Origin of the sequence: Aureitalea marina (assembly GCF_002943755.1) — a bacterium.
GTDB lineage: Bacteria > Bacteroidota > Bacteroidia > Flavobacteriales > Flavobacteriaceae > Aureitalea > Aureitalea marina.
The window spans coordinates 115343-230685 of record NZ_MQUB01000001.1; the positions used below are offsets into that span (position 1 = coordinate 115343).

102 protein-coding genes, 1 tRNA gene, 3 pseudogenes and 1 riboswitch (2 of these 107 running past the window's edge) are annotated in these 115343 nt (G+C 46.0%); of the genes and pseudogenes, 63 read left to right on the top strand and 43 right to left on the bottom strand.

What is annotated here, in order from left to right; genetic code table 11:
• Positions 1-521: the beginning of a hydroxymethylglutaryl-CoA reductase, degradative gene (locus BST85_RS00580; RefSeq protein ID WP_104811480.1), read on the bottom strand. Its footprint begins 787 nt before the window's first position; the window shows 521 of its 1308 coding nt (coding positions 1-521); it begins with the start codon at positions 519-521; its stop codon lies beyond the left edge, outside the window.
• 144 nt (positions 522-665) lie between these two features.
• On the opposite strand from BST85_RS00580, the gene BST85_RS00585 reads away from it, so the two are divergent.
• The 3 genes from BST85_RS00585 to BST85_RS00595 all read left to right on the top strand — a co-directional run bounded on the left by BST85_RS00585 (position 666) and on the right by BST85_RS00595 (position 5114).
• On the top strand, positions 666-2879 hold the full coding sequence (locus BST85_RS00585; RefSeq protein ID WP_104811481.1) for a S9 family peptidase: 2214 nt from the start codon (positions 666-668) through the stop codon (positions 2877-2879).
• Between the two features lie 26 nt (positions 2880-2905).
• A complete protein-coding gene (locus tag BST85_RS00590) occupies positions 2906-4495 on the top strand; it encodes a peptide MFS transporter (RefSeq protein ID WP_104811482.1) in 1590 nt (529 codons plus the stop codon).
• A 76-nt stretch (positions 4496-4571) separates the two neighbouring features.
• Positions 4572-5114 carry a thioredoxin family protein gene (locus tag BST85_RS00595; protein WP_104811483.1) on the top strand — a complete coding sequence of 181 codons (543 nt, stop codon included), beginning with the start codon at positions 4572-4574 and terminating at the stop codon, positions 5112-5114.
• Here the strand turns inward: BST85_RS00595 and BST85_RS00600 are convergent, their stop codons facing one another.
• Genes BST85_RS00600 through surE form a run of 5 tightly spaced genes read right to left on the bottom strand, consistent with a single transcriptional unit; the run spans position 5115 to position 9898 of the window.
• The gene (locus tag BST85_RS00600) at positions 5115-7130 is read right to left on the bottom strand and encodes a ComEC/Rec2 family competence protein (protein ID WP_104811484.1); all 2016 of its coding nucleotides are present in this window, start codon (positions 7128-7130) and stop codon (positions 5115-5117) included.
• 47 nt (positions 7131-7177) lie between these two features.
• Positions 7178-7669, bottom strand: a complete 492-nt coding sequence (locus BST85_RS00605; protein ID WP_104811485.1) for a C40 family peptidase — start codon at positions 7667-7669, stop codon at positions 7178-7180.
• 38 nt (positions 7670-7707) lie between these two features.
• The gene (gene lpxB, locus BST85_RS00610; protein WP_104811486.1) at positions 7708-8820 is read right to left on the bottom strand and encodes a lipid-A-disaccharide synthase; all 1113 of its coding nucleotides are present in this window, start codon (positions 8818-8820) and stop codon (positions 7708-7710) included.
• Positions 8821-9108: a hypothetical protein gene (locus BST85_RS00615; protein WP_104811487.1), complete on the bottom strand. Its 288-nt coding sequence runs from the start codon at positions 9106-9108 to the stop codon at positions 8821-8823.
• A gap of 13 nt (positions 9109-9121) precedes the next feature.
• Positions 9122-9898, bottom strand: coding sequence for a 5'/3'-nucleotidase SurE (gene surE, locus BST85_RS00620; RefSeq protein ID WP_104811488.1), 777 nt, complete (start codon positions 9896-9898; stop codon positions 9122-9124).
• Between the two features lie 156 nt (positions 9899-10054).
• Between surE and BST85_RS14625 the strand changes: the two genes are divergently transcribed.
• Genes BST85_RS14625 through BST85_RS00630 form a run of 3 tightly spaced genes read left to right on the top strand, consistent with a single transcriptional unit; the run spans position 10055 to position 13354 of the window.
• Positions 10055-11044, top strand: coding sequence for a PDZ domain-containing protein (locus BST85_RS14625; protein WP_342750370.1), 990 nt, complete (start codon positions 10055-10057; stop codon positions 11042-11044).
• Positions 11041-12195, top strand: coding sequence for a carboxy terminal-processing peptidase (locus BST85_RS14630; RefSeq protein WP_342750371.1), 1155 nt, complete (start codon positions 11041-11043; stop codon positions 12193-12195). The genes BST85_RS14625 and BST85_RS14630 overlap by 4 nt, the downstream gene beginning before the upstream one ends.
• Positions 12196-12244: 49 nt before the next feature.
• The gene (locus tag BST85_RS00630; RefSeq protein ID WP_104811489.1) at positions 12245-13354 is read left to right on the top strand and encodes an ABC transporter permease; all 1110 of its coding nucleotides are present in this window, start codon (positions 12245-12247) and stop codon (positions 13352-13354) included.
• Here BST85_RS00630 and BST85_RS00635 read toward each other — a convergent pair.
• The 14 genes from BST85_RS00635 to purH all read right to left on the bottom strand — a co-directional run bounded on the left by BST85_RS00635 (position 13351) and on the right by purH (position 29692).
• Entirely contained in the window at positions 13351-14637 is a 1287-nt protein-coding gene (locus BST85_RS00635; protein ID WP_104811490.1) for an HlyD family secretion protein, read from the bottom strand. The two genes, BST85_RS00630 and BST85_RS00635, sit on opposite strands and share 4 nt — an antisense overlap.
• Positions 14638-14669: 32 nt before the next feature.
• Positions 14670-16862, bottom strand: a complete 2193-nt coding sequence (locus tag BST85_RS00640) for a peptidase domain-containing ABC transporter (protein WP_104811491.1) — start codon at positions 16860-16862, stop codon at positions 14670-14672.
• Positions 16863-16946: 84 nt separating this feature from the next.
• Positions 16947-17129: a hypothetical protein gene (locus BST85_RS00645; RefSeq protein WP_104811492.1), complete on the bottom strand. Its 183-nt coding sequence runs from the start codon at positions 17127-17129 to the stop codon at positions 16947-16949.
• Positions 17130-17208: 79 nt separating this feature from the next.
• On the bottom strand, positions 17209-18834 hold the full coding sequence (locus BST85_RS00650; protein WP_104811493.1) for a vitamin K epoxide reductase family protein: 1626 nt from the start codon (positions 18832-18834) through the stop codon (positions 17209-17211).
• A 186-nt stretch (positions 18835-19020) separates the two neighbouring features.
• On the bottom strand, positions 19021-19812 hold the full coding sequence (locus tag BST85_RS00655) for a hypothetical protein (RefSeq protein ID WP_104811494.1): 792 nt from the start codon (positions 19810-19812) through the stop codon (positions 19021-19023).
• A gap of 116 nt (positions 19813-19928) precedes the next feature.
• The gene (locus BST85_RS00660; protein WP_181039925.1) at positions 19929-20669 is read right to left on the bottom strand and encodes a LytR/AlgR family response regulator transcription factor; all 741 of its coding nucleotides are present in this window, start codon (positions 20667-20669) and stop codon (positions 19929-19931) included.
• Positions 20662-22512, bottom strand: a complete 1851-nt coding sequence (locus tag BST85_RS00665) for a histidine kinase (protein ID WP_104811496.1) — start codon at positions 22510-22512, stop codon at positions 20662-20664. Before BST85_RS00665 ends, BST85_RS00660 begins: the two co-directional genes overlap by 8 nt.
• A gap of 100 nt (positions 22513-22612) precedes the next feature.
• Positions 22613-23866 carry a rod shape-determining protein RodA gene (gene rodA, locus BST85_RS00670; protein WP_104811497.1) on the bottom strand — a complete coding sequence of 418 codons (1254 nt, stop codon included), beginning with the start codon at positions 23864-23866 and terminating at the stop codon, positions 22613-22615.
• A gap of 2 nt (positions 23867-23868) precedes the next feature.
• Entirely contained in the window at positions 23869-25737 is a 1869-nt protein-coding gene (gene mrdA, locus BST85_RS00675) for a penicillin-binding protein 2 (protein ID WP_104811498.1), read from the bottom strand.
• On the bottom strand, positions 25737-25958 hold the full coding sequence (locus BST85_RS14635; RefSeq protein WP_342750372.1) for a hypothetical protein: 222 nt from the start codon (positions 25956-25958) through the stop codon (positions 25737-25739). The genes mrdA and BST85_RS14635 overlap by 1 nt, the downstream gene beginning before the upstream one ends.
• Before the next feature lie 20 nt (positions 25959-25978).
• Positions 25979-26242, bottom strand: coding sequence for a hypothetical protein (locus BST85_RS14640; RefSeq protein WP_342750373.1), 264 nt, complete (start codon positions 26240-26242; stop codon positions 25979-25981).
• Entirely contained in the window at positions 26232-27053 is an 822-nt protein-coding gene (mreC, locus tag BST85_RS00685) for a rod shape-determining protein MreC (RefSeq protein WP_104811499.1), read from the bottom strand. Before mreC ends, BST85_RS14640 begins: the two co-directional genes overlap by 11 nt.
• Before the next feature lie 17 nt (positions 27054-27070).
• Entirely contained in the window at positions 27071-28099 is a 1029-nt protein-coding gene (locus BST85_RS00690; protein WP_104811500.1) for a rod shape-determining protein, read from the bottom strand.
• A 60-nt stretch (positions 28100-28159) separates the two neighbouring features.
• Positions 28160-29692 carry a bifunctional phosphoribosylaminoimidazolecarboxamide formyltransferase/IMP cyclohydrolase gene (purH, locus tag BST85_RS00695; RefSeq protein ID WP_104811501.1) on the bottom strand — a complete coding sequence of 511 codons (1533 nt, stop codon included), beginning with the start codon at positions 29690-29692 and terminating at the stop codon, positions 28160-28162.
• Between the two features lie 110 nt (positions 29693-29802).
• Here purH and BST85_RS00700 point away from each other — a divergent pair, with 110 nt between their 5' ends.
• The gene (locus tag BST85_RS00700; protein WP_104811502.1) at positions 29803-31059 is read left to right on the top strand and encodes an ABC transporter permease; all 1257 of its coding nucleotides are present in this window, start codon (positions 29803-29805) and stop codon (positions 31057-31059) included.
• 311 nt (positions 31060-31370) lie between these two features.
• Here the strand turns inward: BST85_RS00700 and BST85_RS00705 are convergent, their stop codons facing one another.
• Positions 31371-31817, bottom strand: coding sequence for a GAF domain-containing protein (locus BST85_RS00705; protein WP_104811503.1), 447 nt, complete (start codon positions 31815-31817; stop codon positions 31371-31373).
• Positions 31818-31906: 89 nt separating this feature from the next.
• On the opposite strand from BST85_RS00705, the gene xrtF reads away from it, so the two are divergent.
• The 8 genes from xrtF (at position 31907) to BST85_RS00745 (ending at position 37966) form a co-directional block, all read left to right on the top strand.
• Complete coding sequence (xrtF, locus tag BST85_RS00710) at positions 31907-32461, top strand: exosortase family protein XrtF (RefSeq protein WP_245917604.1); 555 nt, start codon at positions 31907-31909, stop codon at positions 32459-32461.
• Complete coding sequence (locus BST85_RS00715) at positions 32454-32879, top strand: exosortase F system-associated membrane protein (protein ID WP_104811505.1); 426 nt, start codon at positions 32454-32456, stop codon at positions 32877-32879. The genes xrtF and BST85_RS00715 overlap by 8 nt, the downstream gene beginning before the upstream one ends.
• Positions 32880-32915: 36 nt before the next feature.
• Entirely contained in the window at positions 32916-33359 is a 444-nt protein-coding gene (locus tag BST85_RS00720; RefSeq protein ID WP_104811506.1) for a hypothetical protein, read from the top strand.
• 69 nt (positions 33360-33428) lie between these two features.
• Positions 33429-33833 carry an HYC_CC_PP family protein gene (locus BST85_RS00725; protein WP_146090612.1) on the top strand — a complete coding sequence of 135 codons (405 nt, stop codon included), beginning with the start codon at positions 33429-33431 and terminating at the stop codon, positions 33831-33833.
• A gap of 67 nt (positions 33834-33900) precedes the next feature.
• Positions 33901-34623, top strand: coding sequence for a heavy-metal-associated domain-containing protein (locus BST85_RS00730; protein ID WP_104811508.1), 723 nt, complete (start codon positions 33901-33903; stop codon positions 34621-34623).
• Positions 34623-36857 carry a TonB-dependent receptor gene (locus BST85_RS00735; protein ID WP_104811509.1) on the top strand — a complete coding sequence of 745 codons (2235 nt, stop codon included), beginning with the start codon at positions 34623-34625 and terminating at the stop codon, positions 36855-36857. The genes BST85_RS00730 and BST85_RS00735 overlap by 1 nt, the downstream gene beginning before the upstream one ends.
• Positions 36858-36859: 2 nt before the next feature.
• Complete coding sequence (locus BST85_RS00740; RefSeq protein WP_104811510.1) at positions 36860-37237, top strand: heavy-metal-associated domain-containing protein; 378 nt, start codon at positions 36860-36862, stop codon at positions 37235-37237.
• A gap of 12 nt (positions 37238-37249) precedes the next feature.
• A complete protein-coding gene (locus BST85_RS00745) occupies positions 37250-37966 on the top strand; it encodes a hypothetical protein (protein ID WP_104811511.1) in 717 nt (238 codons plus the stop codon).
• Positions 37967-38014: 48 nt separating this feature from the next.
• On the opposite strand, the gene groL is transcribed toward BST85_RS00745, so the two are convergent.
• The 7 genes from groL to miaB form a co-directional block, all read right to left on the bottom strand.
• Positions 38015-39649, bottom strand: coding sequence for a chaperonin GroEL (gene groL, locus BST85_RS00750; RefSeq protein WP_104811512.1), 1635 nt, complete (start codon positions 39647-39649; stop codon positions 38015-38017).
• Positions 39650-39684: 35 nt separating this feature from the next.
• Complete coding sequence (locus tag BST85_RS00755; protein ID WP_104813843.1) at positions 39685-39960, bottom strand: co-chaperone GroES; 276 nt, start codon at positions 39958-39960, stop codon at positions 39685-39687.
• Between the two features lie 147 nt (positions 39961-40107).
• On the bottom strand, positions 40108-40452 hold the full coding sequence (gene secG, locus BST85_RS00760) for a preprotein translocase subunit SecG (protein ID WP_104811513.1): 345 nt from the start codon (positions 40450-40452) through the stop codon (positions 40108-40110).
• A 1-nt stretch (position 40453) separates the two neighbouring features.
• On the bottom strand, positions 40454-41308 hold the full coding sequence (locus tag BST85_RS00765; RefSeq protein ID WP_104811514.1) for a hypothetical protein: 855 nt from the start codon (positions 41306-41308) through the stop codon (positions 40454-40456).
• Positions 41308-41826 carry an LPS assembly lipoprotein LptE gene (gene lptE / locus BST85_RS00770; RefSeq protein ID WP_104811515.1) on the bottom strand — a complete coding sequence of 173 codons (519 nt, stop codon included), beginning with the start codon at positions 41824-41826 and terminating at the stop codon, positions 41308-41310. The genes BST85_RS00765 and lptE overlap by 1 nt, the downstream gene beginning before the upstream one ends.
• 11 nt (positions 41827-41837) lie before the next feature.
• Positions 41838-43115, bottom strand: a complete 1278-nt coding sequence (locus tag BST85_RS00775) for a sigma-54 interaction domain-containing protein (RefSeq protein ID WP_104811516.1) — start codon at positions 43113-43115, stop codon at positions 41838-41840.
• A 1-nt stretch (position 43116) separates the two neighbouring features.
• On the bottom strand, positions 43117-44565 hold the full coding sequence (gene miaB / locus BST85_RS00780; RefSeq protein ID WP_104811517.1) for a tRNA (N6-isopentenyl adenosine(37)-C2)-methylthiotransferase MiaB: 1449 nt from the start codon (positions 44563-44565) through the stop codon (positions 43117-43119).
• 141 nt (positions 44566-44706) lie between these two features.
• On the opposite strand from miaB, the gene BST85_RS00785 reads away from it, so the two are divergent.
• Complete coding sequence (locus BST85_RS00785) at positions 44707-45471, top strand: hypothetical protein (RefSeq protein ID WP_104811518.1); 765 nt, start codon at positions 44707-44709, stop codon at positions 45469-45471.
• 26 nt (positions 45472-45497) lie between these two features.
• On the opposite strand, the gene BST85_RS00790 is transcribed toward BST85_RS00785, so the two are convergent.
• From BST85_RS00790 to BST85_RS00805, 4 genes are read right to left on the bottom strand one after another with little or no spacing between them, the layout of a single operon-like run.
• Positions 45498-46070, bottom strand: a complete 573-nt coding sequence (locus BST85_RS00790; protein ID WP_181039926.1) for an inorganic diphosphatase — start codon at positions 46068-46070, stop codon at positions 45498-45500.
• A 31-nt stretch (positions 46071-46101) separates the two neighbouring features.
• Positions 46102-46830, bottom strand: a complete 729-nt coding sequence (locus BST85_RS00795; protein ID WP_181039927.1) for a polyphosphate polymerase domain-containing protein — start codon at positions 46828-46830, stop codon at positions 46102-46104.
• Positions 46811-49843, bottom strand: a complete 3033-nt coding sequence (locus tag BST85_RS00800) for a right-handed parallel beta-helix repeat-containing protein (protein ID WP_104811521.1) — start codon at positions 49841-49843, stop codon at positions 46811-46813. Before BST85_RS00800 ends, BST85_RS00795 begins: the two co-directional genes overlap by 20 nt.
• 24 nt (positions 49844-49867) lie before the next feature.
• A complete protein-coding gene (locus tag BST85_RS00805; protein WP_104811522.1) occupies positions 49868-50545 on the bottom strand; it encodes a DUF4956 domain-containing protein in 678 nt (225 codons plus the stop codon).
• A 380-nt stretch (positions 50546-50925) separates the two neighbouring features.
• Between BST85_RS00805 and topA the strand changes: the two genes are divergently transcribed.
• From topA to BST85_RS00840, 7 genes are all read left to right on the top strand, one after another.
• Complete coding sequence (topA, locus tag BST85_RS00810; protein WP_104811523.1) at positions 50926-53418, top strand: type I DNA topoisomerase; 2493 nt, start codon at positions 50926-50928, stop codon at positions 53416-53418.
• Positions 53415-54575, top strand: coding sequence for a formimidoylglutamase (locus BST85_RS00815; RefSeq protein WP_104811524.1), 1161 nt, complete (start codon positions 53415-53417; stop codon positions 54573-54575). The genes topA and BST85_RS00815 overlap by 4 nt, the downstream gene beginning before the upstream one ends.
• 113 nt (positions 54576-54688) lie before the next feature.
• Positions 54689-56065 (top strand): T9SS ring complex lipoprotein PorK/GldK, encoded by a 1377-nt coding sequence (gene porK / locus BST85_RS00820; RefSeq protein WP_104811525.1) that lies wholly within the window; start codon positions 54689-54691, stop codon positions 56063-56065.
• 63 nt (positions 56066-56128) lie between these two features.
• A complete protein-coding gene (porL, locus tag BST85_RS00825; protein ID WP_104811526.1) occupies positions 56129-56767 on the top strand; it encodes a type IX secretion system motor protein PorL/GldL in 639 nt (212 codons plus the stop codon).
• A gap of 35 nt (positions 56768-56802) precedes the next feature.
• Positions 56803-58371 (top strand): type IX secretion system motor protein PorM/GldM, encoded by a 1569-nt coding sequence (gene porM / locus BST85_RS00830; RefSeq protein WP_104811527.1) that lies wholly within the window; start codon positions 56803-56805, stop codon positions 58369-58371.
• Positions 58372-58387: 16 nt separating this feature from the next.
• Complete coding sequence (gene porN / locus BST85_RS00835; RefSeq protein ID WP_104811528.1) at positions 58388-59284, top strand: type IX secretion system ring subunit PorN/GldN; 897 nt, start codon at positions 58388-58390, stop codon at positions 59282-59284.
• A 59-nt stretch (positions 59285-59343) separates the two neighbouring features.
• Positions 59344-60390 (top strand): NAD(P)/FAD-dependent oxidoreductase, encoded by a 1047-nt coding sequence (locus BST85_RS00840; protein ID WP_104811529.1) that lies wholly within the window; start codon positions 59344-59346, stop codon positions 60388-60390.
• 8 nt (positions 60391-60398) lie between these two features.
• Here the strand turns inward: BST85_RS00840 and BST85_RS00845 are convergent, their stop codons facing one another.
• Complete coding sequence (locus tag BST85_RS00845) at positions 60399-60785, bottom strand: DUF983 domain-containing protein (protein ID WP_104811530.1); 387 nt, start codon at positions 60783-60785, stop codon at positions 60399-60401.
• Positions 60786-60850: 65 nt separating this feature from the next.
• Here BST85_RS00845 and BST85_RS00850 point away from each other — a divergent pair, with 65 nt between their 5' ends.
• From BST85_RS00850 to era, 8 genes and pseudogenes are all read left to right on the top strand, one after another.
• Positions 60851-62758, top strand: coding sequence for an ABC-F family ATP-binding cassette domain-containing protein (locus BST85_RS00850; protein WP_104811531.1), 1908 nt, complete (start codon positions 60851-60853; stop codon positions 62756-62758).
• Positions 62759-62832: 74 nt separating this feature from the next.
• Complete coding sequence (locus BST85_RS14415) at positions 62833-63405, top strand: efflux RND transporter periplasmic adaptor subunit (protein WP_245917605.1); 573 nt, start codon at positions 62833-62835, stop codon at positions 63403-63405.
• A 150-nt stretch (positions 63406-63555) separates the two neighbouring features.
• Positions 63556-63777, top strand: coding sequence for a hypothetical protein (locus tag BST85_RS14420; RefSeq protein ID WP_483860580.1), 222 nt, complete (start codon positions 63556-63558; stop codon positions 63775-63777).
• A gap of 2 nt (positions 63778-63779) precedes the next feature.
• Positions 63780-63959 (top strand): zinc ribbon domain-containing protein, encoded by a 180-nt coding sequence (locus BST85_RS00860; protein ID WP_104811532.1) that lies wholly within the window; start codon positions 63780-63782, stop codon positions 63957-63959.
• A gap of 52 nt (positions 63960-64011) precedes the next feature.
• A tRNA-Met gene (locus BST85_RS00865) sits at positions 64012-64084 on the top strand.
• A gap of 521 nt (positions 64085-64605) precedes the next feature.
• Entirely contained in the window at positions 64606-64890 is a 285-nt protein-coding gene (locus BST85_RS00870) for a DUF2188 domain-containing protein (RefSeq protein ID WP_104811533.1), read from the top strand.
• A 115-nt stretch (positions 64891-65005) separates the two neighbouring features.
• Positions 65006-66264: pseudogene (locus BST85_RS00875) on the top strand (cation:proton antiporter).
• Positions 66257-67135, top strand: a complete 879-nt coding sequence (gene era / locus BST85_RS00880) for a GTPase Era (RefSeq protein ID WP_104811534.1) — start codon at positions 66257-66259, stop codon at positions 67133-67135. Before BST85_RS00875 ends, era begins: the two are co-directional and overlap by 8 nt.
• A gap of 269 nt (positions 67136-67404) precedes the next feature.
• On the opposite strand, the gene BST85_RS00885 is transcribed toward era, so the two are convergent.
• Positions 67405-67914: a GTP-binding protein gene (locus tag BST85_RS00885; protein WP_245917606.1), complete on the bottom strand. Its 510-nt coding sequence runs from the start codon at positions 67912-67914 to the stop codon at positions 67405-67407.
• A 129-nt stretch (positions 67915-68043) separates the two neighbouring features.
• On the opposite strand from BST85_RS00885, the gene der reads away from it, so the two are divergent.
• The gene (gene der / locus BST85_RS00890; protein ID WP_104811535.1) at positions 68044-69345 is read left to right on the top strand and encodes a ribosome biogenesis GTPase Der; all 1302 of its coding nucleotides are present in this window, start codon (positions 68044-68046) and stop codon (positions 69343-69345) included.
• Positions 69346-69347: 2 nt separating this feature from the next.
• Here der and BST85_RS00895 read toward each other — a convergent pair whose 3' ends face one another.
• Together BST85_RS00895 and BST85_RS00900 are read right to left on the bottom strand one after the other, a co-directional pair.
• Positions 69348-69677 carry a MerR family transcriptional regulator gene (locus BST85_RS00895; protein WP_104811536.1) on the bottom strand — a complete coding sequence of 110 codons (330 nt, stop codon included), beginning with the start codon at positions 69675-69677 and terminating at the stop codon, positions 69348-69350.
• A 6-nt stretch (positions 69678-69683) separates the two neighbouring features.
• Positions 69684-70661 carry a M23 family metallopeptidase gene (locus tag BST85_RS00900; RefSeq protein WP_104811537.1) on the bottom strand — a complete coding sequence of 326 codons (978 nt, stop codon included), beginning with the start codon at positions 70659-70661 and terminating at the stop codon, positions 69684-69686.
• 118 nt (positions 70662-70779) lie between these two features.
• On the opposite strand from BST85_RS00900, the gene alaS reads away from it, so the two are divergent.
• The 9 genes from alaS (at position 70780) to BST85_RS00940 (ending at position 81467) form a co-directional block, all read left to right on the top strand.
• Positions 70780-73389: an alanine--tRNA ligase gene (alaS, locus tag BST85_RS00905; RefSeq protein WP_104811538.1), complete on the top strand. Its 2610-nt coding sequence runs from the start codon at positions 70780-70782 to the stop codon at positions 73387-73389.
• 1 nt (position 73390) lies between these two features.
• Complete coding sequence (locus BST85_RS00910) at positions 73391-74347, top strand: GSCFA domain-containing protein (RefSeq protein WP_181039928.1); 957 nt, start codon at positions 73391-73393, stop codon at positions 74345-74347.
• Between the two features lie 74 nt (positions 74348-74421).
• A complete protein-coding gene (locus BST85_RS00915; protein ID WP_104811540.1) occupies positions 74422-74973 on the top strand; it encodes a DUF6252 domain-containing protein in 552 nt (183 codons plus the stop codon).
• A 171-nt stretch (positions 74974-75144) separates the two neighbouring features.
• Positions 75145-77004: an outer membrane protein assembly factor BamB family protein gene (locus tag BST85_RS00920; RefSeq protein ID WP_104811541.1), complete on the top strand. Its 1860-nt coding sequence runs from the start codon at positions 75145-75147 to the stop codon at positions 77002-77004.
• Between the two features lie 134 nt (positions 77005-77138).
• Entirely contained in the window at positions 77139-77294 is a 156-nt protein-coding gene (locus BST85_RS14280; protein WP_181039929.1) for a hypothetical protein, read from the top strand.
• 48 nt (positions 77295-77342) lie between these two features.
• A complete protein-coding gene (locus tag BST85_RS00925; RefSeq protein ID WP_104811542.1) occupies positions 77343-78512 on the top strand; it encodes an MORN repeat-containing protein in 1170 nt (389 codons plus the stop codon).
• Positions 78513-78581: 69 nt separating this feature from the next.
• Positions 78582-78833 (top strand): hypothetical protein, encoded by a 252-nt coding sequence (locus BST85_RS00930; RefSeq protein ID WP_104811543.1) that lies wholly within the window; start codon positions 78582-78584, stop codon positions 78831-78833.
• A gap of 22 nt (positions 78834-78855) precedes the next feature.
• Positions 78856-80805: an ATP-binding protein gene (locus BST85_RS00935; RefSeq protein ID WP_104811544.1), complete on the top strand. Its 1950-nt coding sequence runs from the start codon at positions 78856-78858 to the stop codon at positions 80803-80805.
• 11 nt (positions 80806-80816) lie between these two features.
• Complete coding sequence (locus BST85_RS00940; protein ID WP_104811545.1) at positions 80817-81467, top strand: response regulator; 651 nt, start codon at positions 80817-80819, stop codon at positions 81465-81467.
• A 2-nt stretch (positions 81468-81469) separates the two neighbouring features.
• On the opposite strand, the gene metK is transcribed toward BST85_RS00940, so the two are convergent.
• The 3 genes from metK to BST85_RS00955 form a co-directional block, all read right to left on the bottom strand.
• Entirely contained in the window at positions 81470-82726 is a 1257-nt protein-coding gene (metK, locus tag BST85_RS00945; protein ID WP_104811546.1) for a methionine adenosyltransferase, read from the bottom strand.
• A 236-nt stretch (positions 82727-82962) separates the two neighbouring features.
• Entirely contained in the window at positions 82963-84228 is a 1266-nt protein-coding gene (locus BST85_RS00950; protein WP_104811547.1) for an ammonium transporter, read from the bottom strand.
• A 16-nt stretch (positions 84229-84244) separates the two neighbouring features.
• Positions 84245-84583 carry a P-II family nitrogen regulator gene (locus tag BST85_RS00955; RefSeq protein WP_104811548.1) on the bottom strand — a complete coding sequence of 113 codons (339 nt, stop codon included), beginning with the start codon at positions 84581-84583 and terminating at the stop codon, positions 84245-84247.
• A 369-nt stretch (positions 84584-84952) separates the two neighbouring features.
• On the opposite strand from BST85_RS00955, the gene ilvD reads away from it, so the two are divergent.
• The 8 genes and pseudogenes from ilvD to thrC all read left to right on the top strand — a co-directional run bounded on the left by ilvD (position 84953) and on the right by thrC (position 96394).
• Positions 84953-86632 carry a dihydroxy-acid dehydratase gene (ilvD, locus tag BST85_RS00960; protein ID WP_104811549.1) on the top strand — a complete coding sequence of 560 codons (1680 nt, stop codon included), beginning with the start codon at positions 84953-84955 and terminating at the stop codon, positions 86630-86632.
• A gap of 9 nt (positions 86633-86641) precedes the next feature.
• Positions 86642-88374: pseudogene (gene ilvB, locus BST85_RS00965) on the top strand (biosynthetic-type acetolactate synthase large subunit).
• 2 nt (positions 88375-88376) lie between these two features.
• Positions 88377-88907 (top strand): acetolactate synthase small subunit, encoded by a 531-nt coding sequence (gene ilvN / locus BST85_RS00970; protein WP_104811550.1) that lies wholly within the window; start codon positions 88377-88379, stop codon positions 88905-88907.
• 11 nt (positions 88908-88918) lie between these two features.
• Positions 88919-90418, top strand: coding sequence for a ketol-acid reductoisomerase (gene ilvC / locus BST85_RS00975; RefSeq protein WP_104811551.1), 1500 nt, complete (start codon positions 88919-88921; stop codon positions 90416-90418).
• Positions 90415-91683, top strand: coding sequence for a threonine ammonia-lyase IlvA (gene ilvA, locus BST85_RS00980; protein ID WP_104811552.1), 1269 nt, complete (start codon positions 90415-90417; stop codon positions 91681-91683). Before ilvC ends, ilvA begins: the two co-directional genes overlap by 4 nt.
• A gap of 47 nt (positions 91684-91730) precedes the next feature.
• Positions 91731-94169, top strand: coding sequence for a bifunctional aspartate kinase/homoserine dehydrogenase I (gene thrA, locus BST85_RS00985; protein WP_104811553.1), 2439 nt, complete (start codon positions 91731-91733; stop codon positions 94167-94169).
• A 3-nt stretch (positions 94170-94172) separates the two neighbouring features.
• Positions 94173-95096 (top strand): homoserine kinase, encoded by a 924-nt coding sequence (locus tag BST85_RS00990; protein ID WP_104811554.1) that lies wholly within the window; start codon positions 94173-94175, stop codon positions 95094-95096.
• Positions 95097-95098: 2 nt separating this feature from the next.
• The gene (gene thrC, locus BST85_RS00995; protein ID WP_104811555.1) at positions 95099-96394 is read left to right on the top strand and encodes a threonine synthase; all 1296 of its coding nucleotides are present in this window, start codon (positions 95099-95101) and stop codon (positions 96392-96394) included.
• Here the strand turns inward: thrC and leuB are convergent.
• From leuB to BST85_RS01015, 4 genes are read right to left on the bottom strand one after another with little or no spacing between them, the layout of a single operon-like run.
• A complete protein-coding gene (gene leuB, locus BST85_RS01000; protein ID WP_104811556.1) occupies positions 96391-97509 on the bottom strand; it encodes a 3-isopropylmalate dehydrogenase in 1119 nt (372 codons plus the stop codon). The genes thrC and leuB overlap by 4 nt on opposite strands.
• A gap of 1 nt (position 97510) precedes the next feature.
• On the bottom strand, positions 97511-98098 hold the full coding sequence (leuD, locus tag BST85_RS01005; protein ID WP_104811557.1) for a 3-isopropylmalate dehydratase small subunit: 588 nt from the start codon (positions 98096-98098) through the stop codon (positions 97511-97513).
• A 1-nt stretch (position 98099) separates the two neighbouring features.
• Positions 98100-99479, bottom strand: coding sequence for a 3-isopropylmalate dehydratase large subunit (leuC, locus tag BST85_RS01010; RefSeq protein WP_425427866.1), 1380 nt, complete (start codon positions 99477-99479; stop codon positions 98100-98102).
• Positions 99476-100657 (bottom strand): 2-isopropylmalate synthase, encoded by a 1182-nt coding sequence (locus tag BST85_RS01015; protein ID WP_104811559.1) that lies wholly within the window; start codon positions 100655-100657, stop codon positions 99476-99478. The genes leuC and BST85_RS01015 overlap by 4 nt, the downstream gene beginning before the upstream one ends.
• 144 nt (positions 100658-100801) lie before the next feature.
• Between BST85_RS01015 and BST85_RS01020 the strand changes: the two genes are divergently transcribed.
• From BST85_RS01020 to BST85_RS01085, 14 genes and pseudogenes are all read left to right on the top strand, one after another.
• On the top strand, positions 100802-102355 hold the full coding sequence (locus BST85_RS01020) for a hypothetical protein (protein ID WP_104811560.1): 1554 nt from the start codon (positions 100802-100804) through the stop codon (positions 102353-102355).
• A gap of 64 nt (positions 102356-102419) precedes the next feature.
• Positions 102420-102527: riboswitch (SAM riboswitch) on the top strand.
• Positions 102528-102731: 204 nt separating this feature from the next.
• Positions 102732-103736, top strand: a complete 1005-nt coding sequence (locus BST85_RS14425; protein WP_104811561.1) for an alpha/beta fold hydrolase — start codon at positions 102732-102734, stop codon at positions 103734-103736.
• Complete coding sequence (locus BST85_RS14430; protein WP_104811562.1) at positions 103699-104850, top strand: homoserine dehydrogenase family protein; 1152 nt, start codon at positions 103699-103701, stop codon at positions 104848-104850. The genes BST85_RS14425 and BST85_RS14430 overlap by 38 nt, the downstream gene beginning before the upstream one ends.
• A gap of 31 nt (positions 104851-104881) precedes the next feature.
• Positions 104882-105304, top strand: a complete 423-nt coding sequence (locus BST85_RS01035; RefSeq protein ID WP_104811563.1) for an OsmC family protein — start codon at positions 104882-104884, stop codon at positions 105302-105304.
• Positions 105301-106464 (top strand): trans-sulfuration enzyme family protein, encoded by a 1164-nt coding sequence (locus tag BST85_RS01040; protein WP_104811564.1) that lies wholly within the window; start codon positions 105301-105303, stop codon positions 106462-106464. Before BST85_RS01035 ends, BST85_RS01040 begins: the two co-directional genes overlap by 4 nt.
• Positions 106465-106466: 2 nt before the next feature.
• Complete coding sequence (locus tag BST85_RS01045) at positions 106467-107480, top strand: homocysteine S-methyltransferase family protein (protein ID WP_104811565.1); 1014 nt, start codon at positions 106467-106469, stop codon at positions 107478-107480.
• Between the two features lie 3 nt (positions 107481-107483).
• Positions 107484-110164: pseudogene (gene metH, locus BST85_RS01050) on the top strand (methionine synthase).
• Positions 110161-111117, top strand: coding sequence for a methylenetetrahydrofolate reductase [NAD(P)H] (metF, locus tag BST85_RS01055; RefSeq protein WP_104811566.1), 957 nt, complete (start codon positions 110161-110163; stop codon positions 111115-111117). Before metH ends, metF begins: the two are co-directional and overlap by 4 nt.
• A gap of 19 nt (positions 111118-111136) precedes the next feature.
• Positions 111137-111550 (top strand): RrF2 family transcriptional regulator, encoded by a 414-nt coding sequence (locus BST85_RS01060; protein ID WP_104811567.1) that lies wholly within the window; start codon positions 111137-111139, stop codon positions 111548-111550.
• Positions 111551-111623: 73 nt separating this feature from the next.
• Complete coding sequence (locus BST85_RS01065; RefSeq protein ID WP_104811568.1) at positions 111624-112250, top strand: phosphoadenosine phosphosulfate reductase domain-containing protein; 627 nt, start codon at positions 111624-111626, stop codon at positions 112248-112250.
• A 17-nt stretch (positions 112251-112267) separates the two neighbouring features.
• A complete protein-coding gene (locus BST85_RS01070; RefSeq protein ID WP_425427867.1) occupies positions 112268-113218 on the top strand; it encodes a threonine ammonia-lyase in 951 nt (316 codons plus the stop codon).
• Positions 113218-114318: an acyloxyacyl hydrolase gene (locus tag BST85_RS01075; protein WP_104811569.1), complete on the top strand. Its 1101-nt coding sequence runs from the start codon at positions 113218-113220 to the stop codon at positions 114316-114318. The genes BST85_RS01070 and BST85_RS01075 overlap by 1 nt, the downstream gene beginning before the upstream one ends.
• A gap of 1 nt (position 114319) precedes the next feature.
• Positions 114320-115072: a head GIN domain-containing protein gene (locus BST85_RS01080; protein ID WP_104811570.1), complete on the top strand. Its 753-nt coding sequence runs from the start codon at positions 114320-114322 to the stop codon at positions 115070-115072.
• 151 nt (positions 115073-115223) lie between these two features.
• Positions 115224-115343: the 5' portion of an acyloxyacyl hydrolase gene (locus tag BST85_RS01085; protein ID WP_104811571.1), read on the top strand. It continues 996 nt past the right edge of the window; only the first 120 of its 1116 coding nucleotides appear in the window; the start codon lies at positions 115224-115226; the stop codon falls past the right edge of the window.

Consider the following 115343-nt stretch of genomic DNA (forward strand, 5'->3'; position numbering starts at 1 on the left):
TAATAGCCCGCTAAAGCCGCTGTACTGTCTTTGAGTTCGAGGTCGATAAGTCCACCGCCTCTTTTTTTCATGTTCCGCTGAATCTCCCCAACAGAATCGATCAAGCTCATCTTGTGTTCCTGAAAGAACTGCTCCATTCTATCAGTCGGTCCCGGATAATTGATATGGATCTGTCCGGCTTTGACCGTCGATATGACCTCGGCCTTAAAACCGCCCTTGTCCAGCCAAAATTTAGCAGCATTACTGGCCGCTGCTACCACGGAGCTCTCTTCGATCACCATGGGGAGGGTCATTAAACGCTCATTGATCAGAAAGTTAGGAGCGATCCCATAAGGCAGGTAGTAATTGCTGATGGAATTCTCAATGAATTCATCGTGTAGTGTCTGCAGCTTATCATCACTATTCCAATACTGTTTCAGGGTCGATCGGGCCTCTGAGGAATCAGACAAATACTGACTGACCAGCCAATCGATCTTTTGTTCTTTGGACAGTTTGGAGAATCCGATTACTGCTTCGGGCATATACTTGAACTTAGGAGCTCAAAGATACTATTATTCCCGCACAGCTGATCTTTTCGAAACCTCCTGAAAGCCCGCCATTTAACAGAAAAATCGTGCTATTTCGGTATATTTTTATTAAACTTGGCCTAACTTAAACTTAACGGCTTGAACAAGACTCATCTCCGCTTGCTGCTGTTGTTGCTGGTTTCCGCACCCTTACTGACCACAGCTCAGCAAAATCAATTCACTTTAGAAGAAATTTGGGGAGGCGCTTTTAGAACAGAGCGGCTGGATGCCCTTCATCCCATGAATAACGGAACGCAGTATTCTGTGCTGAATTACGACAGGACAGCCAAGGCCTCCACCATCGATGTATATGATTATACTTCGGGCGAAAAAGTCGAAACCGTAGTAAACACCAAAGATCTGCTGGATCTCAATTATGTGATCTCTTATGAATTCAGTGATGATGAAAGCCGGATGTTGCTTGCGGCAGAACTTCAGCAGATCTATCGTCGTTCGTCCAGAGGAAAATACTTCGTCTTTGATCGGACCAATAAGTCAACCACCTTGCTGTCCAATAATCTGGTCAAAGAACCCACCTTCAGTCCGGATGCATCGAAGGTCGCTTATGGCTATCAAAACAATCTGTTCTTTAAAGATCTCAGTTCGGGAAGTGTAATTCAAGTCACCGAGGATGGTCAGAACAACAGCATTATCAATGGAATAACCGATTGGGTGTACGAAGAAGAATTCGGTTTTGTGCGCGCCTTCGATTGGAATTCCAAATCGGATAAGATCGCCTTTATCCGCTTTGACGAGTCCGATGTGCCGGAGTTCTCCATGGATGTCTACGGCAAGGATCTGTACCAGCACCAAGAGGTATTCAAATACCCTAAAGCAGGAGAGAGCAATGCCAAGGTATCCCTGCACATTTATGATCTAAAGACCAAAAAGACCACCAAGGTCGATCTGTCTGCCTACAATAACTACTACATCCCCAGGATCAAATGGAGTAATGACCCCAATATCCTGAGTGTACAGCTAATGAACAGGAACCAGAATGAATTGGATCTTGTTTTTGTGAATGCGGCTCAGAACACATCTAAAATGGTTCATCAGGAACGCGATGCCGCTTATGTGGACGTTACCGACGACCTGACCTTTTTGAATGACAATAGTTTTATATGGACCAGTGAAAAGAGTGGTTGGAACCATATCTATCACTACGACAGGGAAGGTCAATTGAGAAACCAGATCACCGATGGAGAGTGGGAGGTGACCCGTTATTACGGATTCGATCCCAAAACAGCCCGGATCTACTTTCAAAGCAGTGAGAATGGAAGCACGGTTCGGGATGTATTTTCAGTGACCAAGAATGGGGAGAACAAGATCCAATTGACCAATGAGGTGGGTACCAACTCGGCCTCCTTCAGTGCGGATTACACCTATTTCATCAATACCTTTTCCAATACGGAAACTCCTTATCGATTTAGCTTACACCAAGCGCTTACCGGAGAACAACTGCGAGAGATCAAGAATAACAATGCGTTAAAGGATAAGCTCAATACTTACGCCTTGTCGCCTAAGGAGTTCTCTACCATTGAGGTCAAAGGAGAGGAACTAAATATGTATATGATCAAACCGTTGGATTTTGATCCCAACAAGGAGTATCCCCTCTTTATGTATCAATACTCAGGCCCCGGATCGCAGAACGTGGCCGATCGCTGGGGCGGTTCCAATGATTACTGGCACCAGATGTTGGCTCAGCAAGGCTACATCATCGCTTGTGTTGACGGTCGCGGTACTGGATTAAAAGGACGGGACTTCAAGAAAATGACCCAAAAAGAATTGGGGAAGTATGAGGTAGAAGATCAGATCGCCGCCGCCAAAAAATTAGGAGAGCGATCCTACATTGATGCCGACCGTATCGGAATCTGGGGATGGAGTTATGGCGGGTTCATGTCGTCTAACTGCCTCTTCCAGGGTGCAGACGTCTTTTCCATGGCCATAGCAGTGGCTCCGGTGACCAGCTGGCGTTTTTACGATACCATTTACACCGAGCGTTATATGACCACTCCTCAGGAAAATCCTGGTGGCTACGATCGGAACTCTCCGATCTCCCATGTCGATAAGTTGGAAGGAGATTTCTTGCTGGTTCATGGAACGGCAGATGACAACGTGCATGCGCAGAATTCATATCGCTTGGTCGAAGCCCTTGTTCAAGCGAATAAGGACTTTGATTGGCTGATGTACCCGGATAAGAATCACGGGATCTATGGCGGAAATACGCGTCTGCATTTGTATCGGAAGATGACCCAGTTTATCCAACGCAGCCTGGGTGAGCCAAGATCGACTTTGATAGAGATTAAAAACTAAACGACTAATAACTAATAAACTATCCTATGGAATTTAAATTTGGTGGTTCGGAGATCAATCAGCGAACCGTGATCGGGCACCCTTCCGGTCTTTTCGTTCTCTTCTTTACAGAAATGTGGGAGCGCTTCTCCTACTATGGAATGCGAGCCCTGTTGGTTCTCTTTCTGACCGCAAGCCTTTTGGATGAGGGCTGGGGATGGGAAAGAGCCGATGCCCTGATTCTATATGGATGGTACACAGGATTGGTCTATTTGACACCGATCTTTGGTGGACTGATCGCCGATAAACTGTTAGGATATCGAAATGCCATTGTTTTAGGGGCCTTGATAATGACCATAGGACACGCATCTATGGCATTGGAGGTGTTCGCCGATTTCTTTTTCTTTATTGGACTACTCTGTCTGATCATCGGGAACGGATTGTTCAAACCGAATATTTCTTCTATAGTGGGCCAGTTGTATAAGACACAAGGGAAGGAGAAGGATGCCGGATATACCATTTTCTATATGGGGATCAATGCCGGTGCCTTTCTCGGGATTTTACTTTGTGGATATATCGGAGAGAAGATCGGATGGCACTGGGGCTTTGGTCTGGCGGGGATTTTTATGTTCCTCGGTATGCTACAGTTTCATTATGCCCAGAAGATCTTTGGTAATATCGGATTAAAACCCAAGCGAACAGAAGATGTGGAAGACACCTTGGAAGATGCCTTGGAAGAAACCAAAGAAGCCTTTGAAGATGTCAAAGAAGAGGCTGAAAGCTCAAAGGTTACTCGAGATAGGATACAGGTAATTGCTGTGTTTGCCTTGTTTACGGTATTCTTCTGGTGGGCGTTCGAACAGGCCGGAGGATCTATGACCATCTTTGCGGCAGATTATACAGATCGAGCGCTTGAAGGGAGTGCAGCCATGACCTTTAAGGTGATCAATGCAATTATCACTCTGGTTCCTATGGTGGTCATTACCATCGTTCTGGCCTTACTGTTCAAACAGACCTTTGGAGCTTATGCGATCTCCAACGTTTGGCTCGGTTTGAGTTTTGTGATCATTTGGGGCATCGTAATTTGGATGCTCAACCGCGAATTTGCAGCTGATGCAACTGAAGTTCCTGCTTCATGGTTCTCAGTATTGAACTCCCTTTATATCATCTTATTTGCTCCGGTCTTTTCGAAGATCTGGGAGAGTAAGTTCAACCCATCCGGACCCATTAAATTTGCGATCGGTCTGATTCTGGTAGGTGTAGGTTTCGCCATTCTTTCATACGGGGCGTCTACTATACCAGATGGAGCCCGCGTAGCTTCTGTCAGTATGGTATTCCTGATCCTCGCTTATTTGTTCCACACCCTGGGCGAACTCTGTGTTTCTCCAGTAGGTCTGTCCTATGTGAGTAAACTCGCTCCCCTGAAGTTGGTTGGAATGATGTTTGGAATTTGGTTTGTATCTAATTTTGTGGCCAACTTATTAGGAGGACTAACAGGTAGTTATATCGATACCATCTCGGAAAGTTATGGTCTGTCTACCTTCTTCCTGATCTTTACAGCCATTCCTGTATTGGCGGGTATCATTATGATCATTATCAATCCGATCCTGCTCAAGAAGATGCACGGAATCCGTTAAAATTGCATACCACATATCTTAAAACGTTCCAGAAATGGAACGTTTTTTGTTATATTGACCATCTAATCCCCCAAATATGAAGAAGATAGTCTTGCTGTTTTGTCTGTTGGTTTCACTGGCTTTAACCGCCCAGGAGGAGATCCAATGGATGAGCATGAACGAAGCCCTTGCTGCTCAGCAGGAGGAACCTAAGAAGATCATGATCGATGTCTACACCACCTGGTGTGGCCCATGCAAGCTCATGGATAAGAATACCTTTAGCAATTCCGATGTGGTGGCTTACATCAATGCCAATTATTACCCGGTAAAATTCAATGCCGAAGGAACAGAAGAGATCACTTACGATGGCTTTACTTATACTAATCCCAATTATCAGGAAGGACGTAAGGGAAGAAATGCGACCCATTTCTTTGCAGATGCCCTAAATCTGAGTGGATATCCATCTTTGGCCTTTTTCGATGATAAAGGGAAGTATATTCAGGCAATACCTGGGTATCGAACCCCACAGGAATTGGAGATCTACTTAAAGATGATCGCAACCAACGATTACAAGGATATCACCACCATGGAGAAGTGGGAAACCTATCAAAAGGATTTTGTAAGTACTTTTCAGGACTGATCAATCCAGATCAACGACATAAGCTCCGCTTTCGCCTGTATAGTGAAAGCGGATTTTGTTTTTTAGGCAGGTCTTGTTCCACCGCTCAACCAAGGCGGGCCAGTTAGAACCATCAGCAATAATCTGAGTTGGCCGAAGAGAATCGATCATGCGCTGCAAGTGGATCGGCGCGTTTTGTGTCAGCAAGATCCAATTTGATCGAATCCCAGCAGGGTATACGCCTAAGCTGTCCACAATAAGCAGTTTACCTCTTTTCCAACAGGTGAGATATTCATAGCTTTTATGCTTCGCTAGTTTGGTGTTGTTATGACGGATCAGGTCCCTAATGGCATAATTATCTTCTGCCGTGGTCAAAGAATCGGAATGCATCCAAATGAGCTGGTCTCCTTGCTGTTCGGCTACCAGGGTCTCGCCCCACTGATGCAAAACATAAAAGGTCTCCTTGGAATTCTTTAGGTCCTTCCAGGCAATCAAAGAAATTGTGCCCAATACCGATAGAAAGAACAGCTTTCTAAAGATTCCATTTTTACTATGGATCCAGAACACCAACGCACTAATAATACCTGCACTAGCCAGGCTATATTCTAAAGGGAAGTGAACATCCTCAAACCAGGGCCCCCATGTTCCGACGGCCTCCATAAGCCTGAGAAGCTCTCCCAAAAATGTATTATAGCCCTGTATCAACCAAGGGATATCATGCTGATAAAAAGCAAGCACTGTTATCACAATCCCGGCAACAAGAACAACTCCTATTGCGGGAATGACCAATAAACTACTGATCCAGAAGACAGATGAGAACTGGTGAAAATAATACAAGCTCAATGGCAATACACCTAGTTGTGCCGCAATACTGACTGCGACCATTCCCCGTATCCATTTTATCATTTTCCAAGGTGTCTTTACAGAGTTGATCAGAGGTGGTGCGAGCCACAGAATGGAAAGCACGGATAGAAAACTCAATTGAAACCCCAGGTCAAACAGATAAAGGGGCCTATAGATCAATAAGCCCAATAATATCATGCTCAATAGCTGGGTAGAATCCACCGGTCGGTTATAGAATTGGGTGAGCGTATAAACGATCATAAGTAGGGAGGCCCTGACCACCGACGGGCTCAAACCGCTTATGCAGGCAAAGCCGCAGATACCGGTCAGGATGAAAAGGATCTGGACGAATCGGGTACCACGTATACGTCCCAGCGGATGACTGATCCACTTAAGAATTAGAAAGATCAGGCCTACATGCAAACCGGAAATCGCCAGTAAATGCATAGCACCGGCTTTTTGGAAATTCTGGCGCAGTTCGGTATCCACACCGCTTCGGTCCCCCAGGAGCATGGCTATGGTTACCCCAAGTTGATCTTCCTCAAGTCCGGAACTCTTCAAGTCTGAAATTAGCTTTTTCCGAAACCGATAGATCCTACTATTCCAATTGGGCTCCCTGGGATATTTCGTGAGTATCTGTGAGGCATTTAATTTGATCTGATGAAATACCTGTTTGATGTTCCAGTATGATCTCATATCCCATTGCCCGGGATTGCTGGGAGCATCCAGTTGGTCCATGTTCGCGTATACGAGCATTTGATCACCTGGAATAAGTTGCAGACTATCTGTGAGTGCTGTTCTCAGCAATACACGACCATGGACATGGGATGAATCCATGCGTGTTACATTAGCAACATAGACCTGGTAGAATGAATTGGGTTTACGGACGGCGGTAATCTCTAATTTGATCAATTGGTCCTTATCCGAACATATGGCTGTGCTCAAGGGATAGTGTCCGTTCTCCAGTAATGAAGCCTGTAGGCTTAGCCCGCCCAGGATCAAAAAAATGAGGTTTGCTGCCCATTCGAAACCAGTTTTCCTGAGCCTAAAAAACCCAATGATCAGGACGATGACTGTTGGGAGTATTCCTGTTTCCAATACCTTGGTCGACGAAGGTACTAACCAGGCAAGTGCTATCCCTGTGGCAAAAGCCAGGGCTAAACGAAAGATCACATAACGGTTTGCGGGTTTCATGGTCAGACCGGGAAGTCTAACCGGGAAGCATGGTAAAGTTAATCAGTTCAGATCACTTTGCGGGCCTGCACAAATGCCTTTCGCCAGTAGTTTTCGTCCATGGAGGAAACAATTACTCCTCGGGATGTGGTCGAATGGATAAAACGGATCTGTCCTCCTTTGCGTTCAACCACCAGGCCAACATGGTTGATCCCACCTCCCTTTTTAGAAGTACTGAAGAATACCAGGTCTCCTTCACGAACATCTGCCAAGGCTATTTTTTTGCCTGTTTTTGCCATGTCACGAGAAACACGGGGCAATTGGATCTCGCCCTCTAGATAGGAAACATAGATCAGCCCGGAACAATCCATGCCTTTCTTGCTTGTGCCTCCAAATCGATATGGGGTTCCCTCAAAGGAAATGGCGTGATCGATGATGGGATCAACGGTCTTATTTTTGGAATGATTACTCGATTTACTGGAATGGTCTGCGACCTTCTTGGAAGATCCGCATGAAGATAGGACCAAAACCATCAACAGGGAGGTTGTTAGTAGTTTCATAGACATAGGGCTTGTCCGAAATTACTAAAAAAATCGAATCAACCCGCGGCGTCTACCATCAACTCGGCCGTTTTACGGCTGGCACCTTTGCCTCCCAGCTTGTTTTCCAGGTCGTAGTAGTCCATAAATAGAACTGCCCGGTTATAGTCATCCAGGATGTCTGAAAGTGCTTTATTCAAGGCCTTGGGATTGAAGTCAGACTGAATCAATTCCACCACCGCTGGTTTGTCCAATATCAGGTTGACCAAGGAAATATAGCTCAAGTTGATCACTCGCTTGGCGATCTGATAAGAGATCCAATTGCCTTTATAACAAACCACTTCCGGTACTTTGAAGAGGGCCGTTTCTAGAGTTGCGGTCCCTGAGGTGACCAAGGCAGCGCTGGCTACGCTAAGCAGATCGTATGTTTTGTTCATGATCAATGCTACAGATCGATCACCGATGATCTCCCGGTACATGGAATCCGGCTGGCTGGGAGCTCCGGCTATTACGAACTGGTGGTCCGGAAACTGATCCACTTGGGTGAGCATCACCTTCAGCATGGTTCGTATCTCCTGTTTCCGACTACCCGGGAGAACAGCAACGATGGGTCTATCGTCTAGCTTGTGCTCTCTCTGGAATTGTATCGGATCGATCAAAGGTCGATCCGCTATGGCATCGATTAGGGGATGGCCTACAAAGTGAACAGGGAACTGATGTTTCTTTTCGTAGAAGTCCTTCTCAAAGGGAAGGATCACATACATAGCGTCCACATCCCGTTTGATCTTTTTAATGCGCCCCTCTTTCCAAGCCCAGATCTGCGGAGAGATGTAGTAATGTGTCTTATATCCCTGCTCTTTGGCCCATTGGGCGATCCTCAGGTTAAAACCAGGATAATCGATAAAGATCAGCAGATCAGGGTCAAATTTTGCAATATCCTCCTTGCAGAAGGAAATATTTCTCAAGATGGTCCTGAGGTTAAACAGCACCTCCACAAAACCCATAAAGGCCAGGTCGCGGTAATGTTTGACCAAAGTGCCACCTACTTCCTCCATCAGATCACCACCCCAAAAACGGATCTCGGCCTCGGGATCCAGGTCCAAAAGCTGCTTCATCAGGTTGGACCCATGCAGGTCACCAGATGCCTCACCGGCTATGATGTAGTACTTCATCTACAGGAAATATATCAAATAGGATGAAATGGCCGCTACAAAGGTCGCCAATAAGACCCCACGAGCCCGATAATCCCGATTAATTTTCAAGAATCCGAAGAATGCAGCCAAGTTAGGCAATGCACCCAGGGTGATTAACATCCACAGGTTGTCGGATTCCCAGTAGAACCTCAAAGTCTGCTCCCAATCACTTCCCTTGACATAACCAATGATCAACGCGCAGACAAGCACTCCTAATCCATTGACAATAAGTCCAGTAATAAAGCCGATTCCAATTTCCTTCTTCATATAGTATCTGCGGTTATTGGCTAAAATTCCAGTTGTTCAACTGGTTCAAAGCCTGGTAAGCCGTCATGTCGAACTGAACCGGAACCACCGAAATATAATCGTTGGCCAGCGCCCACTCGTCTGTATCTTCTCCTTTGTCGTTATTCACAAAGTCTCCGCTGAGCCAGTAATACTCTCGCCCCAGAGGATTCACTCGTTTATCAAATCGTTCCACCCAGTGAGCATCAGCCTGCCTGCATACTTTGATTCCTTTGATACCCTCCTTGGATACCTTCGGGAAATTCACATTTAGTACCACTCCGGTCGGAAGCCCGTGCTCAAGGCATTGCTTAGCTAGGATCTCAACATGTTCCAGAACCGGTTCAAAGTCGGCTTCCAAGGAGTAATCCAACAAGGAGAAACCAATGGAAGGGATTCCTTGGGTTCCGGCCTCAACTGCCGCACTCATAGTCCCGCTGTACAGCACGTTGATGGACGAATTGCTCCCATGATTGATACCGCTGACACAGAGATCCGGTTTACGGCCAAGGATCTCGTTTACCGCTAGCTTGACACAATCTACGGGTGTCCCACTACAACGATATTCCTTTTGAGGGGCGTCTTTGTCCACTACGACCGCGTCGCAGTACAAGGTATCATTGACCGTAATAGCATGTCCCATTCCACTTTGTGGTGAATCCGGGGCCACAACACATACGGTTCCCAGTTTATTCATCACCTTGATCAGGGCACGGATCCCGGGAGCGGTGATCCCGTCATCGTTGGTCACTAAGATCAGTGGTTTTTCCATGGCTTGTTTACGGCTTGATTCTATTCGCTAAAATACGAGCTTTAAATGGCTTGTTAACCCCCTGAAATTCAATTTTCCGTTTAACAAAAAATTAGTACCGGGTGTCAGGCATGGCACGGTTTTTTCTCTATTTTAGGGGTTTAAAAGATGCTGAGTATGCGATTAATGAAAAAGAATCTCAAAGTATTGTTCCTTGCCGTGCTTGTTGCTGCAGCCTCCTGCAGTTTTACAACCCGTGAATTTGAGGACAATGATAAAGATAAATTACTGATCGATCTGATCACCTATGTGTTGGAACGCGGACATTATTCTCCCAAGGATATGGACGATGAATTCTCCGCAGGTGTATACGACGATTTCCTCACCACCATGGATCCCCTCAAGCGATACTTCCTGGAATCTGACATGGAAGAGTTTGCCCAATATCGCCTGCAGATCGACGATCAATTACAGCAAAAGGATCTAACCTTCTTTAATCTGGTTTATACACGTTTTGCACAACGTCAAAGTGAAGCTCAAGGCTATTACAAGGAAATATTAGATCAACCTTTCGATTACTCCAAGCAGGAGCAGATCGATGTGGATTACGAGAATATGACTTATGCTAAGTCTAAAAAAGACCTGAAGGAACGTTGGAGGAAGCAACTGAAATTCACAGCCATTGGGAATTTCTATGATCTGATGGAGGAGGAGAAGGAAAAGGTAGAGAATGAAGAGGGCTATACCGCCACTCCCGAAAGCGAGCTGGAAGAAAAGGCCCGTACTACCTCCAGAACTTCGATGGATGAATATTTCGATTTTACCAACGACCTGGAGCGCAAGGATTACTTCGCCAATTTCCTGAATAGTGTGGTCATGGAATTCGATCCGCATACCAATTATTTCGCACCGCCGGATCGGGACCGTTTTGACTTGCGGATGAGTGGAAAGTTAGAGGGAATTGGTGCCCGATTACAAAAAAGAAACGATTATATCCGGATAGTGGAAGTAATCAGTGGTGGTCCGGCCTGGCGTGGAGAGCACATCGAGGTTGGCGACCAGATCATGAAGGTGAAACAAGAAGATGAGGACGAAGCGGTCAGCGTGGTGGGCATGCGTCTGGACGATGCCGTGAAGCTGATCAAAGGCCCAAAGGTACCAAGGTGACCCTTACCATCAAGCGAGTAGATGGAACCGTAGAGGATGAGGTCATCACCCGAGATGTCGTCGAATTGGAAGAGACCTATGCTAAGTCCACCGTGATCCAAAAGGATGAGCGCAAATTTGGACTGGTCAATCTACCGGCATTTTACTTCGATATGGACAATTACAAGGACCGAAATGCAGCCACCGATGTTCGTAAGGAGATCGAGCAGCTCAAGTCTGAAGGCATGGAAGGTCTGGTACTGGATCTGCGCGATAATGGTGGAGGTTCGCTACGCACTGCCGTAGACATTGCCGGTCTGTTTATCGAAGCAGGCCCGGTGGTCCAGGTAGCTTCCAGCGGAGAAAAGAAAGAGGTACTTAAGGATCGTAGTGGAGATGTCCTATGGGATGGTCCCTTGGTGATCCTGGTCAATGAGCTTTCAGCCTCTGCCAGTGAGATCCTTGCGGCTGCCATGCAAGATTACAAACGCGGTATCATCATTGGGAGTAAGCAGTCCTATGGAAAGGGAACGGTACAGAACATGATCGATCTGAACCAGTGGTTGCGCAAGAATGATCTGGGAGACATGGGGGCCCTTAAACTGACCACCCAAAAGTTCTATCGCGTCAACGGAGGTTCAACTCAATTGGAGGGTGTGAAGAGTGACGTGATTATGCCAGATCGATATTCGTATATCGATATTGGAGAGCGCGATTATGACAATCCATTGCCCTATGATAAAATTACCCCAGCCGATTATGACGTCTGGGATGGGTACATAGACTATGAGGCGACCATTGCGAAGAGTAAATCTCGTATGGATCAAAGCCCACAAGTACAACTGATCGAAGAAAATGCCCGATACATCAAAGATCGAAATGAAGAGACTATGATCGATCTGAGTTACGAGGCCTATGTAGCCGATATCGATAAGCGCAGGGAGGAGTCCAAGCGATTCGACGCCATACGCGAATACGACAATAAGTTGTCTTATACTTCACTTCCTTATGAAGTAGAATTGATGCGTCAGGATACCACCTTGCGTGAGAAGCGGAAACGTTGGCATAAAAACTTGGCTGGGGACATTTATGTTGAAGAAGCCGTAAACGTATTACAAGACCTTAAAATGAGTAATATCCGTCAGGGAAAGGTTGCCGAGATCAAGAATTAGCAGCTTTGAAATCGTGGCGTGATTACCTCGGATTGCCTACCTTTAGTGCGTGGCAGAACGGTCAAACTCATTAACCAGAATAGCGCTCCGAAAGTTTCTCAGGAACTTTTGGGGCGTTGTTAGTTTAAGCTTTCTTGGGGTTTGTGTCCTGGTAGCCATTTTTGCCTATGCTTTGGCGCCAGATAATTCTCGGAATGCCAACGAGATGCACCTTTCACTTCAGAGCCGATCCCCTGGCTTCCAGGTGCGCATGCTGACCATTCCTGGTGATGAGATCGAACAAAGTCCCGTGTCCGTATTTTTCTTGGGGCGAAAGACCACTTCTACTGAGATCCCTATAAGTCTTGTCAAAATTACCGATTCAGGTATCCAGGTGACTGAATACACTGGAGATGAGAGTAAAGGCCTGACAAAGAATTTGCCATTGGAACGTTTTCCTTTGGCTCGATCTCCTGAACAAATTTCCAGGTACTATATCGAGGATAGGACCTTCCACTTGGGGACGGACAAATACGGCAGGGATTTGCTTTCCCGCATGTTGATAGGGATCCGTATATCACTTTCTATCGGTTTTGTGGCTGTATTTATTTCACTACTCATTGGGATAACGCTCGGGGCTGTGGCTGGTTATTATGGAGGCAGGGTGGACAATGCCATTATGTGGCTCATCAATGTGACTTGGTCCATTCCGACGCTGCTCTTGGTCATCGCCATCACTTTGGCCCTGGGTAAAGGATTCTGGCAGGTTTTCATCGCGGTCGGACTGACCATGTGGGTGGAAGTGGCCCGGGTGGTACGCGGCCAGGTGATGAGTGTCAAGCAAATGCAGTATGTGACTGCAGCCAAGGCCTTGGGATATACCAACTGGCGTATCATTACCCGTCATGTCTTGCCCAATAGCCTGGCACCGGTGATCATTATTTCGGCGGCCAACTTTGCCTCTGCTATCCTTATCGAAAGCGGTTTGAGCTTCCTAGGAATAGGCGCCCAGCCACCCATGCCCAGTTGGGGCGGGATCATCAAGGATCACTACGCCTATATCATCTTGGGTAAACCCTATTTAGCCATCATTCCCGGTTTGGCCATCATGAGTTTGGTCATGGCCTTTATGCTAATGGGCAATGCCCTGAGGGATGCGTTGGATGTGCGATCGAGTTAGCTGTTAAAAATTCCACGCAATTGGTAGAAAAACCGCTCTAAAAGCCTGAGGTCCTCTGTGATGATCTCTGCCGTTCCACTTAACTCGCTTCTAAACGGTATCTCGATTTCATAGGAGGTCAATAAGCGGTCGGGAAGGCTAGCTTTTATCATATAGAAACCGTCCTCATTAGGGATGGCAGACATTGAGCTAACTGTGGCGTTTAGTTTACCATATTCTTCTTCAGGATAGTTGTGGAGTTTTATATTTACCCGTTGTCCCGGTGCAATTTTACCGGAGTTGTGAATAGGTGCTTTAATATGAGCAATGAAAGCCCTCGATTCTTCGGGTACAATGGTAAAGAGAAGATCTCCTTGTGAGATATACTGATCCTCATTCCAAATGTTGACCAATGAAACTCGACCGGAACGATTTGCCCGAAGCACATACTTTAGATCCCAGGTTCTCAATGCTTCTTTCAGTTGTATGAGTGACTGCACTACTTTCTTGGCCAGCCTAACATCATTTATCTCACCATTAATCTGTAATTGTGTGGCATTTCCTGAGGTTTCCGACAAATTCTGACGGATCTGGGAGATACTCAAATCCAGATTGCGCATGTTCTTTTCCTGATCCAGAAATTCTAGTTTTTTCCGTTCAATTTCGTTCAGAGAGATCACCCCTTTTTTATAGAGGTACTCGTTGCGCTCATACTCGTTTTTGGATAGCTCCATTTTACGGGCGTCGATTGACTTTTGTGCTTCCAGATTGGCCAGTCTCAGCCTTAATTGTGATTGAGCAAGTTCATTGGAACTGAGCTCATTTGAAAGGGGATCTAAAGTTCTGGATAGACGGTATTCAATGTAATCATTTTGGAAAACCACAAAAGCCGATGAGATCTCCCCCAAAGACAATCCGGGCAATTGCTCTAAAGGAAATTCCAAGGGACTATTCATGATGTTTATGGTATCCAGTATTGCCTTAAGGAAGAGTACATCTTCCAACTGAGCCGTATTATCCAACATGGCCAGGACAGTTCCCTTAGAAACTTGTTGATTGTCGCTCACCAACAAGGTCTTTAGCTTTCCTGAGCTTTGGGCATACTCCTTTTGTGGGGGATTCGGGGATGTTACAATTGCTTCAGTTTCAATAATATCAGGGTACTGAATAAACCAGGTGAACAGGAAGAAAAAGACAAAAAGTAGCAGCAGAATCCCATTTCCCCAGATTAGCATCCAGTTAGGGGGTTTGTTCAGGATGTCCTGAACTTCTGTACTTCTTTCCTGCTGATTATTCAATGGCATAATACTCCCTTTATTTATGAGCGTTAATTGTGCTATGCTCCAAGTTCTAATTGATTTTTAACCAGTTCATAATAATTCTTACGTTGAGCTACCAATTCGTTATGGGTCCCTTTTTCAATGATCATCCCTTTGTCGAGCACCACAATTTGATCTGCGTTTTTGACGGTGCTTAAACGGTGCGCAATGACGACCACTGTTTTGTTCTCGAAGAATTTGTTGAGGTTCTCCATAATGGTCTTTTCGTTGTTGGAGTCCAGGGCAGAGGTGGCCTCATCAAAAAACAGCAGATCCGGGTTCTTGTAAACCGCTCTGGCAATCAATAGCCGTTGTTTCTGTCCTGTGCTTAGTCCAACTCCTTCCATCCCTATCTGCGTTTCAAACTTCCTTGGCAATCCCAAGATGAATTGGCTGATATTGGCTACTGATACGGCATGATGGAGTTTTTTCTGATCAATGATCTCTTCGCCTATAGCAATATTGTTGGCAATGGTGTCATTGAAAATATACCCTTCTTGCATGACAACCCCGCAATGAGAGCGCCAGGTTTTGTTGGTGATATAATCCAAACTGTGTTCCCCTAAGTGTATCTGTCCATTTTGAGGGGCATAGAACTTGAGCAATAGCTTCATTAAGGTGGTCTTACCACTACCGCTTGTGCCAACTATGGCCGTGATTTTATTGGCAGGAATGACCAAAGAAAGGTCACGAAGTACATTGTCAAAACTTCCTTGATAGCGAAAGTCAACATTTTCCAAGACAATGTCTTCTTGGAGATTTAGTTTTGTGATCCCTTGAAAATTGTCCTCATCCTCAGATTTTTTATTGTGTATTTCGCCCAAGCGTTCCAAAGAGATCTTGGCATCTTGTAATTCACGAATAAAGACAATGAACTGTTCTATTGGACCATTAAGTTGTCCCACAATGTACGAGATGGCCAGCATCATACCGAGTGTGATATTACCCTGAACCACTAGAGTAGCAGCAATCATAGTGACTACTATATTCTTTAGTTCATTGATGAGCGAGGATCCCACGCTCTGATATTGTTCCAAGGCCAGATTTTTCATCGAGATATTGAACAAGCGGGCTTGGACGTGTTCCCAGTTCCAGCGTTTTTGTCGCTCAGAATTGTGCAATTTGATCTCCTGCATCCCGTTGATGATCTCAATGACCTTACTTTGTTCCGAGCTCACTGCCGCAAATCGCTTATAGTCTAGTTCGCGACGCTTTTTAAGAAAAATAAGAACCCAGGAGAAATAGCATATACTACCGGTGATAAAGATGCCGAAAATCAAACCGCTATAATAAGCTAGAACAAAACTAAATATCACAAAGGTCATCATGGAGAAGATAACCCGCAGGGATGAAGTAGTCAGAATTTGTTCTATCCTCCGATGGTCCTGAATGCGTTGTAGGATATCACCGGTCATTTTACTGTCGAAGAAGGCAATGGGGAGGTTCATGAGTTTTAAAAAGAAATCCGAGATCAACGAGATATTGATCCGGGTACTTAGGTGCAACAATATCCAACTACGAATTACTTCTATGGTGCTGCGTCCCAGGAAAAGCGCCACCTGAGCGAATAAGATCAGGTAAACAAAACCAATGTCCTGGTTTTTGATTCCAACATCTACCACACTTTGAGTTAGAAAGGGAACCACCAACTGTAGTAAGCATCCGGCGCCCAGTCCAATGATTAGTTGCCACAAGAATTTTCGATAACGGGCTACATAGGTGAACAGGTTTCTAAAGCCAAAGAATTGCTCACCATTCTCCGGGTCGAAATCCTTGAAACGAGCGGTTGGTTCGATCAAAAGAGCTATCCCCTTGACTTCATTGACCGAACTGTTCCTTCCCATCCAACAGTCAAGGAATTCTCGCTCGCTAAATTTGATCAATCCGTATGCAGGATCGGAGAGGTAGTAATTGCCCTTTTTAATTTTGTATAATACGACAAAGTGATCGTTGTTCCAATGGACAATACAGGGTAAATCTGCCTTTTGAAGGGTCTTTAGGTCCAACTTCACGCCTAGCGTACGCAGTCCAATTTTTTCTGCAGTCTCACTTAATGCCAATAACGAACTTCCTTCACGTGTAGTCTCACTGAGTCTGCGGAGTTCCGATAGAGAAATCGATTTCCCATGAAATTTGGCAATGATCCTCAGGCAAGTGGGGCCACAATCTTTGGCATCAGGTTGTCGATATGTGGGGAAGTTCTTTGTCAAGATGAATGATCAAAAATGGGATTCTACTGAACAATAAGTATCCCCCGGGTAAAACCCGGGGATAATTTTACTTAGCATCACAAGTTAGTTGTGGGCTGCAAGTACCACTGTAAGGGTTCTGCAAGGGACGGTAGCCATATGGCAACGATCGCCAGGTTGCTTACCTGCACAACCAGCAAAACACAGCGCGTCTCCACCTTGGATGGCCTTTTGTTGATCTGAGTTCAATGTCTCAGCTCCTCTTAGGTTTTTGATATTCTTTAACATGATAATAGATTTACATTTTAATGATTCCCCGAACAATTAAGGACACTCGGGTCTATGTCCGCTCTTTTCGAAAAGTGTATTATGACGCCAGACGATCTTTATTGGCGATCGGTTGTTCCTGACGGGTTTCTTCTGCGATATCGTCCAGGAAATACAGAATGTCCTGACGTAGATATTCTTTGGGATAAGGCCGGTCGCTCAAATAAAGCGCCGGGGTAAAATGGCTACTGTTTTCCAGACACCAGTTCTTTTGGGCTTGAATGGCAGTGTCGTAAGCGGTGGTCTGCAAAGTCTTCCGGCGAGCAAGCCAGGCCGCTGGGTCTGCATGCTCTGCATACAGTTCATGTAAAGCGAGCAGGCAGGCGGCCTGACCTTGGGTGTGATACAGATCAAAAAGTTGAACAACGAGATGGTAGAAATCGGAGTCTTTATCATCTGTACCTGCCATAAAGCGAATACTTACCTTCACTTTATCCTTTCCACCGGATAGAATAGATTCGATGTCCTTATGTGCTTCTTTGCAGTGGATACAATACGGGCTGGTAACTAGGATCAAATGAGTCTGTGCATGGTGGTTACCCAATATGATCTCCCCCGGAATATCCTGGTTGAAGGCCAAAGGCTTCGAAGCCTGGTAGATCCCCTTAAATACAGGGTAGTTTCGTTTGAATTTTAAATGATCAAATTTGAATTGTGACAGTTCTTTCTGGGCAAAGATCAAGGGCTGGATACGTGTCCAAACCAAGCTTACCAATAGCGTACTCAAGATTAAGACTCCAAAGCTATTAACCGATAGAACAATAGGCGATAGCCTAAAGCTACCGCCTATGAACAAGGATCCAAATTGTAAAAGCAGCACACATACTACGCCGAGACAAAGTGGACACCATTGTTTGACAACGCGCAATTGATAGTATAGGGAGTAAGCCACGACAGGCAGTGAAGCAATCGCACAAACTATCAAAGACGAATAATTGGTAATACCACCCCAGACTAAAAGGAGCCAGGTAAGGGTGATGGATAAAAAGCTGACGAGACTAAGATCACTTAGTTTTACCCGGCCAAAAAGTTTGGCACCCTTGGAATCCAGAACGGCGTCGCAGCTCATTTTATCCGATGAGTTGCAGATCTGTTGGGTCAGTTTGTCAGAGATTCCCAACTCGTGCTTCACAATAAAATAGCTGATGACCATTCCAAGTAGACTCAATACAAAGTGAATCCTGGGAAACCATGAATCCATAATTATTGTAAAATAGGTGGCCAAAGTAATCAGCAATGCACCCCATCCGATGGATCCGATCCGGCTATTGGGTGTAGTTTGGGTGATGGCCTCATCTTGCTCGATAGCGATCAGTATTCCGGTCCAACTTTCTAGGAAAGCCTCTTCTGTTAACAGGGTCTGATGTTTGTAGTCGTGTGTGAGAACAAGAGATTTTCCTTTTTTGTTCACCAAGGCCAATTCTTCATCTACCTCCCCTTTGGTTTGTGCCAGGAAACAGGGGGGTAAATGTTGCAGTATGTCTAAGGTACGTGGTAATCGTAGGGCCGCGTTAGGGATGTTGAAATGTTCCAGTACACCTGTTATAGCATGCAGGCTTGGATAGGACGGATGACTCTGTAATTGCATGCGCAGTTCCTCCTCGTTAATTCGAATCTGGTTCTTGCGAATTAGTTTCTTTACCAGATTGTATAGATGTGCTTTCATGGTCCTGTAGATATTTGTGTGCTACCTTCTTCTACGAATATCTTTCAGGATCGATGTCTTTACAATAGACAATGCACAGCTGTTTGGTATGAATTCATATTCGTATGGATTGAGTGAGAATTTGTTTTGATTGCAAAAAAAAACCGCCTGATATTCAGGCGGTCTCAACAATTGGGGTTGGTTATACTAGTTATTCAAGAACTGAGTAAAGTCAATGTGACTGTAATCTGTATAGGCGCAACTGGCCGGTGAAGTCGTTGTGAATGGTCGGGCAATAATCATATTGTTATTATGATTGACGTACAACTGATTGACCACATTTACTTGTTTTGAGATCAATCCTTCAATGGCGATATCATATCGCTCATAACCTTTGTTCCATGTAGAGGTGGTCATGGGATGGGCAACAGAGGTTATCTGTCCAAGGCTATAATTAAGAGGGTTTGGAACAAATAGTTCAACACAGTTGTCTTCGGTTACGTAATCGATGAAGTTGGCAACCAGAACCTCTGTTAATTGGGCAAATCGACCATTTCCCGTCAGTGGCGGTTCTTCTTCTTCACCACCAGGGCAACTCTCACATGGACCGGTTCCGTCAAAGTAGCTGGTCAGGTGTTGGACAAAGGAGGTCTTAAAGGCCGTGCCATCGGCACTCTTTCCAATGAGGTCAGAAACATTGACCACATTTCCACTGCCAAGGGCTGTCGTAAATTGATTTTGCGCTGCACTCTGATCGCCGTCATACATTAAAGTCTTGGCCGTAATGTAGGCCGTTACCTGCATATAAGACTCTAGCGGAGGGGCTTGTAACCCAAAGCGATTGGAAGAGTTTTCATCTATTGAATTGCTTAATTCACTGGCCGGAATCTCAAGTTGGAAGTTTTGATCTTGTTCTGCTTCGATAAATTCGGAATCCTTGCTACAACTTATTATCAAGAATGTGAGGGTAAATAAAAATAGAATGTGTGCTGTTTTCATGATATAATTTTTGAATTTCGGTGTAATGGTAGAATTAATTCAGCTGTTTTCAATGGCCTACCTTATATATGGAGTGGTATGTTTCAAATTCGCTGGGATTTTTTTCAAATTCGGTTTTAGTCAAAGATCTTCTTTAGTGCGTAGTCTTTCCTCCGGCTGGAAACCGGAACCTTAAAATCCAAGTGAACCACCAATACACCCTGTTTGTTGTATTTCAAAACGTGCTTCTTGTTCACAATATAGGACTGGTGGCAGCGAATAAAGGTGTCCTCGGTTAGAATTTCTTCTATTTTCTTGATGGGTTTTGAAACCAGGATCTTCTCCATTTGCTGGGTATAGAAAGTGGTGTAATTACCATCTGAGCGACAGTAAATGATATCGTCCTCATAAATGGCATAAACGGTATCGGCAGTCTTTAGAATCACCCGTTTCCTTTGCGCGCCCTTAAAGTATTCACTGGATACTTCGAGCAGTTTTTCAAGATGACTTTCCTTGTCCTTATTGGCTAGAGCCTTTGAGACGGCACCTGTGAACTCACCTTCATCAACGGGTTTTAAAATATAGTCCAAGGCACCTACCTTGATCGCTTTGATTGCGTGATTGTCAAAACCCGTTACAAAGATCACTTCAAAATCTTTGTGTGTAGTTTTTTCCAGGAGATCAAATCCAGTACCATCTGGCATATTCACATCCAGAAATAGCAGGTCCGGTTCGTATTTAGTAATTGTTTCCATCCCGGAATTGACGTCCGCAGCTTCGGCGACAACGACAACCTCTCGAGCAAAATTTTCTTCGATCATCTCGCGTATATCCTGCCGGATTAACGGCTCGTCGTCTACAATAATGGCTTTAATCATGATCTGATTCTTTAAATGGAATAGCAAAAGTAACCCGTGTTCCTTCATTTGTCGAAGTTGTCTCTACCTTACGGCCGGTGGACTTTTTTAGGAAATTTGAGATCAACTTAGTGGATGCCGATCGCTTTGTGTTGGACTCGTTTAGCTTCATTCCAAGCCCATTGTCCATTATCTCACAATCAATAATGTTTTTGTCAAGCTTCATGGAAATTCTAATCTCCCCGCCGGTCAATCGATCTTTGAAGCCGTGTTCAATGCAATTTTCTACAAAGGGCTGTATAAGCATGGGTGGGACAAATATGGGGTCTTCCTCTTCCAAGTTGTGCAATTTGATGGTATAGGTGAATTTATCAGGAAATCGAATAAGTTGTAATTCGAGGTACTCTCTTAAGGCATCCAATTCTTTCTCTAAACGGACATAATTTTCCATGGAATTTTCCAGTACGAGTCTCAATTGCCTGGAGAATCGTAATAAATAGGACGCTGCCAAATTCGGATCTTTTTTGACTAGTTGTTTGATAGCGTGAAGGGAATTGGACGTGTAATGTGGGTTCATCTGGGTGCGCAGAAGGCGCTGTTGCATCTGCAGTTTCTGCTTTTCGAATCGTAGCTTTCTCCTTCGATATGCCAACCAGATTGCCACCAGTGACAATGTACCAACTATTAATGACCACAGGAAACGGGTCTCTAGTTTGAGGTTTTTGATCTCAATCGCTTGTTTTTCCTGAAGGAGTGCCTGTTCGTATTCTTTGGCAGTTGTCAAAGCAGCCAATTCCCGTTGTGTACGGTCCAGGTATAGTTGTTCCTGGTAATCGTAAATGTTGGTCAGATCGGTTAGCAGTTCGTCAAAATCTTTGCCCGATTCGTAAGTGAGTCGGGATTTATAATTCAAATAGTCTTTTTGAAGACGTTTATCAATCTTATCAAATCCAATGCCACGAACAGAATCCAGAAAAAGCTGTGCGCTAGGATAGTCCTTTAGCTCAATAGAAACCTCAGCCAGATTATTATATGCATTAGCCAATTTGTCAAATCTGTCCTGAGATTCCGTCATCTTTTTGATCTCTGCAACACCTAATTCATAATAAATTTTGGATTGGTCAAATGCGTCTTCATAAAATAGGAAGATTCCGTAAGTCCCAAATATCTGCCTCATATACCGAGGAGACAAATTCGCTTTTTTGTCAATTAGTGCATCTAGAATTTGGAAGGCCTTTGGTCGATCCTTGAGGTAATAGAAATACAATTCGGCATTGGAGACCATAACGGTTGCGATATTGGATGTGTCCTGCAATTGCCGAAGTGATTCTATCCGTTTTTCATTGTAGTATAGTGTACTGTCATATTCCTTAATGCTCTTGTACGTTACGGCGCTGAAATAATTGGAGAGCGCCTTAAGGAGAGGAGGTGAAGAGTCTGGAAGTAGCTCTGTGTAATTTCTGATCACAGCAAAACAGTCACCATAGCGCCCCATGCGGCGATATGTATCCCAGGCACGCTCAAAATATACCGCTTCTCGTTCTCCGATGATTGAATCCGAAACCGTCTCAATACTCTTCTGATAGTAGATCGCGGCACTGTCCAAGTTACCATTAGTACGAAAGTGACGCCCTATCAGATAGTGATATTCTGCCAATATGGAATCCGGGAATCTACCTTTCCATTGCTTATGTAATTCGCGTAGTTCATTGTAGTATACAAGGCTCGAATCGGCACCTGCTTCACGTATTATTCTTTGTAGCTCAATGACTCTATCTACTGGGGCCTGATCTTTACTACCATATTGGCAAGATGTAGCAAAAAGAACAAATAAAAAGCAGCAGGCGATTGTTAAACGAGCCATGATTAAAACTTAGAAAAATAATGACAATAAAGGGAAAAGCTTATAATATATTACGAGTTTCAAGGGTGTGATGAGTATTTTGTATTTATGATTTGCTTGCTTACTGATAATGCGTATTGGACGCATCCAACTTCACAAAGATGAAAAGCAGTATGGTAAAGCCCCAAAGTCCGGAACCTCCATAACTAAAGAAGGGTAGGGGGATACCGATGGTGGGAAGCAGGCCGGTCACCATACCAATATTTACCAGAAAGTGGACAAATAGAATGGAGGCTACAGAATAACCATACACCCTTCCAAATTGCGATTTCTGTCGCTCGGCCAGTTGTAGGATACGGATCAGTAAGACTACAAAGAGAACAATCACCAGGGTACTGCCCAAAAAGCCCCATTCTTCCCCAACCGTTGTAAAGATGTAATCCGTTTGTTGTTCGGGGACAAAGTTCCCTTTGGTTTGCGTCCCTTGGGTCCAGCCTTTTCCAGTCCAACCTCCACTACCGATCGCTATCTCACTTTGATTGGTGTTATACCCTATCCCTTGCAGGTCCGTTTCCTTTCCCAACACAATGTTGAATCGATCTCGGTGTCTTTGCTCGAATACATTGTTAAAGATGTAATCCACCGAATAAGAGAATCCAATGCATAGCAATATGGCGAGCAAATACCGGGACGGGCGTGGTTTTTTCTTTTTATTTCGAATAAAGATCAATACCGCCAAGGCCGAAATGATCACGGCCATCCAGGGTACTCCAAGAAGTAAGGTCAACACAAACAAAGCAGCCGCCGCAAATCCCAATAGGATGTAAACCCCGCTTATTCCTTCTCGGTATAAAGGAAAGAGGAAGGCGGCATAGACCAAGGCACTACCCGGGTCAGGCTGTGGTACTATCAGTAATGCCGGCAGGGCTACGATTAGGAAGGCTCGCGCCTGGTGCTGGAATTCTGACATATTGGTTTGCAGATCACCGACGTATTTAGCCAAAGCTAGTGCGGTTGCTGCCTTGGCAAATTCACTAGGTTGAATGCTGATCCCTCCCAAATTGTACCAGGAGGTTGCTCCGTTAATGGTTGTACCAAACAGATACAAACAGGCCAATGAGAGTAGGGATACCAGGTAGATCAGGCCTGCAAATCGTTCGTAGAATTTGGTGTCCACGGCCAGGATTACGATAATCAATATCACACTTAGGCCGATCCAAACCAATTGTTTGGTGTATTCGAGGTCAAAGTTTATAAATGGAGCAGAGGTGTCAGCTACCGAGGCAGAATAAATGTTGATCCAACCAATAAACACGAGGCTCAGAAACAGGAAGACCGTCAACCAATCTATTTTGAGATAACCGCTACTACCCATAATTACTGATTGATGGAAAATGGTTCTCCCGAATATGGTTTGGCGTATTCTTCTTCCAGACTGCCATTCAGTACAAAAGCTTCCATGTCGGTGCGACTGATCTCTCCTTTGATATATTTTTCGATCATCAATCCGGCTATCCTCCCGGCCCATCTGGAGCCCCAATAGCCGTTTTCCACGAATACGGCTATGGCTATCTTAGGGTTGTCCTTTGGTGCAAAAGCGACAAAGACGGAATGATCTGTAAGCTGTACCCTTTGACCATCTATCTTGGTATAATTTTCTGCCGTTCCGGTCTTCCCGCAGATCTCGATACCCGGGATCTGAATATGAGAGGCTGTTCCCTTGTTGTACACGTCGAACATACCCTCAATGACCGGTTCGAAATGGGCGGCATCAATAGTCGTTTGATACCGTTGAGTATAGATCGCGGGGATAGTATCCTGCCCTTTAATTTCCTTGATGATATGGGGTTTATAGTACCAGCCCCTGTTCGCAATTGCGGCGGTAAAGTTGACCATCTGCATCGGGGTCATCAGCACCTCTCCCTGTCCGATGGAGTTGGAAATGGTTGCTGTACTATACCAGCGATAGGTGGGATATTGATAATAGCGGTTATAGAATTCAGAATCCGGTATAAGCCCGGGCCGGCCGGAGGGCAGATCGTAACCCATGAAGTCTCCCAAGCCAAAACTGCGCAAGTGATATCTCCAATTATCGATACCTTCTTGTGGAGTGTCATATTTATCGATGGTCCGTCTGTAGGCCGTGGCAAAATAACTGTTGCAGGAGTTAGCTATTCCTCCAACCAAATTGAGCGGACTGGGATGATGATGACAACCTAAGGGTTTTCTTCCACCATAGTTGTATGAGCCGTAGCAGGAGATCCGTTCTGTGGTACTGATTACACCCTCTTGAAGTCCGATCAAGGCAGTAAGGGACTTAAACGGGGATCCTGGTGGATATTCCCCTTGTAGCACCCTATCAAATAATGGGCGGGAGATGGTGTCGTAATACAATCTGGTGAAATTGCGAGACCGCTCTCGTCCAACCAGGAGGGCCGGATCGTAATTTGGTGCGGCCACTAGCGCCAGTATCTCCCCGGTAGCTGGTTCCAAAGCAACAATACCTCCCCGTTTGTTGACCATTAATTGTTCTCCGTATTCCTGCAACTTGGAATCTACGGTGAGTACGATGTCATTACCTCGAATAGGTAGGGTGTCATAAATACCTTCTTTAAATGGCCCAATCTCCTTATTAAAACGGTCCTTTTGGATATACTTAACCCCTTTTTCTCCTCTCAGAAAATCTTCGTATTGCTTCTCAACCCCTTGCATCCCGATCAGCTCTCCCATCTGGTAGTAGGGATTCTCGTTGATAATGCGTTCATTCACCTCAGCAATATAGCCCAGAACGCTGGCCGAGTGCTGTACCTGGTATTCCCTTAGTGACCTTTTCTGGATGTAAAACCCTTTGTACTTCCGCATCTTTTCAGACAGATAGGCGTATTCTCCTTTCGTAAGTTGAGGTATGAAAGGGGAGGGGATCCTTGGAGAGTAGACCCATGCCTTTTCCATGATACGATCAAAGTCTGCCCGCTCTATCTTCAAGAGACCACAGAACTCTAAAGTGTCCAGATCTTTGACTTCCCGCGGAATAACCATCACATCATACGATGGCTGATTAGAGACCAGTAATTCACCATTCCGATCGAAGATGTATCCCCTCTGCGGATAGTCGTATTCTACTTTGACCGCATTACTATCGGACAAAGCCTGAAAGGAGGTGTCATATACCTGTAAATAAAACAGCCGGACCGTAAAGACGATCCCACAGATCAAAACCAGACCAGGCAGCAATAAATTCCTCATCAAATATTCCGGTTGAACAGCAGGATTAGGCTGTGAATGATAATTAAACTAAATATACTGGAGAACAAGGTCGATTTAAGAATCAGGACGATATGCTCCACGGTGAATATCTCCAGGCTGAACAGCATCAAATGATGGGCCACAACCATGGTCAGAATGTAAGTAACTTGCTGAGAGATATTGGCCTTTCCAAAATTCACGGTATTGTATTCGTAGCTCACACCAAATGAGAACTTGAGTATCACCGGACGTATCCATGCAATAAATACCGATGCAGCCGCGTGTATCCCCCGGTATCACTGAATACGTCAATGATCAGTCCCTGTAAAAAGGCCAGGAATATCAAGAGACTTTTATTACCCGAGAGGGGGAAGAACAAAATGAAAAAGATGTAGGCGTATGGGTTGACATATCCCAAGAAGTTGATGTGATCCAATACCAACACCTGCAGCAAGATCAGCAGGACAAATCGCAAGACGTTATTTAGGATCTCATTATTCTTCATTGTCCACAGACTCTTCCAAGTTCTCTATCTCTTCAGCATCTCGATTTTGGATCACATAAGCCACAGATAGACTAGTCATGTCACTAAACAGCCGGACCTGCAGATCGTAAAAGTCTTCGCGTTCTTCGCGTTGAAGCCCTTCTACCACACCGATCATGATCCCCTCCGGAAAGATGGTAGAACGCCCTCCTGTTACAATGGTGTCTCCAACGGAGACAGGAGCCAGCCTGGGTATTTCGATCAATTGGACCAAGTTGGGATCTCGGGTGTCCCAGACCAGGGTGCCAAAGTGCCCGGATTTCTGGAGTTTGGCGTTGATCTGACTGCTGATGTTCAACACACTCTGAACCGATGAATAGCCATTCGAGGTCGCACTGATGATTCCGACAACACCTTTTGGGGAGATCACTCCCATATCGATCTTCACGCTATCCCGGTCTCCCACATTCAGGGTCACATAATTCCTGGATCGGTTATAGTGGTTGTTGATCACACGGGCGGGGATGTAGCTGTAGGTAGTGTCCAGTCCAACAGCCACGGGAAGTGAGTCCAGGTCTTCTTCCTGATTGAGCATGAGGCGCAACCGTGTATTTTCTTCTTGAAGTGCCTGGTTTTCCTTGGATAATTGGAAATAGCTCCTAACTGTGCTACTGATAGAGAAAAGACCACCGCTGAAGGCATTGGCAGAGCTACCTATTCTATTCCCCTGGTAGGAACGGCTATTGGCGGTGAGCAACAAGGAAAGACCAAAGAGCAATAAGAATAGCAGGAAATTCTTATTCCGGATTAAAAAGAAAATGATCCGTTGCATGCTATTGGTTTAAGCCCTTATTTGATCAATACGCTCTTATATTTACTGAGGTTTTTTAGACAGATACCGGTTCCCCTAACCACAGCCCGAAGTGGGTCTTCTGCGATGTAAACAGGAAGATCGGTCTTCTGGGAAAGTCGTTTATCCAGTCCGCGGAGCATGGATCCACCACCGGCCAGATAGATTCCGGTATTGTAAATATCAGCAGCCAATTCTGGCGGTGTTTGGGACAGGGTTTCCATGACGGAATCCTCTATGCGCAAAATTGACTTGTCCAGGGCCTTGGCAATCTCTCGGTAAGACGTCTGGACCTGTTTTGGTTTTCCCGTCAACAGATCACGGCCTTGAACATCCATTTCGTCTGGTGGAAGTTCCAGGTCCTCGGTTGCTGCACCAATCTGAATCTTAATTTTTTCCGCAGTCCGCTCACCTACATAGAGGTTGTGCTGAGTGCGCATGTAGTAAATGATATCGTTGGTAAAAACGTCTCCCGCGATCTTGATGGATTTGTCACAAACAATACCGCCCAGGGCGATCACAGCGATCTCGGTAGTACCACCTCCAATATCGACGACCATATTCCCCTTGGGTTGCATGATGTCTACACCAATACCAATGGCTGCGGCCATAGGCTCGTGTATCAGGTAAACTTCTTTACCATTCACACGCTCGGCACTTTCCTTAACCGCCCGCATTTCCACCTCGGTGATCCCAGATGGTATACAAATGACCATTCTCAGAGAGGGGGTCAGCCATTTCTTCTTCAAGGCTGGAATGTCCTTGATGAACATGCTGATCATCTTCTCACTAGCATCGAAGTCGGCAATAACACCGTCTTTCAATGGTCTGATCGTTTTAATGTTTTCGTGTGTTTTTCCCTGCATCAGGGAAGCTTCCTGTCCTACAGCAATGATCTTTCCGGTGGTGCGGTCTCGAGCGACGATGGATGGGGCATCGACCACGACTTTGTCATTGTGTATGATCAGGGTATTTGCTGTTCCGAGGTCTATTGCTATTTGTTCGGTCAGGAAATCAAAGAATCCCATTTAAGTCCAGTAGGTTAAAATTATAAGTAAGTGCGCGCTATTCTTACAAATGTAATAAAATTAGTGCTTGAAGTGACGGGTGCCAGTAAATACCATGGCCAGGTCGTTTTCGTTGCAATAATCAATGCTCAGCTGGTCCTTGATGGACCCACCGGGTTGGATCACGGTGGTGATCCCGGCTTGGTCTGCAATCTCTACACAGTCTGGGAAAGGGAAGAAGGCATCGCTGGCCATTGCGGCCCCTTTCAGGTCAAAATTGAAGGACTTAGCCTTTTCAATAGCCTGTCTTAAGGCGTCTACACGCGAGGTCTGTCCTGTTCCACTGGCGCAGAGCTGTTTGTTCTTTGCCAGGACAATGGTGTTGGATTTGGTGTGCTTACAGATCTTTGACGCAAACAGCAGATCATCGATCTGTTCTTGACTGGGGCTGGAGTTAGTCACTACTTTTAAGCCTTCGGCTGAGTCTGTGACATGATCCCTTTCTTGGACAAGGGCTCCGTTCAAGCAAGTCCTGGTCAGGGTATGAGGTAAATCGCTGTGTTTTTGAACCAAGAGAATACGGTTCTTTTTACCCTGGAGGATCTCAATGGCTTCCGAACTAAACGATGGGGCGATGACCACTTCGCAGAATAATTTATGGATCTCTTCGGCAGTTGCCGAGTCGATCTCCGTATTGGCGATCAGAATTCCACCAAAGGCAGAGACCGGATCGCCCGCCAGGGCGTCAACATAGGCCTGGTGAATGGTGTCGCGTTGGGCAATTCCACAAGCATTGTTGTGCTTTAAGATGGCGAAGGTCGGGGCATCACCTTGAAATTCAGCCATCAGATTTACGGCGGCGTCAACGTCTAAGAGGTTATTATAACTTAATTCTTTGCCGTGTAATTTATCGAACATGGCGTCAAAATCGCCGAAGAAGTATCCTTTTTGATGTGGGTTTTCTCCATATCTGAGCACTTTCCCTGCTGTTTCGCTGATCTTCAAGCTGGCGATCTCATGATCACTGTTGAAGTAGTTGAAAATGGCTGTGTCGTAGTGGGAAGAGACATTAAAGGCCTTGGCAGCAAACCTTTTTCTGTCTTCCTGGGATATGGAACCATTTCCTTCATTCAACAGATCCAGAACTTCCTGGTAGTCTTCCATAGAAGAAATACAAAGGGTGTCTTTGAAATTCTTGGCCGCCGCACGGATCAATGAGATCCCACCTATGTCGATTTTCTCAATGATGTCTTGTTCTGGAGCTCCAGAGGCCACTGTTTTTTCAAACGGATACAGATCCACGATGACCAGATCCAGCTGGGGGATACTGTATTGTTCCATTTCAGCCACATCGCCTTGGTGATCCTGACGGTTAAGGATGCCTCCGAATACTTTGGGGTGTAAAGTCTTAACCCTCCCACCTAGAATAGAAGGATAATCGGTCACGGATTCTACTGCGATCACCTCAATTCCAAGATCGTTGATAAAAGAGGCTGTACCCCCGGTAGAATAGATGGTGACTCCTTCTTGGTTTAGTTTTCTGACCAGCGGTTCCAAGCCGTCTTTGTGGAACACGGAAATCAGTGCCGATTGTATCTTTTTCGAATTGCTCATAGGGGGGGATTTTTAAAGACGCAAAAGTACTAATTTCAGGGCTAAATTGTAACAATTAACTGCTTTAAAAGACATATCTTTAATCTGGTGCAAAACCAAAAAAAGTTGTCATGCTGATCTATCTACGTGTTCTAAAGGAAAGCTTCAATTTTGCGATCAATGCCCTAAAGAACAACAAGCTTAGAACCTTTCTCTCCCTGGTCGGGGTGACCATTGGGATCTTTTCTATTATTGCGGTACTAGCGGCTGTAGATTCCCTGAAAAAAGAGATTGAAGGCAGTATCAGTTCATTAGACAATAGTACCATTTATTTAGGACGTTTTTCTTTTGGGCCAACAGAAATTCCACGTTGGAAAAGTGAGCAATTTCCGGATGTGACCTATGAAGAATACCAGATGGTCAAACGGTCCGTACCCAACCTGTACACTGCTGCATATACATTGAATGTCGCTAGTGAGACCATAAAATTCGAGGATAAATCTGTGTCCAATGTCGAGATTGGAGCTGTGTCCTTTGAGTATTACGATATCGAGTCCTTGCAGATAGCATATGGCCGTTTTTTCAACGAGTCCGAATCAAACAGCGGGTCCAATGTGCTGGTGTTGGGAGACGAGATCGCTAATTCACTTTTTAGCTCACCGGAGCAATCATTGGGGAAGAAAGTCAGGCTTTACGGAAGGAAATTCACGGTTATTGGAGTCCTGAAGAAAGAAGGATCAGGACTCTTCGGGAACTCCAAGGATACCGCCGTATTTCTTCCAGTTAATGCTGCTAGAAAGGTCTTTGGACAGAATAACAAGAGTTTATTTCCCTTCATTATCATCAAACCGGAGAAGGGGATCGATAACAATGAATTCATTGCCTTGCTCAAGCAGCGGATGCGGCAACACCGTGGCCTAAAACCAGGTGAGATTGACGATTTCTTTGTGAATCAACTACAGGGATTTGCCGATTTCATTGACAATATTACCGGACAAATGAATGTCATTGGCTTGCTGATTAGCGGATTCTCGCTCTTAGTTGGAGGATTTGGAATTGCTAATATCATGTTTGTGAGTGTTAAGGAACGAACCAATCTGATCGGAATCCAAAAATCTTTAGGGGCCAAGAACAAGTTCATTCTTTTCCAATTTCTTTTCGAAGCTGTTATCCTGGCCATCATCGGTGGTTTGATAGGACTAGGGCTGGTGTTTATTGCTTCAGTAATTGCGTCTCAGTTCACCGGAGACTTCCAGTTCATCTTATCCATAGAGAATATCTTCCTAGGAACTTTTATCTCGGCGATCATTGGACTGATCTCTGGTATACTGCCGGCCATATCCGCTTCCAGGCTGGATCCGGTTGAGGCGATCCGGACGGGAATGTAGGATTAGTGAATGGTGAATCGTGAATCGTGAATCGTGATTCGCAATTTGAATCTTTATTTTAGACTACAGACTACAGACTACAGACTACAGACTACAGACTACAGACTACAGACTACAGACTACAGACTGCAGTGAATTCGTAAATTTCGGGTATCACTTATGTGAAACACGATAACCCTTGGATAATTCAATAGGGACTTGAAGAGGTGGGTCGTATATTGATCCCGGACGGGGCATGGGGGCCCCCAAGGTAAAAATCGTGAATCGTGAATCGTGACTCGATATTTTGAACTTGGACTAACGACTAACGACTAAAGTATCTCCGCAACTTTAGCATTCACCCATTCCAAAAGTCTTTCGTCTTCCGGGGTAAAGGGATCGATCATGTGGGAGTCTATGTCTATTTGTCCAATGTTCACCCCGTCTTTGAACAGCGGTACTACGATCTCAGATTTCACGGTAATACTGCAGGCAATGTAGTTATCCTGGGCTTTGACATCAGGGACAACAAAATTGGCATTACTTTCGGCTACCTGACCACAGATACCTTTTCCAAACGGAATGGTCGTATGATCGGTCGGTTCCCCTGCAAACGGACCTAAGTGTAATAGGCGCTTGTCGTGGTCCGCAAAGTAGAATCCTACCCAATCGTAGTGCTCAAACTCTTGTTGAAGTATCTCACATACCTTTTGGAGTTTATTGTCGGAACTGGCATTCCCCTGAAGTGCTTGTTCTATCCGCGTGTGTACATGTTTCATAACCCAATTGTCGTAAGGCGGGTAAAGTTATTTCAAATGCCCTCCCTGTTCGCGTTGCAATTTCTATATTTTTGTTAAAATTTCGGCGATTGAAAGCACTCTTTCAGGAATACCGACCGGTCCTCCGATTTATCCTTCTCTTTCTTGGGAGTTATCTGCTATTGACATTGCTGTATCAAGGCTATTTGAATTGGTCTGTCGGTGGTAGTTATCCGCCAGATTATGTAACCAATCTGGTTGCCAGACAAACTACCCAGTTGCTCACCGATTTTGGTTATGACGCCAAGGTTATTCCGTATCCGGGAATTGCTAGTATGGTATTGGAGGTGAATGGTAAACCAATTGCCCAGATCGTTGAAGGCTGCAACTCCATTAGTGTGATCATCCTTTTCGTCTCCTTTATCATTGCATTTGCCCAAGGGTTTAAAAAGACCTTTTTCTTTTTATTGGCAGGTGCTGCCATGATCTATGTGGTCAATTTATTTCGCATAGCTTTCTTGACCCTTGCCCTGAACAAGTATCCTGAACAAGAGGAGTTGTTGCACAATATTGTCTTTCCAGGAATTATTTACGGCATGGTCTTCCTCCTTTGGGTGGTCTGGGTCAGGATGATAAATAACAAAAAAGAAGAATCCCATGACTAGATGGGTTAGTATAGCGCTCGTCGGATTGCTTCTGCTGGCCTTGGCGGCAATTCGGCTTTTCCAGGAGGAGTTGTTTTATGATCCGCTGGTTCAATTCTTCTATTCCGATTATAAAACTGCTGATCTTCCAGAATTGCAAAATGGAAAACTCATAGTAAACCTGGGCTATCGCTTTCTTTTGAATACTATATTGTCCCTGGTTATCTTAGGTCTGGCCTTTAATTCCAGATCTGTTGTACAGTTTTCCGCTCTGATCTATTTAGTTGCCTTTGTACTGTTAATGAGCGTGTTCTACTATCAATTACTACACTATAAGCCAGGGCATTACATGATGCTGTTCTACACTCGCCGATTCCTGATTCAACCAATATTAGTTTTAGTCTTATTACCGGCCTTTTATTTTCAGAAGAACGGGTAGGGCTTTATCTTTGTAAACCAATCCCGATACAGTAGTATGAAATTCAATTTACCCTTAAGCTTAGTTGCCGTATGCTTTCTTTTGATCAGTTGTAAAAATGACGGAAAGAAAGAGGAGGCCGAGCTTGCTCAGGAAGCCACCAAGATGGAAATGATCGTCGAGGTTCATGACGAGCTTATGCCAAAGATGTCGGAAATCAGTTTGATGATCACCCAACTGGAAGGATCCATGGATGGAACCGAGGCAGATTCTCTTAAAACAAAGGCTGTTGAGGATCTTAAAGATGCCAATCAGGCCATGATGACCTGGATGATGGAATTCAGTGACGATTATGACAGTGAGGAAGTGATGGAAGGCAAGGAGCTAACACCGGAAAAAGAAGCACTTTTGGATACTTACGAAGCCAGCGTCATGGAGCTTAAGACTACCATGGAAGGTGCAATGGATCGAGGGCAGGCCTTGCTGGATGCCCAAGAATAGGCGTTAAAGTTTTCTTACTGTCTACCCTTTAACTAAAGCCAATTCGACGGTTTTTGTAATTTTGCTCTTATGAGAGCGTTGATCTCAATTTTATTATCTACTCTTATACTGCTCAGCAGTAGTGGTCTGACCTATGCCGCCCATTACTGCGGGAGCTTCAGAGTGCACACCACTTTAAGTCTTGGAAAGGCGGATTTGAGCTGTGGGATGAAAATGGCGATGCCGGTCTGTGAGGATGGAGAAGAGGATCACGACTGTTGTGATAACGAGTACCTGGATCTTGTAACTGACGATCACTTCAATAAATCCCAATGGGACCTGAGCCTGGATGTTCTTGATTATGTGATATTACCTTCACAAGCTTTTGGTCAACTTGCCATTCAAGCTGAGCCTTCTCAGGAGGCCATTCCTCATTACCGACCTCCACCGCCGCGTTTAAGGCAATACATCATCTACGAGACTTTCCTGATCTGATACCTGTTCGTTTTTCAGTTGAATACCCTAGTGGGGTAATCTTAAGAATCGAATAAACAGGTATTAAATGAAACACACATATTCCATAAGCGGTATGACCTGCGAAGGCTGCAGGGACTCCGTCACCAAAAAAATTCAATCGGTCGAGGGAGTAAGCTCGGTCGAGGTTAGCCTGGAGGATCACCAGGCGACCATTCAATCCACAGAATTCATCCCACTGGAGAAGTTCCAGTCTGTACTCAAGCCGGCTTACGTCATTTTCGACCCTGCCGTTGCCCGTTTTACTGATTCAATTCAGGTAGAGGAGAGGTCAAAAATGGCCCAGTTGAAACCCTTATTCCTTATACTGGCCGGGATTTGGATCATTTCCTTATTGCTCAATGTGAAAACCTTGAATGCAGGCTCCATCATGTTTGATTATATGGGTTTGTTCTTCCTGGTATTTGCGGGTTTTAAATTAGCGGATTATAAAGGCTTTCCCCCTGTATTCGGTATGTATGACCCCCTTGCAAAAGCAATCCCTACTTACGGATGGATCTATCCTTTTATTGAGATCGCATTGGGTTTGATGTTCTTAGCTCGCTATCAAACACAGATCGCTCTTTGGGTAACAGTGGTCGTACTGGGTATAACAACTGTTGGAGTGGTCAGGTCACTACTGAGTAAGAAACAGATCAAATGTGCCTGTCTGGGTACTGCCCTTAATCTACCCATGACGGAGGCCACTTTTGTAGAGAATGCCATTATGTTAGCGATGGCTACCCTAATGCTCACTCAAACCTTTACCTGATGAGACTGCTGCTATTTTTATTGTTGCCTTTTGGGCTGTTTGCACAGGAGCAACTTAGCGGGAGAATTTACGAGGTGGATGCCTCCGGTAAGGAAATTGGACTGGGTGGAGCAAATCTGGTCTGGTTGAGTACAGATCAAGGAACCATGACCGATCTGGATGGGAATTTCAGTTTAGATTATCGCCCTGAATACAAGCAATTAGTCATTTCCTACATAGGGTACAAGACCGATACGCTGAACATCAGTTCCAGCAATTATCTCAGTCATCAGATGACAGCGGATGATGCTTCTTTGAACGAAGTGACGGTTTCGGCCCGTAAAAAGGCTTCGGCAAGATCCAGCATAGAGGCCATGAATGTGATCCGAATCAGTGAGGATGAATTGCTAAAGGCCGCTTGTTGCAACTTGTCCGAGAGCTTTGAGACCAACCCGTCCATCGACGTCAATTTTGCTGATGCGGTCACTGGGACCAAACAGATAAAAATGTTGGGGTTGACCAGTCCGTATATACTGATCACTAACGAGAACATACCCACTATTCGCGGTGCTGCCCAGACCTATGGGCTCAGTTTTATCCCCGGGACTTGGGTAGAAAGTCTTCAGGTGACCAAGGGTGCCGGTAGTGTGGTTAACGGCTTCGAAAGTATCACGGGGCAGATCAATGCGGAACTCAGAAAACCCAAAACGGACAAACCTGTCTTTGTTAACTTGTACGCAGGAGCCAACGGTCGATTGGAGCTCAATACACATCTTAATACGGCTGTAAGCGAGAAATGGAGCACAGGTCTTTACCTGCACGGAAATTATCGTGGCCAGGAGTTCGACCGCAATGGTGATGGGTTCCTGGATGTACCTATTGCTCAGCAGATCAATGTGATGAATCGGTGGCAATATACAGACGCTGAGAACGGTCTGGTGAGCTTTATCAATGTCCGTTATCTAAACGATGAAAAGCAGACCGGTCAAGAGGGTTTCGATCCGGATATTCACAGAGGTGGGACCGATGTTTGGGGTAGCGAGATCGATACCCGGCGGATCGATGTATCGGCTAAGCTTGGCTATGTTGACCCAGATCTGCCTTATCATACAGCAGGAGTACAATTGGCCTTCAGCGATCACAAGCAGGAGTCTTATTTTGGACTGAATACCTACGATATCAGCCATCAGAGTTGGTATGCCAATGCGGTGTACAACTCCATCATCAGCGATTCCCGCCATAAGATCAAAACGGGTCTGACCTTTACCCTGGATCGTTACGATGAGCGGGTCATAACAACTGCTTTCAACAGGATTGAAAATTCCTTGGGAGGTTATTTTGAATATGCCTTTGACAACCTGGACAGGCTAACACTAACCGCTGGAATTCGGGCAGATGTGCACAATCGTCTCGGGTTTTTCCTTACACCACGGGTCCATGCCCGTTACAGTGTTTGGGAAGGAGCAAATTTCCGGGTCAGCGCTGGTAGGGGTAAACGAAGCGCCAACATCTTTACCGAAAATCAGCAGTTCTTTTCCTCTAGCAGGATGATCAATATAACTAATGCCGGAGGTCCTATTTACGGCTTAGATCCAGAGATCGCCTGGAATTATGGCCTGTCATTCTCTCAGAGCTTTAATCTATTTGGCAGGCGTGCAGATATCATCCTGGACTATTACCGTACCGATTTTCAAAATCAGGTGGTGGTAGATTGGGAGGATCCTCGTCAGATTCGATTCTATAACCTGGAAGGGGATAGTTTTGCAGATAGTTTTCAAGCCGAGTTCAACTATGAGCCCTTCGAGCGGACCGAGCTGCGTTTTGCCTATAAATTCTACGATCTCCAGACGGATTACCGCAGTGGTACTTTGCAACGACCCCTAACTCCACCCAATAGGTTCTTTGCCAATGCGGGTTATCAAACTCAACGGAAAGAGAATGGTGGCCAGTGGAAGTTTGATGTGACGTACAACTGGTTGGACAACCAGCGTTATCCTTCCACCGTTGGAAACCCTCCAGAGGACAGTCGTCCCGAATTCTCCCCTCAGGTGAATACTGTGAACGCCCAGGTGACCAAGGTTTTTACTGAACGGTTCGAAGTATATTTGGGAGGAGAGAATATTACCAATTTTAGACAAACAGATCCGATCATCAGTGCAGACGATCCCTTTGGACCAACTTTTGATACCACCTTGGTATACGGGCCGGTCTTTGGAAGTATGTACTATGCCGGATTGCGATTTAATATGAATTAATTATGAGAAAACTAGTTGTAATTATGACGTTCCTGGGACTAAGTCTATCAGGATTTGCCCAGGACAAGAATGCCAAGGCTTCTATCGAAGTAGACGGCGTTTGTATGATGTGTAAATTCCGTATTGAGAAAGCTGCAGTGAAGTCAAAAGGAGTAAAATCCGCCAATTGGAATATGGAGACTCACATCTTGGATTTGATCTTTGATGAGCGTAAGACAGATCTAACCACTATTAAGACTAATATTGCCGCAGTTGGCCACGATACAAAAGACATCAAGGCTACGATCGAAGCTTATGAAAGCGTAGATGACTGCTGCCGCTATCGGGACGAACAAATAGTTAAAGACCACCAGAACGGAAAGAAGAAGGGAGGTCATTAATTGAGGTCTGTTTTGACCTATATATGGGTAGTATCTGCCTTGGCCTTATGTTTGGGCTGTCAATCTGATAAGGCCAAGGGTGAGGATCTGGTCCAAATGTCGGTTGAGGTTCATGGAGGAATTGATGCCTATAGGAATCTGGACAGCCTGAGTTGGGACAAAACCACCAGGCTATTCGGTCAAGATGGTGGCTTGGAATCAGAAAAACTACAGAGACAAACCTATCTTGGAGGAACAACTCCGACAGTGGTTCTCCAATGGATACAGGATGGTACATTCTACCAGATCGAGTCTCAAGAGGCCATTACACGCTATCACATGGGTGATGTAGTGCTTTCCACAGGAGATGAGGTTGAACAGGCCAAAAAACAAGCCGAGTCTGCTGCCTATGTTTTTTTTCAGCCCTTTAAATTATTGGATCCAGGGACCGAACTTATCCATGAAGGCAAACGAGAATTGGGGGATACCCTTGAGGTAGATGTTGTACGCGTTCGTTATGAGTATGACGATGAGGCCTCAGATGTTTGGAGATATTATTTCGATAAGGATCACCAATTGGTAGCCAATTCGGTCTTGCACCAGGGGAGGATCAGTTTGATCGTCAATTTGGAGTACCAGAAGGACCCCCGCTCCGGGTTGTTGTTCAACAAACGGCGGAGGAGTTATTTTGTGGATTCCACCTTGCAGATCAAATACCTGAGGGCAGATTACCTCTACGAAATCCAATAAAAAAAGCCTCTTAATTATGAAGAGGCTTTTTAATATCTAAGGGAAGGATTACATCATCCCGGGCATTCCGCCTCCACCACCCATTGGTGGCATAGCAGGAGTGTCCTCCTTAATATCGGTCAAAGCACATTCCGTGGTCAGTATCATGCCGGCAACTGAGGCGGCGTTCTCCAGGGCTACCCGGGTCACTTTCTTAGGATCGATGATCCCGGCCTTCAGCATATCCACATACTCATCTCGTTTGGCATCGTAACCAAAGTTCTTCTTGCCTTCCAGAACCTTGTTGATCACAACGGATCCTTCTCCGCCTGCATTCTCTACAATGGTTCTAAGTGGAGCTTCAATAGCTCGGGCCACGATCTGTACCCCTGTGGTTTCGTCCAAGGTATCGGTGGTTAGCTTTTCCAGTACGCTTTTGGCGCGAACCAGGGCAACTCCACCTCCGGCAACAATACCTTCTTCTACAGCAGCACGCGTAGCGTGAAGGGCATCGTCTACCCGGTCTTTCTTTTCTTTCATTTCAACTTCAGATGCAGCACCTACGTACAATACAGCAACCCCGCCTGCTAATTTGGCCAATCGTTCCTGTAGTTTTTCTTTGTCGTAGTCGCTGGTTGTGGTCTCGATCTGAGATTTGATCTGTCCCACGCGCGCTTTGATGTCGGCTTTTTTACCGGCACCGTTCACTACAGTGGTGTTATCTTTGTCTATGGTCACGGTCTCGGCTGTACCCAGCATATCGACAGTGGCATTTTCTAGTGTAAATCCACGTTCTTCAGAGATCACGGTTCCACCAGTCAGGATCGCGATGTCTTCCAGCATGGCCTTGCGACGGTCTCCAAAACCAGGCGCCTTAACAGCGGCGATCTTCAATGCACCGCGAAGCTTGTTTACTACCAGGGTAGCAAGAGCTTCTCCTTCTACATCCTCGGCAATGATCAGCAATGATTTTCCCTGTTGAGCCACTGGCTCCAAAACAGGAAGCAGATCTTTCATATTGGAGATCTTCTTGTCAAACAACAAGATCATTGGATTCTCCAATTCGGTCTGCATCTTTTCACTGTCGGTCACGAAATAAGGAGACAAGTAGCCACGATCAAATTGCATTCCTTCTACTACATCTACGTAGGTTTCGGTTCCCTTGGCTTCTTCTACTGTGATCACCCCTTCCTTGCCAACTTTTTCAAAGGCCTCTGCGATCAGTGCACCGATGGTTTCGTCATTATTGGAAGAAATGGCCGCTACCTGCTGGATCTTCTCACTGGAGTTCCCCACTTTGGCAGATTGCTTTTCCAGGTTAGCGGTAATGGCCTCAACGGCTGCATCGATCCCGCGCTTCAGATCCATAGGGTTAGCTCCTGCCGCAACGTTCTTTAGCCCTTCTTTTACAATGGCTTGGGCCAGTACGGTGGCAGTGGTGGTTCCGTCACCAGCCAGATCGTTGGTCTTGGAAGCTACTTCCTTTACCATTTGGGCACCCATGTTCTCCAGGGCGTCTTCCAGTTCGATCTCCTTGGCTACAGTTACACCATCTTTGGTCACCTGAGGGGCACCAAAGGATTTGCTAATGATTACGTTTCTTCCTTTTGGCCCAAGGGTCACTTTAACCGCATTGGCCAATGCATCTACCCCGCGTTTGATTCCGTCCCGGGCTTCTACATCAAATTGAATATCTTTTGCCATAGTTGTATGCTTTATAGAATAACTTATGTGTTGGATTAGATGATGGCCAGGATGTCATCCTCTCTCATGATCAGATAATCCTTGCCTTCGTATTTTAATTCACTTCCAGAGTACTTTCCATATAGAACAGTATCTCCGACCTTAACGGTCATCTCGTGATCTTTTTTCCCTTTTCCTACCGCAACAACGGTTCCTTGTTGTGGTTTTTCCTTGGCCGAATCTGGAATGTAGATTCCTGATGAGGTTTTGGTTTCGGCTTCTTGAGGCTCGACCAGCACACGGTCAGAAAGTGGTTGGATCTTTAATGCCATTTTTTGAAAGTATTTTAAGTGATTAATGTAATTTTTACTCTTCTCCATAAGTCAGAAATTATGCCATGGGCATAAACCTGACAGATTGAAATAAAAAAAGCCAGCTTATGACAAGCTGGCATATCTTTTTAACCGATCAGACAGGGATTAGTTGTTGTCTCCGGTATTGTCTTCTGTAGTGGTTCCGGAATTATCCGTAGCCGGAATGGTGTTCTCCAGTTCGGTTTGAGGCAGTGCCTCTTCCACGGGAGCAGTTCCTCCCATGATGGAGATATTGGACAGCAGGATCAGCGCTAAAAGCACTGTGGCCAATGTCCATGTGCTCTTGTCCAGGAAATCGGTAGTTTTCTTAACTCCACCCAACTGCTGTGTACCGCCACCTCCGAAAGAGCTGGAAAGTCCTCCACCTTTTGGGTTCTGCACCATGATCACCATCACCAACAAGAAGGCGACGAAGATGATCAATATCATAAATATGGTAAACGTACTCATACTATCCTTTTTTCAGTTTTTCTATGGCCCGAATTTGGTCCGCAAAGTAACCACTTTTTTCGGGATTTTTCAAAATTAAAATTTTGTACGCCTGAATGGCTTTATCGAAGTTTTTTTGCTGCAAATAAACCTTGGCCAATGTCTCCGTCATCAAGGAATCAGGCTGCTTGGTAAAAGGGGTCGAAAGGTCTTCCTGAGGGCCGGAATCCTTGCGAGGCTCCAGCTTGGGCTTTTGTTGAATGAATCGATCGATCAAGGCAAATTTACGAGCCTTTCCGCCCGATTGCTTTTTGCCATTGTCCTGCTTACTTTTTCTACTGATCGGCTTTGCTCGGGTCAGTTTCAGCCATTCAGCAAAGGAGTGGGTATCCTTTCGTTCAAATGGTATTGGGGCATCAGGTTCGATCTGTGTTTCCTCTTCTTGTGGGATCGCAGCTGGCATACCTGGCTTTCTTTCAAAAAGTTCAGGATCCAGAATAGCCTCGGCCTTTCGCATCTCGGATTGTATCTGTTGAGCAACTTCCAGTGATATCTGTTGAGACAGATCTTCTGCTTCCACTTGTATCTCGGCAACGGACGGATCATTCTGCTGGATCAATTCCGCGATCTTATTCTGTATGAATTCCTTAGAGGTTATATACTCGAAAAGGATGTCCCGATCCGCTGTGTGGGCTGCAGCCAATTTCAGGCTGTCATTGTATCGATAACTGTTCTGATTCTTCAGGCCTTTCAATTGTATGGCCCTTGCACTCTGAAAGAATGGATATTGGTCTATAATACCATCCAGCTCTTCCACTTGAGCCAGGGAAACTTCCTGCGGATTTGCAAGCAGATATGTATAGGTTTCGGTATTCATTACCAATTGGCTAATGAGGTGTTGAAGATATCCTGGGTGATCCGCTCAAATATCTCGTTCAAGGCATCGTCCAACACAGAGCCTGTCAGCTGGGCATTGCCTTCATAATCGAAGTAGAATGAAAACCGCCTTTCAAAGTCTTTCTCGGCATCGGTGGTGTTAAAGAAACGTACATTAACACCTACTGTCAATCTGTTTTGGGCTGCAGTACTCTGCGCTGTTGCCGTGATCGGTGAAACATAATATTCGGTCAATTCTCCTTCGTAGATCAGATCGCCATTGGTGGTCACCAGATCAAGGCTGGTCTGGTTCAGGATAAGATCCTGTAACTGGATGGTAAAATCCCGAGCGATCCCTGGTTCTACAATAGGTGCGTTGTTGATGAAGTTATTCACCTGGAAGGTCTTGATCCTGGAGTAATCGATATCCGCTCCGGTAAAAGAGTAATTCTTACATCCACCAAGGGTAAGCAGGGTGGTGGTCAAGGCAACTAGGGCAACTATTCTTCTTACGTACATTCTTGGGCAATCTACAAATTATATTGCTTGATCTTTCTATATAAGGTCCTTTCACTGATACCCAGTTCCTGAGCCGCCGCTTTCCTGCGCCCACCGTACTTCTCCAGGGACTTTCTGATCAGTTCCAATTCCTTTTCCTGCAAGGATAGATTCTCCTCTTCCTGGATATCCTCTGCGAAGTGATACTTATCGTCCGAGCTTGCCGGACTTACCTCAGGATAATTGATCACCTCCACCTCATGACTATGACTGACAGGGCTTTCAGGGACTATGGTCGGCAGGTCTGTTCGGCCTTCCTGGTTCTCTGTGTAGATCTTATCGATTAATGAACCGTGTTCTTCCCTGACTTGGGCGGCATTTCCAGAATTCATCAACTCCATGGTCAGCTTTTTCAGATCGTTGATGTCCCGTTGCATGTCAAACAATACCTTATAGAGTATCTCGCGTTCACTGCCAAAATCACTCTGGGTACCTTTCGGTTTGATCACTGCTGGTAGATTGCTACCCACATCTGGCAGATAGGATTTCAAGGTGTTATAAGAAATGTTCCTGTTCTGCTCCAAAACGGAGATCTGTTCTGTCACATTGCGCAATTGGCGAATATTACCACCCCAATTGTATTTGAGTAGTAAACCTACGGCTTGCTCTTCCAGCCGAATGGTGGGCATCTTGTACTTCTGGGCAAAATCAGAAGCGAATTTTCTAAACAGCAGGTGAATGTCTTCTCCCCGGCTTCTGAGAGGTGGCAGGTTGATCTCTACCGTACTCAAACGATAGTACAGATCTTCCCGGAACTTGCCTTTTTCTATGGCCTCTGCCATGTTCACATTCGTTGCAGCCACTATGCGGACATCCGTTTTTTGGGTCTTGGAGGATCCTACTTTCAGGAATTCCCCATTTTCCAGGATCCGAAGTAGCCGGACCTGGGTTGGAAGCGGTAGTTCCCCAACTTCATCCAGGAAGATCGTCCCTCCGTCGGCTACCTCAAAATAACCGCTTCTGGTGGCTGTTGCACCTGTAAAGGCACCTTTCTCATGTCCGAACAGTTCACTGTCGATGGTACCTTCTGGGATTGCTCCACAGTTAACGGCAATGTATTTTCCGTGTTTTCTATGAGAGAGGGAGTGAATGATCTTTGGGATGCTCTCCTTACCAACTCCACTTTCCCCGGTTACCAGGACAGAAATATCGGTAGGGGCCACTTGTACCGCCTTTTCTATCGCGCGGTTCAGTTGGGCGTTGTTCCCAATGATCCCAAATCGTTGTTTAACTGCCTGTATGGATTCCATGCTAGTCCTGTTTTGAATAACCTACAGCTTCTCCGATCAAGGTGGTACTGGTGCAATCGTTTATCTTCACCATGACCAGATCGCCCGGTTTATAATTCTCCTTTGGAAAGACTGCCACTGTATTTTGCGGATTTCGGCCACTCCAGTGTGCGTCACTTTTCTTAGATTCCTTTTCGATCAGTATCTCTACGGTCTGACCAACAAACTGCGCAGTCCGGTAGGCACTGTGCTTTTGTTGCATATTGATGATCTCCGTCAGTCTTCGCTTCTTGATTTCTGTCGGGATATCGTCCTCCAACTTCCTGGCTGCCATAGTGCCCGGACGTTCAGAGTACATAAACATGAAGCCGAAATCATACTTGACATATTCCATCAGACTAAGGGTGTCCTGGTGATCTTCTTCTGTCTCCCCCGGAAATCCGGCGATCATATCCTGGGAAATACCGCAGTCCGGAAGAATTTCCCTGACCTTGTCGATCAGTTCAAAATACTCTTCTCGTGTATGCTGTCTGTTCATTGCCTTCAGTACCTGAGTACTACCACTTTGAACAGGGAGGTGGATATAATTACAGATATTTTTGTGCCGGGACATAGCATGTAGCACGTCCTCTGTCATGTCTTGCGGATTAGAGGTAGAAAAACGGATTCTCATGCCAGGTTGAGCTTGCGCAACCAATTCCAGCAAGGCTGAAAAGTTTGTCGCGGTTGCCTTTTGCATCTCTGTGGCATTCTTGAAATCTTTTTTCAAACCACCACCGTACCACAAATAACTATCTACGTTCTGTCCTAAGAGGGTTACTTCTTTATAGCCCTTTTCAGCCAGATCATTGACTTCCGCCACTATGCTTTGAGGATCTCTGCTGCGCTCGCGACCTCTGGTGAAAGGAACAACACAGAAGGTACACATATTGTCACAACCCCGAGTAATACTGACAAAGGCAGTAACACCATTGCCACCCAATCGGACAGGAGCAATATCTCCATAAGTCTCCTCTTTGGAGAGGATCACATTGACCGCATCGCGGCCATCTTCAACCTCTTTAAGCAGGTTTGGTAAGTCCTTATACGCATCCGGACCTACCACCATATCGACTATTTTTTCTTCTTCCAGGAACTTACTCTTCAATCGTTCTGCCATACATCCCAGAACGCCTACTTTCATTCCAGGGTTGATCCGTTTCACTGCGTTGTAGTGTTCCAGTCGCTTACGAACCGTCTGCTCTGCCTTGTCACGTATAGAGCAGGTGTTCACGAGCACCAGGTCCGCCTCTTCCAAATTTTGAGTGGTATTGTACCCTTGATCCTTGAGAATGGAAGCAACGATCTCGCTATCGCTGAAATTCATCTGACAGCCATAGCTTTCGATAAAAAGTTTGCGTTTATTCTCTGAAATACCGGCGACGACAAGGGATTCTCCTTGCCGCTCCTCGTTGATGATCTTCTCTTCCATAAATAATTTGACGGGCTATTAAATGATCCGTTTCAATAATAAAGCCAGACCGATAAACGGTGAGCAAAGTTAAGGATTTAATCCCCTTTATGACAATTTGGCAGTCATCTTTTTGTTATCTTCGGCTCTCAACTGAACCCAATGGAATTAGTCAATGCGTCCTTGTCGGATCGAATCGAGCAGGCCAAATCGGTAGATTTTGGAGCCATACTCGGCGGAAGTTTTGAATTTTTTGGTAAAGTCTGGATTCAAGGCTTTTATCACGCCCTGATCTCTGCAGCCCTGGTCATCCTGATTGCACCATTGATTTACATTCCCTTGATCCCGTTTTTTGTCGAGGCCTTTGATGGTTATGAATATGCAGTCGGTGACGACCTCGGCTCAACTTTCTTCCAAGGGTTCACCCTGATCTACTGGATTGGCTACGGGTTTTTGGTATTTGTCCTGTCTATCTTTATGCAGGCCATCAATTTTGCCGTGATCTCCCATTATTATCGGGTGATGCGAAAAATAGATGATGAGCAAGCTGAAGATGCGGGAGGGTATTTGGATGATATTAAGGTAAACTTCAGAAAGTTGATGTTACTGTCACTGACGACTACGGCGATCGCATTGTTGGCCGGCTTGCTATGTTACCTGCCACTGCTTTATGTGATTGTCCCAATACAGCTACTCATTCCACTGTATGCCTTTAACCGGGATGCCTCTGCTTCCGAACTGATCAATTCATCCTTTAAACTGGGCAATAAGTATTGGTTAACTGTCTTTGGGTTGATCATCATCAGTCAGTTTCTAGCTCAACTTGGAGTCATACTTTGTGTGATCGGACTTTTCTTTACAGTCAATTTTGTGCACGTTCCCATTTATCTGTTCTACAGGGATAGTGTTGGATTCGATCAGGAATAGGTGCCGAAAACCTATCCCATCCTGGCCTAATTGACCCTTGACCGGTCAATGATCTCGATGGCCTGCTTCTGGTCACCCCAGCCTTGAGAACGAGTTTCATCCTGGTCGTAGTTCAGGAACCAACTCTCTATGATTTCCAATAGTTGTGGGTATTTGGCTCTAAGTTCTTCCAAAGTCTCAGACTGAATAGTCCTGTCACTGACCTTAGCAGGGATAGCGAGTATTTTGTAATCCTGTTCGCCTTCGTCAATTAGCTTAAGTACACCAATCGGTATGGTTTCTATAACAGTTCCCGTAGACAGGCTGGTACAAAGTACCAAAACGTCCAAAGCGTCACCATCGCCGCCTTGTGCTATAGCGCTTTTAGTAGAGGCGATAAATCCGTAATTGGCCGGATAGGGGAGATAATCAATGACCCGGTCCTCGCCATTTCGCTGGTCGGGGATAAAGCGCTTACTGGTCTTGTCGTATTCGATCTTGAGGTTAGTGCCGGCCGGAATTTCAATAATGCTATTGTAGTTACCGTTCTCAGTTTGAACGGGGATTTGTTCCGGGTCGATCTGTTCAGAACAACTCAGGTTGACCAATAAAAAGGCCATGACCAGCCAAAGTACTAAGTTCGAATTTGTATTAAGCCGAAAACAAAAAAAGGTCAATGCCCTGTACATATTTGGAGTTCTTCGAGAGCCTGGTTCCGATTTCTTGTGACAGTTGGCGTGCCGCATGATCATCTTCCCGGGAGTATTTTAATTCTAAGACGATATTATCAATAGCCTTTACAGCGCCCAGGAAGTCGTTCAAATCTGGATTGAAGAATCGCATATTGTAGTCGATGGTAATCCTGAACCGCCCACAAAAGGAGAGAAAATAGCGTCTTTCGTAAGTATTGATCAGGCGGGGTGTCAACTTCTGCATCTCCATAAGGCAATCTAAATCCCCCTGGTCAAAGAGTGCTTGTTCGATCAAGGACTGCACCTGGAAGGCGTCAGTATCGCCCAAACTTGTATTCAGGTTCTTAAGTTTGACAGATTCCTTATCTCCGACCTCTCCAAACTTCTTCTTAACCTCAAGTACAGGCTTTTCGATCCTGGTCATATCATCACCGTACCAGCGAATCCGGTATTTCTTGCGATTTCCATCACCTTCTACATTCTGATGATAGAAAATCATGTCCGGTCGGTCAAAATAAATATTGTTTACAGCTCGCCGGTGATAAATCTCACTAAAACAAAAGCTGTTGGTAAGAACTTCTTTCTCGATCAAATCCGCTACATCAGTAGCTGGAAAAACAAACTTTCGTTCAAAACGAAGTTTCTCCTCTTTGGCTTCGAAGTAAATTCTACTTACTGCTTTTTCCATACTCCTTACCATACATTTGCTCAATGACTCGGTTTGAGACGGTAGACATTCTTACATCATCGATGGTCAATTCAGATCCGGATTCGACCAGGTGATCCGATTCGGTATCGGACATAAAGAGATCATTAATGGTGATCTTCCCGATGCCAAACTCTGGTTTTTTCTGAAAGGCAGAGAAACCCAGACGGGTCTCAGAGATATAGACGTCTGAAAATTCAATGGTCGAAAGATCTTTACTTACAATTCCGATCTCTCCACCTTTGACCCGGATATTTGTGCCTTTCATGTTGCTGGCCTCTCCGGCACTGACCCCTTTATCAGATGGATTATTTATAGTGATGTTTTCCAGGTAAATGGACGAGCCCGAAACATCAATACCGTCGTTGCCAGCTGAATTGAATTCCGAATTCGTTATGGTTCCCTCAACAAAGTCTCCGTCAAAAGCGTCAGACCAAGTATTTTCAAAAAGCGAGCCGTCCATGCTGAAATTGGATCTGATTATGTTCAGGGCGTCTTCGCAGCGATTATCCTTAAAAACGGACTGACTGATGGATACATCAGACTCGTGAAAATTAACAGCCCCAGAAACTTCCCAATGCGCATCGGAGGGATTGGATAAGTTGCTAAAGGTGGTGTGTTCGACAAGAGATCTTTTGTGGGCTTTATTAATAAAGACCCCACCCCCGGTTCCATCGCTGGAGTAAAAGGTTATGGGTGAATCTCCTGTCCCCAAACTAAAAATTGGAGAGTGGGACAAAAACGAGGCATGGTTGATCAGGTCGATATTAGCTCCCTTCTCGATTTGAACCTCAAAATTTTCAGGGATGATCACAGTATGATCGACTCGGTGATCTCCGGGCCCTATACGGACGATACCGGTGCTACTATCCACCAGGAGAAAGTCGAACTCCTCCATATTCGAACTTCGGGCCTCCTTAATATCAGAAACACTGGCATCAAGGTCCTTATTCCAGCCATAGGGACGTACCTCTGATTTCCGCTCCAGATCGATTCCATTGATCAGGTAGGTCACCCTTAATTTGGCTACATCCTTTGGATATCGGAATTCAGACTTTTTATTTTTCTTAGAAACAAAAGCATTGACAAATGCATCTTTGAGCTCAAAATTCAGCAACTTGGTCTCTCCAGGGCTGATATACAGATCCTCCTTGAGAACGTCCAGTAATTTACCGTCCTGATGTTGGAGCCCCGTGATCGTAATGTCAAAATCCGTCTTATTGAAAACTTTCAACGCCATCGATTTTCCATCGAAGCTCTCAAAATCATTGAGCAATGAGGTCGAGGGATTGATATAACGTTTGATCATATTGCTGTTGAATTCCAGTATGGAGGTGTCTAGTCCAGTATTGAATTCGGTATTCAGGTTGATCAGTATTTCCTGCAACTCCTCACTGTGGTCATCAATGAGCGAATTTATATAGTCAGTACTGCTGAAATACCTTAGCTTTTCTGCCAATTTTTCCCGGTAGAGGTCATCTGACCCTGAAAGGTGAAAATTGACGACGTCAGAGATCTTATTACCGGAATTAGAATCGAAGGCGATCGGCTCCAATTTACCGGTAATGGGGTTGTAATAAAATTTGAGGTTAATAAAACCAAGGCCGTGCAGTCCTCCAAACAAGTTCAGCAGCGCCACATAGGAGGTTAGTCTGTCTATATCGAAGGCCTCGGATACCTTTAATTTTTTCTGTCTGAATCCATCCAAAAGGTTTTTAGCAGTTTCAAACTGCCGCATCAGATTTGGGTCCTGCAGCACCTTGTTTTCATTGTACAAGCGGATGGGTGATGAATCGATCAGGAATTCTCCGTTCTGATTCTTGATTTCCTCCAATCCCAGGTCGATCTTTTGTTCGATGTCCTTCCAGTAATAGGATTCGTCGAAGGCCAGGATGACTCCCTCTCTCCTCCGATTGTTCTCCAAAAGTATCTTGTCAAAAGCTTCTTCGGCCGCCATGATCCCAATCGGGATCTCCCTGGATTGATCCTTAGCGCCAACCTTTAATGTCAGGTCCACAAAATCGTAACGAATACCAATCAATCCTTCCCGTTTTACAGCTTTTTGAAACAACCATTCCCAAGCATAGTTTCGGACCTTGGGATGCTGAAAGGAGAATTTTCTCATTCCCTTGATGGTTTTTTCTTCGTCCATAACGACACGCAGGGACCATTTTTTCTCATCGACCACATGATCGGTCCAATCTCCTTTAAGGCGTATATCCACTTTGATCTCTTGTCCCGTAGCAGGATCAGTTATACGGGCGGGAAGCAATTGCTTTTGTTCAGAGCCAATAACGCCATTCTTGACTGCCTCTTCACGGTACTCCTTAAGTTGAGAGAAATTCTTATCCGAGATCCGTATGACCTGCCGCTGAAAATTGTTCTTGATCTCGATAGTGGCTTCATCCGGAATCTTCAACTTGCTTCTCTGAAAGGACCGTCCCAGGTCTTGCTGAAACCGCCCTGTATTGATGTAGTCTACATTATCCAACTCAAGGACTCTGCCCAGGTAGTTGTCATGGACAAGTTTTCGTTTGAATACAATGTATTTTCTTCCATCAACCTCAATCTCTTCAAACGGGCGCCGGGGTACGAATCCAAAATTTAGGAATTTGGTCGTCTGATCCTGAACAATCTTGGAGTTATCCTTTAGGTATACGTGAACAAAGAACCGGTCGGCTGCTTGTCGTTCATTAAGTGAATCCGGATAGATATAAACCAGGTGTGGTACAGCATACTGCTTAACTATATAAATAGAAAGCGTCGAGTCTTCGTAAATCCCCTTATACACACTGTCGAGTATGCTTTTATAACTCCTAACCTGCCTGATTTTGGTTTCTGAGAACAGATCGGTCAATTCTGTAGGGTCGGGGGAAGCCAGGGAGACTTCATCTTTCTCCTTTAAAAGTGCCATCACGGAGATCAACAGGATGGCAATTATCGCAATGAAGATTAAGGGAGAACCACCTTGGCCTTTATGTTTTTTGATTTTCATCGGATCATCCTGGCATTAAATGGACTAGTTATCCTGATCGATAAAAGTAAGTTGCAGGTCTTCAAATTGAGCTAGCAGGGTGTTATTCAACTCACTGATCTTGTCGATGGAAGATAGGTTCACCAAGAAATTCATATTCAGGTTTCCATCGGCCATTTTTATGCGTTTTACATCCACCTGGTCGGCATGCTGCATCACTATAGAACTTACCTCCTCGATAGCCTTTGACTCTGATTCTTTCTTACAAGGCATGGCTAACAACAAGTTCTGGGTCATGGAACTGGCCGAATTGCTTTTGCTGGTTGCAATAATGATCAAACACAAAAAAACGAAGCCGATCAAGGTGGGCAGAAGTTGGTTGGCTCCCAATCCCAATCCCAGCGCAATGGCCATAAAGAAATAGGCCAATTCCTCAGGTTCTTTAATGGCTGTTCTAAACCTCACAATAGACAATGCCCCAACCAGTCCGAGAGAAAGGGCAAGGGAAGACTTAACTATGGAGATGATGATAAAGGTCGTGACACCTACCAGGATTAAAACACGGCCCAATTGATGTCGGTTGGAAAGCGACTTTCCGTAACGAACATATACGAGAGACAATATGAACAGTAGAACACCACAACTGATCATGTTGATTATGTAATTGACCACCGAAAAGGACTCGTCAAAATTGAAGTTCAATTCGCTTAAAAATTCGTTCATAGGGCAATTTGCTATAGGTCTGTGAAAACTTCCCGGTTGGCTCTTGATCACGCCATTAAAAGGGAGAATTGAGTCACGATGTTATTTAATTTTTTTATTCGGTAATCCTATCTGTTAAGGACGGCTCAAATATAATTGGAATATTCAATTTCTGTTGTGAATATAAGGAGCACTCTCAGCGGTTTAGAGTGATTGATTGACGATACTTGGAGGTCGATTGGGAATAATGCGGAATGGATATCGGAACATTTTGCTGTTTGTGGCAAATTTAAATAATTGAAAATCAATGATATAAAACTATAATTTATGAACCCTGTTCGATGTGTAAAAATCCAAGTATAATTTTTTCCCATACTTTTGTACTCCAAATTGAACGGACAATGGCGAAGAATTTAGTGATCGTTGAGTCACCTGCTAAGGCTAAAACCATCGAAAAATTCCTTGGAAAGGATTACAAGGTTACCTCTAGTTTTGGTCATATTGTTGATCTGCCGGCAAAGGAGTTGGGAGTAAACGTAGATGACGATTTTCAACCTGATTATATAGTACCGAAAGAGAAGAAAGAACTGGTAAAGGACCTAAAGAAAATGGCAGCAAATGCCGACTTGGTCTGGCTAGCCAGTGATGAGGACCGGGAAGGAGAGGCAATTGCCTGGCACCTGGCCAACACCTTGAAATTGGAAGAAGAAAAGATCAGGCGCATCGTGTTCCACGAGATCACCAAGTCTGCCATCGTTAAGGCGATTGAGAATCCCCGCAAGATCGATTACAACCTGGTATGGGCCCAACAGGCCAGAAGGGTATTAGACCGATTGGTTGGCTACCAACTGTCACCGGTACTTTGGAAAAAGGTGAAAGGTGGACTCTCCGCCGGAAGGGTTCAGTCTGTGGCTGTTCGCTTGATCGTAGAGCGGGAACGGGATATAGAATCGTTCAACCCGACCTCTTCTTTTAGGGTGGACGCCGAATTCCTGACCGAATCTGGAGCGAGATTCAAGGCTAAACTGCCTAAGAACCTAGAAGGACAAACTGCAGCCCAGCAATTTTTGCAGTCTAACATTGGTGCGGGCTATCAGGTAGCTGACTTAGTTAAAAAGCCAGCCAAAAAGAAACCGGCTGCACCCTTTACCACTTCAACCTTACAGCAGGAAGCCTCGCGGAAACTGTATTTCTCGGTAAGTAAGACCATGACTCTGGCTCAGCGTTTGTACGAAGCCGGTTTGATTACTTATATGAGAACCGATAGTGTAAACCTTTCTCAAGAGGCATTGAATGCAGCCAAGGAAGAGATCATAGAAAGTTACGGAGACCAATACAGTCATCCGAGACAATATAAAGGTAAGGCCAAAGGTGCCCAGGAGGCACACGAGGCCATTCGTCCAACCGATATGAGCAGGCAACGTGTCCAGGTAGATCCGGATCAGGCCCGCTTGTATGAGTTGATCTGGAAAAGAACCATCGCTTCCCAAATGGCAGAGGCTCAAATGGAGAGAACTCAGCTTCGGATCGATATTCTCAATCCGGGAAAAAATGCGCTTCAGTTCCAGGCTAACGGAGAAATGATCAAGTTTGACGGTTTCCTGAAAGTCTATATGGAAGGAACCGACATCGAAGAAGAGGAGAAGGACGGCATGCTACCTAATTTACAAGTTGGAGACAGTCTGGCTGCCAACAGTATCTCGGCCACCCAGCGATTTACGCGGGCTCCTTATCGGTATACCGAGGCCTCCCTGGTAAAGCAATTGGAGGAACTGGGCATTGGAAGACCATCTACTTATGCGCCGACCATCACTACAATCATGAACCGCAATTATGTAGAGAAGGGGACTGTAGACGGTGTAGAACGAAGCTATGTGCAAATGGTTCTTGTTGATGATGCTGTCCGTCAAAAGGAGTTGACGGAAATGGTGGGTAGCGATAAAGGCAAATTAGTGCCCACCGATATTGGGATGATCGTAAACGACTTCCTGGTGGAGCATTTCGATAATATCGTAGACTATAACTTCACTGCCAAGGCCGAAGAGGACTTTGACCACATAGCGGACGGAAAGGAGAACTGGACCGGAATGATGCGGGAGTTCTATGACAAGTTCCACCCGCAAGTTGAGGATGTCCAGGAAAATGCTGAGCGGGAAAGTGGCGAGCGTGTTCTAGGTGAAGATCCGGTGAGTGGTAAACCAGTATTGGTCCGTCTAGGGAAATTTGGGCCCATTGCCCAGATCGGTGCCCCGGAAGACGAAGAAAAGCAGTTTACCAGCTTGTTACCCGATCAGCAATTGCATTTGGTCACCTTCGAGCAGGTCATGGACTTGTTTAAGTTGCCCAAAGATCTTGGTACTTACGAAGGGGAAGAGGTGCAAGTCAGCAATGGTCGATTTGGTCCTTATGTGCGGTTTGGAAAGACATTTATTTCTCTGCCTGCCGATCTGGATCCACTGGCGGTAGATAGAGAAAAGGCCATCGAATTGATTCTGGCCAAGAAAAAGGCGGATGCACCTATATATATGTATGAAGATAAACCGGTGCAGAAGGGTAAAGGTAGATTTGGTCCCTATATCAAGTGGAACAACATTTTCATCAACGTAAACAAGAAATACGATTTCGATAATCTGAGCGAAGCCGATATCATCGAGCTGATCGAGAATAAGAAGCAGAAGGAGATCGAAAAACTGATCCAGGAATGGCCGGAAGAAGGGATCCGTCTGGAAAAGGCACGTTGGGGTAGGTTCAACCTGATCAAGGGAAAGACCAAGGTCGAGTTACCAAAGACCACCAAGGCCAATGAAATGACTCTGGACCAAGCCCAGGCTATAATTCAGAAGAAAACACCGAAAAAGAAAACACGTAAAAAAGCAGCTGCCAAGAAGAAATGATCGAATTTCTGACTCCCGTCCCCAAATCGGTGCTAGCCCACCGGGAGATTTTACCCAAGGGCGTATTGGGTAAAAAGATAAACGTCCACGCCGAAGCCGGTGTCCTGCCTGAACTCTCTGGAGTGGGACTGGCCATTATTGGAATACGCGAAAACAGGAATCACGTTGACCACCTGGGAGAAGAGGTGGATCTGACCCCTGTCCGAAAGGCCTTATATTCCCTGTATCCCGGAAACTGGGATCGATCCATAGTGGATCTGGGTGATATCTTGGCCGGAGAGCAGGTAAGCGATACCTATTTCGCGGTCAGAACCGTTCTCAATGCCCTGTTGAAGTCTAAAGTGATACCGATCATCCTAGGAGGTAGCCAGGATCTAACTTATGCGCAATACCGGGCCTACGACAAAGTGAGCCATATGGTCAATTTGGTCAATGTAGATCGCTGTTTTGATCTAGGCGATGCAGAACAACCCATTTCCAATCGGTCCTATGTGGGGAAGGTCATAGTAGAAGAGCCCTACAACCTGTTTAACTACAGTGCCCTGGGCTATCAGTCCTTTCACAATCCTCCGGCAGAGATCGCCCTAATGGAAAAACTCTTCTTTGATGCCTATCGTTTGGGAGAGTTAACGGCCGATGTCACCGTCATCGAACCGATACTGCGGGATGCAGATCTGGTCAGTATGGACGTGGAGGCTATAAAGGCTGGTGAACTCGAAGGCATGCACGATAGTCCAAACGGCTTCGATTCCCGCGAAATATGTGTGATTTCCCGCTATGCGGGTATCAGTAATCGGGTCAGTTCTTTTGGATTATACGAGATCGGGAAGATTGGAAGATCCCAGGCTGGGGCCCATTTGCTGGCTCAAGTACTCTGGTATTTCATGGAAGGGGTCAACTTCAGGGTTGCCGATGAGGACTTTGGAGACGAAAAGGCCTACACTACTTTTCGAGTCCCCGTTCACGATGAGATCCTGGTCTTTAAGAAGAGTAATAAAACCGGGCGTTGGTGGATCGAATTACCATTTATTAGCTCTGTTAATAATAAATTAAAAAGACGCACGTTATTACCTTGCACCTATGCGGAATATGTGAGTGCCACCAATCAGGAAATTCCCGAAAGATGGTATAAAGCAAGGAGAAAAAACGAGGTGTAATTGTTTGTGATAACCAGCTAAGAATAAGGGGTTTTTTACCTATTTTGTTGTTTTTTTGGATAATTATAAATAGGTTTACGTCCTGAATCTTACTAAATTTAACCTAATTACCTATGAAGAAGTTACTTGCATTTATTGCAGTAGTAGCCCTCTTGTTCAGTTGTAATTCCGGCGATCGCGGCGAATTAGTCGGGACAAAAGGGAAGAAATGGCACCCTGAAAAGCCATACGGTATGACCCTTATCCCAGGTGGATCTTTCATCATGGGTAAAGCCGACGACGACTTTGTAGCTGTAAATGACGCCCCCACAAAAACGGTTACTGTTCGCTCCTTCTACATGGACGAAACAGAGATTACGAATGCCGAGTATCGGCAGTTCGTTGAATGGGTTCGTGATTCTACAGTAAGACTACGATTAGCAATTCTGGCCGACGAGGTCGGGGCAACCCCTGGTGACGAAGGCGGTATTGGCGATTTTGCATTTGTCGATCAGGAGGATGAGGACATGACGGCGTACGAACAATACATGTACGACAACTACTACGGCCTCGGAGACGATTTTTACGAAGGACGTAAGATCAACAGGGACATTGACCTGATCTGGGATACATCCGAGTATCCTGATGAATACTATACCGAAGTGATGGATAGTATGTACATTCCTTATGAGGAAGCTTACAACGGTCAGCGGACTTTAGATGTTAATAAACTGAAATTCCAATATACCTATATGGATATTCAGGCAGCTGCTCGGGCAACCGGGAAAAGCCGCAAGGATTTCATTATCAAAGAAGAATTGGAAATTTATCCGGACACTACTGTTTGGATCAAAGATTTCAACTACTCCTACAACGAGCCCATGCACAATGACTATTTCTGGCACGAGGCCTACGGGGATTACCCGGTGGTTGGTGTGAACTGGAAGCAAGCGAAGGCTTTCTGTGCGTGGAGAACACTCTATAAGAATGCCTATCAGAAGGAACGCAAGCGTCAGCACGTGAATCAGTTCCGTTTACCTGGTGAGGCGGAATGGGAGTACGCAGCTCGTGGCGGTCTGGAATCGGCTACCTTCCCATGGGGAGGACCTTATGCCAAGAACGACCGAGGATGCTTTATGGCGAACTTCAAGCCTCTGCGCGGTGATTATGCTGCGGATCAGGCTCTTTATACAGTCGAGGCCGATGCCTACGAGCCTAACGACTACAATTTGTACAATATGGCTGGAAATGTCAGTGAGTGGGTAGCCTCTTCCTATGATGCTAACGCCTATGAGTACACCTCTACAATGAATCCTAATGTCAACGACAAGGATAACATGCGGAAGGTGGTACGAGGTGGATCATGGAAGGATGTGGCCTACTTCCTACAGGTGAGCACGCGTGATTTTGAGTACGCCGACTCCGCAAGAAGCTATATCGGATTCCGCACAGTACAAGATTACATGGGTACTGATGTGGTGTTGAACGACAAATTAGGGGACGCACGTTAAGTCTAAGCCGTCCCCCGCAAAAATCTAAATCTTAACCACTTATACTTAACTAAATCTTTTATTATGGCACAGTCTAAATCTTCCAAGAAACTGTTTAACATGGCCTACGGGCTGGGTGCCTCCATTGTAATTATGGGTGCACTGTTCAAGATTCTTCACTGGGAATTAGGTCCACTTAACGGTGGGTTACTCCTGGCGATCGGTCTGATCACTGAAGCTATCATTTTTGCTATCTCTGCTTTCGAGCCGGTAGACGACGACCTGGATTGGTCTTTGGTTTATCCGGAACTGGCGGGAGGACAAGGCAAGAAGAAAGAGGAAAAACTGGATTCTCAAGGTATGCTTTCGCAAAAATTAGATGAAATGCTCAAAGATGCTCGTATCGATTCAGAATTGATGAGTAGTCTTGGAGATAGTATCCGTTCGTTCGAAGGAGCTGCTAAGAATATGGCCCCAACCGCAGATGCAATGAATTCGACGAAGAAATACAGCGAAGAAATGGCTCTTGCTGCTGCGCAGATGGAGTCCCTGAATAGCTTGTACAAAGTACAGGTAGAGTCTACCAGTCGTCAGGCAGAGGTCAACGAGCGTGTTGTCGAGAATGCCGAGCAACTGAAGCAACAAATGGAGAACCTGACAACAAACCTTTCTTCCTTGAATGGAGTTTATGGAGGTATGTTGACTGCGATGAATCGCAACTAAGACGAACCTTTTATTAATCTTAAATAAGAAGTAAGATGGCAAAAGGAAGTCTATCTCCGCGGCAAAAGATGATCAACCTGATGTATCTGGTGTTCATCGCAATGCTTGCGCTTAACATGTCCAAAGAGGTTTTGTCGGCCTTTGGTCTGCTCAATGAGCGTCTGACCGAGTCCAACACAGCCACCACGGCTCGTAACAAGGCGTTTATTGGAAATCTCGAAGTAAAGGCGTCGGACAACCCCGACCGATATGCTGACACCAACGAGAAAGCCAAGCAGATCAATCAACTCTCTTCCCAGTTCAATTCTTATCTGGAAGGGATCAAGACCGAAATGATGAAAACGGTTCCGGCCGACGACCAGGACAATTATGAAGTTCAGGACAAGGCGGACTATCTGGATCAGAATTTCTTCCAGGGTGATAAATTATCGCCAAAAGGACAGCAATTCGTTCAGAACATCAATGACTATAAAACCGGTATGTTAGCCATAATCAATGGAAACTATACGGATATCTCTACCGATATCGAGAAGAAATTCTCTACGGCAGAGGTTACACGAAATCAGGATGGAAAGAAGGTAGATTGGCTGAAGTACCACTTTGAGGGCTTCCCACTGATCGCCTCTCGTACCAAGATCACCCAAATGCAGGCAGATGTGAACAATATCGAGAACGATATTCTATCTGCAATGCTGGAAGGTGAACAGGCCTCTGCCCTGAAAATGACCAACTACAACACCTTTATGAATGTTTCCAAAACAGCTTTCTATTCTGGAGAGACCTTTGACGGAAGCATTATGCTGGGTCGTACGGATTCTGAAACCAAGCCTAAGCGTGCAGAGTTAACTCTGGACGGCCGTGCATTGGTTGAAGGAAAAGACTATACCTTCGAAGGTGGTCAGGTTAAACTGAGCGTGAACGCCGGAAGTCCTGGCGACCACGAGATCAAAGGTACCCTGTTTTACGGGGAAGATGGAGATGAGACACCTGTAGAGGTGAGCTCAGGTTTTGCAACGATCAATAAGCCGAATTCGGCAACTATTTCTGCCGACAAGATGAACGTAGTTTATCGAGGTGTTGTGAACCCAATGACCATTGCCTTTGACGGTGCTCGTAACGTTACTGCTAATGCACCTGGTTTGTCCAAGGTTTCCGGAAGTTCATATAACATGAGCCCAGGTACTGGACGTGAAGTGACTATTAGCGTTACGGCTACTTTGCCCGACGGTGAGACCACAAGAGACCAAAAGGTGTTTAGAATCAAAGATATTCCTCGTCCTACCGGAACGATCCGCGGGGAGGATGGAGACGGTGGTGCCGTCCGTATGCAACGTGAAGGTCTGGAGATCTCTACTGTTGGAGCGGCTCTGCTGGACTTTGATTTTGATCTGAAACTAAATGTAACCGGATTTAGCTTTAAGGTATCCGGCCAGCCAACCGTGCGGGTAACTGGAAAATCCTTGAACGACCAAGCCAAGGCAGCGCTTAGAAGAGCACGTCGAGGGGAGACCGTTCAGATTTTCGATATCAATGCCAGTATCTCCGGAAATTCCGGGTACAAGCTGAAAAAGATATCGCCTGTATTTATCGAGTTGACTAATTAAGATAATTAAGGATTGTATGTATTTTAAAAATGTTGTGATATGTGGCTTGGCTATGTTGATGAGTGTCTGCGCCTTTGCTCAGCTGAACATCCTCAATGCTAAGACACCGGAGGAGATCGGTGTAAAGACCGAAGATCGGATCGAATACGATAACGATCGGCCCTTACCCTACGGTTATGTAGACGACCGTGATGTGTTATGGTCCCGGACCACCTGGGAGATCATCGACCTAGATCAGCGGGTTAATTTTCCGTTGTATTATCCTATCGACACCAACAACATTGGAGCCGACAGGCGATCGCTCTATGACGTCATTGTAAAGAACGTCAAGAACGGTCGTATAGAAAGCGTCTATTCGGATTCTTACTTTACGGAAAAGCGAACCCTCAAGGATATTGAAGCTTCATTGGTGTACAGTGATACTACAGACTTGGGTATTGAGCAATTCAATGCCGAAGGAAAAGTAGATAAGCAGTATATCCGTCGATTTACCCTGGATGCAGGGGACATCGAAGAGTGGAGAGTTCGTGGCTTCTGGTATGTGGACAAGCGCCAAGGAGAGCTGAAATATCGTTTACTGGGTATTTGCCCTGTAGCCAACGAAGCTCGATCCAAGGCCTTCCCTGATGCAGGAGACGCGAAGGTTGAATTATTTTGGGTTTGGTTCCCCGGAGCACGAGATGTGTTGCATGAGTCCAAAGCCTTTAACAACAAGAATACATCACAGCCCATATCGTACGACCATTTATTGAATTCCAGACGATTTGCCGGTATGATCTATAAAGAAGATAATGTACAGGGAGATCGCAGTGTTCAGGATTACATCAATGATAATGCACTAATGCAATTGATGGAGTCTGATCGTATCCGGGATAAGATCCGGAACATCGAGATGGACCTCTGGAATTACTAGGATAAAAATAGAATCATTTGATTCCAACCCTCTAAATTGATAGTTTAGAGGGTTTTTTTATGGATAACAGGGACTTCATAATCGTAGGAGCCGGAATAGCCGGTACAAGCCTTGCAGAGCAGCTAAGAAGACGGGGTAAAAGCTTCGTTATAATTGATTCTGGTCAAGCTACTGCGACCGCGGTAGCCGGAGGTGTGGTTAACCCGGTCGTGGTCAAGCGCCTGAATCCGGTTTGGCGGGCAGCGGAATTCCTGAAATATGCTCGGAGCTTTTACTGGGAAATGTCTCAGTCCTTAGCGATCAATTTCCTTCAGGAGCTACAACTTCATCGTCCATTTGAGCACGTTGGAGAGCAGAATAACTGGATGGCCGTTTCGGATCGACCAGATCTGGTTGAATTCCTGGACACTCAAATCCAAACCAATCGGAACTCCGGCTTGAAGGCGGATCATGGTATGGGTGTGGTTAAGGGGACCTTTAGGTTAGATACTACAACCTTATTGAATGGCTACAAGGCCTGGCTAGTAAGTCAGGACTTATTGATCCAAGAGCGTTTTGAACATGAATTACTGCGATTCGAGAGATCGAAGTGGGTTTATAAGCAATTCGAAGCCGGACGAATCATCTTTGCAGAAGGCTATCAAGTACTGAACAATCCGTATTGGCAGCTTGACGCCCTTATTCCAAAGAAAGGAGAATATCTTATTGTTCATTCCCCGCAGCTCAAACTACAGAACATGCTTAAGGGACGTTTTTTTATCATACCCTTGGGAGACGATCACTATCAGGTTGGGGCCACCTTTGCTCATGGAGACTCGACCTTGGATGCGACTGACCAAGGTACTGAGCAAATGCTCGATTATCTCAACCAAGCCCTGAAGGTGGATTTTGAGATAGTGGATCAATTGGTCGGGATGCGACCAACAGTCAGTGATAGAAGACCGCTGATCGGCAAACACCCGCAATATGAAAATATGGCCTTTCTCAATGGCATGGGCACACGGGGTTTGCTTATGGCGCCACTGGCATCCAAATGGCTATTGGATCATTTGGAATACGGGAAAGATCTGCCTGAAGAGGTGACATTAGAACGATTCCAGAATTAATACGGAATTTACGAAACCGGCGTTTTGGCCTTTTCAGGATCGTATTTAAAGAAGAAATTGATCCAGATGTTACGGGATAGTCTTAGGATCAGGGGTAACAAAACCACGAGTGTCCCTGTGATAAAGAAAAATGTATTTAGTCTGGAAAGACCCAGCATAAAAAAGGCAATTACAAAAGCCGCTACAGCGAAAGCGACCCCAACACCGTAGCTGACGTACATCGCACCATAGAAAAATGAAGGTTCGATCTTGTATTTTGTATTGCAGTGACTGCATCGCTCATGCATGTCCAGGGTTCTGTTCAGTATATAGGGATTGGATTTCTGATACATTTCACCCTCGTGACAAACAGGGCATCGCCCCTTGAAAATACTGTACAGTTTGGTCCCTTTCATCCGATTTTATTAGCTCCACAAAATTAATCATCTTTGCAGAATTCCAGCGTAACAAAAGTTACTTAATGCTCAATATTCACAAGCTCTCCATTGCCTTTCAGGGCAGTTATCTCTTTGAGGATATTACCTTTAGATTAGGTATTGGGGACCGGGTTGGCCTGGTGGGAAAAAATGGGGCCGGTAAATCGACCATGCTACGTATCATAGCAGGTGAGCAAGAATTTGACGAAGGCCAACTGGCAACCGATAAGGAGATAAGAATAGGCTTTTTAAAGCAGGACATCGACTTTGAGAAGGGCCGCAATGTTCTTCAGGAAGCCTATCTGGCGTTTGATGAAATTCTCAAGCTAGAGGAGCAACTAGCAAACATTAATACCCAACTGGCAGAACGAACAGATTACGAGAGTGAATCCTATCAGCAATTATTGGTCGATCTAAATGATGTTCAACACCAATACGAGGTGTTGGGGGGTTATACTTATCAGGGTGAAACCGAACGCATATTACAGGGGCTAGGATTCAAACGATCCGAGTTCGAAAAGCAAACAGATACCTTTTCAGGAGGTTGGCGCATGCGGATCGAACTGGCCAAGATCCTGCTACAGAACAACGATATCCTCTTGTTGGATGAGCCAACCAACCACCTGGATATAGAATCAATTCTATGGTTGGAAGAGTTTCTGAGGGGATATCCTGGTGCAGTCATGTTGGTTTCCCACGACCGAATGTTCCTGGACCAGGTAACCAACAGGACCATAGAGATCTCGTTAGGCCGTATATATGATTTCCCTAAGCCATACTCCAAGTATATGGTCCAGCGCCAGGAATTGCGGGAACAACAGTTAGCAGCTCAGAAGAATCAACAAAAGCAGATAGAACAGACCGAAAAACTGATCGAAAAGTTCAGGGCCAAAGCCTCTAAGGCCTCTATGGCTCAATCCCTGATCAAGAAACTGGATAAGATCGATCGGATCGAAGTGGATGAAGACGACAACGCGGTGATGAGTGTACAGTTTCCCGTTTCGATAAATCCGGGAAAAGTCATTTTTACAGCAGAACAGATATCTAAGTCTTACGGAGAGCTAGACGTACTATCCAATATTGATTTCCAGGTTGAACGAGGAGCCAAAATTGCCTTTGTTGGCCAAAATGGCCAGGGTAAATCCACCTTAGCCAAGATCCTTGTGGGAGAGCTGGATCACCAGGGAGACCTGAAAGTAGGACATAATGTGCAGATCGGCTATTTTGCCCAGAACCAGGCAGAGTACCTGGATGGAGACAAGACGGTAGAGGAGACCATGATAGACGCTGCCGACGAAAAGACACGTCCAAGGGTTCGTGATATACTTGGAGCATTCCTGTTCCGTGGAGAAGAGGTAGACAAATATGTACGCGTATTGTCGGGAGGGGAGCGAAATCGATTAGCATTAGCCAAGTTGTTGCTACAGCCGCTTAACGTGCTGATTATGGATGAACCTACCAATCACCTGGATATGAAGTCCAAGAACGTCCTAAAGGAGGCCTTGAGACGTTTTGAAGGGACACTGATACTGGTTTCCCACGACAGGGACTTCCTCCAGGGACTCAGCACCCGGGTCTATGAGTTCAAAGATCGCCGGATCAAGGAATACCTGGGCGATATTGATTTCTTCCTGGAACAGCGGAAAGTGGACTCGTTAAGGGAGGTAGAGAAAAGGGCGCAGCAAAAGGCTGCCAAACCTAAACAAAATGGCGGTGGAAGGGCTACTTACGAGGCACAGAAGCGTCAAAAATCCATTCAGAACAAGCTATCCAAGATAGAATCCCAGATCGACAAATTAGAAAAGGAGATAGCTGAGATCGATGTGGAATTGGCCATTAACTACGATGAAACCATAGCTCAGCCCAATTTCTTTGACAACTACCAAGCCAAAAAGCTCAAGTTGGAGGAGCTGATGAATCAGTGGGAAGAGCTCTCTGCCAGCTTGGAGTAGTTGTTTAATTTATGAGTTCTTTAACTGCCCTCCCCTGGAGCAGGTGTTAAATTTGCCCTTCACAACATTTTACCATGCGCAAAATAATACTATCCATCCTGGGTGTGGTCATTTTGATCGGGGCCATTTTTGCTGCTCAAGCCATCGTGAGCAGTAATAAAAGGGTCAGACCCAAACCACAAAAGGTTATCAAGACCGTTTTTGTGGATACCGTTAAAAATCGGGAGGTCCCAGTTGTTATTCAGGCTAATGGAAACCTGACAGCCAAGCGACGACTGGAATTGTATTCTGAGGTGCAAGGAATCTTGCAAACGGGTCGAAAACTCTTCAAACCCGGACAGAACTTTAACCAGGGAGAGATCATGATCCGAGTAGATGCATCCGAGTTTTATGCTACGGTTCAGTCTCAGAAGAGCAATCTGTACAATCAGTTGGCCGCCATCATGCCCGATCTGAGGTTGGATTACCCGGAGATTTATCCCAAATGGCAGGCCTATCTGGATAGGTTCAATATCGATAAGCCTGTTCCGGAATTACCAGAAATGGATTCGGATACGGAACGGTATTTTATCGGTGGTCGAAATATTGTTACTTCCTATTACAACATTAAAAACCTCGAACAACTACAATATTGGAGCTTCGCTTAGATGGAACATCTTTGATGGGGACGATCGGTTACAGCGGTTAAGAATGCACGGATCTTTTACGATAATCAGCAACTGATCAAAGAGCAGATCAAGCAGGAGATCAATCGGGACATCGCCAATGCAAAGGGGAACTACTTCAATGCCCTAGAGGTGTTCGAACTACAGGAGCAGAATGTGGTGACGGCTCAAGATAATTTCGACCGTTCTGCAGAGCAACTGAAGATCGGCCAGATCACCAATGTTGAGTTTCGTCAGGCCCAGGTCAATCTATTAACGGCACAGACTACCAAAAATGCCGCTATGTTTGCCGCCAAGGTGGCCGAACTCAACTATCTTCAGCTTGTCGGTCAATTACTGAATATCGATTTCTAATCATGTTAGAGCATTTCTTCTCTTGCCCTCATTGCTGGGAAACCATCTCCATGTTACTGGACCCATCCGTTTCTACCTCTTATATAGAAGACTGTGAGGTTTGTTGCAATCCCATACAGATCTCTACTCAATTCGAGGCCAATGAGTTGGTCAGTTTCCAGGCCGAAAGCATTGAACAATAATCGGCTTAGCCTTTGCTACAATTTAGATTAGTTGTATATTTGCCGTCCACATCGCGGGGTAGAGCAGTAGGTAGCTCGTCGGGCTCATAACCCGAAGGTCGCTGGTTCGAGTCCAGTCCCCGCTACAACGAAAACCTCCTCAGTGAAGCTGAGGAGGTTTTTTAGTTTACGGATGCCAAGCTCGCTTGAGCATCCGTAAACTAAAAAAGATCCAATGCGCGCTAGCGCATGGAGGTTTTGTTGTGAGCTTCCCCTATTCTGGACCAATACGAACGAAGTGAGGATTGAATCCAGTCCATTTATGTCAAGCTTGCTTGAACTCGAGGCAAAAACAAAAAACACACTTAGCGCGTAGCGCTAGGAGGTTTTGTTGTGAGCTTGCCCTATTCTGGACCAATACGAACGAAGTGAGGATTGAATCCAGTCCATTTATGCCAAGCTTTCTTGAACTCGAGGTCAAAACAAAAAACACACTAAGCGCGTAGCGCTAGGGGGTTTTTGTTGTGAGCTTCCCCTGTAAGGATGAGTCAGAGTGTAATGAGGGCTCAATCCACGTCCCCGCGGCAGCCGTAGGTTTTCGTTATAAGTAATGTCAATTCTTGACGACTTCCTAAAGCAGTCTCCTCCAAACTCGTATATTCGAATTATGCCAAGAGAAAAATCCTGGAAACAACTAATCCTCGAATTGATAGAGGCCATTTTTAAAAGTGCCGGAGGCCGGTCCACCAAAAGAACCTGGCATCAGCATGTTGTGCCTTATGAGGGTGACTGGGCTGTCCGACGCGAGGGAAATAAGCGGATTACCTCCAAACATCGCAAACAAAGCACAGCCATAAGAAAGGCAAAAAGTTTGGCCAGGAAGTACAAGGCCGATGTGATCATCCACCGGCAGGATGGAACTATCAGGGATCGGATTAGTTTTGATGATTAGCACTTGTCGAACTCAGCACTTTGATGGACTCAGTTACTGTACTTGTCCAGAAAGACACGAAGGCGAAGATTTTCTAAGCTAGTCTCTTATCTTTGCCTCAATTAACTCCCACCGCATGGACTATTTTGTCATCTCCGCCATACTGGTCACCCTGGCTGCTGTATTTGGCTATATCAACACACGCTTCCTTAAAATGCCCACCACCATCGGGCTTATGGTGATCACCATTGTATTTACGCTTTTTGTGTTCTTACTGAGTTACTACGATGACACCTTGCTCGATGCAGAGCGCTATATTATCACTCACATTGACTTCAAGACTGTTTTGTTGGATGTCATGCTTAGCTTTTTGCTTTTTGCGGGGGCACTTCACACCAATTTTGAGGAATTACGAAAACATCGATGGCCCATATTGATGTTTTCCACCTTTGGAGTGATTACATCTACTTTCTTAGTGGGGACAGCCTTGTTCTACATCTTACCATTACTGGGTATGGATGTGGCCTACATCTATTGTTTGCTCTTTGGGGCTTTGATATCGCCAACCGATCCCATTGCTGTTTTAGGGATTTTGAAGAAAGCAGGGGTACCAGAGAAGTTAGAGTCCAAAATCGTCGGAGAGTCCTTGTTTAATGATGGGGTTGGAGTAGTGGTGTTTCTCACCTTGTTCCAAATAGCTACCTCGCCTTCTGGTAGTTTTGAATGGTCGGAGATCGGCTTGCTGTTCGTCGAAGAAGTTTTGGGTGGGATTGGACTTGGATTATTATTAGGTTGGATTGCTTATCGACTCATGCGATCGATAGACGATTACGACATCGAGGTTATTATTACCCTGGCAGTGGTAATGATGGGTACTGTCATTGCCCATAAGTTTCACTTTTCGGCTCCATTGGCCATGGTAACTGCCGGTCTGGTCATTGGTAACGACAGGGTCAGGAACGAGGTGATGAGCGAACAGGTAGAAGTATATGTAGACAAATTCTGGGAGCTGATCGATATATTACTCAATACGATACTGTTTGTCCTTATCGGGATGGAGATCCTGGTATTGGAATTCGAGACTACGTATATCGAAGCAGGACTAATCGCTATACCGTTGGTTCTATTGTGTCGTTTTGTCTCGCTGTTGTTTCCTATTCAACTGTTTGCCAAGCGCCTCGATTTTGTCCCGCGTACCAATTTGATCATGACTTGGGGGGTCTTAGGGGTGGAATTTCAATCGCTCTCGCACTCGGACTGAGTAGCGAAATGTATCGTGATCTTTTCCTGGTTATGACTTATATCGTCGTGATCTTTTCTATCATTGTCCAAGGATTGACGGTTGGAAAATTAGTCCGTTACGTTCAGAAAAAAGAAGAGGTGGTCAATGCATAAAGCCGGATTTGTCAATATCATAGGAAACCCCAATGTTGGGAAGAGTACACTGATGAATGCCTTGGTTGGTGAACAATTGTCAATTATCACCAATAAGGCCCAAACCACCAGACACAGAATCTTGGGTATTGTGAGTGGTGAAGATTTCCAGGTCGTACTATCCGACACCCCAGGAATCATTAAACCGGCCTACGATCTGCAGAGCAGTATGATGGAATTCGTGAAGTCCGCCATGGATGATGCCGATATACTGATCTACATGGTCGAATTGGGTGAAAAACAGCTGAAGGATGAGGCTTTCTTCGAGAAGATCCGCAGTTCTAAGGTTCCAGTGCTACTATTACTCAACAAGATCGATACCGGAGATGAGGGACGCCTTGCCGAGGCAGTATCCCATTGGCAACAATTGGTTCCGGATGCGGAAGTGTATGCCATTTCAGCGCTGAATAAGTTTGGCGTGCAGGAGGTCTTTAACCGTATTTTAGAATTACTACCAGAATCTCCTCCGTTCTATCCTAAGGATCAGTTCACGGACAAACCCGAACGTTTCTTTGTCAATGAATCTATACGTGAAAAGATCCTTTTGAATTATAAAAAGGAGATTCCATATGCGGTTGAGGTCGAAACAGAAGAGTTCTTTGAATCCGACGATATCATCCGGATCCGATCGGTCATTATGGTCGAACGGGAGTCTCAGAAAGGGATTATCATTGGGCACAAAGGCTCTGCGCTTAAGCGGGTGGGGATGCAGGCCCGTAAAGACCTGGAGAAGTTCTTCGGTAAGCAGATCCATTTAGAACTTTATGTCAAGGTGAATAAGAACTGGCGCAGTGATCAGAGGCAGTTGAGACGTTTTGGCTACAATGGTTGATTCAAACAGTCACCCTATTCTTGAAATTAGGGAGTTAATTCTTGAATTGAATGGGCATGATCCTGGGTCTTTAGGATGTGATTTTATCAAATCGTAGATTGCCCCCGGTAGGGGAATAGGGGCCCCAAGGTAGAAATCGTGATTCGTTTTTGGTGAACTGTTATTCTATTCACTTAAATTTCGACTCACGACTCACGACTCACGACTCACGACTCACGACTCACGACTCACGACTCACGACTCACGACTCACGACTCACGACTCACGACTCACGACTCACCCTCCAGGGTCTTCTTCATAAAATCAAAAAGCCGATTAATCTCCTCTTTTCCGGCCAATCTCCCCATGCGTCCGGCAAAGTAAAGAACGAACCAAGCGATTATCAACAATCCCATTATGGTCAATTGCAATGCAAATGATTCCTCAAGGGAATAATTACTGTAAGCCCATGCTCCGGCAACGATGAAGAGTGTTGCAACAACAAAATGAAGGAACATAAACATGGTCCAGACAGCTGGTTTTGGTCCAAAAAGACCTCGTAACTGACTGATTCCCTCTTCAAAACTGCTGATTTCCATTTCCAATTGTGGAGACCAGTAGTGTTGTTTGGTTTTTGGAAAACGGACGAAGACATGATCGTCTAATCGAGTGACCACAAATTCATCTTGGTTTTGGCCCGCCTTTTCCATTGCAGATAGATAGTGTTCTTTGTCTCCGGGTAATTCATAATTGAACCGGGGCCTTAATGCGATATCAGATTTGCGTTCCAAATGGGCCATATGGCCTTCAAGCTAAAACAAAATTTTGGATGTGATCATGATATTACTCAGCCCTTGGTCTGCCAATTATCGCCTACTATAGGGTTCATCTACACAGGAAGTCCTATTTTTGCAACCTAAACCTGCCTTATGAGCATAGTTGCCATCGTTGGTCGACCTAATGTGGGAAAATCGACATTCTTTAACCGCCTGATCCAGCGCCGGGAGGCTATAGTAGATAGCGTCAGTGGGGTGACCCGAGACCGTCATTACGGGAAAAGTGATTGGAACGGCAAAGAGTTCTCACTGATCGATACCGGAGGTTATGTTGTTGGTAGCGATGACATTTTCGAAGAAGAGATCGATCGGCAAGTAGAATTGGCCATAGACGAAGCAGACGCCATCTTGTTCATGGTGGATGTGGAGAATGGGGTCACAGGTATGGACGAAGAAGTCGCCCAACTATTAAGGCGCAGTAAGAAGCCTGTATTCCTGGTTGTGAACAAAGTAGATGCGGCCAATCGGGTACACGATGCTGTTGAGTTCTACTCTTTGGGATTTGAAAAGTATTATCCCATTTCCAGCATCAACGGTAGTGGATCTGGAGACTTGTTGGATGATCTGGTGCAGGTATTACCAGAAACCCAAGAAGACGAAGAGTCAGATTTGCCTCGCTTTGCCGTAGTTGGTCGACCCAATGCCGGGAAATCTTCATTCATAAACGCCCTGATTGGAGAGGAACGTTTTGTGGTCACCGATATTGCAGGAACGACCAGAGATAGTATCGATACCAAATACAACCGCTTCGGATTTGAATTCAACCTGGTTGATACAGCGGGAATCCGACGGAAGAGTAAGGTGAAAGAAGACCTGGAATTTTATTCGGTCATGCGCAGTGTCCGGGCCATTGAACACTGCGATGTGGTCATCCTGGTCTTTGATGCGACCAGAGGGTTTGACGGACAGGTGCAAAATATCTTTTGGCTTGCACATCGAAACAACAAAGGGGTAGTCATATTAGCCAACAAATGGGATCTTGTAGAAAAGGACCACAAGACGACCAAGGAAATGGAGGCCTATGTCAAAAAGCAGTGTGAACCCTTTACAGATGTACCTATCGTATTCATGTCTGCCCTCACCAAACAACGAATTTACAAAGCCATTGAAACAGCGGTCGACGTCTATAAGAACCGTTCCAAGCGGATTAAGACTTCCAAACTGAACGATACCATGCTTCCTCTTATTGAAGCCACTCCACCGCCTGCTTATAAGGGAAAGTATGTGAAGATCAAGTTCTGTACCCAGTTGCCGACTCCCTATCCATGCTTTGCATTTTTCTGCAACCTACCGCAATACTTAAAAGATCCGTACAAACGTTTCCTGGAGAACCAACTTCGAAATCAATTCGATTTCAACGGGGTGCCCATTACGATCTATTTTAGGAAGAAATAGGATTATAGGGACTCCTTGATCTTTAAGAGTTCAGACTTGATGCCCTGTAGTTTACGGATCAAATCGAACTTGTCCAATGTTCCTTTTTTGTGCTGCTGTAAATGGACCTTTGCGCCTTCCAGAGTGAAGCCGCGTTCTTTTACCAGATGATAGATCAGTTCCAGGTTTCGGATATCTTCGGGAGTGAACTTTCTGTTTCCCTTGGCGTTCTTCTTGGGCTGAAGTATATCAAACTCCTTTTCCCAAAAACGGATGAGTGAGGTATTCACGTCAAACGCCCTGGCTACTTCGCCAATTCCGTAATATCGTTTTTCGGGCAGTTCGACTTGCATGATATTCTAATCCAACGATGGTCTTTCTTGCTGGGATTTTCGCAGCAATTCGGCAAATTCCTCCGGAGTTAAATTACCGTAGTAAAAGTTAATCGGGTTAACTTTCTTCCCATCCTTCCAGATCTCATAATGCAGGTGAGGAGCAGCAGAACGTCCGGTGTTTCCAACAAACCCAATTAGATCTCCGCGCTTGACCTTTTGCCCTTTCTTGACGTTGTATTTGTATAAATGGGCATAAAGGCTCATGTATCCAAAACCATGATCGATCCTAATGTGACGTCCAAAGCCGGTGGCTCTGGCGTCTGCTCTGGTGACAACACCATCACCCGAAGCGTAAATAGGGGTGCCGGTTGGGGCGGTGAAATCCATTCCATAGTGGAATTTCCGTGCTTTGGTAAACGGATCAATCCGGTATCCGTAACCGGAGGCCATCCGGGTCAAATCTTCGTTGTTCACCGGCTGAATGGCCGGGATGGCAGCCAAGAGTTCTTCTTTGTTGCTGGCCAGCTCGGTAACTTCGTCCAGAGACCTCGATTGGATGACTACTTGTTTGGTCAAAACATCTAGTCTTTGAGCCGTACTGATGATAAGATCAGAACTCTCGTAACCCTCTAAGTCCTGGTACCGGTTAATACCTCCAAAACCAGCTTTGCGCTGTTCGTCAGGAATTGGATTTGCTTCGAAGTAAACACGGTATATATTGTTGTCTCTGTCTGCCAGTTCGTCCAATACTCCTTCTGCCATCTGCATTTTACGGTTCAGTCGATCGTACTGGAATTCCATATTGCTCAATTCCCGTTTTAACGCCTTTTCACGAGGCGTTTGGATATAGGGGAGATTGAGGTAGATTACCAATAGTAAAAAACCACTGAGGATTACACCTAGCAGGCTCAGGAAGATAAACCCGATTTTTCGACCCTTTTTCGGGGCTATTTTTCGATAGGAGAGGGTCTCACTATCGTAGTAATATTTAACCTTAGACATACGTTAAAAAGTCCTATTTTTGCGGTCGATGGTGGTGTTCAGCAGTAAGTTAACGCGCGGCAAAGATAGAAATTGTTCTGCTCTTCAATCCATTAGACCACAACAGACTTCGTAAGTTATGAAATCCAGTGAAATCCGGTCCCGGTTTTTAGAATATTTTAAGTCCAAACAGCATCAGATCGTACCCTCGGCACCCATGGTGATCAAAGACGATCCAACCTTGATGTTCACCAATGCGGGGATGAATCAATTCAAGGAGTTTTTCTTGGGCAACAAGCTTAGTAAGCATCCCAGAATAGCTGATACCCAGAAGTGTTTACGTGTTTCCGGAAAACACAACGATCTGGAAGAAGTGGGAATGGATACCTATCACCATACCATGTTCGAGATGCTTGGTAACTGGAGTTTTGGGGATTATTTCAAAACTGAGGCCATTAGCTGGGCCTGGGAGCTGTTGACGGAAGTCTATGGTATCGATAAAGATCGATTATATGTAACCGTATTTGAAGGGGATAAGGAATCTGGTCTGAAACGAGACGATGAGGCCTCTGACGAGTGGAAGAAGCACATTGCCCAGGAACGTATCCTGGACGGCAGTAAGAAAGACAACTTCTGGGAGATGGGCGATCAGGGGCCATGTGGTCCAAGTAGTGAAATCCATGTGGATATTCGACCAGACGAAGAGCGTAGCAAAGTTGATGGGAGCGAACTCGTTAACCAGGATCATCCGCTGGTAGTGGAGATCTGGAATCTGGTCTTTATCCAATACAACCGCAAAGCGGATGGCAGTTTGGAGGCCCTTCCGGCCAAGCACGTAGATACCGGGATGGGTTTTGAGCGACTCTGTATGGTGTTACAGGATAAGAAGAGTAATTACGATACTGATGTATTTACTCCACTAATCCGTGAGATAGAAGCCATCAGTGGTAAGAAATACGGCAAGGACGAAGAGACCGACATAGCTATACGTGTGATTGCGGATCATGTGCGGGCAGTTGCCTTTTCTATTGCCGATGGACAATTACCAGGAAATTCCGGCGCGGGATATGTGATTCGTAGAATCCTGAGACGCGCCATCCGTTACGGATACACCTTCCTAGGTTTAAAAGAGCCTTTTATCAATGAATTGACACCAATACTGGCCAGTGAGATGGGGCAAACCTTTCCTGAACTGGAAAAACAAAGAGACCTGCTGGTCAATGTGATCCGGGAGGAGGAAGCCTCATTTTTAAGAACCTTGGATCAAGGGTTGATCCTATTGGAGCAAGTTATCACCAATGTGGGCAACAAGCCGGTTTCAGGAAAAAAGGCCTTCGAGCTTTACGATACTTATGGGTTCCCTATTGATCTGACCGCTCTTATACTTAGAGAGAAAGGTCTTGAACTTGATCGGGAGGGCTTCGATGCCGAATTGGAAAAGCAAAAAGAACGATCTAGGGCAGCCGCCAAGGTGGAGACAGGAGATTGGACTATCCTGGAAGATGACGATGAAGAGGAGTTTATCGGTTATGATACATTGGAGGCCAAGGTGCGAATAACCCGTTACCGTAAGGTAGAGACTAAAAAAGATGGTGAGTTGTACCAGTTGGTTCTTAACATGACACCTTTCTATCCCGAAGGGGGTGGACAGGTAGGTGATCGCGGTTTCCTGGAGGCCTCAAACGGGGAAGTTGTTTATATCATAGACACAAAGAAGGAAAATAACCTGATCATCCACATGACCAAGAGCATGCCCAGGGATGTCCAGGATAGGTTTAGAGCGGTGGTCATGAAAGAGCACAGAGACAGATCGGCCTCTAATCACTCTGCTACCCACTTGCTGCACCAAGGGTTGAGAGAAGTACTGGGAGATCATGTTACCCAAAAAGGGAGTATGGTCCATAACAAAGGACTTCGTTTTGATTTCTCTCACTTCGCTAAGCTGACAGAAGAAGAATTGAGACAGGTAGAGGACTTCGTAAATGCTCGTATTGCTCAGGCCCTGCCCCTGGAGGAACAGCGAACCATTCCATTTCAGCAGGCATTGGATCAAGGAGCTTTGGCCTTATTCGGAGAGAAATATGGAGATGTGGTCCGAACCATTCGCTTTGGCAGTTCCATGGAGCTTTGCGGAGGAACCCATGTTCAGAATACTTCCGATATCTGGCACTTCCTAATCACCTCAGAATCTGCAATTGCCTCTGGCGTTAGAAGAATAGAGGCCATTACAGGCCCGGTAGCTAAGAATTACTTTATCGATCATTCAAAGTCCTTCGAGGAAGTAAGAAAAGCATTGAATAATTCTCCGGATCCGGTCAAGGCCATCCGTTCCCTACAAGACGAGAACAATGATCTTCAAAAGCAAGTTCAACAATTGCTTAAAGAAAAGGCCAGTGGCCTTAAAGATGGACTTAAGGGACAGGTCAAACAGATCAACGGCGTCAATGCACTGACCGCCAAGGTCGACCTGGATGCAGCCCAGATGAAAGACCTCGCTTTCGAATTGGGGAACGATTTGGATGACTTATTCCTTTTAATGGGTTCCACCGTTGGAGGAAAGGCTCTGCTAACCTGCTATATCTCCAAGAACCTTGTAGAATCTAAAGGCCTCAATGCAGGTCAGATCGTGAGGGAATTGGGTCGTCATATTCAAGGTGGAGGAGGAGGTCAACCCTTCTTTGCGACCGCTGGTGGTAAGAACCCGGATGGAATCGATTCGGCACTGGCAGCTGTTTTTGAATATTTATAAGATGAAATTCTTCACCCCGGTCAAGGGAATATCTGAAGGAGAGAACAAGATCGAGATCTCTTCAGAAATCTTTTTGTCCGGTTCTTGCTTTGCCGATCGTATGGCGGATAAGCTCAACTATTTTCGGTTTAACACCAGGGCGAATCCCTTTGGCGTCATCTTTCATCCCGTCGCATTGGCCAACCTCTACACACGGGCTCTCAATGATCAGTTTTTTGATCATAATGATGTGTTTCAAAATAACGGCTTGTGGCAGAGTTATTGGGCTCATTCCTCCTTCAGTTCTGTTGACCGCGAGGCCTTAATAGAACAACTGAATCTACAGTTGAAAGATATTAAGAAGGGAATGTTGGAGTCCACTCACCTGGTGTTCACTTTCGGAACGGCCTGGGGATATACCCTGATTAAAAACCAACAACTGGTGGCGAATTGCCATAAAATGCCCGCAGCTTGCTTTGAGAAGAAACTGTCACCTCCTAATGAAATTGTCCGACTGTGGAAATCCCTAATCCAGGACATCTCTTCAAGAAACTCCAAGCTTACCGTATTATTGACCGTATCTCCAATTCGACATCTCAAAGATGGGCTCATTCAAAATTCTCAGTCTAAAGCCAACTTACTGACGGCTGTTCACCAATTGGTCGATCAGTTTGGTTGCTGTGACTATTTTCCGGCTTTCGAGATCATGATGGATGAATTGAGAGATTATCGTTTTTATGATAAGGACCTGATACATCCTTCGTCTGAGGCTGTAGACCATATCTGGGATCAATTTTCCACTACCTGGTTAGATCCGGGTTTAGACACTTACTTAAAAGAAATCCACCAACTAAACCGCAAGCTTGCACATCGGCATTTACATCCGGAAAGTGAACAAGCAAAGGCCTTCGATCGGCAATTGGAGACCCAGATCGAGCAGCTAAAATCCCGCTATCCACACCTAAAGAATTTAGAATAAGGCAACTGCCCTATTGATTGCCCTTCTTGATTGTTGGAGTTTTGACCCATACTCTAATTAAAAACCCAACAGTTATGAAATTCATTAAGCAATCAATGTATTACACCCTGCTTTGTTTATCGATCGTTTTTGCTTCCTGTAATAGCGACGATGACGGAGACAATGGGGACAACGGAGACAACGGAGGAGGAGCCGAATTTGTGACCGCGAAAGTAGGTGGCGCGGACTTTGCCGCAGCTCAGAATCCAGCCGTTTTGGTCGGAGCAACCAAGGCCAGTCAGGGGGGGCTCAGTATTTTGACAGTTCAAGGAAGTAATAATGACGGCGACTTTATCAACTTTACTATTGTGGACTACAATGGTCCTGGAACCTATACCACTGGTGATGGTCTGACCAACGTTAGTCTTATACAGTATGGCGAATTAGTGGGGACAACCGGAGCAGATGTTTGGGCCTCTAATGCGAGTACTTCGGCCGTTGGAGGTTTGACGCCTGGCGAGATCAATGTGACCGTCGATGCTGACGGCGTCGTGGAAGGAACGTTTATGTTCGAAGGTTATAACGGAGCCGATATGTCCACCAAGAATATCACCAATGGTGAATTTAAAGCCAATCTGGATAACTAATATCCCATTCACGAAATCTCAGTGTTGAGGTTTTTACGTGGAGCCGGAGGGAAGGACTTTGTCCGACCTCCGGCTTGTTTGTAAAAGCCACGATTAGAAACAATTAGGGCAATTGCCCTATTGATTGCCTGCAGATTCCGTTCCACCTTTGAAACAACTAAAACCACGATTATGAAAACCTTAAGCAAACATTGGATGGCAGTTGGCCTCTCATTGATCGCAATGAGCTTTGTCTGGGCACAACGAGCCGAACAGCCTGACTATCGATACGATGTCGGCGGAAAGATTAACGAGATGACCCTTACCGAGGGTGGAACCATGGTGATAGCCACCAACGACGGTCTTGTCGGAATCAAGCCTGGAAGTAATGAACTACTCTTCAATTTTACCGATTATGGTCGCGTGAAGCCCGAAGAGCTACAATTCATCCCTTGGGCACCTTATGTGGTAGTTGGTCAAACCGGATTTGGTGCACTGATCACCAAGAAGGCGGTCATCGACTATATGTCTGGAAAAAAACTCTTCAGCACAGAGGAGAACGGTTGGAAGTACATCTATACCTGTGACGTGATGATGCCACAGAACAAGTTAGTGGTGAGTGGTCAACGAAAAGCTAAAGACAAATATGCCCTAGCAGTGGCAGTATACAATCTGGATGGTGGCCAACAGGAGAACTACATCGAATTGAAGGGGTCAGAAACTGTAACAGGACGTCCCTTGCTTCTTAAAGATGGTCTCATTCTTCCTACGGCCAAGAACCTGAAAAAGATCGACTTGAATTCCGGGTCTATACTGTGGGACATCAAAGTAGATGATATCAGCCGAATGGTTACAAATGCTGAGGAAACCGAGATCTACGGACTAGAAGGTGTTAATGGAGGTAAGAACACCAAGATCCATAAGATAGACGTCAACGGGAAGCTCCTTTGGGCCGATCCGTATAAGGTAAAGGGTCGGGTAGTGAATTTTGAGATCCTTCCAGAAGGGCTGGCCATAGTGAGTAATGTAGACAATTCCGGTAAATCCGGTGTGATGAAGCTGGCATCAGGTCGTTCCGAATCGAAGATTGCCTTCCTGGCAGCAGAAGACGGTAATGACCTTTGGGAAAAAGCACCTAAGACCAAGGGATTCGTACAGCATTTTTACATCATGGAGGATGGTATCCTATTTGGGATTTATGAAGGGGGGATCAATAAGATATCCTTCGATGGCAAGACCTTGTTCAAGAAACCTTTGAAAACAGGAGAGAACATCCTGACCATGGCTCACACGCCTCAGGGATTGATCTATATCACTTCCGAAGATGCAAATATCGTCGATCTGCAGACCGGTGATCAGGTTTGGGCAAAACCGCTCAAGTATAAGCGGGCAGACGGTGTAGGGTCAGACTATGACGAAAAGAACAACCGCTATTTGATCAGTGCAGATGAGGATCTGTTTGCCGTAGATGCTAATTCCGGGGAGGTTTCCAACCTGGCAGAGTCCAAGTTCGAAGGGGGTGAGGACCCTTCTGGAGTCGAAGTTCGGGACGGTGGAATCTTGCTCACCAGCAGTCAGAATATGATGATGTTGGGTTGGGAAGGAGAGACCAACTGGCATGAATACCACCGTGCCCCCGGGAAAAGTGCCTTTGGTGCGGCCCTTATGGGTGTATTGGCTGTAGCTAGTGCAGCTACTTCAATGGCTGCTTATGCCGAGGCCAATCAGTATAGGAACAGATTAGGTGATTATACCTCCAGAGGAGAGGCCTATGCCAACTTTGGGGATGCCATGGCCGTTGCCACAGGAGCTTCCATCGCCGAGATGCTGAAGCGATTCAAGGCTACGGCAGCTACTGAAAATCATCGGTTCGTCTTGACCAAATTGGAAGATGGAGTTGGTCTGGTAAAAGTGCATAAGGATACTGGCGCCATAGAAAAGGAGATCGTTCTCAAGGATAAGAAGCCAGAATACGAGGTAGACGAAAGAGGTGGAATCCTATACTACAAGGCAGATTCCGACACTGTCTTTGCCTACGATCTGAAAAAGTAATTGTGGAATAACTAACCAGGTTATGTTTAGAAGTACTTTACTTCTGCCCGGGCCCGGAACAGCTGTTCCGGGCCCGGGCTTTTTAACATCCCTGGGCATTTTTGTAACTTGAATTCCATCTAAACCTAATTGTCATGGGATCCCTGTTCCTGTGTCTTTTCTTATTGACCAGTTTTGCCTATGGTCAGGTTCAACAACCAAAAAGTACTAATACCGCAATCAATAGTGGTCCATATTGGGTCAAAACGGCCGGTGAAGGATTCGACCTTTTTGACCACGATGGTGCTTAACTGACCAATACAAGATCCCTGAAGTATCTTAAAACAGATACCCTAAGTGTGATAGATGACAATAGACGGGATGTCTATCTTTTGGCAGATTTCAAAGGTGCCGTCACCGGCGATAGGGGTCAGGCGGTGATCATTGCACGGAATGTGGCGAAAGACTTTTACCTGACCAATCCTAAATCTTTTGCCTTTTATCAGGGGGATCAATATGTAGTTGGTGATTTCAGCAACATCAATGGAAGTTACGTTTACTACGTGGGAGAAGTATCTACCACCTATCTGTTGGAAGGCATCCGAAATTACGCAGGTTGGGGGAGTCGTTCGGTGAAGGCCTTACCTTACTCGGTAGAGAATACCTATTGGTATCGAGATGTAGACAAAAAGGAATATGGAATAGTTGAAAAAGGCCGTGTCATGGATTATACCAGCGTGACCACAGCTGCGGATGGAAACGATATGGTTGTCAGTAAAAATGGCACCAAACGATATCGTTTAAAAGGATATTACAGTGCCTCTTCCTACGATTTTCAACCCGTAGAAAAGATAGAAGTAACAGCTGGTTCTAAGAAAGGGTGTGTATCTGGCGATTGCGCCAATGGTTGGGGCAAATACCAATATGACAATGGGTACTATGACGGGTTTTGGCTTAACAGCAAACGCCATGGTTACGGACTCTACAATTGGAGCGATGCGGGTAAATATATTGGCAGTTGGACAAACGATAAAATGGAAGGCTATGGGGTCTACATAGCCGAGAACAACGACAATATCATTGGATATTACAGGGAAGGTGAATTAAACGGCCTCGGAATAACGGTGACCGGGGATACCTGGAAACAGGGCGAGTTTAACGATGGAAACCTGAGTGTGGCCTACGATTTCTTTACCAATAATGTAGAAACGGGCTGTACCGCCGGAGATTGCTACAGCAAATACGGACGATATAAGTGGGACAATGGCGATTCCTTTACCGGCTTTTTCAAAAATGGTAAAATGCACATGGGTACCTACAAATTCGCAAATGGCGATAAATACAGTGGTATGTTTAATAGCAACAATCAATTTCACGGAATGGGGCGTTACTTCTATGATTCTGGTGAATATTACGGTGGCAATTGGAGCAATGGGAGTTATCAGGGCAGGGGATACTACCACGATAAAGACCTTGTGCAAAAGATCGGTGAGTGGAGTTCAGGTCAACTGGTCACCCCTTTAAAATAGGGTAGAATAGGTCAATTGACTTATTGATAGTTGGGTTGGTCGGAGCTAAATTGCTTAAAAATCTTCCAGATGATTGCCCAGCTTGTCATTATCTTGGTGCTAGCCACAGCTAGTCTTGTTTGTCTTTGGTTTGCCCGAATTAATCGTTCTTGCAGGGCAGAGCATTTGCTCGAAATGACCACAATGATCGACCGTCTGTCCCAACACAAATCCCAGATCACCATTCGTCAACAAGCCCTGGATGCATACCGTTTTCAGGAATACAATCTGAATGAGGCACTGAGACCTCAATGGGAAATAAGCCTGGATAGTGTAAATTAGTACAGCAACCAACTAACCGATCATGAAGATTTTCAGACTCTTGTGGATCATTTGCTTCGTAATTCCACTTCAGGCACAGGTAACAATTACGAATATCGACAGCGCCATGGCTGTCCTGCGATCCTCTCCGGAGGACACATCCAAAGCCATCTTGTATCAGAAAGTTGCAGGTCATTACAATGTCACGGCTCTGGATAGTGCCAAGGCGTTCGCCGAGCAGGGCCTTGCCTTATCAGAAAACCTGGACTACGACCTGGGACGTTGGACCAATTTGAATACCCTGGCCAATTATTACGAACGCAAGACCAGTTACGACAGTGCGATGATCTATTACAATCGTGCCTTAGAGATCGTAGAGGCCAACAACAGCACAAAAGGGTTTGCCGTCGTGCTCAACAATATCGCAACCGTGCATATCAGGCGGGGAGAATACGATACAGCTCTGGAGTATCTCTTCGATGCCCTTAAAGCGGAAGAGAAATTGGGTAATCGAAATGGTATTGCCCAGGCGTACAATAACATTGGTGTCGTCTATTACTACTCCCAACAATTTGACAAGACCACCGATTATCTGACCCGCGCGCTAGAGATCCAGGAAGAACTGGGAAATTTTGATGGCCTCATCAATGGTTACAACAACGTCGGTGCCATTTACGATTATCTACAGCAATACGATGATGCCATTACCTCCTACACAAAAGGACTAGAGATCGCCCGGAAAATAGAAGACCGCAAGATGGAAGCTACTCAGTTATCCAATATCGCAATTGCCTATTCCAACAAAGAGGATTTTAGTCGGGCGGAGGACTACTTCAACCAGTCTATTGAGATCCGGGAAATCATTGATGACGATTACGGTAGAGCGAATAGCTTCCTCGGATTTGGACAAATGTTCCTGAGCAAGAAGAACTACGATAAGGCGGAGCAATATGTAAAGAGATCCTTGGAAATTTCCCGAGCCAATGACATTAAGTTGGTCGAGAAAGAGGGAGTAGCAGCAATGGTAGACCTGGCGGAAGCCCGCGGAGATTATCAGCAGGCCAATGAACTGCTCTACGAATACATAGCGGTTAAAGACACCTTGCTGAATCGGGAAAATTCCAAAACCATGTTGGAGCTGGATACCAAGTACCAGACGGAAAAGAAAGAAAAAGAGATATTGCAACAGCGGGCCGAGTTGGCGGAAAAGGAGTTACAGGTAAAAAGGAAGAATAACTTGATATATGGTAGTTTGGGCCTGGCGATACTTCTGGGCTTGTTGGGTTATCTGGTCTACAATAGGCAAAAGTTGAAAAATGATCAGTTGAAGAAGGAAGCCGAATTGAAAACTGCCCTGGCCCGAATTGAGACTCAGAACAGGTTGCAAGAACAACGCCTTAGGATTTCCAGGGATCTTCACGATAATATTGGCTCCCAACTCACTTTTATAATCTCTAGCCTGGATAATTTGACCTTTGGTCTTAAGGACAAGGATTCGGCCACTACAAATCGCATTCAACGCATTAGCGGTTTTACCTCTCAAACCATCTATGAGTTACGGGATACCATCTGGGCCATGAACAAAGGCTCCATTAATGTGGAGGACCTACAGGCGCGTATTTCCAATTTTATCGATCAGGCGCGCGCTGCAAATGAAAAGCTGCAGTTCGAATTCAAGGTATCAGAGGAAGTTCCGGAGAACAGCTCATTCAGCTCGATTGTTGGAATGAATGCTTATCGCATCATCCAGGAGGCAGTGAACAATGCCCTGAAATATGCCGAGGCCTCTCAAATTGTCGTTTCCGTAGATGAGAAAGAGGGTAGCCTGGCTATTGCTATTAAAGATCATGGTAAAGGCTTCGACCTTAAACAGGCCGAACTTGGAAATGGCCTGAACAATATGAAGAAAAGAGCCCGCGATATCGGCTCCGAATTAGTCATAGAAACACAAGTTGGAGAAGGGACTTCCATCGGGTTCACTATGCCGGCATAATAGAAAAGATCATGGCCATCAAAATCGCAATAGTAGACGACAATTCATTCTTGATCCACGCCATAGAAGAGAAACTATCCTTCTTTGACGACCTCAAGGTAAAACACAAAGCTTTGAACGGCGCCGATCTCTTGGCCAGGTTGGAAGAGGACCACGTCCTGGATCTGATCTTGATGGATATTGAGATGCCCGTCCTTAACGGAATAGAGACTACCCAGGTGGTCAAACAGAAATATCCCCAGATCAAAGTGGTGATGTTGACAGCTTTTGACAATGACGAGAATATCTTCAATGCCATAAAAGCTGGGGCCGATGGTTACTTGTTAAAGGAGATCGATCCAAGGGCATTGCATGAAGGTATCTTGGATACGCTTAACGGGGGTGCCGCCATGAATCCCTCAATCGCTTTGAAGACCCTCAAACTCCTTCGCAATCCTGAGTCCATCAAAAATGAAAAGGATAAGGAGGCCATTTCCCTTTCTAATAGAGAGGTGGAGGTGTTGGAACAACTCAGTAAAGGGCTAAGTTATACCGCAATTGCCGACAATCTTTTTCTGTCTCCCAGTACCGTTAGAAAGCACATCGAGAATATCTACAAGAAACTTCAGGTCCACTCAAAGATAGAGGCGGTCCAAAAGGCCAGGGATCACAATATTATCTGAAACTACAGGCCGAAGGCTGATCGGACTTCATCAACGTAGTCCAATCGCTCCCAAGTGAATAACTCAACTTCCATTGTTTTTTCCTCACCGCCCGGAGTCCTGAAGGTTTTAGTCACTTTTTCGTTGTTACGCCCCATATGACCATAGGCAGCCGTTTCCGAATACATCGGTTGACGTAGATTCAGTCGGTCTTCAATGGAAGCCGGTCTCATGTCAAATATTTTGCCAACTTTTTCAGCGATTTCACCATCGGACATATCTACTTTGGAAGTGCCGTAGGTGTCAATGAAGATTCCCATGGGCTCTACCACTCCAATGGCGTAGGACACCTGAACCAGGACCTCGTTACAAACTCCTGCAGCAACCAGATTTTTCGCGATATGGCGGGTGGCATATGCCGCAGAACGATCTACTTTACTGGGATCCTTGCCACTGAAAGCTCCTCCGCCATGGGCACCTTTTCCGCCATAGGTGTCAACGATGATCTTGCGTCCGGTCAGGCCGGTGTCTCCATGAGGGCCGCCGATCACAAACTTTCCGGTCGGGTTGATATGGTATTTGATCTGATCATTGAACAGGGCCTTGGTCTCTGGTCGTAATTTGGCTTTGACCCGCGGGATTAAAATTTCTCTTACATCCTTATTGATCCTGTCTAACATGACTTTCTCGTCCTCGTCAAATTCGTCGTGCTGAGTTGAGAGTACGATGCTGTCTATGCGTACGGGTTTGTTATCATCGCCATATTCTATGGTTACCTGCGATTTGGAATCAGGTCTCAGGTAGTCCATTTCCCAATTCTCTCTTCTCAGAGCAGCCAGTTCGATCAGCAGTTGGTGGGAGAGATCCAAAGCCAATGGCATATAGTTCTCAGTTTCCCTGGAAGCATAACCAAACATCATTCCCTGGTCACCAGCTCCTTGTTCTTCTTTGGTAGCCCGATCCACCCCTCTGTTGATGTCGTCGGACTGTTCGTGAATAGCGGATAGGATACCACAGGAATTACCGTCAAATTGATATTCACCCTTGGTGTATCCGATACGGTTGATCACATCGCGTGCGATCTGTTGCACGTCCAAATAGATATTGGATTTAACCTCTCCTGCAAGCACCACCTGACCCGTAGTAACCAGGGTCTCACAAGCAACCTTGGATTGGGGGTCAAATGCCAGGAAATTATCGATCAATGCATCGCTGATCTGATCAGCAATTTTATCGGGATGTCCCTCGGAAACACTTTCTGAAGTAAACAGATAGGCCATAGTAAAAGTCAAATAGTTTTCGGGAAGATTTGACGAAAGCCTCGGCGGGAGTTTACACTGCCTTTAGCATTTTTTATCGAGGTTGCAATCAGTCAAATCTTTCCTCAGATTCGGCCACAAATGTACACAATAGTTCCCAACTCCAAAAGACCTATTTGCTCCAGAATTTTAAGGGACAAAAGTAGAAACCGGGAAGTTGATGGGGTCAGTGACTCCCCGGTATTACCACAGCGGGTTTAATGTTCGTTCATCCTAAAGTCAGGATAGGCATCCATTCCGTGTTCGAAGCCATCCAGTCCTTCTAATTCTTCGCGTTCTGAAACCCGAATACCGACGGTGCTCTTTAGGGTAAATATGATGATGAATGACGAAACAATACACATAGCGGCATACACGCCAACACCAGCCAATTGATACAACAATTGCTCCCAACCGGCCATCTGGCCAAAGATCCCTACTGCCAGGGTTCCCCAGATTCCACAGATCAGGTGAACTGCAATGGCTCCAACCGGGTCGTCCAATTTTAGTTTGCGGTCGATCAAGGTGATTCCTACCACCACCAACAGTCCGGCTATCAGTCCGATGATCACCGCCTCATTGGGGTTCATTTGATCTGCACCAGCTGTGATCCCAACCAGGCCTCCGAGTATTCCATTTAAGAACATGGTCAGGTCCAGGTTCCTAAAGAGAATGGTCGATAGGAAAAATGCTCCCATTCCGCCTGCAGCAGCTGCCAAACAGGTGGTAACTAGCGTTAGGGAGGTCGCTTCAGGGTCCGCAGATAAAACAGACCCTCCGTTAAAGCCAAACCATCCTAACCAAAGGATCAGTACACCCATGTTGGCCATGGGAATGTTGTGGCCGGGGATGGCTCGTGGTCGTCCATCCTTGAATTTTCCAATACGTGCCCCTAAAAGCCAAACGGCAACCAAGGCAGCCCAACCACCAACGGAATGCACCAAAGTAGAACCGGCAAAATCGTAGAAACCAGCCTCTTTTAAGATTTCACCCGCTTCATTGACCTCATTGCCCAGGGTAGATAAGAATCCTCCTCCCCATTGCCAGGAGCCGGCAATAGGATAGACCAGACCAACATAAAGCACCACAAAGATCATAAAGGGGCCGATCTTGATCCGTTCTGCCACTGCTCCGGAAACAATAGTTGCTGCCGTAGCTGCAAACATTCCCTGGAAGAGGAAATCCGTCCACCAGGTATAACCGCCACTAGCATATTCTGGGGTCATGCCATTTTCCGGTGGTGCAATTCCCGGAACGAAGGATCCGAGAAAACCGTTAAAGTCGCCTGGGTACATCAGGTTAAATCCAATGATGTAGTATAGCAATAAGCCGGAGGTAATGATAAAGATGTTCTTGAAAAGAATATTAAGTGTGTTCTTCTGACGTGTCAAACCCGCCTCCAATAGACCAAAGCCCAAGTGCATAAAGAAGACCAGGGCAGTGCAGATCATCATCCAAACATTATTTGCGGTAAAATTCTCCATGTTTTCTGGTCCTGCTTTAGTTTAATGTGTCCCCGCCGCTGTCTCCCGTTCTGATACGGTAGGCTTCCTTTATATCGCTAACAAATATCTTCCCGTCGCCAATCTCTCCGGTTTGAGCGGCGTCTATAATGGTCTTGATCGTAATCTCTTCAAAATCGTCATTGACCACTATGCATAAAAATCGACGCTGTATATCGGTCGTGCTGTAGTTTATGCCCCTATAAACATGGCCTTCTTTCTCGTTTCCCTGTCCAGTGACATCCCAATACGAGAAAAAATTCACTCCAACTTCGTGAAGGGCGGCCTTCACTTTGGAGTATTTAGATTTTCGAATGATCGCCTCTATTTTTTTCATAATACCATAATAAACCCCAAATTTAATAGGGGTGTTTAGTCAAAAATATTAGAATTAATTTTTTATACCCCCAAAAAAGTAGGGTATGTTGATAAAAATAATACTATAACGATGTAATTAACCATTTGTCCACAACGAGAATTGATAAGGTGGATCGAAATTTCCGGTTCAATTTTTTTTGCAATGCCAATAAAAAAGGGAGCTGAGACTGAAAATTTCATGAAATAAAATAATCTGAACGTAGGACACTTAAACTACATAAGTAATTGAAAAACAGATTTGTAGCTTATTAATCGTTGTATTGAACCTCGGGCTATGATCAGTATGTCGGATTTTTCGCTTTGATGATGCGATAATTTCGAATCATATATGAAGCTACCCAACACTTACAGTAAGACCATCACCCAGGATCCGACCCAGCCGGCAGCGCAGGCCATGCTCCATGCTATCGGCCTCACCAGAGAAGATCTTGAAAAACCCCTTATTGGTATCGCAAGTACCGGTTATGAGGGGAACCCCTGCAATATGCACCTCAATGATTTGGCGCTATTGGCTAAGCAGGGTGTGAACGATTCCGGAATGGTAGGACTGATCTTCAATACCATTGGCGTAAGTGATGGGATTTCTATGGGAACACCGGGAATGCGTTTTTCCTTGCCATCAAGAGATTTGATCGCGGATTCTATGGAAACCGTTGTTCAGGCCATGAGTTACGACGGCCTGGTTACAGTGGTTGGCTGCGATAAGAATATGCCTGGTGCATTGATGGCCATGATCAGGCTTAACCGACCCTCCATTTTGATCTATGGAGGCACCATCGATTCCGGTTGCCACAACGGCAAGAAATTGGATGTAGTCTCGGCCTTTGAAGCCTGGGGAAGCAAAGTGGCTGGTTCGATCACTGAGAACGAATTTCAGCAGATCGTCCAAAAAGCATGTCCGGGAGCGGGAGCCTGTGGAGGGATGTATACGGCCAATACCATGGCCTCGGCCATAGAAGCCCTCGGAATGTCACTGCCTTATAATTCGTCCAACCCGGCGCGGAGTGACTTAAAGACCCAGGAATCGATACAAGCAGGAGAGGCCATGCAGACCTTGATCGAAAAAGACATTAAACCCCTGGATATCATTACCCGGAAATCTCTGGAGAATGCCATTCGATTGGTGACCATTTTAGGTGGTTCGACCAATGCGGTCTTGCATTTTCTGGCTATTGCTAGGGCAGCAGAGATCGATTTTACGCTATCAGATTTCCAGCGTATCAGTGATACAACCCCTTTCCTGGCCGACTTAAAACCCAGTGGTCGTTTCCTTATGGAAGATCTCCATGAAGTTGGCGGTATACCGGGAGTGCTCAGATATTTGCTAACCAAAGGCTTGATCCATGGAGATTGCCTCACAGTAACCGGGAAAACACTGGCCGAAAACCTAATTGATGTAGAAGGCCTTAAAGAAGGGCAGGAGGTCATTCGGCCTGTAGAGAATCCCATTAAGTCTAGCGGACACATACGAATATTGACAGGGAACCTGTCTCCAACCGGAGCTGTTGCTAAGATCACTGGAAAAGAAGGTCTGAAATTTAGCGGTCCTGCGCGTGTATTCGATAGTGAATTCGATGCCAATGATGGAATTGTTAGAGGGGAGGTCCAAAAGGGAGAGGTCGTCGTGATCCGGTATGAAGGTCCTCAGGGGGGTCCGGGTATGCCGGAAATGCTCAAGCCCACTGCCGCCATTATGGGTGCAGGCCTGGGTAAGGAGGTGGCCCTGATTACCGATGGGCGGTTTTCTGGTGGGACACACGGCTTTGTTGTTGGGCATGTTACCCCTGAAGCACAAGTTGGAGGCCCGATCGCCCTGGTTAAAGATGGAGATATCATCTCCATAGATGCCGAGACCAATACCTTACAGTTGGATATCTCAGAGGAAGAAATGAAAAGTAGAAAGGCTGCCTGGAGGCAACCTGAATTAAAGACGAGCAGAGGAGCTCTCTACAAATACGCGAAAACAGTTTCATCAGCATCCACAGGATGCGTAACGGACGAAATCTAAACTCAGTTTATGCGAACCGATACACAGAAAAAATCAACCGGAACGGTGCAAGTAGATAATAATATCACCGGGAGTGAAGCAGTAGTTCGTTGCCTGATCGAGGAAGGTGTAGATACCCTGTACGGCTATCCGGGTGGGGCAATCATGCCGGTCTATGACGAATTGTACAAGTATCAGGACAAGTTGAACCACGTGCTGACCAGGCATGAGCAGGGGGCATCACACGCTGCTCAAGGCTATGCCAGGATCTCCGGTCGTGTAGGCGTTGCCATTGCAACCTCTGGCCCCGGGGCTACCAATTTCATTACCGGAATTGCCGACGCCATGATCGATTCTACACCCATGGTCTGCATCACCGGCCAGGTGCCCGCTCATTTATTGGGAAGTGACGCATTTCAGGAGACGGATATCATTGGTATTTCCACTCCAGTGACCAAATGGAATCATCAGATCACTTCTGCCGAGGAGATCCCGGAGGTAATGGCCAAGGCATTTTACATTGCTCGCAGTGGCCGTCCAGGTCCGGTACTGATAGACATTACTAAAAACGCACAATTCGAGAAGCTGGATTACCAGTATACACCTTGCAAGAAGATCAGGAGTTATAAGGCAGTACCCGATCCTGATATGACTAAGATCGAGGAGGCCGCTCAGATGATCAATGAGGCCAAAAGACCATTTATCGTTTGGGGACAGGGCATCATACTTGGTAAGGCAGAGGACGAATTAAAAGAGCTTATTGAAAAGGCAGGAATACCCGCAGCCTGGACCATTATGGGGCATCGGCCATTTCGACCGATCATCCGCTGAATGTTGGAATGGTAGGGATGCATGGAAATTATGCGCCCAATATCCTGACCAACCAATGCGATGTACTGATCGCCATTGGCATGCGGTTTGACGATCGGGTAACCGGCGATCTGAATCGCTATGCCAAGCAAGCCAAAGTAATCCATTTTGAGATTGACCCAGCAGAGGTAGACAAGAATGTCAAAACAGATCTGGCGGTCCTAGGAGATTCTAAAGAGACACTTTCGCTTTTGCTTCCATTGATACAGGAGAATAAACATCCACAGTGGCAGGCGCGTTTTGCAGAATTGGACCAGATCGAAGAGGAAAAGGTCATCAAAGATGATCTGTATCCGACCAAACCTGGGCTGACCATGGGAGAAGTGATCCGTGCAATCAATGAGCAGTCCGGCGGTCAGGCTGCCATAGTATCCGACGTAGGACAGCATCAAATGGTCGCCTGTCGTTATGCGCAGTTCAAGCAGACAAAAAGTAATATTACTTCTGGAGGATTAGGTACTATGGGATTTGCCCTTCCTGCAGCCATAGGAGCAAAGATGGCTGCGCCACAGCGGGAAGTGATCGCTGTGATCGGCGATGGGGGTTATCAGATGACCATTCAGGAGTTGGGCACACTGTTCCAGACACAGGTGCCGGTCAAGATCGTGGTGCTGAATAACGATTTCCTTGGGATGGTGCGCCAGTGGCAGCAGCTGTTCTTTGATAAACGCTATGCTTCTACCGAATTGGTAAACCCAGACTTTGTGACCATTGCCAAGGGCTATCAGTTGGAGGCTCATCGAGTTACCAAACGGGAAGAGCTATCGGATGCCGTCAAGGCGATGATCCAATCGGACAGGCCTTATTTCCTAGAGGTCTGTGTAGAAAAAGAAGATAACGTATTTCCGATGATCCCTTCCGGGGCAGCGGTTTCTGAAATTAGATTGAGCTAGATATGGAAGAACAGAATCAACTTTTTACCGTCTCTGTATACACGGAGAACAATGTGGGATTGGTGAACCGGATCTCGGCCATTTTCCAGAAAAGACATATCAATATCGAAAGCATAAATACCTCGATATCGGAGATCGTAGGTGTCTCCCGTTTTACTATCCTGGTCAATATCACCGAATCCCAGATGAAGAAGATCATTGGTCAGATCGAAAAACAGATCGAGGTGATCAAAGCCTTCTATCACACAGACGAGGAAACCATTTACCAGGAATCTTGTTTGTTTAAGATCAAATCGGACCTGCTTTTTGAGGAGAGACAGATCCAGAACATCATTAAGGATAGCAATGCACGGATCGTAACGGTTAACAAGGAGTTCTTCGTATTGGAGAAGTCCGGTAGAAGACATGAGGTAGATCTACTCTACCGAGAATTAAGTGCCTTTGGTATCATGCAGTTTGTCCGTTCCGGGCGGATTGCAGTGACCAAGGATGAGATGAAAATAACCGAAATGCTGGCAGCATTCACACATTAATCAAGCAGATCATGGCTAATTATTTCAACACATTAAGTTTAAGAGAACAACTGGATCAACTAGGTCGTTGCCGCTTTATGGATCGATCGGAATTCGAATCCGGAACAGCTGCCCTGGACGGCAAAAAGATCGTCATTATTGGCTGTGGTGCCCAAGGGCTAAATCAGGGTCTCAACATGCGAGATTCCGGACTAAATATTGCATATGCCCTACGGCAGTCTTCTATCGCTCAGAAGCGGGAGTCTTACCAAAAGGCTACACGGCACGAGTTTGAAGTGGGCAATTTTGAGGAATTGATCCCTCAGGCTGATCTGGTGCTGAATTTAACACCGGATAAACAACACAGTGATGTGGTAAAGGCTGTGGTACCTCTGATGAAACAGGGATCAACCCTGTCTTATTCGCATGGTTTCAATATAGTGGAGGAAGGTGTTAAGATCCGCGAGGATATTACCGTGATCATGGTGGCGCCAAAATGTCCAGGAACCGAAGTAAGAGAAGAGTATAAACGCGGTTTTGGTGTACCTACCCTGATCGCAGTTCATCCGGAAAACGATCCGGAAGGTAAGGGTTGGGACCAGGCTAAAGCCTATGCCTATGCTACCGGTGGTCACAGAGCGGGGGTGTTGGCCTCTTCTTTTATCGCCGAGGTAAAGAGTGATCTGATGGGAGAGCAAACCATCTTATGTGGAGTACTGCAAACGGGATCTATTTTGTGCTTTGACAAAATGGTCCAACAGGGCGTAGACCCGGCATATGCGTCTCGCCTGATCCAATTTGGTTGGGAGACCCTGACCGAGGCCTTGAAACACGGAGGGATCACCCATATGATGAACCGCTTATCCAACCCGGCCAAGATCAGAGCTTACCAGCTTTCGGAAGAATTGAAAGTCCTTTGGACGCCACTTTTCCAAAAGCATATGGACGATATCATGTCCGGTCACTTCTCTGAGACCATGATGGCAGATTGGGCCAAGGACGATGCGGATCTACTGAAATGGCGTGCTGCAACCGCCGAAACTGCTTTTGAAAAGACCGAACCAACAGCCGATCACATCAGCGAGCAAACCTACTTTGATCATGGGACCCTCATGGCTGCTTTTATCCGGGCAGGCGTGGAGCTGGCCTTCGACACTATGGTTGCCTCTGGTATCATCGAGGAATCGGCCTACTATGAGTCCTTGCACGAATTACCCCTGATCGCCAATACGGTGGCGCGCAAGAAATTATACGAAATGAATCGTATCATTTCCGATACGGCGGAGTACGGTTGTTATCTCTTTGACCATGCCTGTAAACCTCTGATGACGGAATTTATGAAGCAAGTTCAGCCTAACGATATTGGTCGTGATTTTACAGATGGTCAGGGAGTAGAAAACACAGACTTGATCGCGGTTAATGAAGCAATCGCGGCACACCCTATCGAGCAAGTGGGGCATACACTGCGTGCAGCTATGACCGCTATGAAGGCGATACATCAACACCCACCCAAGGAGTCTGTTTTAGCATGAGCATAGGTCCTACCACCGTTTACATACCATCCATGGAGGCAATCAAACGGACTGCCGAACGGTTGGCCCCGGTGGTACATCGGACGCCCTACACCTTCCACAGCAGACTGTCCAAGGAATACGATTGCGAGGTCTATGTAAAACGCGAGGACCTTCAGCGGGTGCGTTCCTATAAATTGAGAGGAGCCTATAATCGCATCAGTCAATTGGACCAGGAAGAATCTCTAAGGGGTGTTGTCTGCGCCAGTGCGGGGAATCACGCCCAAGGTGTGGCCCTCTCCTGTAAACTATTGAATATTTCGGGCATTATTTATATGCCGGTCCCAACGCCAGCGCAAAAGATCGAGCAGGTGGGTATGTTTGGCCAGTCTCAGGTTGAAGTACGGCTGGTTGGGGATAGTTTTGATGACGCCTATCACGCGGCTTTACTAGAATCCGAGGAAACAGGAAGGACCTTTATCCATCCCTTCGACGACCAGAAGGTCATTGAAGGTCAGGCAACGGTAGGCCTGGAGATACTGGAGCAATCTGGGGAACCGCTGGATTTCCTTTTTCTGCCGGTTGGCGGGGGCGGACTTGCAGCCGGAGTCAGTTCTGTCTTTCGGTCTAATTCTTCTTCTACACGGCTTATAGGTGTTGAACCGGCCGGAGCTCCTTCCTTCACCAGTTCCGTGGAGCAGGGAAAGCGGGTAGCACTAGAGCACATTGAGAAGTTCGTAGATGGAGCTGCGGTAAAACGGATGGGAGAATTGACCTTGGAAATTTGCAGGTTGAATAAAGTTGAGCCCGCAACGGTCAGGGAAGGTGCTGTTTGCCAAACCATACTGGAGTTCTACAATAAGGATGCCTGTGTGGTAGAACCGGCCGGAGCTATGAGCCTGACTGTTTTAGAACAGTATCGGGAAGCGATCAAAGGTAAGCGAGTGGCCTGTGTGATCAGTGGCGGGAACAACGACATTACCAGAACCAGTGAGATCAAAGAAAGGGCATTATTAGAGTCCTCTCTTAAGCATTATTTCATCGTCCGATTTCCGCAAAGGGCCGGTGCATTGAAGGAATTTGTGGCTGAGGTTTTAGGACCCGATGATGATATTACACACTTTGAATATACTAAGAAGACCAATCGGGAGAATGGGTCGGCAGTTGTGGGAATCGAATTAAAGCATTCTTCGGATCTACAACCCCTTATCCAAAAAATGAAAGAGCGAAGCTTTTTCGGTGATTACCTGAATGATAAGCCGGAATTGTTCCAGTTTTTGGTCTGATTTGTAGGAAATTATAACTATACTAGCATTCCCTAAACAACTAACCCGTGAAAGTCCTCAAGTTTGGAGGTACTTCAGTAGCCTCCCATCAGTCCATATCGGCTGTTATTCGAAATTTATTATCTCAAAGCTCATCGGGCCCCGTCATAGCGGTGGTGTCTGCATTGGGTGGAGTGACCGACCTGCTGCAGCAGGCGGGCGAACAAGCCGTTAACCAAGACCAGTCCTACAAGACAACATTGGCCCAGATCCGTGAACGCCACCTTGAGGTGGTACACGAATTTGATCTGAGCAAACAAGACGAAAAAGACATTACAGCCATTTTGGACCTCTTGGACCTGATTGTCCTTGGGCTCTTCGCCATAGGTGAATTCTCTGTGATGAGTCGCGATAAAGTGCTCAGTTTTGGTGAATGGATGTCGTCCATCATTATCTCTAAGGCCCTGGCCAAGCAGTCCTCGAATTCCCAATGGGCAGATAGCCGAGAACTGATCGTTACCGACGAACAGTTTACCTGCGCTGGCTTGTTGATCGATGAAACTAAGATCAGAGTCAGGGAGTACTTTAAGAAGAACCAGGCAGCCATAACCATTATGCCCGGTTTCATCTCACGTAGCCGAAGTGGTTACATCACCACTCTAGGCAGAGGAGGTTCGGATTATACAGCTGCTATAGTTGCAGCCTCCCTGGAGGCCGAAGAACTTCAGATATGGACCGATGTTTCCGGGATGTATACAGCCCATCCGAAGTGGGTGAAGCAGGCGTTTCCCATTGAGGAATTATCCTATCAGGAAGCCATGGAGTTGTCTCATTTTGGAGCCAAGGTCATTTATCCGCCTACCGTACAGCCGGCTTTGCAGAAACAGATTCCTATTCGAGTGAAGAATACCTTCGCCCCAGAGGATCAAGGTACGCTCATTTCGGCTAAGGTGAATAATGACAGGGGGATCATTAAAGGGATAAGTCACTTGCCGGATATAGCCCTGATCACCTTGGAGGGCAATGGTATGGTCGGTATCCCGGGTTTTTCAAAAAGACTCTTCGAAACCCTCTCCCTCAATAAGATCAATGTAGTAATGATCACTCAGGCATCCTCAGAGCATTCCATTTGTGTCGGTATTCAACGCGAAGAATGCGAGCGGGCCAGGCAAGTCATCGACGGGGAATTCGCTTACGAGATCTCTCTTGAAAAGATCAACCCTATACTGGTAGAGGTCGATCTATGCATCGTTGCGGTGATCGGAGACAACATTAAGGGTCACCAGGGAGTGAGTGGTAAGATGTTTAGCGCATTAGGCCAGAATAATGTCAATATTAGGGCCATTGCCCAAGGGGCTTCAGAGCGGAATATTTCGGCAGTCATTGACAGCCGTGATGTAAAGAAGGCGGTCAATACCTTACACAATTCATTTTTCGAGAAACAGGTCAATCGGCTCAATCTTTTCATTAAAGGTGTAGGTAATGTGGGCGGGATCCTACTGGAACAGATCCGGCAGCAACGAGATCATTTGCTCAATGAATTATTGGTCGATGTGCGGGTTTGCGGAATATCCAACTCCCGTACTATGGTCTTCTCAGAGACGGGAATAGACCTGGACAATTGGCAGGAGGAATTGGCTTCCGGGGAAACTCAAGAGTTCGATTCCTGGATGAATCGGATCATTGAAATGAATCTGCGCAATAGTGTTTTTCTGGATGTAACGGCTAGTGAGGAAGTGGCAATGAGCTATTCCAACTATTTGCGGAAGAGCATAGCCGTTGTGGCCTGTAACAAAATTGCTTGTTCATCAGCTTATCACAATTATAGAGAATTAAAATCCCTGGCCAGGGAATATCATGCTCCATTTTTATTTGAGACCAATGTCGGTGCAGGTCTACCGGTGATCAATACCTTAAAGAATCTGATCAATTCCGGAGACCGTATACGGTCTATACAGGCCGTGCTGTCCGGTAGTCTTAACTTCATCTTCAATCATTTGGATGCCACCAATTCCTTCCACGACATTGTGTTGCAGGCTCAGCAAGAAGGGTATACCGAACCCGACCCGCGAATCGACCTGAGTGGAGTAGATGTGATGAGAAAGATCCTAATACTTATTCGGGAAAGTGGTGTGCCGATGGAATTGGAGGATATCGGCAACGAGTCCTTTTTGCCGAATGCGGTTGATCAAGCCGGATCGGTTGACGAATTTTTTGCTCTTCTGCAGAAAGAAGATGCTTTTTTTACTGAACGTTTTGTCGATGCCCAGAAGAAGGGTTGCAAGCTCAAATACGTGGCCGAGTTTACAGATGGAAAGGCCAAGGTTGGATTGAAAGAGATCCGGGAAGGCCATCCCTTTTACAACTTGGAGGGCAAGGACAATATTGTCTTGTTCTACACTGACAGATATAGTGAACAACCGTTGATCATCAAGGGTGCCGGAGCAGGATCTGAAGTTACTGCATCAGGGCTCTTCGGGGATGTGATCTCACTGGCTAAAAACTGATGTATGGACAAGGTCAAGGTCTTCTCTCCGGCTACGATTGCCAATGTTTCCTGTGGGTTTGACACCTTGGGTGTGGCTCTGGACGACCTGGGAGACGAGATGACTCTGACTAAAAGAACCGACAATCAGCTCGTTATTACCTCCATTCAAGGAGCCGACCTACCCACTGATCCGGACCGCAATGTTGTCAGCTGGGTGATCGGGAAGATCCTCAAAGATATCAACACTGGAACGGGAGTAGATATTGAAATAAAAAAAGGTTTTAAACCCGGAAGTGGTTTGGGTAGCAGCGCTGCCAGTGGTGCTGGTGCAGCTTTTGCAGTTAATGAACTTTTGGGAAGACCATTAAAGACCAATCAGCTCATTGCCTATGCCAGGGAAGGGGAGAGATTGGTCAGTGGAGCTCCTATAGCAGACAATGTCTCTGCAGCCTTACTGGGTGGTTTCATCTTGGTTAGGTCCTATGAACCGTTGGAGGTTATTTCGCTGCCGGTTCCGGACAATTTGGCTGTAGCGGTGATTCACCCGCAGATAGAGATCCAAACTGCAGCAGCCAGGGATATATTACCGGATCAGATCAGCATGAGCTCTGCCATTACCCAATGGGCCAATCTGGGCGGGCTAGTCTCTGCTCTCTACGAGGGTGATCTACCCCTCTTTGGGCGATCCCTTCGAGATGTGGTAGTAGAACCGCACAGAAAGAAATTGATCCCCGGCTTCGACCAACTTAAAGAAGTTGTTATGGACCATCACGCTCTGGGATTCGGAATATCTGGTTCCGGGCCGTCGCTCTTTGCTTTCTGTGAAGGGATGAGCAAAGCCCGAGAACTAACTCAATTAATGCAACAGGAATACGTCCATACGGGAATTGAAGCCAAGGTGTATGCCTCGGTCATCTCCAAACTGGGCTGCAGATTGATCGATTAGCTATGAATTACATCAGTTTGAACAAGAAGGCCGGTGCGGTCAGTTTCCGAGAAGCTGTGGTTAGGGGTCTGGCTCCGGACAAAGGCTTGTATTACCCGGAGAATATACCAATGCTATCTGAAGAGTTACTCAGTAATTTCAATAATCTATCCGATCAGGAACTAGCATTGAATGCGATCCGGCCATTTATAGGGGACGAAATTCCGGCTACTCGCCTTTCCACTATAGTTAATGAGACCTTGAGCTTTCCATTTCCAGTAAAGCAAGTGGAGGAAGCAATCTCTGTTTTGGAACTCTATCATGGACCCACTTTGGCTTTTAAGGATGTAGGTGCCCGGTTTATGGCGCGCTGCCTGGGGTTCTTTAATGAAACTTCGGGAGATGAAAAGATCACTGTCTTAGTCGCAACCTCGGGTGATACTGGAGGAGCCGTAGCCGATGGATTCTTCGGTGTGGAAGGAGTGGAAGTGGTCATTCTGTATCCCAAGGGCAAGGTCAGTGAGATACAGGAAAAGCAATTAACAACCCACGGCGGAAATATACGTGCCCTGGAGGTGGATGGAACCTTTGACGATTGCCAGGCCATGGTCAAACAGGCCTTTCTGGATGCTGAGATCCTGGAGAAAAGACCCATGACTTCGGCTAATTCCATCAATGTGGCTCGTTGGATGCCTCAGATGTTCTATTATCTCTCTGCGGTGCGCCAGATGGGAAGTTCTGATAAGATCGTCTTTTCCGTACCCAGTGGAAATTATGGAAACATCTGTGCAGGCATGCTGGCTACGAAGATGGGATTACCCATACACCATTTCATCACCGGTACAAATGCCAACAAGGTAGTCCCGGATTACCTATCCGGAGGCATATATTATCCAAAACCATCGGTGGCCACTATTTCCAATGCCATGGATGTAGGGGATCCCAGTAATTTTATTCGGATCAGGGCGCTTTATGATTTTGATGAAGATCTGCTCAAAAGTTGGATGAGCGGATACTCCTTCAATGATGAGCAAACTTTGCAAGCAATTCGTAAACTCTACGAAGCTGAAGAATACCTGATGGAACCGCATGGAGCCATTGGATATTTGGCCTTGAAGTCCTTCTTAAATGGATTGAAGGAGACGGTTCAAGGCGTCTTCCTGGAAACTGCACATCCGGTCAAATTCCTAGATGTGATGCCCAAAGAGCTTGTCGAAAAGATCGAGATTCCTGCACCAATAAAACAGCTGATTCAGAAGCCTGCACACAAAACCGGTATATCCAGTTATGCAGATTTAAAGTCCATTCTGCTGGATTAAATGATGGTGGACTGACCTAAGTGAATGTTGGCGTAGTTCAGGTTGGTCTCGTCCGGGTTGGTGATAAAGTCTTCTATGAAGTCTCCAACCTGTCGCGTACTGATCCTGTTTCCGTTCTTGTTGAGGTCTGGAGTCGTGATATCCAGTTCCAGTGATTTATCTACCGCATCCCTTATCCGCTGGGCTTCTTCCGTCAGGTTAAAATGATCCAACATCATGGCCGCAGAAAGTATGGACGCAATTGGATTGGCTATGCCTTTTCCTTTTCCCTGGGGGAAAGAACCATGTATGGGTTCAAACAAGGCAAACTGCTCTCCAACAGAGGCTGAGGCCAGTAAACCGATAGAACCTCCAATTACTGAGGCTTCATCGCTGATGATGTCCCCAAACATGTTTTCTGTAAGGATGACATCAAACTGTCCGGGGTTTAGTATCAGTTGCATGGCGGCATTATCCACGAATAGAAAATCCAATTCAACATCTGGATATTGACTACCCATTTCAGTGACCACCTTGCGCCAAAGTCGCGAGCTTTCCAGGACGTTAGCTTTGTCTACTAGGGTGAGTTTATTGTCTCTTTGACGAGCTGCCTTAAAAGCGAGATGTGCAATGCGTTCGATCTCTTCACGGGAGTAGGCGCATAGATCAGAAGCGTAGTTTCCGTCTTCGCTCAATTGTTTTTCCCCGAAGTAGATTCCGCCGGTCAGTTCCCGATATATGCTGATGTCCGTACCGGCTATCTTTTCCTCCTTAAGTGGAGACGCATCCAACAAACTATCGTATGCTTTTACTGGTCTGATGTTGGCGAAGAGTCCAAGGGACTTTCTTAGCTTCAATAGGCCTTGCTCTGGTCTTACAGGGGCTTCTGGGTCGTTGTCATATTTGGGGTCACCGATGGCACCAAACAGAACTGCGTCAGTATTCTTGCATAGTTCCAGGGTTTTCTCGGGTAATGGACTCCCAGTCTCGTCTATAGCAACAGCCCCAACCGGAGCCGATTCAAAAATAAAGGTGTGCTCAAATTCTGTGGCAATGGCCTTGAGGGCCTTAACAGATTCTGCTGTCACCTCCGGTCCGATGCCATCTCCTGGTAATAATGCGATGTTCAGTTTCATACTAGTACTTTTTGGTTTCGAAGGCCTCGATTTTATCCTTCTTACTGATCAGGAAGTCGATGTCGTCATATCCGTTGATCAGACACATTTTCTTGTATGGATCAATTTCAAAATTGATCTGCAGTGTTTTATCCTCCGTCCTCAAAAGTTGTTTCTCAAGATCGACCACCAATTGGGTAGAAGGATCTTGTTTTACAGCGTCAAAAAGACGCTCCAGGAATTCCGGACTAACCTGTATAGGTAACAGGCCGTTGTTCAAGGAGTTGCCCTTGAATATATCCGCAAAATAAGAGGAAATCACCACTTTGAAGCCATAGCCAACTAAGGCCCAGGCAGCATGTTCCCTGCTGGAACCACAACCAAAGTTGTCTCCGGCAACCAGGATCTGACCGTCATAGGTCGAATCGTTCAGGGGGAAACCGGGAATTGGCTGATCTTCTCCGTCGTATCTCCAATCGCGAAAGACATTATCACCAAAGCCTTTTTTGTCCGTTGCCTTAAGGAATCGGGCCGGAATGATCTGGTCCGTATCCACATTGTCCACGGCAAGGGGAACAGCTCTCGATATAAGTCGATCAAATTTTTCCATGCTAATTCAATTGTTTACTAACATCCACTATCTTTCCTTCGATGGCTGTTGCAGCTGCTACCAGTGGACTAGCCAGGATGGTTCGCGCGCCCTGCCCCTGACGCCCTTCAAAATTCCGATTGGAAGTGGAAACGCAATATTCTCCTTGAGGTATCTTATCATCGTTCATGGCCAGGCAAGCAGAGCATCCCGGTTGCCTGATCTCGAATCCGGCTTCGGTAAAGATATCCCGAAGTCCCTCACGATCGATCTGTGACTCGACCTGCTTACTGCCGGGCACCAGCCAGGCCGTTACATTGTCAGCCTTTCTTTTTCCTTTGATATAATCCGCAGCCACTCGAAAGTCTTCTATACGGGAGTTGGTGCAACTACCGATGAAGACAAAATTGATTGGCATTTCCATCAAATTACTGCCTGCCTCCAAGCCCATATAATCCAAGGACTTCTTAAAGGAAGCATCATCGGAATTGGGTATGAGTTCACCTAATCCCATTCCCATGCCGGGATTGGTACCGTAAGTGATCATGGGTTTGATGTCTGCAGCATCAAAATGAAATTCTTTGTCAAAACTTGCCCCGCTATCTGTGGGCAAAGATTTCCAATAGGCCAGTTTGGCTTCCCATTCTTCTCCTTTGGGAGCGTAGGGACGACCCTGCATATAATCGAAAGTGGTTTGGTCCGGGGCGATCATTCCCCCGCGTGCCCCCATTTCGATACTCATATTGCAAACGGTCATACGGCCTTCCATGCTCATCTTCTCAAAGACATCTCCGGCATACTCGCAGAAATAACCGGTTCCGGCATTGGTCCCGATCTGTGAGATGATGTACAGGATGACATCTTTAGGCAATACGCCAGGAGCCAGATCGCCATTTACCGTTACTCGCATGCTTTTCGGCTTGGTCAGAAGTAGACATTGGCTGGCAAATACCTGGGCTACCTGACTGGTTCCTATCCCAAAGGCAATAGCCCCAAACGCACCGTGAGTGGACGTATGGGAATCTCCACAGACCATCGTCTTCCCGGGTTGAGTGATCCCTTGCTCCGGAGCCATAACATGAACGATGCCGTTATTCATGTGCCCTAATTCGAAGAGGCTGATACCGTGTTTCTCGCAGTTTTCACTAAGCTGTTGAAGTTGCTTACGCGAAAGCGGATCCTCAACCGGTAAATGCTGGTTCAGGGTAGGGGTATTGTGATCTGCAGTGGCAAAGATCTGATCGGGTCTGAAGATGGGTATAGCGCGCTCTTCCAGTTCCTGGAAGGCTTGTGGGCTGGTTACTTCATGGATCAAATGGGTATCGATATACAAAACTTGTGGCCCATCCGTTACCGAATCGACCACATGTGAGTCCCATACCTTATCAAAGAGTGTTTTCAAGAGGCAGATGATATGATTTGTGAATAGATCGATGAGGTCTCAATGATCTGATGAATGTCGTCATCTTCGATCTCTTTCTTCCGGTCGGCAAAATCCAGGAAATTCGCATAGACCTCGTCCAGTTGGAGCTTGGTCAATTCGTAACCCAAATTTTTGGCTCGGTAAGCCAAGGCAGCACGACCGCTTCTTGCCGTTAGTACAATGGCCGAGTGATTGACCCCTACATCCTTTGGATCGATTATCTCGTAGGTCTCCCGGTTCTTGATCACCCCGTCCTGGTGGATGCCGGAACTATGAGCAAAAGCATTGGATCCAACAATAGCTTTGTTAGGCTGGGTGTAGATTCCCATGCTTTCGGAGACCAATTGACTGGTCTGATAGAGTAATTCTGTCTTTATTCCCGTGACCAGATTGAGGTAGGGGTGTTGCTTGAATACCATTACTACCTCTTCCAGTGCAGTATTCCCAGCTCGCTCACCAATACCGTTGATGGTACATTCAACTTGCCGAGCTCCGTTAATGGTCCCTTCTACAGAATTGGCCGTAGCCAACCCCAGGTCATTGTGGCAATGGCAGGAAAGGATGGCTTTCTCAATGCCCCGAACGTTTTCCTTCAGGTATTTGATCTTCGCACCGTATTCACTCGGCAGGCAGTATCCTGTTGTATCCGGAATATTGAGCACAGTAGCCCCTCCTCGGATGGCCTCTTCACATACCCTGGCCAGATATTCATTGTCTGTTCTACCAGCGTCCTCCGCATAGAATTCCACATCCTCTACAAAGCTTTTGGCGTATTTCACCGCTTCGTATGCACGGACCAGTATTTCTTCCCTGGTCGATTTGAACTTGTGTTTGATGTGGGAGTCCGACGTGCCGATACCGGTATGGATTCTGGGCTTCCTGGCCTTTTTCAAGGCTTCAGCGGCCACTTCAATATCCTTTTTCACAGCGCGGGTCAAACCACAGACTGTAGCGTTTTCGACTGTCTGTGAAACAGCTTCAACTGACTTGAAATCTCCAGGACTGGAGATGGGGAAACCGGCTTCGATCACATCGACCCCTAGTTGGTCCAACTGTTTGGCAATTATGACCTTCTGTTGGGTGTTTAATTTGCATCCTGGGACTTGTTCACCATCCCTGAGTGTAGTATCGAAAATTTGAACGTGCTCGTTGGGCATAGAAATAATTTTCTTTTTCTATAGCGAATTTATATTTTGGAATTCGCTAATGGCTCGAAATTCCTGAAATCACTACGGTGTTAATCAACTAAATAGACTGTATAAATATTTGTTTTACAGGTATTTGAGTCGATATTTTATCCTATGCCCAAGCCTGCAAAAGACAATTTGTTCCAATTGGTCAAATCGCTCTCCAAATCGGAGAAACGGCAGTTCAAACTCTATGTGGGCCGATTAGAGGGCAATGAAGATTCGAAATTTCTTCAACTGTTCAATATTCTGGACAGATTATCCACTTACCAAGAGGATTTGGTATTGGATAAGATAGGAATAGGGAAGAGGCAACTACCCAATCTAAAGGCGCATCTATACCGTCAGATACTGGTCAGTCTCCGCTTAAGTCCTTCTCAGCAAAATGTGAGAACGCAATTGCGGGAACAGTTGGATTTTGCCACCATACTGTACCGAAAGGGCTTGTATAATCAAAGTCTCAAACTCCTGGATAGGGCCAAGAATCAAGCCCTGGAATATGAGGAAAAGCTCATAGCCAGCGAGATCATCGAACTGGAGAAGGTGATCGAATCTCAATACATCACCCGCAGTATCCGTAACCGTGCAGATCAGCTGATAGCCGAATCCGAAGAGGTTACACACCAGAATGTACTGGCTAGCAAACTCTCTAATCTATCTCTGGACCTGTACAGCGAGTTCCTCAAAAGTGGATATGCCAAAAACGAACAGGAATACGAAAGGCTGAAGAACTTCTTTAATGCACGCTTGCCCTCATATGATATAGCCGATTTAGGACTTCGGGAAAAATTATGGCTCTACAAGGTCTATCTGTGGTATAGCTTTCTGATCCAGGATTTTCGCTCTTGCTATCGCTATGCCAGTAAATGGGTCAGTCTATTCGAGACCAATGAAAAGATGATACAGACCCACCCGGTCTTTTACCTGCGTGGCCAGCAATATCTGTTGGAGTCCCTTTTCTTTATTCAGGATAGGAAACGCTTTACACAAGCCCTTGAGCAATTGGAGAATCGACTTGGTCATCCTAATTTTCCAAAGGATGACAACGTAAACAGTTTGAGTTTCCTCTATCTATATTCCCACAAGATGAATCAGTACTTCCTGGAGGGTGAGTTTGCAAACGGCTTGTCCCTGGTTAATGAGGTGGAAGATGGGATCAATCAATATGGTCAGCAATTGGACGAACATCATATCATGGTTTTCAATTATAAGATCGCCTGTATGTATTTCGGTGCCTGGCAGCTAAAGAAGTGTATCGAGTACCTGGATAGGATCATCTCCAACAAATCACTCAAAATGCGGGAGGATCTCTTGTGTTTCGCTCGAATCCTAAACCTTGTTGCCCATTATGAAGCCGGTATGGACTATCACTTAGATAGCCTGATCAAGAGTACCTACAAGTACCTGATCAAGATGGAAGATCTATACGAGGTTCAAAAGGAAATGATCCGTTTCCTCAGAGGTTTGGGCGATATCTACCCACATCAGATCAAGGATGCTTTCCGTGAATTACATGGAAAATTGAAGCAATACGAAGATCACCCCTACGAGCGAAGGAGTTTTCTCTATCTGGACATTCTATCCTGGCTGGAGAGCAATATCGAGAAACGGCCGATACAGGACATCATACAAGAGAAAATCCGGATCCGAGAGCAAATTTCCACCTGAGAATTTGGAAAATAAAATTTTCTGTCGGAATATTTGTGCTCGCAAAGTTCAACAGTTTACTGAAATGTTATCAAGAAAGGTGGAGGGATTAGACCCTGTGAAACCTTAGCAACCCTTTCCCTTGAAAGAAGGTGCTAAATTCTACGCCGGCCTGGCCGGGGATAGATAACCAAACGATAGTTCTTCCGAATTATCGCATAATTTCTTCATAACATTTTTCTGGTAAAGGACACCTTAGGGTGGATTTTGGCTTTGGGTTTTTCATCTGTTTAACTCAAATAAGAAAAATGAAAGAACACAGAACAGCGGCAGAGTATATTCTCTCCAAACCTCCAAAAGGCCGAAATGCCATTTGGACCACTAAGAACGCGGAGTCATGAAGCAGTTGACCATCCGCGATTTCCAGACCAGGACAGGAGTCCTGCTGGATGAGATACCCCTGAGTTATGAGTTATTCGGACCCCGACTTGGCCGGGCTCCGATGGTACTGGTCAATCATGCATTGACCGGGAACAGCCATGTGTCCGGTTCGGACGGCTGGTGGAACCGCCTGATCGGGTCTGGTTGCACCATTGACACTAATCGGTACACCGTACTGGCCTTTAACATTCCCGGCAACGGCTTTGATAATTACCTGGTTTCTAAACCGGAGGACTTCAGCGTCTACGATGTCGCCCAATTGTTTCTGGCTGGAATAAGGCAACTGGAAATTCAATCAATCTTCGCCGGGATCGGTGGTTCCTTGGGAGGCAGCATCCTTTGGCAGATGGCCGTTTTGCAACCTGAGTTGTTTGATCACATCATTCCTGTGGCTTCAGATTGGAAGGCATCAGATTGGTTACTGGCTCAATGCCGCGTACAGAAACAGATCCTGGAGAACTCGATTAGGCCATTACACGATGCCCGGGTTCATGCTATGACCTTTTATCGGTCCCCGGAATCATTCAAGGAGAAATTCGGAAGGAAATGGGATGCTGATCGTAAGTTGTTTGACATCGAAAGCTGGCTGCTGCACCACGGTCAAAAATTGCAACGGAGATTTGGTTTACAAGCCTATACCCTGATGAATCATTTACTGATGACAGCAGACATCACGGCGGCTGGTCGAGAACTTGAGGATCTAGTGGGCCCCATTAGCGGCGCCATCCACCTGATCGGAGTAGATAGTGATGGATTTTACCTGGACCAGGAGATCCGTCAAACTTTTGAGAGGCTCAGTTCAGTAAAACAACAGATCAGTTACCATCAGATCGAGTCTATTCACGGACACGATGCTTTCCTGATCGAGTACCAGCAGTTGGACAGAATTCTCCAACCAGTCTTTAACCCTATAGTCCAAAACGATGAGTACAGCACAGACTTTCATCTCCAGGCCGTCTGAGGCCCGCATCGATCTGGATTGCATCGGTCGTAAACGGATCAATCTGGCTGTATTCGGATGTGGTCAGGTAGGAGGTCGGTTATTGGAGCAACTCTTGGAAGCCAGGCTACGAATTTGTGAAGAGAACAAACTCGATATTCGAGTAATTGCAGTTGCTAATTCTACCAACTTATTACTCGGGGAGGATAGCCTCAGTGGCAACTGGCATAAAGACCTGACGGGATCCGGAGAGTCATCTGGAGTTAGTGCGGTCATTCGTTATGCCAAGGAGAACAAACTGCAGAATCTTATTGCGGTGGATAACACTGCCTCCCAGGAATTGGTAGACAAGTATCCTGATTTAATCCGAGCTGGTTTCAATTTGGTTTCTTCCAACAAATTGGCCAATGTGAGTAGCCATGCTCAATACAATGGCCTGAGAGAGTTGTTGCGACAGAACAACAAGCATTATTTCTATGAAACTAATGTGGGCGCCGGTCTTCCGCTTATCGATACGCTGAAATTGCTTAGTCTTTCGGGAGAAAAGGTTACCAGGGTCCGGGGAGTATTTTCAGGTTCCCTTTCTTATATCTTCAATGAATTCTCTCAATCGGTTCAACCTTTTTCCAAGGTACTGGCCAAGGCTAGGACTGGTGGGCTTACTGAGCCCGATTCCCGGCTCGATCTGAGTGGTGCCGATGTTGGCCGTAAGTTGGCTATATTGGCGCGGGAGTTGGGATTGTCCTGTGAATTGGATCAGGTGCAGATTCAAAATCTGATACCCGCAGACCTTAGAAAGTTAAGTCCTTTGGAATTTGAGAACCGAATTGAAGAATTGAATGTGGGGATGCATATCCGCAGAAAGAATTTGTCTCCTGGTCAGGTTCTTCGTTATGTAGCTGATCTGAAGATCGGGGCAGAACATAAAGAGGGAATTATGATGCAAGCCGGGCTTCAGGTTGTCAATAAACAGAGTAACCTGGGCGGATTGGCTGGATCTGATACCATATTCGAGATATTCACTCCCAATTACCAGAAACACCCCTTGGTCATCCAAGGTGCGGGAGCAGGAGCGGATGTAACTGCTCGAGGTGTGCTAGGCGATATTTTACGGATAGGGCAATTGATCCATTGAAACACATCGATTTCCCTAAAATTTATACGAGATGAAAGTCAATTTAGAAAGAAAAAACGATCAGTTCTTATTCGAGGCCATAGGTGCGACAGGTGTACCTGTTCATATTGATAATAAAACCGGAGATGAGGTCCATGGAGCAAGTCCGATGGAGCTGGTATTGATGGGAGTGGGTGGTTGCAGTGCCATCGATGTGATCTTTATCCTGCAAAAACAAAAGCTGGTCATCGATGATTACCGCATTGAGGTTGAAGGGAGCCGAATGGAAGTGGGAGGAGCCAAACCTTTTGAATCCATACTAGTGACCATGTACCTGGAGGGTGATATTCCACCGGCTAAGGCCAAACGGGCTGTAGGGTTGAGTTTTGAAAAATATTGTTCGGTCTCCATAACCCTTCAACCCAGGGTCAAGATCGATTACAGAGTAGTACTTAACGGAGAACTTTTAGAATGAGTCATTTTGAAACGCAGGCTATCCGTACTCAAATGGAGAGAACCGCTTTCCAGGAACACTCCAATCCTTTGTTCCTGACCTCCAGCTTTGTCTTTGACGATGCCGAGGACATGCGGGCTTCTTTTGCAGAGGAAAAAGAGCGAGCGATATACAGTCGGTTTACCAATCCCAATACCTCAGAATTAGTAGACAAAATGTGTCTTTTGGAAGGTGCAGAGGCGGGATATGCATTTGCCACCGGTATGGCTGCCGTTTTTTCCACTTTTGCTGCTTTGCTGAAGTCTGGCGATCACATTTTGAGTTGTCGGTCGGTCTTTGGGAGTACCCATGGGTTGTTTACCCGTTACCTGCCCAAATGGAATATCAACACCACCTATTTTGGTGCCGATCAGGTGGATCAGTTGGACGACTTTGTCCTACCTGAGACGAAGATCCTCTATGTGGAAACTCCCACCAATCCGGCAATAGAGATACTGGACCTGGAGTTCTTGGGTCAATTTGCTAGGGAAAGAGGGTTGCTTTTTGTGGTAGATAACTGTTTCGCCACACCTTATTTACAGCGCCCCATCGATTTTGGTGCCCATTTGGTCATTCATTCGGCTACTAAGCTCATCGATGGCCAAGGCAGGGTGCTGGGAGGTATAACCGTAGGGCAGAAGGACCTGATCAGGGAGATCTATCTCTTTGCCCGCAATACCGGACCCGCTTTATCCCCATTCAACGCCTGGGTGCTTTCCAAGAGTTTGGAGACTCTGGCCGTGAGAGTTGAGAAACACTGCGACAATGCAGAGATATTGGCAACGAGATTGGAAGAGCATTCGTCCATTAAGCGCGTTAAGTATCCATTCCTGGATTCCCATCCGTCCTCGGAGATTGCCCGTAAGCAGATGAAGCGGGGAGGTAATATCGTGGCCTTCGAGCTAGCCGGTGGCCTGGAGGTAGGGAGAGAATTCCTAAACAAGATTGCCCTTTGTTCACTTTCAGCAAATTTGGGAGATACGAGGACCATTGTTACTCATCCAGCCTCCACTACACACAGCAAACTGAGTTCGGAAGAACGACTGCAGGTTGGAATTACCGATGGCCTGGTCCGTATGTCTGTTGGTCTGGAACATGTGGAAGATATTTGGACCGACCTTCTTCAAGCCCTAAATAATTAATGATGAGTAAAGATCTTTACCAAGCTGTAAAAGAACGCATTCTGGTCCTGGATGGAGCCATGGGGACCATGTTACAGCAATACAAGTTTAGCGAGGAAGATTTTCGAGGGGATCGGTTTAAAGATCATCCCGTTTCCGTCAAAGGAAATAACGATCTGCTTTGTATCACTCAGCCCGAGGCAGTGGCATCAGTCCACCGAGCCTATTTTGAGGCAGGTGCGGACATGGTGGAGACCAACACCTTTTCCGGAACCACCATCGCCATGGCCGATTACCAAATGGAAGACCTGGTATATGAGATAAATTTTGAAGCGGCCCGAATTGCCCGTCAAGTGGCCGATGAGCTAACCGCCGATCAACCAGATAAGCCAAGATTCGTTGCCGGTGCCATGGGTCCCACTAACAAGACTGCCAGCATGTCGCCGGATGTGAACGATCCGGGCTTTCGGGCAGTTAGTTTTGACGAACTCAGAAAGGCTTATAAACTACAGGCAGAGGCCCTGGTGGATGGTGGTGTGGATTGTCTTTTAGTAGAAACAGTCTTCGACACCTTGAATGCCAAGGCAGCCTTATTTGCCATTGACCAGATCAGGGATGAGCTCAAATTGAATATCCCGGTCATGGTCAGCGGTACAATAACTGATGCTTCGGGAAGAACTTTGTCAGGACAAACGGCGGAGGCCTTCCTGATCTCAATCGATCACACCCAATTGCTGAGTGTAGGTTTTAATTGTGCCCTGGGAGCAAGCCAGTTGAGACCCTACCTGGAAGTTGTTGCTAATCGGAGTGGAACCGCTATTTCCGCTTATCCAAATGCCGGCCTGCCCAATGCCTTTGGTGAGTATGATCAAAGCCCGGAGGAAATGGCAGAACAAATACGGGTCTACCTGGAGAAGGGACTGATCAATATAATTGGAGGATGTTGCGGCACATCGCCCGAGCACATAAAGTCTATTGCAGAAGTTGCGCAAGATTACAGCCCGAGAATCATACCTAATCTACAAGCTGTCCTGTAAACCATGTCGATGAGCTCCGAAACATATCGACCGCTTAAATTATCAGGACTTGAACCCTTGGTCATTACGCCCGAGAGCAATTTTATCAATGTGGGTGAGCGAACCAATGTGGCCGGATCCGCTCGCTTTCTGAGACTGATCAAGGCTGGTGACTACATTACAGCCCTGGAGATCGCAAGGCATCAAGTAGAGGGTGGGCCCAGATCATCGATATCAATATGGACGACGGGCTGATCGATGGCCGGGAAGCAATGGTCCGCTTCCTGAACCTGGTCATGGCCGAACCTGATATCGCGCGGGTGCCCATCATGATCGATAGCTCCAAATGGGAGATCATCGAGGCTGGACTACAAGTGGTGCAGGGAAAATGTGTGGTCAATTCCATCAGCCTAAAAGAAGGCGAGGAAGAGTTTATTCGCCAGGCCAAACTGATCCGGCGCTACGGTGCAGCTGTGATCATCATGGCCTTTGACGAGGTGGGTCAGGCAGATAATTACGACAGAAGGATAGAGATCGCCCAGCGCTCCTACCGAATTTTGGTGGAAGAGGTCGGTTTCCCGCCGGAGGACATCATCCTGGATCTCAATATCTTCCCGGTGGCTACTGGGATGGAAGAACATCGGCGCAATGCTACAGACTTTATTGAAGCCACCAGATGGGTACGTCAGAACCTGCCGCACTGTAGCGTGAGTGGAGGAGTTAGTAATGTCTCCTTTAGTTTTCGCGGTAACAATGTGGTTAGGGAAGCCATGCATTCCGTCTTTCTTTATCATGCCATACAAGCAGGGATGAACATAGGTATTGTTAATCCAGCCATGCTGGAAGTTTACGACGATATTCCCAAGGATCTGTTAGAGCATGTAGAAGATGTTATCCTGGACAGAAGAGCAGATGCCACAGAACGACTCTTGAATTTTGCCGAGACAGTAAAAGGGCAAACCAAAGAGAACAAGGCCGATGAATCCTGGAGAGAGGACTCATTACAAGAGCGGATCACCCGGGCCCTGGTCAAAGGGATCGATGCCTATATCAAAGAGGATGTAGAGGAGGCGAGACAAGCGGTGGATAGACCGATTCAGGTCATTGAGGGGCACCTGATGACTGGTATGAATGTGGTCGGTGATTTGTTTGGGAGCGGCAAGATGTTCCTGCCCCAGGTAGTCAAATCGGCTCGGGTGATGAAAAAGGCGGTTGCTTATCTACTGCCATATATCGAAGAAGATAAAGACGCATCTATGTCCTCTCAAGGGAAGATCCTAATGGCTACTGTAAAAGGGGATGTTCACGACATTGGCAAGAATATTGTCTCCGTGGTTTTGGCCTGTAACAACTACGAAATCATCGATCTGGGGGTCATGGTCCCACCAGAGCGTATAATATCGGAGGCTAGAGAAAAAGAAGTTGACATCATTGGACTAAGTGGGCTGATTACACCCTCCCTGGACGAAATGGTCTTCCTGGCTAAGGAGATGCAGCGCCAGGATTTTCAGGTCCCTCTACTGATTGGTGGTGCCACGACCAGCAAGGCCCATACAGCTGTTAAGATCGACCCACAGTATCAGCACGCCGTTGTTCATGTAAACGATGCCTCCAGGGCCGTGACCGTAGTGGGCGATCTTTTACAAAGGGACAAATCAGACAATTATACCAGGGAGCTGAAGGAGGACTATGCCCAGTTCCGTGATCGATTCCTGGAAAGACAGCAAACCAAGGAATACATTTCTATCGAGACTGCTAGGAAGAACAAGTTCGCCATTGAGTGGAGAGGTGAAGATCTGGTCAAGCCTTTGGAATTAGGTATTCAGCAGATCGATGATCTACCAATGGAAAAATTGGAAGAATTCATTGATTGGACACCCTTTTTCCGCAGTTGGGACCTTCATGGTCGTTTCCCGGACATATTGGAGGATGAGTTGGTAGGCGCCCAGGCCACCGAATTATTTAATGACGCTCAACAGACCTTGAAAGAACTCATTCAAGAGAAATCACTGCAGGCAAAAGCAGTTTTTGGCCTGTTTCCGGCCAATGCTGAAGTTGATGATATCATGGTCGAAACTCAAGATCTGGGAACCCAGACCTTCAACACCCTTCGCCAGCAAACAAGAAAGGCCAGTGGCCGTTCCAACCTGGCATTAGCCGATTTCGTAGCCCCGATAGAAAGTGGATTACAGGATCACATCGGATGCTTCTGTGTGACCGCCGGATTTGGAGCTGACCAGCTGGCAGACTCCTATCAGAAGGATCACGACGATTACCAATCCATCATGATCAAGGCCTTGGCAGACCGTTTGGCAGAGGCCTTTGCAGAGTACCTCCACAAGCAGGTCAGGACCAGGCATTGGGGGTACAGTCAGGACGAAGAATTGAATAACGAAGAGCTGATCGCTGAGTCCTACAGGGGGATCCGTCCTGCTCCGGGTTATCCCGCTTGTCCGGACCACCTCGAAAAAGAAACCATCTGGAAGATACTGCAGGTGGAAGAACGTATAGGCGTACAATTGACCGAGAATCTGGCTATGTGGCCGGCAGCATCAGTCTCCGGTTATTATCTGGCCCATCCCCAGGCAAGATACTTCGGTCTTGGGAAGATCAAAGAGGATCAATTGGCCGATTATGCCAAACGAAAAGGAATTACAATTGCGGAAGCCCGTAAGTGGCTTCGCCCCAACCTGTCAGAAGCATGAAAGTAACAGAACATCTGGATAAGAACCAGGGCAAAACCTTGTTCAGCTTTGAGATTCTGCCACCGCTCAAAGGTCAGAATATCCAGTCTATATTCGAGAATATAGACCCCTTGATGGAATTCAATCCACCCTTTATCGATGTGACCTATCATCGGGAAGAGTATGTTTACAAGGAGTTGTCTAATGGTCTATTGGAAAAACACATTGTCCGTAAACGCCCTGGTACAGTTGGTATCTGTGCGGCAATCCAGAACAAATACCAGGTAGATGCTATTCCGCATATCCTATGTGGAGGTTTTACCAGAGAAGACACCGAAAACTTCCTGATCGATCTTAACTTCCTGGGGATCGACAATGTAATGGCTTTAAGAGGTGATGCCGTAAAAACAGAGACCTATTTCACGCCGGAAAAGGACGGGCATGAGTACGCCTCACAGCTGGTGGGTCAGATCATAGCATTGAACCTAGGAGAATACCTGGACGAAGAAATACAAAACCAGGCCAAAACGGACTTTTGCATAGGCGTTGCTGGCTATCCGGAGAAGCACATGGAAGCCCCCAACCTGGACAGCGATATTCATTTTCTGAAAAAGAAGATCGCCAAAGGAGCATCCTATGTGGTCACCCAAATGTTCTTTGACAACAAATGCTATTTCGAATTTGTGGATCGTTGTCGTAAGGCAGGAATTGACGTACCCATTATCCCGGGATTGAAACCCCTGGCCACTAAGAAGCAGCTCAATCTGATCCCGCATCGATTCAATGCTGATCTTCCGGAAGAGTTGATCAAGGAAGTGATCAAATGTGAGAACAATAAGGAAGTCAGACAAGTGGGAATAGAGTGGTGCATAGCCCAAAGCAAGGAATTGATGGACAATGGTGTACCGGTGCTCCATTATTACTCCATGGGAAAGAGCAATAATATCAGAGCCATAGCCCAAGAGTTGTTCTGATTGTATTATTTTCGTTAGGATGTTGTCCCGCAAAACTAAATATGGTATTAAAGCGCTTACCTACCTCGCATTGAATCAGGGTGAACAGCCGGTTCCCATATCCGATATTGCTAAGTCTGAATCCATTTCGAGAAAATTTCTGGAGAGCATATTGCTGGAATTGAAAAAAACCGGGATGCTGGGATCCAAGAAAGGGAAGGGCGGAGGTTATTACCTGCGGGATCAACCTTCTCAGATCATGATCGCCACAGTCTACCGAGTACTGGAAGGGCCAATTGCCCTTGTACCCTGTGTAAGTCTGAACTTTTACGAGCGCTGTGATGACTGCCAGGACGAAGCCGACTGTGCGGTGCATCACCTCATGATTCGCGTTAGGGACAACACACTAAGTGTCTTGGAAAAGACCACCCTGGCCGATCTAATTAATCATTGACCCTATTGTAACATTTAATTGTAGATAAAGTCTATTTTTGTATAACCTATTAAGTCTATAGGAATAATAATTTATGATTGATCAAAACAACCTATACCTCTTCAACACTAACCTTAGGCATGAAGATCCTCGCGCAACTGTCGAATTCCTCTTATCTCGTTCAGAGCGCCCGCTGATCTCCACCAGTTTTGGCCCCAGATCTGCGGCACTATTGCACCTGGTGACACAAATGAGACCTGATATTCCTGTAGTTTGGTGTGATACGGGTTTCAATACTGAAGCCACTTATCGGCATGCTGTCCTGCTCACCGACATGCTTAACCTTAACCTGGAAGTGTTCTCCCCCAGGATGACCACAGCTTTTCTGAGGCATAATTTTGGAGAGCCTGGACTAGACAACCCCTATCATGCCGAACTGTCCAGGCAGGCCAAGTTGGAACCTTTTGAAAGGGCTTTACAGAAGTACAGACCGGATTGCTGGTTCTCTAATCTAAGACATGGTCAGACAGATCACAGGGATTCCATTGACATCTTGAGTCTTCATTCTGAAGGGGTACTCAAGGCATCACCCTTTTATTACTTTGATAATGCACAGTTGGACCGCTATTTACTTGAAAATGGCCTACCTACTGAATACGATTATTTTGATCCCATCAAAGCCATGGCCAAACGGGAATGTGGTATACATTTCAACCGCTAATTTGATTAAATTAGCGCGTGTCCAAACCACTACCTTCCAAGCAAGACCTGGAGCATACCTATGCTCAAATAGGTCATTTGGTGCATAGAACACCTGTTCTTAGCTCTCGCCTGATCAACGAGATCAGCGGGGCAGAAGTCTACTTCAAATGCGAGAACTTTCAGAAATCGGGTTCTTTTAAAATGCGTGGCGCCCTCAATGCCATTAGTAACCTTAGTTCTGCCCAACAGCGCTCTGGGGTTGTTACCCACTCTTCAGGTAATTTTGGACAAGCGGTGGCTTTATCTGCGGCAAATCTTGGAGTTGAAGCTCATATCGTTATGCCGATCAATGCACCTGACGTAAAGAAGAAAGCGGTTACGCAGTACGGTGGAAACATCATCCAATGTGAGGCTACCCTGGAGGCCAGGGAGCGGAATGCCGGGAACATTGTGGCCAGTAAAGGCGCAAGCTTTCTTCATCCCAGCAATCAGATCGAAGTGATACTGGGTAATGCTACGGCGGGCATGGAGCTATTGCAAGACCATCCCGAACTGGATGTATTAATGACCCCGGTGGGCGGTGGAGGATTATTGGCCGGAAATGCACTAGCCGCTCATTATTTCGGTCAAGATTGTACGGTAATAGGTGCAGAACCTGCTTTGGTGGATGACGCCTACAGATCGCTTCTCTCCGGAAAGATCGAGGGCAATACCAGAACAGATACCATTGCGGACGGCCTCAGAACTACCCTGGGTTCCGTAAATTTTCCGATCATTACACAGTTGGTGGATCAAATTATCCGGGTAGAAGAAGATGAGATCATTTCCGCTTTGAAATTGGTTTGGGAACGGCTTAAGATCATCATCGAACCTTCCTGCGCGGTTCCGGTAGCAGCTTTATTGAAAGAGCCTGAAAAGTTCCGCGGAAAGCGGGTTGGGATCATTTTGTCCGGTGGGAATGTAGATCTTTCCAAGCTCCCCTTCTGATGATCTTTCGTCTCCCTTTATTGTTTGTTGCCCTGCTATTTTGTCTGGGAATCCAGGCGCAGGATAATGCGCGATTTGAAGAATTAGACGCCAATTACTACTACGGCAGTATTTTGAGGCACAATAAGGACATCGCTCACCTCATTCAAGGCCATCCTACGGGCTTGGTCCTGAGTTATAACCGCAAGACCTTTGGAGCAAGGAGGTGGGAACGAACCTATGGTTACCCGGATTGGGGATTGTCCTTTGTCTATCAAAATTCCGGCTATTCGGTCCTGGGAGAGAATTACGGTCTTTACGCACACGCTAATTTCTATTTTCTAAAGCGACACCTGATGCTGAGGATAGGTCAGGGAATTGCTTATGCCTCCAATCCCTTTGACTTGAATGACAATTTCAAGAATAACGCCTATGGTTCCGATCTGCTCAGTTCCACTTATGTACTATTGAATTTTAAATGGGAAGATCTCTTTAGTGGGTTTGGTGTACAAGCCGGGTTTCATTTCTTGCATTATTCCAATGGGAATTTTAGGGCTCCCAATTCCAGCACCAACGCCCTTACCTTCAACCTGGGGATCAATTACCAATTGAATCGATCTCCAAAGCCGGAGTATCAGGGTAGGGAAAATGACACTGCGGTAAAAGACAAGATCAGGTTCAATTTTTTGGTTCGTGCAGGAGTCAATGAGAGCGATTATCTCAATCTGGGTCGTCAACCCTTTCTGGTGCTGTCCGCTTTTGCCGACAAACGCCTCAGTTATACCAGTTCCCTTCTTTTTGGAGCTGAGGTATTCTTTTCGAAGTTCCTGGAGAAGGAGATCGAGTATTTGGTGGCTTCCCAGTTGGATAGGGACTTAACGGGAGATGAAGACTACAGGAGGGTAGGGATGTTTGTGGGTCACGACCTGCATTTCGACCGATTATCCGTCCTGGCCCAGTTGGGTTATTATGTGTATTACCCTTACGATTTTGAAGGGCGTACTTATATCCGTGCAGGTCTGCGTTATTTTTTTCTACCGAAACTCTTCGGAGTTGTTAGTATGAAATCTCATGGGGCGAAGGTAGAAGGTGTCGAATTTGGAGTGGGAGTAAGATTGTAGTATGAAGTATTTATTGGCCATTTTGATTTGTTTCACTTTCCTGGGATGTAATTCCGAGGATGGATGGGACTGTTTACAGACAGAGGGCAATAGCATATCGGTTGATTTCACTGTCGATTCTTTCGATAAAATCAGGATAGAGGATGGGGTCTCCTTGTTGATCCGTCAGGGAGCCGTCCAATCGGTGACCGTTGAAACTGGTACCAATCTGCTTTCGGATATAGAGGTTTATGTGGAGGAAAATACTCTGGTTATACGAGATAACAACAGATGTAACCTGGTTCGGGACTACGGAGTTACACGAGCCGTGGTAACCACCCCAGACCTTCTGGAGATCAGAAATGCATCGGCTTTCGATGTTCGAGGTGAAGGCAGGTTAAGTTTTCCCAAACTGGACCTGATAAGCAACACTACAGGCAATTTAGCAGATCCGCTTAAAAGTGGTGATTTCTACTTAGACCTAGACACTGAAAGGCTGCTGGTCAATGCCAACGGACAGAGCGTATTCTACCTAACTGGGAGAGTCCAGCAGGCGCGATATCGCTTTACGGACGAATTTCCGCGCCTCGAGGCCGGTCAGTTGATCGTGTCTGAGGTGATCGTTTTCCAACGCAGCGCCAATGTGATGATCGTCAATCCACAGCAGTCCCTGACCGGGGAGATCTACGGTACCGGTGATGTGATCTCGCTTAATCGACCAGCTGTGGTAGAGGTAGAAACTTTCTTTACAGGTAGACTAATCTTTTCGGACTAATCCAGTAATCGTAGTACGGGCCCCGATCAGGCTCTGTCTGTAACTCGCTAGAAGGGTATAACATCCACTAAAAAACTGCGTTAGAATTAATCCCTTTGAGGGCCTGCCGAAAGGAGGGCTAATAGTGTATATTTACACGTTTTTTAGAACCATGAGGTACTACCTGCAACTAACCATAATATTCTCCGCCTGGCTTGGTATTGCACAACAAAATGAGGTCAAACCGTTCTCTCTACAGTTTGAGCCCTTTTATGGTTCTATCATTGAGCAC

Coding starts and splice junctions, on each gene's coding strand:
- BST85_RS00590 (WP_104811482.1), top strand. CDS start 2,906: ATGGAATTTAAATTTGGTGGTTCGGAGATCAATCAGCGAACCGTGATC.
- BST85_RS00595 (WP_104811483.1), top strand. CDS start 4,572: ATGAAGAAGATAGTCTTGCTGTTTTGTCTGTTGGTTTCACTGGCTTTA.
- BST85_RS00600 (WP_104811484.1), bottom strand. CDS start 7,130: ATGAAACCCGCAAACCGTTATGTGATCTTTCGTTTAGCCCTGGCTTTT.
- BST85_RS00605 (WP_104811485.1), bottom strand. CDS start 7,669: ATGAAACTACTAACAACCTCCCTGTTGATGGTTTTGGTCCTATCTTCA.
- lpxB (WP_104811486.1), bottom strand. CDS start 8,820: ATGAAGTACTACATCATAGCCGGTGAGGCATCTGGTGACCTGCATGGG.
- BST85_RS00615 (WP_104811487.1), bottom strand. CDS start 9,108: ATGAAGAAGGAAATTGGAATCGGCTTTATTACTGGACTTATTGTCAAT.
- surE (WP_104811488.1), bottom strand. CDS start 9,898: ATGGAAAAACCACTGATCTTAGTGACCAACGATGACGGGATCACCGCT.
- BST85_RS14625 (WP_342750370.1), top strand. CDS start 10,055: ATGCGATTAATGAAAAAGAATCTCAAAGTATTGTTCCTTGCCGTGCTT.
- BST85_RS00635 (WP_104811490.1), bottom strand. CDS start 14,637: ATGCCATTGAATAATCAGCAGGAAAGAAGTACAGAAGTTCAGGACATC.
- BST85_RS00645 (WP_104811492.1), bottom strand. CDS start 17,129: ATGTTAAAGAATATCAAAAACCTAAGAGGAGCTGAGACATTGAACTCA.
- BST85_RS00650 (WP_104811493.1), bottom strand. CDS start 18,834: ATGAAAGCACATCTATACAATCTGGTAAAGAAACTAATTCGCAAGAAC.
- BST85_RS00655 (WP_104811494.1), bottom strand. CDS start 19,812: ATGAAAACAGCACACATTCTATTTTTATTTACCCTCACATTCTTGATA.
- BST85_RS00660 (WP_181039925.1), bottom strand. CDS start 20,669: ATGATTAAAGCCATTATTGTAGACGACGAGCCGTTAATCCGGCAGGAT.
- BST85_RS00665 (WP_104811496.1), bottom strand. CDS start 22,512: ATGGCTCGTTTAACAATCGCCTGCTGCTTTTTATTTGTTCTTTTTGCT.
- rodA (WP_104811497.1), bottom strand. CDS start 23,866: ATGGGTAGTAGCGGTTATCTCAAAATAGATTGGTTGACGGTCTTCCTG.
- mrdA (WP_104811498.1), bottom strand. CDS start 25,737: ATGAGGAATTTATTGCTGCCTGGTCTGGTTTTGATCTGTGGGATCGTC.
- BST85_RS14640 (WP_342750373.1), bottom strand. CDS start 26,242: ATGAAGAATAATGAGATCCTAAATAACGTCTTGCGATTTGTCCTGCTG.
- mreC (WP_104811499.1), bottom strand. CDS start 27,053: ATGCAACGGATCATTTTCTTTTTAATCCGGAATAAGAATTTCCTGCTA.
- BST85_RS00690 (WP_104811500.1), bottom strand. CDS start 28,099: ATGGGATTCTTTGATTTCCTGACCGAACAAATAGCAATAGACCTCGGA.
- purH (WP_104811501.1), bottom strand. CDS start 29,692: ATGAGCAATTCGAAAAAGATACAATCGGCACTGATTTCCGTGTTCCAC.
- BST85_RS00700 (WP_104811502.1), top strand. CDS start 29,803: ATGCTGATCTATCTACGTGTTCTAAAGGAAAGCTTCAATTTTGCGATC.
- BST85_RS00705 (WP_104811503.1), bottom strand. CDS start 31,817: ATGAAACATGTACACACGCGGATAGAACAAGCACTTCAGGGGAATGCC.
- BST85_RS00715 (WP_104811505.1), top strand. CDS start 32,454: ATGACTAGATGGGTTAGTATAGCGCTCGTCGGATTGCTTCTGCTGGCC.
- BST85_RS00720 (WP_104811506.1), top strand. CDS start 32,916: ATGAAATTCAATTTACCCTTAAGCTTAGTTGCCGTATGCTTTCTTTTG.
- BST85_RS00725 (WP_146090612.1), top strand. CDS start 33,429: ATGAGAGCGTTGATCTCAATTTTATTATCTACTCTTATACTGCTCAGC.
- BST85_RS00730 (WP_104811508.1), top strand. CDS start 33,901: ATGAAACACACATATTCCATAAGCGGTATGACCTGCGAAGGCTGCAGG.
- BST85_RS00735 (WP_104811509.1), top strand. CDS start 34,623: ATGAGACTGCTGCTATTTTTATTGTTGCCTTTTGGGCTGTTTGCACAG.
- BST85_RS00740 (WP_104811510.1), top strand. CDS start 36,860: ATGAGAAAACTAGTTGTAATTATGACGTTCCTGGGACTAAGTCTATCA.
- groL (WP_104811512.1), bottom strand. CDS start 39,649: ATGGCAAAAGATATTCAATTTGATGTAGAAGCCCGGGACGGAATCAAA.
- BST85_RS00755 (WP_104813843.1), bottom strand. CDS start 39,960: ATGGCATTAAAGATCCAACCACTTTCTGACCGTGTGCTGGTCGAGCCT.
- secG (WP_104811513.1), bottom strand. CDS start 40,452: ATGAGTACGTTTACCATATTTATGATATTGATCATCTTCGTCGCCTTC.
- BST85_RS00765 (WP_104811514.1), bottom strand. CDS start 41,308: ATGAATACCGAAACCTATACATATCTGCTTGCAAATCCGCAGGAAGTT.
- lptE (WP_104811515.1), bottom strand. CDS start 41,826: ATGTACGTAAGAAGAATAGTTGCCCTAGTTGCCTTGACCACCACCCTG.
- BST85_RS00775 (WP_104811516.1), bottom strand. CDS start 43,115: ATGGAATCCATACAGGCAGTTAAACAACGATTTGGGATCATTGGGAAC.
- miaB (WP_104811517.1), bottom strand. CDS start 44,565: ATGGAAGAGAAGATCATCAACGAGGAGCGGCAAGGAGAATCCCTTGTC.
- BST85_RS00785 (WP_104811518.1), top strand. CDS start 44,707: ATGGAATTAGTCAATGCGTCCTTGTCGGATCGAATCGAGCAGGCCAAA.
- BST85_RS00790 (WP_181039926.1), bottom strand. CDS start 46,070: ATGGCCTTTTTATTGGTCAACCTGAGTTGTTCTGAACAGATCGACCCG.
- BST85_RS00795 (WP_181039927.1), bottom strand. CDS start 46,830: ATGGAAAAAGCAGTAAGTAGAATTTACTTCGAAGCCAAAGAGGAGAAA.
- BST85_RS00800 (WP_104811521.1), bottom strand. CDS start 49,843: ATGAAAATCAAAAAACATAAAGGCCAAGGTGGTTCTCCCTTAATCTTC.
- BST85_RS00805 (WP_104811522.1), bottom strand. CDS start 50,545: ATGAACGAATTTTTAAGCGAATTGAACTTCAATTTTGACGAGTCCTTT.
- topA (WP_104811523.1), top strand. CDS start 50,926: ATGGCGAAGAATTTAGTGATCGTTGAGTCACCTGCTAAGGCTAAAACC.
- BST85_RS00815 (WP_104811524.1), top strand. CDS start 53,415: ATGATCGAATTTCTGACTCCCGTCCCCAAATCGGTGCTAGCCCACCGG.
- porK (WP_104811525.1), top strand. CDS start 54,689: ATGAAGAAGTTACTTGCATTTATTGCAGTAGTAGCCCTCTTGTTCAGT.
- porL (WP_104811526.1), top strand. CDS start 56,129: ATGGCACAGTCTAAATCTTCCAAGAAACTGTTTAACATGGCCTACGGG.
- porM (WP_104811527.1), top strand. CDS start 56,803: ATGGCAAAAGGAAGTCTATCTCCGCGGCAAAAGATGATCAACCTGATG.
- porN (WP_104811528.1), top strand. CDS start 58,388: ATGTATTTTAAAAATGTTGTGATATGTGGCTTGGCTATGTTGATGAGT.
- BST85_RS00840 (WP_104811529.1), top strand. CDS start 59,344: ATGGATAACAGGGACTTCATAATCGTAGGAGCCGGAATAGCCGGTACA.
- BST85_RS00845 (WP_104811530.1), bottom strand. CDS start 60,785: ATGAAAGGGACCAAACTGTACAGTATTTTCAAGGGGCGATGCCCTGTT.
- BST85_RS00850 (WP_104811531.1), top strand. CDS start 60,851: ATGCTCAATATTCACAAGCTCTCCATTGCCTTTCAGGGCAGTTATCTC.
- BST85_RS14415 (WP_245917605.1), top strand. CDS start 62,833: ATGCGCAAAATAATACTATCCATCCTGGGTGTGGTCATTTTGATCGGG.
- BST85_RS00860 (WP_104811532.1), top strand. CDS start 63,780: ATGTTAGAGCATTTCTTCTCTTGCCCTCATTGCTGGGAAACCATCTCC.
- BST85_RS00870 (WP_104811533.1), top strand. CDS start 64,606: ATGCCAAGAGAAAAATCCTGGAAACAACTAATCCTCGAATTGATAGAG.
- era (WP_104811534.1), top strand. CDS start 66,257: ATGCATAAAGCCGGATTTGTCAATATCATAGGAAACCCCAATGTTGGG.
- BST85_RS00885 (WP_245917606.1), bottom strand. CDS start 67,914: ATGGCCCATTTGGAACGCAAATCTGATATCGCATTAAGGCCCCGGTTC.
- der (WP_104811535.1), top strand. CDS start 68,044: ATGAGCATAGTTGCCATCGTTGGTCGACCTAATGTGGGAAAATCGACA.
- BST85_RS00895 (WP_104811536.1), bottom strand. CDS start 69,677: ATGCAAGTCGAACTGCCCGAAAAACGATATTACGGAATTGGCGAAGTA.
- BST85_RS00900 (WP_104811537.1), bottom strand. CDS start 70,661: ATGTCTAAGGTTAAATATTACTACGATAGTGAGACCCTCTCCTATCGA.
- alaS (WP_104811538.1), top strand. CDS start 70,780: ATGAAATCCAGTGAAATCCGGTCCCGGTTTTTAGAATATTTTAAGTCC.
- BST85_RS00910 (WP_181039928.1), top strand. CDS start 73,391: ATGAAATTCTTCACCCCGGTCAAGGGAATATCTGAAGGAGAGAACAAG.
- BST85_RS00915 (WP_104811540.1), top strand. CDS start 74,422: ATGAAATTCATTAAGCAATCAATGTATTACACCCTGCTTTGTTTATCG.
- BST85_RS00920 (WP_104811541.1), top strand. CDS start 75,145: ATGAAAACCTTAAGCAAACATTGGATGGCAGTTGGCCTCTCATTGATC.
- BST85_RS14280 (WP_181039929.1), top strand. CDS start 77,139: ATGGGATCCCTGTTCCTGTGTCTTTTCTTATTGACCAGTTTTGCCTAT.
- BST85_RS00930 (WP_104811543.1), top strand. CDS start 78,582: ATGATTGCCCAGCTTGTCATTATCTTGGTGCTAGCCACAGCTAGTCTT.
- BST85_RS00935 (WP_104811544.1), top strand. CDS start 78,856: ATGAAGATTTTCAGACTCTTGTGGATCATTTGCTTCGTAATTCCACTT.
- BST85_RS00940 (WP_104811545.1), top strand. CDS start 80,817: ATGGCCATCAAAATCGCAATAGTAGACGACAATTCATTCTTGATCCAC.
- metK (WP_104811546.1), bottom strand. CDS start 82,726: ATGGCCTATCTGTTTACTTCAGAAAGTGTTTCCGAGGGACATCCCGAT.
- BST85_RS00950 (WP_104811547.1), bottom strand. CDS start 84,228: ATGGAGAATTTTACCGCAAATAATGTTTGGATGATGATCTGCACTGCC.
- BST85_RS00955 (WP_104811548.1), bottom strand. CDS start 84,583: ATGAAAAAAATAGAGGCGATCATTCGAAAATCTAAATACTCCAAAGTG.
- ilvD (WP_104811549.1), top strand. CDS start 84,953: ATGAAGCTACCCAACACTTACAGTAAGACCATCACCCAGGATCCGACC.
- ilvN (WP_104811550.1), top strand. CDS start 88,377: ATGGAAGAACAGAATCAACTTTTTACCGTCTCTGTATACACGGAGAAC.
- ilvC (WP_104811551.1), top strand. CDS start 88,919: ATGGCTAATTATTTCAACACATTAAGTTTAAGAGAACAACTGGATCAA.
- ilvA (WP_104811552.1), top strand. CDS start 90,415: ATGAGCATAGGTCCTACCACCGTTTACATACCATCCATGGAGGCAATC.
- BST85_RS00990 (WP_104811554.1), top strand. CDS start 94,173: ATGGACAAGGTCAAGGTCTTCTCTCCGGCTACGATTGCCAATGTTTCC.
- thrC (WP_104811555.1), top strand. CDS start 95,099: ATGAATTACATCAGTTTGAACAAGAAGGCCGGTGCGGTCAGTTTCCGA.
- leuB (WP_104811556.1), bottom strand. CDS start 97,509: ATGAAACTGAACATCGCATTATTACCAGGAGATGGCATCGGACCGGAG.
- leuD (WP_104811557.1), bottom strand. CDS start 98,098: ATGGAAAAATTTGATCGACTTATATCGAGAGCTGTTCCCCTTGCCGTG.
- BST85_RS01015 (WP_104811559.1), bottom strand. CDS start 100,657: ATGCCCAACGAGCACGTTCAAATTTTCGATACTACACTCAGGGATGGT.
- BST85_RS01020 (WP_104811560.1), top strand. CDS start 100,802: ATGCCCAAGCCTGCAAAAGACAATTTGTTCCAATTGGTCAAATCGCTC.
- BST85_RS14425 (WP_104811561.1), top strand. CDS start 102,732: ATGAAGCAGTTGACCATCCGCGATTTCCAGACCAGGACAGGAGTCCTG.
- BST85_RS14430 (WP_104811562.1), top strand. CDS start 103,699: ATGAGTACAGCACAGACTTTCATCTCCAGGCCGTCTGAGGCCCGCATC.
- BST85_RS01035 (WP_104811563.1), top strand. CDS start 104,882: ATGAAAGTCAATTTAGAAAGAAAAAACGATCAGTTCTTATTCGAGGCC.
- BST85_RS01040 (WP_104811564.1), top strand. CDS start 105,301: ATGAGTCATTTTGAAACGCAGGCTATCCGTACTCAAATGGAGAGAACC.
- BST85_RS01045 (WP_104811565.1), top strand. CDS start 106,467: ATGAGTAAAGATCTTTACCAAGCTGTAAAAGAACGCATTCTGGTCCTG.
- metF (WP_104811566.1), top strand. CDS start 110,161: ATGAAAGTAACAGAACATCTGGATAAGAACCAGGGCAAAACCTTGTTC.
- BST85_RS01060 (WP_104811567.1), top strand. CDS start 111,137: ATGTTGTCCCGCAAAACTAAATATGGTATTAAAGCGCTTACCTACCTC.
- BST85_RS01065 (WP_104811568.1), top strand. CDS start 111,624: ATGATTGATCAAAACAACCTATACCTCTTCAACACTAACCTTAGGCAT.
- BST85_RS01075 (WP_104811569.1), top strand. CDS start 113,218: ATGATCTTTCGTCTCCCTTTATTGTTTGTTGCCCTGCTATTTTGTCTG.
- BST85_RS01080 (WP_104811570.1), top strand. CDS start 114,320: ATGAAGTATTTATTGGCCATTTTGATTTGTTTCACTTTCCTGGGATGT.